The 114,965-nt window shown below is 70.0% G+C and carries 101 protein-coding genes and 1 tRNA gene (1 of these 102 running past the window's edge); 37 read left to right on the top strand and 65 right to left on the bottom strand.

Features of this window, described 5'->3' with window-relative positions:
* Together ABTW65_RS17095 and ABTW65_RS17090 are read right to left on the bottom strand one after the other, a co-directional pair.
* On the bottom strand, positions 1-260 hold the beginning of the coding sequence (locus ABTW65_RS17095; protein WP_350662140.1) for a glutamate mutase L. 1,108 nt of this gene lie to the left of the window's left edge; the window shows 260 of its 1,368 coding nt (coding positions 1-260); its start codon is at positions 258-260; the stop codon falls past the left edge of the window.
* On the bottom strand, positions 247-1,416 hold the full coding sequence (locus ABTW65_RS17090; protein ID WP_350662138.1) for a cystathionine gamma-synthase: 1,170 nt from the start codon (positions 1,414-1,416) through the stop codon (positions 247-249). Before ABTW65_RS17090 ends, ABTW65_RS17095 begins: the two co-directional genes overlap by 14 nt.
* Positions 1,417-1,520: 104 nt before the next feature.
* On the opposite strand from ABTW65_RS17090, the gene msrA reads away from it, so the two are divergent.
* On the top strand, positions 1,521-2,174 hold the full coding sequence (gene msrA, locus ABTW65_RS17085; RefSeq protein WP_350662136.1) for a peptide-methionine (S)-S-oxide reductase MsrA: 654 nt from the start codon (positions 1,521-1,523) through the stop codon (positions 2,172-2,174).
* A 2-nt stretch (positions 2,175-2,176) separates the two neighbouring features.
* Here msrA and ABTW65_RS17080 read toward each other — a convergent pair whose 3' ends face one another.
* Entirely contained in the window at positions 2,177-2,656 is a 480-nt protein-coding gene (locus ABTW65_RS17080; RefSeq protein ID WP_350662134.1) for a GNAT family N-acetyltransferase, read from the bottom strand.
* On the bottom strand, positions 2,656-3,195 hold the full coding sequence (locus tag ABTW65_RS17075) for a DinB family protein (RefSeq protein ID WP_350662132.1): 540 nt from the start codon (positions 3,193-3,195) through the stop codon (positions 2,656-2,658). The genes ABTW65_RS17080 and ABTW65_RS17075 overlap by 1 nt, the downstream gene beginning before the upstream one ends.
* Positions 3,196-3,271: 76 nt before the next feature.
* Between ABTW65_RS17075 and ABTW65_RS17070 the strand changes: the two genes are divergently transcribed.
* Together ABTW65_RS17070 and ABTW65_RS17065 are read left to right on the top strand one after the other, a co-directional pair.
* Positions 3,272-4,390: an NAD(P)H-dependent amine dehydrogenase family protein gene (locus ABTW65_RS17070; RefSeq protein WP_350662131.1), complete on the top strand. Its 1,119-nt coding sequence runs from the start codon at positions 3,272-3,274 to the stop codon at positions 4,388-4,390.
* Positions 4,391-4,499: 109 nt separating this feature from the next.
* Positions 4,500-5,303, top strand: coding sequence for an SDR family oxidoreductase (locus ABTW65_RS17065; protein ID WP_350662129.1), 804 nt, complete (start codon positions 4,500-4,502; stop codon positions 5,301-5,303).
* 7 nt (positions 5,304-5,310) lie between these two features.
* Here the strand turns inward: ABTW65_RS17065 and ABTW65_RS17060 are convergent, their stop codons facing one another.
* The 6 genes from ABTW65_RS17060 to ABTW65_RS17035 all read right to left on the bottom strand — a co-directional run bounded on the left by ABTW65_RS17060 (position 5,311) and on the right by ABTW65_RS17035 (position 14,179).
* Positions 5,311-6,294: a GNAT family N-acetyltransferase gene (locus tag ABTW65_RS17060; protein WP_350662127.1), complete on the bottom strand. Its 984-nt coding sequence runs from the start codon at positions 6,292-6,294 to the stop codon at positions 5,311-5,313.
* Positions 6,295-6,340: 46 nt separating this feature from the next.
* Complete coding sequence (locus tag ABTW65_RS17055; protein WP_350662125.1) at positions 6,341-6,964, bottom strand: YigZ family protein; 624 nt, start codon at positions 6,962-6,964, stop codon at positions 6,341-6,343.
* Between the two features lie 18 nt (positions 6,965-6,982).
* Positions 6,983-7,762: a TSUP family transporter gene (locus tag ABTW65_RS17050; protein WP_350662123.1), complete on the bottom strand. Its 780-nt coding sequence runs from the start codon at positions 7,760-7,762 to the stop codon at positions 6,983-6,985.
* 43 nt (positions 7,763-7,805) lie between these two features.
* Positions 7,806-9,821 (bottom strand): VWA domain-containing protein, encoded by a 2,016-nt coding sequence (locus tag ABTW65_RS17045; protein WP_350662121.1) that lies wholly within the window; start codon positions 9,819-9,821, stop codon positions 7,806-7,808.
* Between the two features lie 111 nt (positions 9,822-9,932).
* Positions 9,933-11,336 (bottom strand): magnesium chelatase ATPase subunit I, encoded by a 1,404-nt coding sequence (locus tag ABTW65_RS17040; RefSeq protein WP_350662119.1) that lies wholly within the window; start codon positions 11,334-11,336, stop codon positions 9,933-9,935.
* Complete coding sequence (locus ABTW65_RS17035; RefSeq protein WP_350662117.1) at positions 11,333-14,179, bottom strand: AfsR/SARP family transcriptional regulator; 2,847 nt, start codon at positions 14,177-14,179, stop codon at positions 11,333-11,335. Before ABTW65_RS17035 ends, ABTW65_RS17040 begins: the two co-directional genes overlap by 4 nt.
* Positions 14,180-14,293: 114 nt before the next feature.
* Between ABTW65_RS17035 and ABTW65_RS17030 the strand changes: the two genes are divergently transcribed.
* Both ABTW65_RS17030 and ABTW65_RS17025 read left to right on the top strand, forming a co-directional pair.
* Positions 14,294-14,719, top strand: coding sequence for a YchJ family protein (locus tag ABTW65_RS17030; RefSeq protein ID WP_350662115.1), 426 nt, complete (start codon positions 14,294-14,296; stop codon positions 14,717-14,719).
* Between the two features lie 96 nt (positions 14,720-14,815).
* A complete protein-coding gene (locus ABTW65_RS17025; RefSeq protein WP_350662113.1) occupies positions 14,816-16,456 on the top strand; it encodes a GAF domain-containing sensor histidine kinase in 1,641 nt (546 codons plus the stop codon).
* 17 nt (positions 16,457-16,473) lie between these two features.
* Here ABTW65_RS17025 and ABTW65_RS17020 read toward each other — a convergent pair whose 3' ends face one another.
* Genes ABTW65_RS17020 through ABTW65_RS17005 form a run of 4 tightly spaced genes read right to left on the bottom strand, consistent with a single transcriptional unit; the run spans position 16,474 to position 22,981 of the window.
* Positions 16,474-17,136, bottom strand: a complete 663-nt coding sequence (locus ABTW65_RS17020) for a response regulator (protein ID WP_350662111.1) — start codon at positions 17,134-17,136, stop codon at positions 16,474-16,476.
* Entirely contained in the window at positions 17,130-20,498 is a 3,369-nt protein-coding gene (gene cydD, locus ABTW65_RS17015) for a thiol reductant ABC exporter subunit CydD (protein WP_350662109.1), read from the bottom strand. The genes ABTW65_RS17020 and cydD overlap by 7 nt, the downstream gene beginning before the upstream one ends.
* A 1-nt stretch (position 20,499) precedes the next feature.
* The gene (gene cydB / locus ABTW65_RS17010) at positions 20,500-21,501 is read right to left on the bottom strand and encodes a cytochrome d ubiquinol oxidase subunit II (protein WP_350662107.1); all 1,002 of its coding nucleotides are present in this window, start codon (positions 21,499-21,501) and stop codon (positions 20,500-20,502) included.
* Between the two features lie 10 nt (positions 21,502-21,511).
* Entirely contained in the window at positions 21,512-22,981 is a 1,470-nt protein-coding gene (locus ABTW65_RS17005; protein WP_350662105.1) for a cytochrome ubiquinol oxidase subunit I, read from the bottom strand.
* A 463-nt stretch (positions 22,982-23,444) separates the two neighbouring features.
* On the opposite strand from ABTW65_RS17005, the gene ABTW65_RS17000 reads away from it, so the two are divergent.
* Positions 23,445-26,009 carry a LuxR C-terminal-related transcriptional regulator gene (locus ABTW65_RS17000; protein WP_350662102.1) on the top strand — a complete coding sequence of 855 codons (2,565 nt, stop codon included), beginning with the start codon at positions 23,445-23,447 and terminating at the stop codon, positions 26,007-26,009.
* On the opposite strand, the gene ABTW65_RS16995 is transcribed toward ABTW65_RS17000, so the two are convergent.
* Both ABTW65_RS16995 and ABTW65_RS16990 read right to left on the bottom strand, forming a co-directional pair.
* Positions 25,970-26,362 (bottom strand): hypothetical protein, encoded by a 393-nt coding sequence (locus ABTW65_RS16995; RefSeq protein ID WP_350662100.1) that lies wholly within the window; start codon positions 26,360-26,362, stop codon positions 25,970-25,972. The genes ABTW65_RS17000 and ABTW65_RS16995 overlap by 40 nt on opposite strands.
* Before the next feature lie 55 nt (positions 26,363-26,417).
* Positions 26,418-27,818, bottom strand: a complete 1,401-nt coding sequence (locus ABTW65_RS16990; RefSeq protein ID WP_350662098.1) for a cystathionine beta-synthase — start codon at positions 27,816-27,818, stop codon at positions 26,418-26,420.
* Between the two features lie 87 nt (positions 27,819-27,905).
* On the opposite strand from ABTW65_RS16990, the gene ABTW65_RS16985 reads away from it, so the two are divergent.
* On the top strand, positions 27,906-28,928 hold the full coding sequence (locus ABTW65_RS16985; RefSeq protein WP_350662096.1) for an SGNH/GDSL hydrolase family protein: 1,023 nt from the start codon (positions 27,906-27,908) through the stop codon (positions 28,926-28,928).
* 58 nt (positions 28,929-28,986) lie between these two features.
* Here ABTW65_RS16985 and ABTW65_RS16980 read toward each other — a convergent pair whose 3' ends face one another.
* The 8 genes from ABTW65_RS16980 to ABTW65_RS16945 all read right to left on the bottom strand — a co-directional run bounded on the left by ABTW65_RS16980 (position 28,987) and on the right by ABTW65_RS16945 (position 34,014).
* A complete protein-coding gene (locus tag ABTW65_RS16980) occupies positions 28,987-29,835 on the bottom strand; it encodes a Bax inhibitor-1/YccA family protein (RefSeq protein ID WP_350662094.1) in 849 nt (282 codons plus the stop codon).
* Between the two features lie 125 nt (positions 29,836-29,960).
* A tRNA-Leu gene (locus ABTW65_RS16975) sits at positions 29,961-30,035 on the bottom strand.
* A gap of 18 nt (positions 30,036-30,053) precedes the next feature.
* Positions 30,054-30,611: a peptide deformylase gene (def, locus tag ABTW65_RS16970; RefSeq protein ID WP_350662092.1), complete on the bottom strand. Its 558-nt coding sequence runs from the start codon at positions 30,609-30,611 to the stop codon at positions 30,054-30,056.
* A complete protein-coding gene (locus ABTW65_RS16965) occupies positions 30,608-31,126 on the bottom strand; it encodes a glycine cleavage system transcriptional repressor (RefSeq protein WP_350662091.1) in 519 nt (172 codons plus the stop codon). The genes def and ABTW65_RS16965 overlap by 4 nt, the downstream gene beginning before the upstream one ends.
* Before the next feature lie 86 nt (positions 31,127-31,212).
* A complete protein-coding gene (locus ABTW65_RS16960; protein WP_350662089.1) occupies positions 31,213-31,887 on the bottom strand; it encodes a hypothetical protein in 675 nt (224 codons plus the stop codon).
* Positions 31,888-31,986: 99 nt separating this feature from the next.
* Positions 31,987-32,904 (bottom strand): Ppx/GppA phosphatase family protein, encoded by a 918-nt coding sequence (locus ABTW65_RS16955; RefSeq protein WP_350662087.1) that lies wholly within the window; start codon positions 32,902-32,904, stop codon positions 31,987-31,989.
* The gene (locus tag ABTW65_RS16950; protein ID WP_350662085.1) at positions 32,901-33,410 is read right to left on the bottom strand and encodes a DUF501 domain-containing protein; all 510 of its coding nucleotides are present in this window, start codon (positions 33,408-33,410) and stop codon (positions 32,901-32,903) included. Before ABTW65_RS16950 ends, ABTW65_RS16955 begins: the two co-directional genes overlap by 4 nt.
* A gap of 4 nt (positions 33,411-33,414) precedes the next feature.
* Positions 33,415-34,014, bottom strand: a complete 600-nt coding sequence (locus ABTW65_RS16945; RefSeq protein WP_350662083.1) for an FtsB family cell division protein — start codon at positions 34,012-34,014, stop codon at positions 33,415-33,417.
* Positions 34,015-34,243: 229 nt separating this feature from the next.
* Here ABTW65_RS16945 and ABTW65_RS16940 point away from each other — a divergent pair, with 229 nt between their 5' ends.
* Positions 34,244-34,582, top strand: coding sequence for a hypothetical protein (locus tag ABTW65_RS16940; RefSeq protein ID WP_350662081.1), 339 nt, complete (start codon positions 34,244-34,246; stop codon positions 34,580-34,582).
* A gap of 58 nt (positions 34,583-34,640) precedes the next feature.
* Here the strand turns inward: ABTW65_RS16940 and eno are convergent, their stop codons facing one another.
* Complete coding sequence (gene eno / locus ABTW65_RS16935) at positions 34,641-35,918, bottom strand: phosphopyruvate hydratase (protein ID WP_350662079.1); 1,278 nt, start codon at positions 35,916-35,918, stop codon at positions 34,641-34,643.
* 235 nt (positions 35,919-36,153) lie between these two features.
* Between eno and ABTW65_RS16930 the strand changes: the two genes are divergently transcribed.
* Positions 36,154-38,499: an esterase-like activity of phytase family protein gene (locus tag ABTW65_RS16930; RefSeq protein ID WP_350662077.1), complete on the top strand. Its 2,346-nt coding sequence runs from the start codon at positions 36,154-36,156 to the stop codon at positions 38,497-38,499.
* Positions 38,500-38,562: 63 nt separating this feature from the next.
* On the opposite strand, the gene ABTW65_RS16925 is transcribed toward ABTW65_RS16930, so the two are convergent.
* Positions 38,563-38,916: a winged helix-turn-helix transcriptional regulator gene (locus tag ABTW65_RS16925; protein WP_350662075.1), complete on the bottom strand. Its 354-nt coding sequence runs from the start codon at positions 38,914-38,916 to the stop codon at positions 38,563-38,565.
* A 93-nt stretch (positions 38,917-39,009) separates the two neighbouring features.
* Between ABTW65_RS16925 and ABTW65_RS16920 the strand changes: the two genes are divergently transcribed.
* Both ABTW65_RS16920 and ABTW65_RS16915 read left to right on the top strand, forming a co-directional pair.
* The gene (locus tag ABTW65_RS16920) at positions 39,010-39,633 is read left to right on the top strand and encodes a malonic semialdehyde reductase (RefSeq protein ID WP_350662073.1); all 624 of its coding nucleotides are present in this window, start codon (positions 39,010-39,012) and stop codon (positions 39,631-39,633) included.
* Positions 39,634-39,734: 101 nt separating this feature from the next.
* Complete coding sequence (locus ABTW65_RS16915; protein WP_350662071.1) at positions 39,735-41,204, top strand: MFS transporter; 1,470 nt, start codon at positions 39,735-39,737, stop codon at positions 41,202-41,204.
* 25 nt (positions 41,205-41,229) lie between these two features.
* On the opposite strand, the gene ABTW65_RS16910 is transcribed toward ABTW65_RS16915, so the two are convergent.
* The 4 genes from ABTW65_RS16910 to ABTW65_RS16895 form a co-directional block, all read right to left on the bottom strand.
* Positions 41,230-41,658, bottom strand: coding sequence for a MazG nucleotide pyrophosphohydrolase domain-containing protein (locus ABTW65_RS16910; protein ID WP_350662070.1), 429 nt, complete (start codon positions 41,656-41,658; stop codon positions 41,230-41,232).
* On the bottom strand, positions 41,655-42,236 hold the full coding sequence (locus tag ABTW65_RS16905) for an NUDIX hydrolase family protein (RefSeq protein ID WP_350662068.1): 582 nt from the start codon (positions 42,234-42,236) through the stop codon (positions 41,655-41,657). The genes ABTW65_RS16910 and ABTW65_RS16905 overlap by 4 nt, the downstream gene beginning before the upstream one ends.
* Before the next feature lie 60 nt (positions 42,237-42,296).
* Entirely contained in the window at positions 42,297-42,692 is a 396-nt protein-coding gene (locus ABTW65_RS16900; RefSeq protein ID WP_350662066.1) for a PNPOx family protein, read from the bottom strand.
* Between the two features lie 82 nt (positions 42,693-42,774).
* Entirely contained in the window at positions 42,775-43,818 is a 1,044-nt protein-coding gene (locus tag ABTW65_RS16895) for an alpha/beta fold hydrolase (RefSeq protein WP_350662065.1), read from the bottom strand.
* 43 nt (positions 43,819-43,861) lie between these two features.
* On the opposite strand from ABTW65_RS16895, the gene ABTW65_RS16890 reads away from it, so the two are divergent.
* Complete coding sequence (locus ABTW65_RS16890) at positions 43,862-44,239, top strand: hypothetical protein (protein WP_350662063.1); 378 nt, start codon at positions 43,862-43,864, stop codon at positions 44,237-44,239.
* 10 nt (positions 44,240-44,249) lie between these two features.
* Here ABTW65_RS16890 and ABTW65_RS16885 read toward each other — a convergent pair whose 3' ends face one another.
* From ABTW65_RS16885 to mfd, 3 genes are read right to left on the bottom strand one after another with little or no spacing between them, the layout of a single operon-like run.
* Entirely contained in the window at positions 44,250-44,699 is a 450-nt protein-coding gene (locus tag ABTW65_RS16885) for a hypothetical protein (RefSeq protein ID WP_350662062.1), read from the bottom strand.
* Positions 44,659-45,276: a MarR family transcriptional regulator gene (locus tag ABTW65_RS16880; protein ID WP_350662060.1), complete on the bottom strand. Its 618-nt coding sequence runs from the start codon at positions 45,274-45,276 to the stop codon at positions 44,659-44,661. The genes ABTW65_RS16885 and ABTW65_RS16880 overlap by 41 nt, the downstream gene beginning before the upstream one ends.
* 46 nt (positions 45,277-45,322) lie before the next feature.
* Positions 45,323-48,895 (bottom strand): transcription-repair coupling factor, encoded by a 3,573-nt coding sequence (mfd, locus tag ABTW65_RS16875; RefSeq protein WP_502890603.1) that lies wholly within the window; start codon positions 48,893-48,895, stop codon positions 45,323-45,325.
* Between the two features lie 130 nt (positions 48,896-49,025).
* Here mfd and ABTW65_RS16870 point away from each other — a divergent pair, with 130 nt between their 5' ends.
* On the top strand, positions 49,026-50,036 hold the full coding sequence (locus ABTW65_RS16870; protein WP_350662058.1) for an aldo/keto reductase: 1,011 nt from the start codon (positions 49,026-49,028) through the stop codon (positions 50,034-50,036).
* On the opposite strand, the gene ABTW65_RS16865 is transcribed toward ABTW65_RS16870, so the two are convergent.
* Positions 49,993-50,436: a MerR family transcriptional regulator gene (locus ABTW65_RS16865; protein ID WP_350662055.1), complete on the bottom strand. Its 444-nt coding sequence runs from the start codon at positions 50,434-50,436 to the stop codon at positions 49,993-49,995. The genes ABTW65_RS16870 and ABTW65_RS16865 overlap by 44 nt on opposite strands.
* Before the next feature lie 41 nt (positions 50,437-50,477).
* On the bottom strand, positions 50,478-51,233 hold the full coding sequence (locus ABTW65_RS16860) for an SDR family NAD(P)-dependent oxidoreductase (RefSeq protein ID WP_350662053.1): 756 nt from the start codon (positions 51,231-51,233) through the stop codon (positions 50,478-50,480).
* A gap of 67 nt (positions 51,234-51,300) precedes the next feature.
* On the opposite strand from ABTW65_RS16860, the gene ABTW65_RS16855 reads away from it, so the two are divergent.
* A complete protein-coding gene (locus tag ABTW65_RS16855) occupies positions 51,301-51,888 on the top strand; it encodes a TetR/AcrR family transcriptional regulator (RefSeq protein WP_350662051.1) in 588 nt (195 codons plus the stop codon).
* Positions 51,885-52,784 (top strand): M15 family metallopeptidase, encoded by a 900-nt coding sequence (locus ABTW65_RS16850; protein WP_350662049.1) that lies wholly within the window; start codon positions 51,885-51,887, stop codon positions 52,782-52,784. Before ABTW65_RS16855 ends, ABTW65_RS16850 begins: the two co-directional genes overlap by 4 nt.
* 14 nt (positions 52,785-52,798) lie before the next feature.
* Here the strand turns inward: ABTW65_RS16850 and ABTW65_RS16845 are convergent, their stop codons facing one another.
* Together ABTW65_RS16845 and ABTW65_RS16840 are read right to left on the bottom strand one after the other, a co-directional pair.
* Positions 52,799-53,581 carry a siderophore-interacting protein gene (locus ABTW65_RS16845; RefSeq protein WP_350662047.1) on the bottom strand — a complete coding sequence of 261 codons (783 nt, stop codon included), beginning with the start codon at positions 53,579-53,581 and terminating at the stop codon, positions 52,799-52,801.
* 50 nt (positions 53,582-53,631) lie between these two features.
* Positions 53,632-54,351, bottom strand: coding sequence for an arsenate reductase/protein-tyrosine-phosphatase family protein (locus tag ABTW65_RS16840; protein WP_350662045.1), 720 nt, complete (start codon positions 54,349-54,351; stop codon positions 53,632-53,634).
* A gap of 279 nt (positions 54,352-54,630) precedes the next feature.
* Between ABTW65_RS16840 and ABTW65_RS16835 the strand changes: the two genes are divergently transcribed.
* From ABTW65_RS16835 to ABTW65_RS16820, 4 genes are read left to right on the top strand one after another with little or no spacing between them, the layout of a single operon-like run.
* A complete protein-coding gene (locus ABTW65_RS16835; RefSeq protein WP_350662042.1) occupies positions 54,631-56,049 on the top strand; it encodes a tyrosine-protein kinase domain-containing protein in 1,419 nt (472 codons plus the stop codon).
* Between the two features lie 2 nt (positions 56,050-56,051).
* Positions 56,052-57,422: an O-antigen ligase family protein gene (locus ABTW65_RS16830; protein WP_350662040.1), complete on the top strand. Its 1,371-nt coding sequence runs from the start codon at positions 56,052-56,054 to the stop codon at positions 57,420-57,422.
* Positions 57,415-58,455, top strand: a complete 1,041-nt coding sequence (locus ABTW65_RS16825; protein WP_350662038.1) for an acyltransferase family protein — start codon at positions 57,415-57,417, stop codon at positions 58,453-58,455. Before ABTW65_RS16830 ends, ABTW65_RS16825 begins: the two co-directional genes overlap by 8 nt.
* The gene (locus ABTW65_RS16820; protein ID WP_350662036.1) at positions 58,452-59,786 is read left to right on the top strand and encodes a phenylacetate--CoA ligase family protein; all 1,335 of its coding nucleotides are present in this window, start codon (positions 58,452-58,454) and stop codon (positions 59,784-59,786) included. Before ABTW65_RS16825 ends, ABTW65_RS16820 begins: the two co-directional genes overlap by 4 nt.
* Before the next feature lie 7 nt (positions 59,787-59,793).
* Here ABTW65_RS16820 and ABTW65_RS16815 read toward each other — a convergent pair whose 3' ends face one another.
* The 4 genes from ABTW65_RS16815 to ABTW65_RS16800 all read right to left on the bottom strand — a co-directional run bounded on the left by ABTW65_RS16815 (position 59,794) and on the right by ABTW65_RS16800 (position 65,422).
* Positions 59,794-60,708 carry a glycosyltransferase family 2 protein gene (locus tag ABTW65_RS16815; RefSeq protein ID WP_350662034.1) on the bottom strand — a complete coding sequence of 305 codons (915 nt, stop codon included), beginning with the start codon at positions 60,706-60,708 and terminating at the stop codon, positions 59,794-59,796.
* A 22-nt stretch (positions 60,709-60,730) separates the two neighbouring features.
* Positions 60,731-62,362, bottom strand: coding sequence for a WD40 repeat domain-containing protein (locus ABTW65_RS16810; RefSeq protein ID WP_350662032.1), 1,632 nt, complete (start codon positions 62,360-62,362; stop codon positions 60,731-60,733).
* A 25-nt stretch (positions 62,363-62,387) separates the two neighbouring features.
* On the bottom strand, positions 62,388-63,008 hold the full coding sequence (locus ABTW65_RS16805) for a hypothetical protein (RefSeq protein ID WP_350662030.1): 621 nt from the start codon (positions 63,006-63,008) through the stop codon (positions 62,388-62,390).
* Between the two features lie 119 nt (positions 63,009-63,127).
* Positions 63,128-65,422 (bottom strand): phage tail protein, encoded by a 2,295-nt coding sequence (locus ABTW65_RS16800; RefSeq protein WP_350662028.1) that lies wholly within the window; start codon positions 65,420-65,422, stop codon positions 63,128-63,130.
* Between the two features lie 179 nt (positions 65,423-65,601).
* On the opposite strand from ABTW65_RS16800, the gene ABTW65_RS16795 reads away from it, so the two are divergent.
* A complete protein-coding gene (locus ABTW65_RS16795; protein WP_350662026.1) occupies positions 65,602-66,756 on the top strand; it encodes a right-handed parallel beta-helix repeat-containing protein in 1,155 nt (384 codons plus the stop codon).
* Here ABTW65_RS16795 and ABTW65_RS16790 read toward each other — a convergent pair.
* A complete protein-coding gene (locus ABTW65_RS16790) occupies positions 66,743-68,221 on the bottom strand; it encodes a lipopolysaccharide biosynthesis protein (RefSeq protein WP_350662025.1) in 1,479 nt (492 codons plus the stop codon). The genes ABTW65_RS16795 and ABTW65_RS16790 overlap by 14 nt on opposite strands.
* Positions 68,222-68,300: 79 nt before the next feature.
* Complete coding sequence (locus tag ABTW65_RS16785; RefSeq protein ID WP_350662023.1) at positions 68,301-69,422, bottom strand: glycosyltransferase family 4 protein; 1,122 nt, start codon at positions 69,420-69,422, stop codon at positions 68,301-68,303.
* A gap of 158 nt (positions 69,423-69,580) precedes the next feature.
* Between ABTW65_RS16785 and ABTW65_RS16780 the strand changes: the two genes are divergently transcribed.
* From ABTW65_RS16780 to ABTW65_RS16770, 3 genes are all read left to right on the top strand, one after another.
* Positions 69,581-70,336, top strand: a complete 756-nt coding sequence (locus ABTW65_RS16780; RefSeq protein WP_350662020.1) for a CDP-alcohol phosphatidyltransferase family protein — start codon at positions 69,581-69,583, stop codon at positions 70,334-70,336.
* The gene (locus tag ABTW65_RS16775; protein WP_350662018.1) at positions 70,333-72,234 is read left to right on the top strand and encodes a glycosyltransferase; all 1,902 of its coding nucleotides are present in this window, start codon (positions 70,333-70,335) and stop codon (positions 72,232-72,234) included. Before ABTW65_RS16780 ends, ABTW65_RS16775 begins: the two co-directional genes overlap by 4 nt.
* 193 nt (positions 72,235-72,427) lie before the next feature.
* The gene (locus ABTW65_RS16770; protein WP_350662016.1) at positions 72,428-73,606 is read left to right on the top strand and encodes a Cmx/CmrA family chloramphenicol efflux MFS transporter; all 1,179 of its coding nucleotides are present in this window, start codon (positions 72,428-72,430) and stop codon (positions 73,604-73,606) included.
* Between the two features lie 103 nt (positions 73,607-73,709).
* Here ABTW65_RS16770 and ABTW65_RS16765 read toward each other — a convergent pair whose 3' ends face one another.
* A complete protein-coding gene (locus ABTW65_RS16765; protein ID WP_350662014.1) occupies positions 73,710-73,997 on the bottom strand; it encodes an HNH endonuclease signature motif containing protein in 288 nt (95 codons plus the stop codon).
* Positions 73,987-74,991 (bottom strand): DUF222 domain-containing protein, encoded by a 1,005-nt coding sequence (locus ABTW65_RS16760; RefSeq protein WP_350662012.1) that lies wholly within the window; start codon positions 74,989-74,991, stop codon positions 73,987-73,989. The genes ABTW65_RS16765 and ABTW65_RS16760 overlap by 11 nt, the downstream gene beginning before the upstream one ends.
* A gap of 521 nt (positions 74,992-75,512) precedes the next feature.
* Between ABTW65_RS16760 and ABTW65_RS16755 the strand changes: the two genes are divergently transcribed.
* A complete protein-coding gene (locus ABTW65_RS16755) occupies positions 75,513-76,715 on the top strand; it encodes an MFS transporter (protein WP_350662010.1) in 1,203 nt (400 codons plus the stop codon).
* A gap of 6 nt (positions 76,716-76,721) precedes the next feature.
* On the opposite strand, the gene ABTW65_RS16750 is transcribed toward ABTW65_RS16755, so the two are convergent.
* Positions 76,722-77,837, bottom strand: coding sequence for a DUF1972 domain-containing protein (locus tag ABTW65_RS16750; protein WP_350662008.1), 1,116 nt, complete (start codon positions 77,835-77,837; stop codon positions 76,722-76,724).
* Positions 77,838-77,954: 117 nt separating this feature from the next.
* On the bottom strand, positions 77,955-79,253 hold the full coding sequence (locus tag ABTW65_RS16745) for a glycosyltransferase family 4 protein (protein ID WP_350662006.1): 1,299 nt from the start codon (positions 79,251-79,253) through the stop codon (positions 77,955-77,957).
* A 153-nt stretch (positions 79,254-79,406) separates the two neighbouring features.
* On the opposite strand from ABTW65_RS16745, the gene ABTW65_RS16740 reads away from it, so the two are divergent.
* Positions 79,407-80,810, top strand: coding sequence for an AMP-binding protein (locus ABTW65_RS16740; RefSeq protein ID WP_350662004.1), 1,404 nt, complete (start codon positions 79,407-79,409; stop codon positions 80,808-80,810).
* 3 nt (positions 80,811-80,813) lie between these two features.
* On the opposite strand, the gene ABTW65_RS16735 is transcribed toward ABTW65_RS16740, so the two are convergent.
* From ABTW65_RS16735 to ABTW65_RS16720, 4 genes are read right to left on the bottom strand one after another with little or no spacing between them, the layout of a single operon-like run.
* Positions 80,814-81,080 carry an acyl carrier protein gene (locus ABTW65_RS16735; protein ID WP_350662001.1) on the bottom strand — a complete coding sequence of 89 codons (267 nt, stop codon included), beginning with the start codon at positions 81,078-81,080 and terminating at the stop codon, positions 80,814-80,816.
* Positions 81,081-81,115: 35 nt separating this feature from the next.
* Positions 81,116-82,318, bottom strand: a complete 1,203-nt coding sequence (locus tag ABTW65_RS16730; RefSeq protein WP_350661999.1) for a pyridoxal-dependent decarboxylase, exosortase A system-associated — start codon at positions 82,316-82,318, stop codon at positions 81,116-81,118.
* A 1-nt stretch (position 82,319) separates the two neighbouring features.
* Entirely contained in the window at positions 82,320-83,174 is an 855-nt protein-coding gene (locus tag ABTW65_RS16725) for a GNAT family N-acetyltransferase (RefSeq protein ID WP_350661997.1), read from the bottom strand.
* Entirely contained in the window at positions 83,171-84,109 is a 939-nt protein-coding gene (locus ABTW65_RS16720) for a glycosyltransferase family 2 protein (RefSeq protein WP_350661995.1), read from the bottom strand. Before ABTW65_RS16720 ends, ABTW65_RS16725 begins: the two co-directional genes overlap by 4 nt.
* A gap of 122 nt (positions 84,110-84,231) precedes the next feature.
* Between ABTW65_RS16720 and ABTW65_RS16715 the strand changes: the two genes are divergently transcribed.
* The 3 genes from ABTW65_RS16715 to ABTW65_RS16705 all read left to right on the top strand — a co-directional run bounded on the left by ABTW65_RS16715 (position 84,232) and on the right by ABTW65_RS16705 (position 87,816).
* Entirely contained in the window at positions 84,232-84,897 is a 666-nt protein-coding gene (locus ABTW65_RS16715; RefSeq protein ID WP_350661993.1) for a polysaccharide deacetylase family protein, read from the top strand.
* A 124-nt stretch (positions 84,898-85,021) separates the two neighbouring features.
* Complete coding sequence (locus tag ABTW65_RS16710) at positions 85,022-86,080, top strand: hypothetical protein (protein ID WP_350661992.1); 1,059 nt, start codon at positions 85,022-85,024, stop codon at positions 86,078-86,080.
* 128 nt (positions 86,081-86,208) lie between these two features.
* Complete coding sequence (locus tag ABTW65_RS16705) at positions 86,209-87,816, top strand: DUF4082 domain-containing protein (protein WP_350661990.1); 1,608 nt, start codon at positions 86,209-86,211, stop codon at positions 87,814-87,816.
* A 10-nt stretch (positions 87,817-87,826) separates the two neighbouring features.
* On the opposite strand, the gene ABTW65_RS16700 is transcribed toward ABTW65_RS16705, so the two are convergent.
* On the bottom strand, positions 87,827-89,140 hold the full coding sequence (locus tag ABTW65_RS16700; RefSeq protein ID WP_350661988.1) for an O-antigen ligase family protein: 1,314 nt from the start codon (positions 89,138-89,140) through the stop codon (positions 87,827-87,829).
* Positions 89,141-89,150: 10 nt separating this feature from the next.
* Positions 89,151-89,891 (bottom strand): YveK family protein, encoded by a 741-nt coding sequence (locus ABTW65_RS16695; protein WP_350661986.1) that lies wholly within the window; start codon positions 89,889-89,891, stop codon positions 89,151-89,153.
* Between the two features lie 120 nt (positions 89,892-90,011).
* On the opposite strand from ABTW65_RS16695, the gene ABTW65_RS16690 reads away from it, so the two are divergent.
* Genes ABTW65_RS16690 through ABTW65_RS16680 form a run of 3 tightly spaced genes read left to right on the top strand, consistent with a single transcriptional unit; the run spans position 90,012 to position 93,703 of the window.
* Complete coding sequence (locus tag ABTW65_RS16690) at positions 90,012-90,686, top strand: hypothetical protein (protein ID WP_350661984.1); 675 nt, start codon at positions 90,012-90,014, stop codon at positions 90,684-90,686.
* Positions 90,679-92,148 carry an oligosaccharide flippase family protein gene (locus tag ABTW65_RS16685; RefSeq protein ID WP_350661982.1) on the top strand — a complete coding sequence of 490 codons (1,470 nt, stop codon included), beginning with the start codon at positions 90,679-90,681 and terminating at the stop codon, positions 92,146-92,148. The genes ABTW65_RS16690 and ABTW65_RS16685 overlap by 8 nt, the downstream gene beginning before the upstream one ends.
* Positions 92,141-93,703: a glycosyltransferase gene (locus ABTW65_RS16680; protein WP_350661980.1), complete on the top strand. Its 1,563-nt coding sequence runs from the start codon at positions 92,141-92,143 to the stop codon at positions 93,701-93,703. The genes ABTW65_RS16685 and ABTW65_RS16680 overlap by 8 nt, the downstream gene beginning before the upstream one ends.
* Positions 93,704-93,828: 125 nt before the next feature.
* On the opposite strand, the gene ABTW65_RS16675 is transcribed toward ABTW65_RS16680, so the two are convergent.
* The 11 genes from ABTW65_RS16675 to ABTW65_RS16625 form a co-directional block, all read right to left on the bottom strand.
* A complete protein-coding gene (locus ABTW65_RS16675; RefSeq protein WP_350661978.1) occupies positions 93,829-94,824 on the bottom strand; it encodes a hypothetical protein in 996 nt (331 codons plus the stop codon).
* Positions 94,825-94,964: 140 nt separating this feature from the next.
* Positions 94,965-96,155, bottom strand: coding sequence for a glycosyltransferase (locus tag ABTW65_RS16670; protein ID WP_350661976.1), 1,191 nt, complete (start codon positions 96,153-96,155; stop codon positions 94,965-94,967).
* Entirely contained in the window at positions 96,148-97,257 is a 1,110-nt protein-coding gene (locus ABTW65_RS16665; protein WP_350661974.1) for a DegT/DnrJ/EryC1/StrS family aminotransferase, read from the bottom strand. Before ABTW65_RS16665 ends, ABTW65_RS16670 begins: the two co-directional genes overlap by 8 nt.
* A complete protein-coding gene (locus ABTW65_RS16660) occupies positions 97,254-97,907 on the bottom strand; it encodes an LbetaH domain-containing protein (protein ID WP_350661972.1) in 654 nt (217 codons plus the stop codon). The genes ABTW65_RS16665 and ABTW65_RS16660 overlap by 4 nt, the downstream gene beginning before the upstream one ends.
* 58 nt (positions 97,908-97,965) lie before the next feature.
* The gene (locus tag ABTW65_RS16655) at positions 97,966-99,201 is read right to left on the bottom strand and encodes a DegT/DnrJ/EryC1/StrS family aminotransferase (protein ID WP_350661970.1); all 1,236 of its coding nucleotides are present in this window, start codon (positions 99,199-99,201) and stop codon (positions 97,966-97,968) included.
* Positions 99,198-100,214, bottom strand: a complete 1,017-nt coding sequence (locus ABTW65_RS16650; protein ID WP_350661968.1) for an NAD-dependent epimerase/dehydratase family protein — start codon at positions 100,212-100,214, stop codon at positions 99,198-99,200. The genes ABTW65_RS16655 and ABTW65_RS16650 overlap by 4 nt, the downstream gene beginning before the upstream one ends.
* Entirely contained in the window at positions 100,211-101,281 is a 1,071-nt protein-coding gene (locus ABTW65_RS16645) for a Gfo/Idh/MocA family protein (protein WP_350661966.1), read from the bottom strand. Before ABTW65_RS16645 ends, ABTW65_RS16650 begins: the two co-directional genes overlap by 4 nt.
* 81 nt (positions 101,282-101,362) lie before the next feature.
* On the bottom strand, positions 101,363-106,117 hold the full coding sequence (locus ABTW65_RS16640; protein ID WP_350661964.1) for a DUF4082 domain-containing protein: 4,755 nt from the start codon (positions 106,115-106,117) through the stop codon (positions 101,363-101,365).
* A gap of 19 nt (positions 106,118-106,136) precedes the next feature.
* A complete protein-coding gene (locus ABTW65_RS16635) occupies positions 106,137-106,967 on the bottom strand; it encodes a glycosyltransferase family 2 protein (RefSeq protein WP_350661962.1) in 831 nt (276 codons plus the stop codon).
* Positions 106,964-107,572 (bottom strand): serine O-acetyltransferase, encoded by a 609-nt coding sequence (locus ABTW65_RS16630; RefSeq protein ID WP_350661960.1) that lies wholly within the window; start codon positions 107,570-107,572, stop codon positions 106,964-106,966. The genes ABTW65_RS16635 and ABTW65_RS16630 overlap by 4 nt, the downstream gene beginning before the upstream one ends.
* A 10-nt stretch (positions 107,573-107,582) precedes the next feature.
* Positions 107,583-107,858 (bottom strand): acyl carrier protein, encoded by a 276-nt coding sequence (locus ABTW65_RS16625; RefSeq protein ID WP_350661958.1) that lies wholly within the window; start codon positions 107,856-107,858, stop codon positions 107,583-107,585.
* Positions 107,859-108,040: 182 nt separating this feature from the next.
* Here ABTW65_RS16625 and asnB point away from each other — a divergent pair, with 182 nt between their 5' ends.
* The 6 genes from asnB (at position 108,041) to ABTW65_RS16595 (ending at position 113,339) form a co-directional block, all read left to right on the top strand.
* Complete coding sequence (gene asnB, locus ABTW65_RS16620; RefSeq protein WP_350661955.1) at positions 108,041-110,059, top strand: asparagine synthase (glutamine-hydrolyzing); 2,019 nt, start codon at positions 108,041-108,043, stop codon at positions 110,057-110,059.
* Entirely contained in the window at positions 110,056-111,075 is a 1,020-nt protein-coding gene (gene nadE / locus ABTW65_RS16615) for an NAD(+) synthase (protein ID WP_350661953.1), read from the top strand. The genes asnB and nadE overlap by 4 nt, the downstream gene beginning before the upstream one ends.
* Before the next feature lie 81 nt (positions 111,076-111,156).
* On the top strand, positions 111,157-111,384 hold the full coding sequence (locus ABTW65_RS16610) for a hypothetical protein (protein ID WP_350661951.1): 228 nt from the start codon (positions 111,157-111,159) through the stop codon (positions 111,382-111,384).
* Entirely contained in the window at positions 111,377-112,315 is a 939-nt protein-coding gene (locus ABTW65_RS16605) for a hypothetical protein (RefSeq protein ID WP_350661949.1), read from the top strand. Before ABTW65_RS16610 ends, ABTW65_RS16605 begins: the two co-directional genes overlap by 8 nt.
* Positions 112,316-112,357: 42 nt before the next feature.
* Entirely contained in the window at positions 112,358-112,999 is a 642-nt protein-coding gene (locus ABTW65_RS16600; RefSeq protein ID WP_350661947.1) for an SRPBCC family protein, read from the top strand.
* 4 nt (positions 113,000-113,003) lie between these two features.
* Positions 113,004-113,339, top strand: a complete 336-nt coding sequence (locus ABTW65_RS16595; RefSeq protein ID WP_350661945.1) for an ArsR/SmtB family transcription factor — start codon at positions 113,004-113,006, stop codon at positions 113,337-113,339.
* A 618-nt stretch (positions 113,340-113,957) separates the two neighbouring features.
* On the opposite strand, the gene ABTW65_RS16590 is transcribed toward ABTW65_RS16595, so the two are convergent.
* The coding region (locus ABTW65_RS16590; RefSeq protein WP_350661943.1) for an HNH endonuclease signature motif containing protein at positions 113,958-114,965 on the bottom strand (1,008 nt) is incomplete at its 5' end.

The following is a 114,965-nucleotide window of genomic DNA, read 5'->3' as shown; positions in this document are numbered from 1 at the left end:
TCCTCGTTGCCCACCACGGCGATCCGGAGCCCACCGCCCGCGGAGGAGCAGGCGAGGATCTCGGCGTCGGCCGTCCGGGAGTCCTTCTCGGTGAGCGCGGCCAGGCAGGCGTCGTACGCCTCCATCACCTCGTGCAGCGACGTCGGGGCGCTCGCGGTGCCGAGGATCTCGCCGGAGACGAGGTCGACGTGGAGCGCCTTGGTCCAGGTGGAGCCGAAGTCGACGCAGACGGCGGTCTGTGGCGGGTCAGCTCTGGTCAAGGGCCTGCTCGAGGTCCGCGACCAGGTCCTCGGCGTTCTCGATCCCGACGGAGAGCCGCACCAGGTCGGCCGGCACCTCGAGGTCGGTGCCCGCGACGGACGCGTGCGTCATCCGCCCCGGGTGCTCGATCAGGCTCTCGACACCACCGAGCGACTCGCCCAGCGTGAAGATCTTGGTGCGCTCGCACACGGCGAGCGCAGCGGCCTCCCCGCCGGTGACGCGGAAGGAGATCATGCCGCCGAACCGCTTCATCTGCTTCTGGGCGGTCGTGTGGCCGGGGTGCGTCTCCAGGCCCGGGTAGATGACCTCGCCGACCTTCGGGTGCGAGGTCAGGAAGTCGGCCACGCGCTCGGCGTTGTCGCAGTGGCGGTCCATGCGTACGGCCAGGGTCTTGAGGCCACGCAGCGTCAGCCAGGCGCCGAACGGGTCGGCGATCGCGCCGGCGGCGTTCTGGAGGTAGCCGATCTTCTCGGCGAGCCCGAGGTCACGCACGATCACGGCGCCACCGACGACGTCGGAGTGGCCACCGACGTACTTCGTCGTGGAGTGCACCACCACGTCGGCACCGAGGGTGAGCGGCTGCTGCAGGTAGGGGCTGGCGAAGGTGTTGTCGACGACCAGCAGCGCGCCGGCCTCGTGGGCGACGGTGGCCAGGGCCGAGATGTCGGCGATGTTGAGCAGCGGGTTGGTCGGCGTCTCGACCCAGACGACCTTGGTCTTGCCCGGCTGGATCGCGGCCGCGACCGCGTCGACGTCGGCGACCTGGGCCGGGGTGTGCGCGATCCCCCACTGGCTCTCGACCTTGTCGATCAGCCGGTGCGTGCCGCCGTAGGCGTCGTCGGGGATGACCATGTGGTCACCGGGCCGCATCAGGCTGCGGATCAGGGTGTCCTCGGCAGCCAGGCCGGAGGCGAAGGCGAACCCCTTCTCGCCCTCCTCGACCGCCGCCAGCGCGCCCTCGAGCGCGGTGCGGGTCGGGTTGGCGGAGCGGCTGTACTCATAGCCGTTGCGCAGGCCGCCGACGCCGTCCTGCTTGTAGGTCGTGGTGGCGTAGATCGGCGGGATCACCGCACCCGTCGTCGGGTCGGGCTCGTAGCCCGCGTGGATCGCCTTGGTCTCGAAACCGGCCTTGCCGAGGTGCTGCTGCTCGCTCACACGCCGAGCCTACGTCCGATCCCACCTCGCCGCCCATCCGGGAACGTTCGCGCGTCGAACTGTGTTGGAGACTGGTAGCAACCCTGACTTTCTGGAGGTCACTCATGTTCGGTCGACCGACCCAACTCTTCCCCGCGGACCGCACCCTCGCCGGGCGCGACCAGGCCCTCTTCGACCTGCCCGCCAAGCACCGCGTACTGGGGACTCCGCTGCTCGCCTCCCCCGAGGACGGCACCGCGCCGGAGGGGGCCGAGGTGGCGTACTTCGGTCTCGGCTGTTTCTGGGGTGCCGAGGAGATCTTCTGGCAGACGCCGGGGGTCTACTCGACCGCCGTCGGCTATCAGGGCGGCACCACGGCCAACCCGACCTACGACGAGGTCTGCAGCGGTCAGACCAACCACACCGAGGCGGTCCGGGTCGTCTTCGACCCCACCGTGGTCTCCTACGCGGACCTCGTCAAGAAGTTCTTCGAGGTGCACGACCCGACGCAGGGGATGCGGCAGGGCAACGACGTCGGTACGCAGTACCGCTCGGCGCTCTACTACGTCTCCGACGCGCAGCGGGAGACCGCTGAGGAGCTGACCAAGATCTACGGCGACGAGATCGCCCGGCGGGGCTACGGCGAGATCACCACCGAGATCCGCGAGGTCCCGACCTTCTACGCCGCCGAGCCCGCGCACCAGCAGTACCTGGACCGCGTGCCCAACGGCTACCGCTGCCACGCGAACACGGGCATCGCCTTCCCCGCGAACGCCTGAGGTCAGGTCAGCGGCAGATACATCACGTGGAGGCCGACCCGGCCGTACGACGTCGAGTCGAACGCGTCCGGGACGGTCCCGATGATCTGGAACCCGAGGGACTTCCACAGGCGTACGGCGGTGGTGTTGGTCTCCACGACCGCGTTGAACTGGATGCCGTGAAAGCCCTGCTCGCGGTGCCAGCTCACGCAGTATTCGCCGAGGGCCCGGCCGACGCCCTTCCCGCGGGCGTTCGGAGAGACCATGAACGAAGCGGTGCCGATGTGGCTGCCGCGGCCCGGGCGGTTGGGACCCATCTTGGCGCTGCCGAAGATCTCCTCGCCCTCGACCGCGACGACCACGTGGTCATACATCCACAGGTCCTTGGCCTCCTCTGACGTGAGGCCCTCGGGGTAGGCGTAGGTCTCCCCCGCCGCCACGATCTCGGACCAGAACGGGTAGATCTGCGGCCAGTCGTCGGCCGTCGCTTCGCGGATCTGCATCAGAGATCGACCTTTCCGTCGATGGCCTCGCGCATGAGATCGGCGTGGCCGCAGTGGCGGGCGTACTCCTCGATCATGTGGACCAGGATCCAGCGCAGGCTGATCGACTGGCCGTCGCGGGTCGTGCCGACCGCGATCTGGTCGAGGGAGCCCGCTGCGTCGGTGAGCTCGTTGGAGCGGACGATCGCGTAGCGGAGCAGCGTGCGCAGCACCTCGGGGTCATCCTCGGAGGCGCTGGTGAACTCCCAGTCCTTGTCGTCGTCCCAGGGAGCCGTGTCGAACGGCGGGGCCGGGCTGTTGCCCGCCAGGCGTACGCCGAACCAGATGTCTTCCACGTAGGCCATGTGCTTGAGGAGTCCGGCCAGCGTCATGGTGGTGGGCGGGAAGGGGCGGTTGAGCTGCTCGTGGTCGAGGCCCGCGACCTGCCTGAGCAGGGTCGCCCGGTGGAAGTCGAGGAACGTACGCAGGGTCGTGGACTCGTCCGCGACGTAGGGGGCACCGGTCGGATGGCGGGTGTCCTCGAAGAGTGCCTCGGTCATGGGCGCCAAGGTAGCGGTGGCGAGTTTCCTCGGCGAATCACTTTCGCGAAACTGAAACGCGTTCTAGATTTGGCGCATGCCCCACGCTCCCAGAGGTCCACAGAGTCCCGAGAAGCCGCTCAGAGTCGTCGTCTGGTCCACCGGGACGGTGGGTCGTCACGCGATCGCGGGAGTCGATGCGCATCCCGACCTGGAGCTGGTCGGGGTCTGGACCTCGACGCCGGCGAAGGCGGGGCAGGACGCCGGGGAGCTGGCCGGGCTCGGACGTACGCTCGGGGTGGCGGCAACCACCTCGCGTGACGAGCTGCTCGCGCTCGCCCCCGACTGCGTCGTCCACGCGGCGATGACCGACGACCGGGTCTTCGAGGCGATCGAGGACCTGACCGGGCTGATCCGGGACGGGGTCAACGTCGTCTCGTCCGGGCCGGTGATCCTGGTCCACCCGCAGGGGACGCTGCCGGACGAGATGATCTCGGGCATCCACGAGGCCGGCCGCGAGGGCGGTGCGTCGCTGCACGTCAACGGCATCGACCCGGGCTTCGCCAACGACGTACTGCCGCTCGCGATGACGTCGCTGTCGCAGCGGATCGACCACCTCCGGGTCAGCGAGATCGCCGACTACTCGACGTACTTCCAGCCTGTCGTGATGAAGGACCTCTTCGGCTTCGGGGGCTCGCTGGAGGACAAGCCGTTCCTGTGGGAGCCCGGCGTGCTGAGCACCGCGTGGGGACCCGTCGTCCGGGTCCTCGCCGCCGGCCTCGGGGTGACTCTCGACGAGCCGCTCGTCGAGCATGTCGAGCGCCGTCCGGCGGTCAAGGACACCAAGACCGTGTCGGTGGACATCGCGGAGGGCACCCAGGGCTCCGTACGCTTCACCGTCACCGGCAGCGTCGACGGCGTCCCCCGCATCACGCTCGAGCACGTCACCAGGACCGACGCGGAGTCCGATCCCGACTGGCCGACCCCGGCGACCGGCGACGGCTGCTACCGCATCGAGGTCACCGGCGAGCCGTCGATGACCGTCGAGTTCAGCCACCACGGCGAGCACGGCGACCACAACGTCTCCGGGATGATCGTCACGGCCCAGCGCCTGGTCAATGCCATCCCCGCCGTAGTCGCGGCCGCCCCCGGCCTCGTCTCCCCTCTCGACCTCCCGCTGATCACCGGCCGCGGCCTGGTCACCGGAACCAACTGAAGCCGAGGCGTCAGCTACGTCGGCCGAAGCGTCACCGTGGTGCCCACTGGGCCGACGCGCGTGACGTCTCGGCCGACGGGGGCGACTTCTCGGCAGGAAAGGAAATCAGATGAGCATTCTTGATCGATTCAGACTGACCGACCATGTGGCCGTCGTGACGGGGGCGGGGCGCGGGATCGGGGCGGCCACCGCGGTGGCGCTGGCCGAGGCCGGGGCGAACGTGGTGATCGCCTCACGCACCGAGAAGCAGCTTCGGGAGGTCGCCGCGAAGGTCGAGGCGGTGGGGCGGCGGGCGCTGGTGGTTCCGGCGGACCTGGCCGACACGGAAGCGACGGCGGGGCTGGCGGCGACGGCGTACGAGGAGTTCGGGCGTCTCGACATCGTGGTCAACAACGTGGGCGGGACGATCCCGAACACGTTCCTCGACACCGACGAGGGCTACCTCGAGGAGGCCTTCCACTTCAACGTGACCACGGCGCACGCGCTGACGCGGGCGGCGGTGCCGTACCTGGTGAAGAGCCCGAACGGGCAGCAGTCGGTGGTGTCGATCAGCTCGATGATGGGACGTACGGCAGGGCGGGGCTATCTCGCCTACGGCACCGCCAAGGCGGCGCTGGCGCACTGGACCCGTCTGGCCGCGACCGACCTGGCGCCGCGGATCCGGGTCAACGGCATCTTCGTCGGCTCGGTGCGGACCAGCGCCCTCGAGTTCGTCGCGGGCGACGACACGATGCGCGGCGAGATCGAGTCGAAGACGCCGCTCGGGCGCATCGGCGAAGCGGAGGACATCGCCGCGGCGGTGGTCTATCTGACCTCCCGGGCCGGGCAGTTCGTCACCGGGAAGATGCTCGAGGTCGACGGCGGCACCGAGGCGCCGACGCTCGACCTCAAGCTCCCGGACGTCGGCGCCTAGCCGGTGCCTAGACCGTGACGTCCTTGTGCCAGGACTCGGTGACGTAGTCGGTCACCCAGCCCATCGACTTGTAGAGCCCGTCGGCCCCGGTGGGGCTGTCGGCGTCGACCTCGAGCGAGACCCGGTCACGGCCGCGCTCGAGGGCGTCGCCGATGACGGCGTAGAGCAGCCCCTTCGCCACCCCGCGGCCGCGGGCGTTGCGGTTGACGCCGATGTACTCGACGTACGTCCCCTCGACCCCGGCCGCGTTGGCGGGCAGCACCGAGGCGACCAGCGTGCCGGCAGGGAGCGTGTCGTCCACATAGGCCAGCCACCAGTGGTTCCAGCGGTGACCGGGGTCCTCGCGGAGGCGCTGTACGAACTCCGGGAAGCTCTCCCGGTAGGAGTTGAAGTGGTCCTGGAAGGACTCCTCCAACGTCTGGTGGACCGTCTGCAGATCGGCCGCGACGGGCATGCCGTTCTCGTGGGTCTCGACCGGCCGGATCGTCACCCCTTCGCGGAGCGGGGGCACGGTCTCGTCGGGCAGCACCGGCCGGCTCATGTGCAGCCAGGTGCGCTTGTTGGTGAACTCCGCTGCCGCCAGCCACTCGCGCTGCACGGTGTCGTCGGCGAACGGGCTGGCGTCGAGATGAGACTCGGTGATGCCGCGCAGCTCGGCCATCGATCGTGCCTGGTCCTCGAGCCAGGCGTAGAGCCCGGCCGCCACCTCGGCGGCCTGGGCGATGGTGCGGTCGACGTAGAGGTAGACGAGGGTGCGGCCGGCGGCGCGGTCGTGGGCGATGGCCCAGGCGCGGACGTCGCCGTCCGGGTCGATCGCGACGAGCTGCTGGCGGGTCCAAGAGGCGGGGCCGGCGATCTCGCCGGTGATGGCGGCGGCATCGACCTTTCCGGAGCCCTCGAACGGCGTCTTGTCGGCCGCCCGGAGCCTCAGCAGGGCGGGCAGATCGTCGAGGTCAGGGACCTTCGCCGTCCATCCGGTAGGGAGTTCCACGGGCGTCTCGCTATGGTCGCTCACCCGTCCATTCTCCCAAATGGTGTCAGCGGTCGACCCAGCGGTCCGCGCCTGGGACCAGCGAAGATGCACCCGCGGTGAGCTCGGCGAGCAACGATTCGAGCCGTTTCTCGTCCTCCGGAGGAGCCCCGATCCGCAGCGTCACGGCGTCCCCGTAGGAGGTGTCGAGGACAGTCACTCCGGAGGATCGCAGGTCGGTCTCGAGGCGGCCGGAGGCGTCGTACGGGACCTCGATCTCGTACTCCCGGACGAGCTCGCGCCGGCGCGTCCCGACCTCGTCGAGCGCCGTGCGGACGGCATCGGAGTAGGCCCGAACGAGACCGCCCGCGCCGAGCAGGGTTCCGCCGAACCAGCGGGTCACGACGGCGACCGTGTCCGAGACGCCCGCGCCGCGGAGCACCTCGAGCATCGGCGCCCCGGCGGTGCCGGCCGGCTCGCCGTCGTCGTTGGAGCGCTCGACCGGCTGCGGCGGCGGGCCGATCACGAAGGCGGAGCACGTGTGGCGGGCGTCCCAGTGCTGCTTGCGCAGCCGCTCGACCACCGCCCGCGCATCGGCCTCGTCCTCCACCCTGGCCAGCGTGCAGAGGAAGCGGGACCGCTTCTCCTCGATCTCCGCGGCTCCGTCGCGGCCGATCGTCAGGTAGTGCATGTCACCCCAGAGCCCATCTCACCACAGTCCCAGCACGCTGCCGCCGAGACGGATGATGAACCCGACGACGACGACGATGAAGAAGACGCGTACGAACCCGGCGCCCTTCGCCACCGCCGTCCGCGCGCCGAGGTAGCCGCCGATCAGGTTGCACACGCCCATCACCAGGCCGGTCTTCCACAGCACCGCGCCCTGCGGGATGAAGACGACCAGGGCGGCGAGGTTGGTGGCGACGTTGGCCATCTTCGCCTTCGCGCTCGCCTCCAGGAAGGAGTAGCCGAGGAGGCCGACAAGCCCGATCACCAGGAAGCTCCCGGTCCCGGGCCCCAGCGCGCCGTCGTAGAAGCCGACCGCGAACCCGACCACCATCGCGCCGATCAGATGCCGGTGGCCGTCGTACCTCAGCTCGGTCGCCTCGCCCAGGGACGGCTTGAAGAGCACCCACGCCCCGACCAGGATCAGCGCGATCAGGACGATGGGCTCGAAGACGCTCTCCGGGAGGTAGGAGGCCACTCCGGCCCCCAGCGCAGATCCCGCGAACGCGAGGATCATGAGCGGGATGAACGTCTTCGGGTCTGGCCCCACCCGCCGGTAGTAGGTCGCCGCGCTGATCGAGGTGCCGAAGATCGAGGCCAGCTTGTTGGTCGCCAGGATCTGCACCGGTGCGGCGCCGGGGAGGAACAGCAGCAGCGCGGGGAGCTGGATCAGCCCACCTCCGCCGACCACCGCGTCCACGTACCCGGCGGCCAGGGCCGCGAGGGCGAGAAGGGCAAGTACGTTCAGCGTCTCCTCGGGCACGAGCGCAGATTACGCGGCCGGATGCTCACCGAGTTAACTCGGTTCAGCCGGCCCACCAGCCGCGACCGCCGAACGCGTCCGGATAGCCGCCGTAGGAGTTCGACGTACGCCGCGCCGTCCTGTCACCGAGATAGGAGCCGACCACGGCGGCGCCGAGGTCGTCCAGCTCGGGCGCGACGACGCGGCCCTCGACGCGGCGGGCCATGGAGTCGATGAAGCGGGCCAGACCGGGATCGTCGCCTAGGCGGAAGAAGGTCGTCTGGGCGCCGAGGCGGCGGGAGTTCTCCAGCTCTTCGACAGACCTTGCGATCGTCACCGGGTGGGGCGGGTAGGAGAACCAGACGTCGCCGCCCGCCTCGAGATGGGCGGTGGGCTCGCCGTCGGTCACGATCAGGAGCACCGGCTGGGCGCCGGGGTGCTTGCGGAAGTGCCGGTTGGCGAGCAGCAGCGCGTGGTGCAGGTTGGTGCCCTTGTCCCAGATCGCGTCGAGGGCGGTCAGCTTCTCGATCTCCATCGTCTGGGCGTAGCGGCCGAACGAGATCAGCTGCAGGTCGTCGTTGCGGAAGCGGCTCTTGATCAGCGTGTGCAGGGCCAGCGCGGTGCGCTTCATCGGCACCCAACGGCCATCCATCGCCATCGAGAAGCTGGTGTCGACCAGGAGCGCGACCGCTGCCTGCGTACGCGCCTCCGTCTCCTGCACCTCGATGTCGTCGACGCTCAGCCGCACTCCGGGGCCGCGCCGGCCCTCGCCGACCTCGCGGATGACTGCGTTCGTGATCGTGCGAGGTACGTCCCAGGGTTCGGTGTCGCCGAAGGCCCACGGCCGCGAGGAGCCGGAGAGGTCGCCCGCCGCGCCGGCGCGCTGCAGGTCGCGTTCGCCCTGCCGTCCGGAGAGCCGCTGCGCGACGTCGCGGAGCAGGGCCTTGCCGAGCTGGCGCATCGCCTTCGGGGTCAGCCGGAGGTCGCCGTCGGAGCCGCGCTCGAGCTGGCCGGAGTCGCGCAGCGCCTGCTCGAGCTCCTGCAGGGTGCGGGCGTCGACCGCGGCCTCGTCACCGAGCTGCCGGGAGAGGGCGTCGAGATCGATGTCGTCGAGCCGGGAGCCGGCGTAGGACTGCTGGAGCTGCTCGGAGAGCTGGTCGAGCTCGGCGATGTCCTGCAGCACGCCGGTGCCGTCACCGAGGCCCAGGCCCTCGCCGCCGCCGAACTCCTCGGAGCCGTACCAATCCTCGCCGGGCCGCGCCGCCTGCAGGTTGGCGTCGAGCTGTGCCATCTGCTCCATCAGTGCGGGCGATCCGAAGGCCTGCTGGGAGAGCTCCATCAGCTCACGTCGCTGCTCGGCCGACATCGAGTTGAGCATCCGCTGAGCAGCCGCCGAGCGCTGCGCGAGGGTGTCGAGCAGCTCGTCGATGTTCTGCGGGTTCTCGGGGAAGTACTGGCCGTGCTTGGCCATGAACTCGTCGAAGTCCTCGGGGGTGTCCTCCCCGCGGTTGTGCTTGTCGAGGAGCTCGTTGAGATCGCGCAGCATCTCCGCGATCGCCTCGCGGTCCTCGTCGGTGGCCCCTTCGAGCGCCTGCTTCATCCCCTTGAACCGCTGGTCGAGGATCTCGCGGCCGAGCAGATCCTTGATCTCCTCGTAGGCCTCGCGGGCCTCGCGTGAGGTCCAGTCGTAGGAGGAGAGCTCGCTGACCGCGGCCGCGGTGTTCGGCGAGAGGTTGTCGATCTGCATCTCCCGGAACGCGCGGTCGCCGTCGTCCATGGTGACGTCGCGAGCCAGTTGCTTGCGCTCCTCGAGGACCGCCTTGTCCAGCAGCTCGCGCACCTGCTCGAGCGTGCCGTCGAGGTTGTGGCGCTGCAACATCTCGCGGCGCCTCTCGGCGACCTGCCGGGCGAGGTCGTCGAGCCCGCGCTGGTCCTGTCCCCCGCGCCGCAGGAACTCCCGCATCGCCCGCTCGGGCGAGTAGCCCGACATCACGTCCTCGCCGATCGCGTCCAGCGCCTCGGCGATGTCGACCGGTGGCGCGAGCGGGTCACCCCCGGCGTACTTCTTGTAGCGGCTCATGGTTGGTGCTCCTTCACGCATGTAACACGCTGTTCGTAGGTCTATCCGGTCGTTCTGATAGGGCGAGTAGTCCTACGAACGACGTGTTACCCCCGGCCGATGCCTCCCGGCTCAGCCATAGATCGTTTCCCCGTCGGCCGTGTCTTTGCCGATCTTTCTGGCCAGGAAGAGGCCCTCCAGGGCCAGCTCAATGGCGCTGGCGAGCTGGCCGTCGTTCTTGGGGCCGCCGGTGGACTCGTAGACGCGGTCGCCGATCTGGTCGTAGAGGTCGGACTCGCCCAGGACGGGGAGGCCGGCCAGGAAGTCGCCGGCAGCGACCTTGGTGCCGGTGGTGACCATGCGGCCGTCTTCGATGGCGTCGATGAGGAGCGCGAAGTCGAGGCCGCGGAAGGACTTGCGGACGGTCTCGGCGACGGCCGTACGCAGCAGGTGGGTGAGGATCTCGGCCTCGCGGCCCTCCTCGCCGGACTCGAACTCGATCTTGCCGGAGAGCACCTCGACGGCCGTCTCCAGGTCGACGATGCGGGCGACCGCGTCCGCCTCGCCCTGGACGGTGGCGCGGTGCAGCGCCGCGGCGGCGACGGTCTCCGCGCCCGCGATCGAGAAGCGGGCGGAGACGCCGGAGCGCTGGTCGACCGCGGAGGAGCTGCGCAGGTGACGGGTGAAGACGGCGAGGATCTCGAGGAGGTGGTCGGGTACGTCGGCGACCAGGGCGGCCTCCTGCCGGATGACCGCCATCTCCGCGGCGAGCTCGCGCGGGTAGTGGGTGCGGATCTCGGCGCCGAAACGGTCCTTCAGCGGCGTGATGATCCGGCCGCGGTTGGTGTAGTCCTCCGGGTTCGCGGAGGCGACCACGAGCAGGTCGAGCGGCAGCCGCAGCACGTAGCCGCGGATCTGGATGTCGCGCTCCTCCATCACGTTGAGCATCGCGACCTGGATCCGCTCGGCGAGGTCGGGCAGCTCGTTGATCGCGACGATGCCGCGGTGGGAGCGCGGGATCAGGCCGAAGTGGATGGTCTCCGGGTCGCCCAGCGAGCGTCCCTCGGCGACCTTCATCGGGTCGACGTCGCCGATCAGGTCGGCCACGGACGTGTCGGGGGTGGCCAGCTTCTCCGAGTAGCGCTCGGAGCGATGCTTCCACGCGATCGGCAGCGCCTCACCGGCCGTCGCCGCCAACCGCTGGGAGCCCACGCTGACGGGCTCATAGGGGTGCTCGCCGAGCTCGGAGCCCTCAATGACCGGGGTCCACTCGTCGAGCAGCCCGACCAACGTACGCAGCAGCCTGGTCTTTCCCTGGCCACGCTCGCCCAGCAGGACGACGTCGTGCCCGGCGATCAGGGCACGCTCGAGCTGCGGGATGACGGTGTCCTCCAGCCCGTGCAGCCCGGGCCAGGGGTCCTCTCCGGCTGCCAGCTTCGCCAGCAGGTTGTCGCGGATCTCCTCGCGGAGCGACTTGAACACATGGCCACTCGCGCGAAGCTGGCCGAGGGTGCTGATCGTGGGTGCGGCAGTCACGGACGCAACGCTACGCCGCCGCCCAACCCCTGGGCGGGCTCGGCGTCGACGTCCCGATCCGCGGATGCGGAGGAACCGACGCTGGCGAGCAGCTCCTCGACCCGCTCCCGGGTCAGCGCGGTGCGATCGAGCTCCCCGACCTCGTCGAGGATCGCGACGACCTCGTGGAGGGTCGCCCGGGCCTGCGCGAGGCGGTCGGTCTCGCGCTCGACCACGGCGCGGCGTACGAGGACGTTGGCCTCACCCCACCGGTTGCGCTCCTCGAGGCGATGGGTCAGCTCTAGGCGCAGGTGGGTCTCGGCCTCGGCGTATCGCCGCAGGCCGATCAGGGCATCGACCAGGGTCATCCGCGGCGAGGCGGAGGAGTCGACGTCGACCGATGCGTAACCGATCTCCTCCTGGACCAGCCGCACGGCGTCCTCGTAGCGCTCCATCCGGACGTAGACCTCGGCCAGCCCGATCAGGCTCGCTCGGGCACGGTCGGCCATCCCGGCCCTGTCCGCGACGGCGTACGCCTCCTCGAGGACCGCGACGGCCTCGTCGAGGGAACCGGTCATGCTCAGCGCCTGGCCGCAGTTGGACAGCGCCATCTCCAGGCCGGCCGCGGTGCCGGCCTCGCGGAACACCTCGGCCGCGCCACGGAACTCCGTGATCGCCCGCGTCAGGTCGCCGACCCGCGCCCGGCTGATCCCGAACTGGTTGCGGATGTAGGCCGCGTCGACGTGCTGACCCGCGCGAAGGGCAGCGTCGAGGCCGAGCTCCTGGAGCGGGATGGTCTCGACGGGTGGGTGCCGCATCGAGAGGCTGAACATCTTGTTGACCAGCTGGTAGGCGGCTTCCAGCAGCCCGGCGCGCACGGCGAGACGTACGGCACTGCCCATGGTCAGCCACTCCCGGTCGCCCCAGGCGCGAGCCTGCTGCGGGGTGGCGAAGCTCAGCGGCGTCACCCCGTCGGCGACGGGGTCGAGGCTCATCAGCCGGAAGGACCGGCCGTCGGCCTCGGAGGCGGCGACCAGGGAGTGGGTGTACCAGCTCACCAACCGCAGCAGCGCCTCGCCGGACTCCTTCTCGGAGCCCATCTCCAGGGCGTAGTCGCGGATCAGGTCGTGGAGTACGAAGCGCCCGGGGCGGTGCTCACGGACGAGGTTGGCGTCGACCAGCTTGTCGACCAGGCGGCGGGCGGCGGCGATGTCGACGGCGAAGAGCGCCGCCATCGCGGGCATCCCGATCTCGTGACCGGGTCGGAGGCCAAGGAGGCGGAAGGCGCGCCGCGACTCCTCGTCGAGGGAGTCGTAGGACCAGGAGAAGACGGCGCGGAGGTCGGAGATGGGGTCGAGCGGCGCCTCCAGCGCCGCCAGCCTGCTGGTCTCGCCGTCGAGCTCGGCGACGAGGTCGGTCAACGAGAGGTCGGGGTAGCGGCTGCAGCGCTCGGCAGCGACGGCGAGAGCCAGCGGCAGGTGTCCACATCTGTCCGCGAGGGCGCGTACGTCCTCCTCGGCCGCGGTCCGGTCGGTGAGCCGCTGCCTCAGGAAGGCCGCCGACTCCGCCGGGGCGAGGGTGTCCAGCGCGAGCCGGCGAGCCCCTTCGCGGGTCGCCAGGCCACGCAGCTGGCTCCGGCTGGTCACCAGCACCAGCGAGTCACCGCCCGGCAGCAGGGGCCGCACCTGGGTGGAGTCGCGAGCGTTGTCTAGCAACAGCAGCATGCGCCGCTGCGCGAGGGTCGTACGCAGCAGGGCCGACGCCGCGTCCACCTCGGTCGGCACCGAGGCGGCGTCGACGCCGAGGCCGATCAGCAGGGTCGTGAGCGCCTGGGCGTGCGAGAGCGGCTCGCCCGGCCCGAAGCCGCGCAGGTCGATGAAGAGCTGACCGTCGGGGAAGTGCTCGGTCCGGGCACGTGCCCAGTGCACCGCGAACGCGGTCTTGCCCACCGCCCCGATGCCGTGCACGGCGACCACGCTCGGGCAGCCGGCGTCGTGGGAGATCGTCACCGCGTCGAGCAGCCGGAGCTCGGCCTCACGCCCGGAGAAGCTGGGGATGTCGGCCGGGAGCTGTCTCGGGATCATGTCCTCCTCCGAGACGCGCTGCGCAGGCACGGTCGCCTGGCCCTGGGAGAACTCCGGCGCCGGCGAGGAGCCGGCCAGCAGCCGGGTGAACGTGGAGCGCAGCTCCGCGCCGGGGTCGGCGCCGAGTTCGTCGGCCAGCCGCGCGCGGACCTCTTCATAGGACTCCAGCGCCTCGGCCGTACGCCCCGCCGCGTCCAGCGCGTCCAGGAGCACCACCCACAGGGACTCGCGCAGCGGATGGTCACCCACCACCCGGCGCACGTCGGCGACCGCCTTCGCGGCCCGGCCGGCGGCGATGTCGAGCTCGGCGCGGTGCTCCAGCGCGGCGAGGTAGCGGTCGACCAGCCACGGTCGGGTGCGCTCGGCCAGGGAGTCCCCGGAGGGCTCGTCGAACGGCTCGGCACGCCACAGTGCGATGGCCTCCTCGAGCCGGTCGTAGGCCTCCGGGCCCTCCGCCGCGTCGAGCAGGTCGATGAAGGCGAGCGCGTCCACCGAGGAGCGCGGCAGGTCGAGGATGTAGCCGCCGGCGGCGCGGCGTACGACCTCCTTGCCGAGCACGCGACGCAGCCGCCCGATGTAGGTGTGCAGGCTGCCGCGCGGGTTGTCGGGGAGCTCCTCGCCCCAGAGCCGGTCGGCGAGCAGGTCGGCGGAGACCGGGGTGCCGGCCTCCAGGGCCAGCAACGACAGCAGCGTCCGCGGGCGTCGCCCCGGGACCTCCACGGGCTCGCCCGCGCGCGTGACGATCAGGGGTCCCAGCAGACAGATGTTCACATCCGTCACCGATGCACCCCCGCCGTCCCGAGCCGCTTGCGCCTGAGAGCCACCCCCACACAATAGACGGGGCGCTCCGGGCCCACGGCGAGAATGCGTCCTTTCCGGTACACAATGGGTCGCATGTCTCCCTTCGGCCGCACCGCCACCGGTTCGCCCCTCCCTCAGGAGTGCCCGTGCGGCAGCGGGCGGCGCTATGCGATGTGCTGCCACCGGCTGCACCGTGGCGGTGCCCTGGCCGAGACTCCGGAGGAGCTGATGCGCAGCCGCTACGCGGCGTACGCCCTCGGGGACTGGGACTACATCTTCCGCACCTGGCATCCGGGGACCCGCCCCGACGATCTGGGCGTGGCCGCGCCCGACCCGAAGCTGACCTGGACGGGGCTGGAGATCGAGGGCTCCGGGCTCGATGACGACACCCACGGCTGGGTGGCGTTCCGGGCGTCCTACCAGGCGCCGTCGGGCGACGGAGTGCTCGCCGAGCACAGCCGGTTCGAGGTGCGTGCCGGACGGTGGTTCTACGTCGATGGCGAGATCGCGAGTCAATGACCAAACGCAAGCATTCGCGTGAGTTTGAGGCAGACAGTGGAGAAACTGTTGCCGATATGTGGACGCGACCGGGTCCAGCACGACAGACTCTGACAGGTGACCACTGACGCGACCGAGGACCTGACCGGTCTGGAGCCATCGGCGCGCTCGCTCTTGGACGCGGTCATCGCGATGTCGAGCGAGCTCGACCTGAGCGCCATGCTGGAGAGAATCACCCGCTCCGCCTGCGAGCTGACCGGAGCGAGCTACGGCGCCCTCGGCGTCCTCAGCCCCGACGGCGACCTCCAGGACCTGATCACCTACGGTCACCAGCAGGAGCCGACGCTGCAGGTCGTGGGCAAGAGCCGGGGCCGCCGGGCTCGCCTCGACGACGAAGGCGATGACGACGAGCCGGCATCGACGACCCGGCCCCGAGGAATCACCGCTCCCGAGCCTCTCCTGCTGGTCTCACCCCGCACGCATGACGGCGGCGGCAGCCACGCGCTGCGTACCGGCGACCCCGGCAAGCGCAAGTTCATCGAGGTGCCGCTGCGCAGCGATGACCGCGACTTCGGTCACCTGCTCCTGTCCGAGAAGGTCGGCGGTGCCGAGTTCACCAGCCACGACGAGCAGCTCGTCGTCGCCCTGGCCCGCGCGGCCGGCGCCCAGATCGACAAGGTCCGCGAGCTCGAGCTCAGCGAGCAGCGCCGCAGGTGGCTCGAGGCGAGCGCCGAGCTCAGCCGCGCCCTGACCCCGCCGCTGGACCACCTGGTCGCCCTCGAGAGGATGTGCGAGACCGCGCTGCCGCTGATGCGCGCGATCGGGGTCGGTGCCGGCACCCGCATCGAGCACGGACTCGTCTCCGGTGTCGCTGCCGTGCCCGGTCAGGAGGAACGGGTCCGGGCCGTCACCGATAAGGTCCCGCTCCTGATCGACCGTCGCATCGTCGAGCCGTTGGACCTCGAGGTCGACGGGCTCTACGTCGTGGTCGCTCCGGTGCGCTCCTCGCTCGCCGGTCGCGGCGCGCTGTTGGCGATCTACGACAAGGCCAGCGCCGCCCACGACGAGCACGAGCGCGAGCTCTTCTTCGGCTTCGCCGGCCAGGCCGCCCTCGCCCTGGACCGTCTCCGCGCGGTCGAGGACCGGGCCGACCTCGCCGTCATCACCGACCGTGACCGGATCGCCCGCGACCTGCACGACGTGGTCATCCAGCGCCTCTTCGCGATCGGGCTCCAGCTCGAGACCCTCGGCCGCAACCCGCAACGGGTCGAGGACCTGCCCAAGCGGCTCTCGGAGCAGGTCGACGCGCTGGACCAGACCATCAAGGACGTACGCGGCTCCATCTTCGACCTCAGCAACCACGACGCCTCCTCACTGCGTGCGCAGGTGCGCGAGGTCGTCCGGGAGTACGCCGGCGTCATGGACTTCACCCCGGAGATCAAGATCACCGGGCCGGTCGACACCGCGGTGCCCGACTCTGTCCGCAACCACCTGCTGCCGGTCCTGCGCGAGGCGGTCTCCAACCTCGCCCGGCACGCCCAGGCCCACAGCGCCCAGATCGAGCTGAGCCTTCAGGACGACGAGGTCAAGCTGGTCGTACGCGACGACGGCGGCGGCGTCCCTGACGAGGCCGAGGAGAGCGGGCTGAAGAACGCCCGCTGTCGCGCGGTCCAGCTCGGCGGTCAGCTCGAGATCGGACCCCGCTCCCCCAGCGGCACCGAGCTCGTCTGGCAGGTGCCGATCACCGCTGGGGTCTGAGCTCTTTTCTTGGCGTCCTACTGTCCCCGGCGGGGGTGGAGGAGCTCCTTGGCCATCAGTGCCGCCTGGGTGCGTCGCTGCACACCGAGCTTGGCCAAGATGCTGGAGACGTAGTTCTTGACCGTCTTCTCGGCCAGGAACATCCGCCCGGCGATCTCTCGGTTGGTCAGGCCCTCGCCGATGAGCGCGAGCAGGCGCTTCTCCTGGGGCGTGAGCGCCTGCATCTGCGGCGACTCGCCATCGGGGTTGCGCATCTTCTCCATGACCTTCGCGGTCATCAGCGGGTCGAGCAGCGAGCCGCCACCGGAGACGGTGCGGATCGCCTCGACCAGGTCGTTGCCGCGGATGTCCTTGAGGACGTACCCCTTGGCGCCGGCCATGATCGCCGAGAAGAGCGCCTCGTCGTCGTCATAGGAGGTCAGGATGAGCGCGAGCATCTCCGGGTAGGCCGCACGGACCTCACGGCACACCTCGATCCCCGAGCCGTCGGGCAGGCGGGCGTCGAGCACGCAGACGTCCGGCTGGAGGCGGTCGATGTCCTCGCGTGCCTGGGCGGTGGTGCCGCCCTGGCCGACGACGGCGATGTCGTCATGACTGTCGAGCAGTGTCGTCAACCCTTGGCGCACGACCTCATGGTCGTCGAGCAGGTAGACCCGGATCGTCCTTGTCTCGGTCAACACCGTCTCACTTCCCCCATTCGTTGAAGGGAGACCACGGTATCGGTCAGCCCCAGTCCGGTCGATGTGTGAGTCATCCACAATACGGTTTTCGTGCCGCCATGCGGACCAGGCTCTGCGCCAGCTGTCGAGCCATCCTCCCGCGCGAGCACCTCACGCGCCAGCGACGCGGCGGTCGCGGTGTCCAGATGAGCCAAAGGTTCATCCAGAACCAGGACCTTGTGCCCTGCCAGCAGCGACCTCGCCACCGCCAGCCTGGCCCGTTCGCCCCCGGAGACCTCGGCGGCGCCGTCACCGAGTCTGGTCTTCAGTCCGGCAGGTAGGGCATCGAGCCAGTCGCCGAGGTGGGCTCGCCGGATCGCCTGCTCGACCTCATCATCGGTGGCTCCGGGCCTGGCCAGGCGTACGTTCTCGACGAGGCTGGAGGCGAAGACGTGCGGGTCGTCGTCGACGAGACCCACGATCTTCCGTACGTCCTGTGGGTCCATGTCACGGGTCGTCCGGCCGCCGAGCGTGATCGTGCCGGTGTCCGGGTCGAGGAAGCGCAGCAGCAGCGCGGCCAGGGTGCTCTTGCCGGAGCCGGACGGGCCGACGATGCCGATCCTTGCGCCCGGCTCGACGTGCAGGTCGGGGATCTCGACGCTGTGGCCGTCACCCGGCCGGGCGGTGACGTCGGTGATCGTGATCGTGGTGTCGTCGGTGAGCTGCTCGGGGTGCTCCGGGGCTTCGACCGCCGGGGAGCGGCTGGTCAGGTCGTCGAGACGGCGCTGCGCGGCCCGGGTGCGAGCCCTGGCCGCTCCGGCGTCGGCGAGCGTCGCCGCGGGCTCGGCCAGCGCCAGCGGGACCAGGGTGAGCAGAGCGAGCATTGGGCCGTCGCCGACGGTGGCGTACGCGGCGGTCGCGGCGACTGCCGCTCCGGCGGTGACCAGCACGATCGCCTTGGCGAGCGAGGAGGCCGACGCCGCTGTCGTGGTCGCCCTGGTGGCGGTGCCGGCCAGGTCGTCGAGCGTGTCGAGCACGGGCTCGCTGGCCTGCCACATCCGGCGCTCGGTCGCCGTCTGCGTCGCCTCGACCACCTGCTCGGACACCCTCGCCCGCACCGTGACCGAGATGTGCTCGGCACGTGCTGCTCCTGCGTACGCGATCCCGAAGGCGGCCCCGGCCGCCAGCACCGTGGCCGTGGTGAAGGCCGCCGCGACCGGGTCGATGAGCGCGGTCGCCAGGACCGCGAGGGCGGCCACGACGGCGTACTCCCGGATCGGCAGCCGCACCCGCAGCTCCTCGTCGAGCACCGCGTCGACGTCGTCGACGACACTCGCCAGCACGTCTCCTCTGCGGCCGGGGAGCGCGCCGGGAACCAACGGCGCCAGCGCGTCGTAGATCTCGACCCGTCGCTTGGCCAGCAGCCGCAGCGCACTGTCGTGCGACCACAACCGCTCCAGGTAGCGCAGCACCGGCCGCGCGATCCCGAACGTACGCACACCCACCATCGCCGCCACCAGCGTCAGGATCACCGGGTGGTAGGAGGCCTTGATGATCAGCCATCCCGCCAGCGCCGTCAGCGCCACCCCCGACGCCCAGCTCAGCCCGCCGACCACCGCCGACCCCCACAGCGCCACCCGCGCCGAGCCGTCAGGCGCGTCGGCCGAAGCGTCAGGTACGTCGGCCGAGACGTCAGCTGTTGCCGTCTCGACCGACGGGAGCGACGTCTCGGCCGACGCGGGCGACGTCTCGGCGGGCGGGGATTCGGCGGAGAGAGTGATGACCTGGTCGGCGATGTCGATGAGAGCCTGGCGGTGCGCGACGAGGACTACGGCGCGGTCGCGGGCAAGATCGGTGACGGTGTCGGCGATGATCCGCTCGGTGTCGGGGTCGAGGTGAGCGGTCGGCTCATCGAGGAGGACCCAGGGACGATCGGAGAGTACGACGCGGGCCAGCGCCAGCCGGGCTCGCTCGCCCGCCGAGAGGGAGCGGCCGTCCTCGGCGAGGTCGGCGCCGAGCCCGCCGGGGAGGTCGGCGATCCGGTCGGCGAGGGCTACCCGCTTGAGGACATGCCACAGGTCGCTCTCGGTCGCGTCCGGAGACCCGAGGCGCAGGTTGTCGGCGATCGTCCCGCTGACGAACACCGGTCGCTGGGGCAGATAGGCGAACCGCCGCCGCCACCCGTCGCCCGCGGCCGGGGTCTGTCCGTCGAGCTCGACCGTGCCCGCGTACGTCTCGTGTAGGCCAGCGACCGTCGCCAGCAACGTGGACTTCCCACAGCCGCTCGGCCCCACGATCGCGGTGATCCCCCGCTCGGGGACCGTCGCTGAGACCGGCGCCAGCGCCGGCCGCTCGCGGTCGGGATAGGTGATCGAGACCTCGTCGAGATGTAGCGCGGATGGCAACCGTGTTGGTTTCGACACCGGCTCGCTGGCGCTCGCCGGGCTCAACCAACGGTGTGCACTGAGGTCGGCGGTGGCCTCGAGAGTTGCCGTGCCTTCGGCGGCCGCATGGAACTCGGTGCCGACGCGGCGCAGCGGCCAGTAGGCCTCGGGGGCCAGAAGCAGGACCACGAGAGCCGTCTGCAGGTCGACCGAGCCGGCAGCGAGCCGGACCCCGATGATCACCGCCACCAGGGCGACGGAGATGGTGGCGACGAGCTCGAGCACGGCAGATGAGGCGAACGCGATCTTCAGGGTCTCGAGGGTGCGGCGGCGGTAGCGGTCGGTGATCGTGGCGATGACCCGCGACTGCGCACCCGCCCGGCCGAAGGCGACCAGGGTAGGCAGGCCCTTCATCACGTCGAGGAAGTGACCTGCCAGCGCAGACATCGCCCGCCACTGGCTGGCCGCCTGATCACGCGTGGCCAGCCCGACCAGCACCCCGAAGATCGGGATCAGCGGCAGCGTGAGCCCCACGATGAGACCGCTGAGCGGGTCGGTCCAGACGATCACCGCGAGCACCATGACGGGCAGCACGCACGCCAGCACCAGCGCCGGCACATAGCGCGTCAGATACGGCTCGGCGGCCGAGACCCCGCGCGTGGCCAGCGCCGAGAGCGAGCCAGAGCTCCCCGACCGGCCGCGCAGGATCACCCCGACCACCCGGCGCCGCAGGTCCGCCCCGACGACGCCGGCCGCCCGGGCTCCGGCCACGTCGGAGACAACCCCGACGAGAGCGCGGCCGGCGAAGACGGCCACGACCGCCAGGGCCCAGCCGCTCACGGACCCCGTGTCGCGGATCGCGGAGATGAGCAGTCCGGTGACGGCGTACGTCTGGGCGATCAGCAGCACCGCACCCAGCACCCCGGCCGCCACCACGACGGCCAGCGGCCGCCGGGCTACCGACAGCTGGGCTCGCAGTCGCGGGTCGTTCGGTCGCATGTCAATGGGCGGCGGGGATGTGATGGATCGAGATCCGCTTGCGGAAGATCCAGTACGTCCAGGCCTGGTAGCCCACCACGATCGGCGTGAACACCGCCGCGACGATGGTCATCAGCTTCAGCGTGTAGGGCGTCGCCGCTGCGTTGGTCGTCGTCAGCGAGTTGGCCACGTCGGTGCTCGAGGGCATCACGTCCGGGAAGAGCCCCACGAAGAGCCCCGCCACGGACAGCCCGATGGCGAAGAAGGTGCCCGCGAAGGCGACCCCCTCACGGCCGACGTACGCAGCAGCCAGCCCGCCCACGAGCGCGAGCGCCGCCACGACGAAGAGGACGGCGGTGCCGAGGTTGCCGGTCAGCATCTGGGTCCAGACCAGGAACACCACGGCCAGCACGGCGGCGACGACCCCGACACGGAGCGCCAGCGCACGAGCCCGGCCGCGGATCTCGCCGTCGGTCTTGAGAGCGATGAACAGCGCACCGTGGGTCACGAAGAGCGACAGCGTGACGAGTCCGCCGAGGAGGCCGTAGGGATTGAGCAGCGTCAGCACCGTCCCCGTGAACTCGAAGTCGGCGTCGATCGGCACCCCGCGCACGATGTTGGCGAAGGCCACACCCCACAGGAACGCGGGCACGTACGACCCGAAGATCACCGCGCGGTCCCACCAGCCGGCCCAGGTGACCGAGGGCCGCTGATGGCGGTACTCGAAAGCGACGCCACGCACGATCAGCGCGATCAGGATCAGGAACAGCGGCAGGTAGAAGCCGGAGAACAAGGTGGCGTACCACTCCGGGAACGCCGCGAACGTCGCGCCACCCGCGGTCAGCAGCCAGACCTCGTTGCCGTCCCAGACCGGGCCGATCGTGTTGATCATGACGCGCCGCTCGCGGTCGTCGCGGGCCAGCACGGGGAGCAGCATCCCGACGCCGAAGTCGAAGCCCTCCAGGACGAAGTAGCCGATCCACAGGACGGCGATGAGGCAGAACCAGATAGTCGTGAGTTCCATCAGCTGTTCCTCAGTACGCGAAGTTCATCGGCTCGTCGGCATCCGAGTCGGAGCCGCGCAGGGTGGGGTCGGGTGGCTCGACGAACGGGTCCGGAGCCTTCTTCACGTACTTGATGAGCAGCCCGACCTCGACGACGGCGAGCACCGCATAGAGCGCGGTGAACCCGATCAGCGACATCCATACCTCCCAGGGCTCGACGCCCGGCGAGACACCTTGGGCGGTCGTCAGCACCCCGAAGACCACCCATGGCTGGCGGCCCATCTCGGTGAAGATCCAGCCCATCGAGTTGCCCAGCAGCACCATCACCGGCGCCGAGATCGCCAGCGCGGGCAGGAAGCGCCCGACCAGCCCCGTCGGCGTACGTCCCCGGCGGGTGAACCACAGCACCGCCAGCCCGATGAGGCTGCCGACAACACCAAGGCCCATCATCCAGCGGAAGGTCCAGTAGGTGACCGGGATGTTGGGGGTGTAGTCGCCGGGTGAGTAGTAGGTCGCGCCTGGCGTCGAGCCGTACGTCTCCCGGTACTGCTCCTGCAGGTCGTAGATGCCCTCGACCTTGCCGTCGAAGGTGCCGGTGCCGAGGAAGGACAGCACGCAGGGCACCTCGAGCGCCCACTTCTCGTGCTTCCCGTCGCGGGTGCCGATGGTCAGAATGGAGAACGGCGCGCACGAGTCGGAGGTCTCCCAGAGCGCCTCCGCGGCCGCCATCTTCATCGGCTGCACCTCGGTCATGATCTTGCCCTGGATGTCGCCCGAGACCGCCACACCGATGCCGGAGAAGACCATGATCCAGGCCGCCAGCACCATGCCGCGCCGGTGCATCGGGCGGTCGGCGTTGTTCTCGCCCGGCCGGCGCAGGTAGAGCCAGCCCAGGATGCCGAGCATGAAGGCGGCCGAGGTGAGGTACGCCGCGAGGATGACGTGCGGGAACGTCCCCAGCTGCACCTTGTTGAACATCACCGCCCAGAAGTCGGTGAGCTCGGCACGGCCGGTGATCTCGTTGAACTTGTAGCCGACCGGGTGCTGCATCCAGGAGTTGGCCGCCAGGATGAACCACGACGACGCCAGAGTTCCGAGGTGCACGATCCACATGCACGCGTTGTGCAGCGCCCGGGGCAGCTTGTCCCAGCCGAAGATCCACAGGCCGAGGAAGGTCGACTCCAGGAAGAAGGCGAGCAGCGCCTCGATCGCCAGCGGGGCCCCGAAGACGTCCCCGACGAAGCGGGAGTAGTCCGACCAGGTCATCCCGAACTGGAACTCCTGCACGATCCCGGTGACCACACCGAGCGCGAAGTTGATCAGGAAGAGCTTCGCGAAGAACTTCGTCAGCCGAAGCCATTCAGGGTTCTTCGTACGCAGCCAGATCGTCTCCAGCACGGCGACGAGCATGGTGAGTCCCACCGTGAGCGGGACGAACAGGAAGTGGTAGACGGTCACGATGCCGAACTGCCACCTGGCTAACTCCAGGACGCTGTCCACGTCGGTCACTATGTCACTGGCGCAACATCGGCCACACCACCCCCTCCCCTAGGCATACGTCCCGTGTGTCGTGGCTTACGTCCCTTGTGAACTGGGCACCAACGCTCGCGCGGACGCAAAAGAAACCCGGCCGCCCTGGGCTCGAGGTCACGACCGCGGGGGGATGATCGCGACCTCGAGTCCGGGACGGCCGGGCTCTCAGGTCTTCGTGCCACCAGGGCCGCATACAGATGGGGGAGCTGATGCGGCAACCTGGTGTCACTCAGTGGTTCAGGCCGAGGAGAACCTCAGCCCGTGAGATCACTATCTCATCATCTGCGCCCAGAGGTTGCGGTCGGAGACGGACTGTTTACGTACTGTAAACAGGTAACCTGCGTATCAGTAGACGTAATACGCGGGCGATACAGCGTCCCCACAGAAAATCCGGTATGCATTTGGATGTACCTTGAGGTAGGGGGTGAGCATGTCGGATCGCGAAGGTGTCCTCGCGCGGGTGGTCGACGAGGTCATCGACTACGTCGGCGCGGGCCTGAGCGTCCATCTGGTGGGGCCCCGAGGATCCGGACGCAGCGAGCTCTGCTCCCTGGTCGCCAACCGGCTCGAGGACGAAGGCCGGTCCGTCCTGCAGATCAGCGGTCACCGCGCCTGGCAGAACGAGCCGTTCGCCGCGCTGACCGCCGCCGGCATCGGCAGCGCGACGCCCACCGGCCCCCGTCGCACCATCGGCGAGATGACCACGGCGCTGAGCAAGCAGCTCGGCAACGGCACCGTCCTGGTGATCGACGACGCCGACGCGCTCGACAACTACTCCGTCGGCGCCCTGCGCAACATCCACCGCCAGCGACGTCTCCTGGCCGTGACCAGCAGCCGCCACCAGCACCCCGTCGCAGAGAACACGCTGATGCTCGGCATCGCCCCGTCGGTCCAGGTGCGCTCCCCCGCGCTCGAGGTCGATGAGGTGCACGAGGTGTGCCGCGGGATCCTCGGTGGCCCGGTCGAGGCCGGGTCGCTGGCCCGGATCGCGATGGCGACCGGCGGCCTGCTCGGCCTGGTCCGGGCCATCGCCACCGTCGGACCGCGGGCAGGGGTGCTGGAGCAGCTCGACGGACTGTGGCGGCTGCCGCGGCGTACGGGCTGGGCTCCTGAGCTGGCCTCGGCCGTCGAACCGCTCGTCGCCGGGCTCGACCAGGACGCCTGGGACGGCGCGACCGCGCTTGCGGTGACGGGCCCGGTGCCGCTGGACGAGGCCGAGAAGATGATCGAGCGCAACGTGCTCGACGCACTCTTCGCCCACGGCCTGGCGCGGCACAGCGAGGACGGCCCGGGCAGCGGCGTCGTCGGCCTCTACCCACCGCTCATCGGCGACTACCTGATCACCGAGGGCTCCGCGTTCGGGCTGGTGATCGCGCGCAACCACCTCGCCTCCGAACAACCGCTCCTCGACTACACCACCCACCGGCCCCGCGGCGCCGACGCCGCCCTCCTCCACCAGCGCTCGCTGCGCCAGATGGCCGACGAGGTCACCCGTGCCCGCCGCTCCTGGACCGAGATGCCCTCGGCCGAGACCGCGCTGCCGCTGCTGGTCGCGCTCCGCAACACGGCGGCGCCTCGCGACCAGATCGAGGAGGTCGAGCGGCGTACGCCACTGACCGACACCCAGGAGTCGGCCTGGATGCTGGCCTGGTTCGCCACCTGGAAGGCGGTCGAGCTGGGCGACCTGAACGACGCCAAGGCCGTGCTCGACGACGGGCTGAAGCGGCTGCCCACCTTCGCCGCGACGCTCGAGGCCTCCCGCGCCCATCTGCAGTTCCAGACGGAGTACGTCCCCGAGGTGCCCACGGTCGAGCCCGACCCGCGCGACACGGTCGGCCCCGAGATGCTCGGAGTCGTCGCCGCCGAACGCCTCCTCGCCGCCGGGATGGTCGAGCAGGCGCGCAACTTGCTGGAGAGCCAGCAGCCGCAGAACCCGCTCCCCGCCGGGCTGCACGCCTTCCTCATCGGGCTCGCCGACATGCTCGGCGGTGACCTCGAACGCGGCATCGACTTCGCCCGCGAGCAGCTCGAGGCGGCCAACCAGAGCTCGAGCGCCATGCTCATCCAGGCCCACGCCTATCTCTGCGTGCTCGGTCTGAGCATCGCGGGCCGGCTGACCGAGGCGAGCCAGGCGGCGTTCCAGAGCCTCTCCTCCTCGAGCGTCGCGGCCTACCGCGACGTCGCCCACACCGGCATCCTGACGCTCGGCGCCGAGATCGCGATGGCGCAGGGCCGCCCGGAGTACGCCCGCAGCCTCGCCTCCCAGATCGGTGGCGCGAAGGTGGCCTTCGGCCCCTGGCCCGGGATGGTGGCCAGCATCATGGCGCCGGCCAGCGGCCGGATGCCCAGCCTCAAGGAGCTGTGCGAGCTCGTCGGCCAGCGGCTGGACGCCGGCTACGTCACCGGCGGCATCTTCCTCGCCGTCGAGGCGGTCGAGCGCGGCGCCAACGAGAACAAGCACATCACCCGGGCCGCCAGCCTCGCGGCAGGCACCGAGAGCCCGCTGCTGCAGGGCATGGGGGCGTACGCGGCGACCACCGCGACCGGCGACGTCGACGGCCTTCGCGAGGCGATCGTGAAGCTCGCCGATGCCGGCGCCCTCGTGTTCGTGACCAGGGCCGCGATCTCGCTGGCGATCCTGCAGCGCGAGGCCGGCGACCTGGCCGGCGCGGCCGAGACCCTCGACACCGCCTGGGAGCGCTCCGAGATCTCCGGCAGCCGAGCCGGCATGTTCCGTCGCGCGGCAACCCACATCGGGCTCTCCGGGCGGGAGAGCGAGGTGCTCCGGCTGCTCCCCGAGGGCCCCACCACCGCCTCGCTGGCCGCGGACCTGGAGATGAGCACCCGCACCGTCGAGACCCACCTGCACAACATCAGCCGCAAGACCGGGGTCTCCGGCCGCGAGGACCTCGCCCGGGTGGCCGACACCTGGCTCCGGCCGGCACCGAACGGCGACTATTCAGCCGGCGTCAGGCACTTCACCAACGGCTCGTAGAGCTCCTTGCTGGCCTTCTGATCCGCCTCCGAGAGATCCTCCGGGCTGATCTTGGAGACGTCCTCGGCCTCGACCAGAAGGCGTACCGCCTCGTCGGAGAGGCCCGACTCGTAGTAGGTCTTCGCCAAGCACTCGGCCTGCTTCTCGGTCACCTGGTCGCCGCTGCTTTTCGCGATCTGTCCCTGGATGTCCTCGACACTCGGCCGATCACCCCCGCCACCACCGCTGCCGCCCTCGCCACCACCACATGCGGTCAGCGAGAACAGCGTGAGCAGAGAGGCCGCGGCGATGGCCGTCAGGCGATGCTGACTGCCTCGGGCTCCGCTTCGGCGAGTGTGGGGGGACGCGATCATGAGCACGCATCATGGCGTACGCGACCCTCCCCCGCCAGGGGGAGGGTCACAGGCCTCAGGAGCTGGTCAGGAAGAAGAGCAGGTCCTGGCGGGTGAGGACGCCGACGGGCTTGCCGTCCTCGTGCACCAGCAGCGCGTCGGAGGAGCCGAGGGTGTGGGCGGCGTCGTGGGCGTCGGCGCCGGACCCGATCGAGGGCAGCGGCGGGGACATGTGCTCCTCGACGGAGTCGGTGAGCTTGGCCTTGCCGGTGAACAGCGCCTCCAGCAGGGTGCGCTCCGAGACCGAGCCCGCGACCTCGGCGGCGACGATCGGCGGCTCGGCGCGGACGACGGGCATCTGCGAGACGCCGTACTCCTGCAGGATGTGCACCGCCTCGGCGATCGTCTCGCCGGGGTGGGTGTGGACCAGGTCGGGCAGCCGGCCGGACTTGCCGCGCAGCACGTCACCGACGGTCTGCTTGGCCGCCTCGCCGATCGCGAAGCCGTACTGCGCCAGCCACTCGTCGTTGAACACCTTGGTCAGGTAGCCACGCCCGGAGTCGGGCAGCAGGACGACGATCACGGCGTTCTCGCCCTCCGGCGTGCCGGCGAGCTCCGCGGCGAGCTGCTTGGCGGCGTACGCAGCCATGCCGGCGCTGCCGCCGACGAGCATCTGCTCCTCGCGGGCGAGCCTGCGGGTGTAGGCGAAGGAGTCGGCGTCGGAGACCTCGATGATCCGGTCGGCGACATCGCGGTCGTACGTCTCTGGCCAGAAGTCCTCACCGACACCCTCGACCAGGTAGGGCCGTCCGCTGCCGCCGGAGTAGACGCTCCCGGCGGGGTCGGCGCCGATCACCTGGACGTCAGGGTTCTGCTCCTTGAGGTAGCGGCCGATCCCGGAGATCGTGCCGCCGGTGCCGACACCCGCCACGAAGTGGGTGATCTTCCCCTCCGTCTGGCGCCAGATCTCGGGGCCGGTCTCCTCGTAGTGGGAGCGCGGGTTGTTGGGGTTGGCGTACTGGTTCGGCTTCCAGGCCCCGGGCTGCGAGGCGAGCCGGTCACTGACGTTGTAGTAGGAGTCGGGGTGCTCCGGCGGGACGGCCGTGGGCGCGACGACGACCTCGGCGCCGTAGGCCTTCAGCACGTTGCGCTTGTCCTCGCTGACCTTGTCGGGGCAGACGAAGATGCACTTGTAGCCCTTCTGCTGGGCGACCATCGCCAGGCCGACACCGGTGTTGCCGGAGGTGGGCTCCACGATCGTGCCGCCGGGCTTCAGCTCACCGGACGCCTCGGCCGCCTCGATCATCCGGGTGGCGATGCGGTCCTTCACCGAACCGCCCGGGTTGAGGTATTCCACCTTGGCCAGAACCAGCGGTCCTTGGCCGGGTGCGGAGGCGCCGGCGCCGTCCAACGCACGCCCCAGCCGCACGAGCGGAGTGTTGCCAATAAGGTCGAGAAGCGAGTCCACGTACTCCATGCCGACAGCGTATGTCCACTAGGTGAGATCCCCTATATCCCGATACTGAGTGCCCGGTAATGGGCCGAAGACTTTAGAGTGGTCCCCGTGGCGAAGAAGAGTCTGGCACGCAAGACCGCGTACGCCGGCGGGGGTGTTCTGGCCGCGACGGCCGCGTTCGCCGGGGTCCTCGTCGCGGAAGCGGCGCTTGCCGTCAAAGCGACGCATCAGGTCAAGATGCCGGTGGCACCCTCCCCGACCGGGTGGTACGGAGCACGGCAACCGGGACGACCGATCAGCATCGCGCTGCTCGGCGACTCGAGCGCAGCCGGCTACGGGATGACCGAGGTCGAGGACACGCCAGGCGCCGTCCTCGCCTCCGGCGTCTCCGAGAAGGCACGCCGGCCGGTACGCCTGCACGACCTCTCCGAGATCGGCGCGAAGTCCTCCGACCTGCACCCGCAGGTCGAGAAGGCGATCGCCGCCGATGCCGACATCGCGGTCATCCTGGTCGGCTCCAACGACGTGATCCGCCGGGTGCGCCCGCGGGTCGCGGTGAGCCACCTCGCACAGGCCGTCATCCGGCTCCAGGAAGCCGGAGTGACGGTGCTCGTCGGCACCGTCCCCGACCTCAGCACCGCCACCCCGATCCTGCCGCCGCTGCGGTCGATCATGCGAGCCTGGTCGATCCGTATCGCCGCCGGCCAGATCTTCCACGTCATCCGCGCCGGTGGCCACACGGTGTCGCTGGGTGACGTCCTCGGTCCGGCGTTCAAGGCCACCCCGGCCTTCTGGTTCGGCGCCGACCAGTTCCACCCCTCCGCCGCCGGCTACCACGCCCTCGGCGAGGTGCTGGTGCCACCGACGCTCTCGGTGCTCGGCCTCGTCGGCGACGAGGACGCCATCCTGGAGACCTACAACGGCAAGCAGGTGATGCCGCTCGCGGCAGCCTCGCTGCGCGCCGTCATCCGGCCAGGAACCGAGATCGACCCGGCCCCGCGCCCCCGTGGCCGCGTCGGCCGCAACTGGGCCCGTGCCCGTTCCTTCGAGAACGAGCAGCGCGAGCCTCGCCGTGGCGAGCGCCCCGACGAGACTCCTCCGATCGCCGAGCGCCACCACGCCCAGCGCTGACGACAAACAAACCGCCCCGCTCCATTCCGGAGCGGGGCGGTTCTGTTGGTTCGTTCGATCAATCCTGCTGGAAGATCGCCAGCAGGCGGAGCAGGTTGGTGTAGATCCAGACGAGGCTGACGGTCAGGCCGAAGACGGCGCGCCACGACTCACGCTCAGGGAGCTGGGCACGGATGCCGTACTCGATCTGGTCGAAGTCGAGGATCAGCATGAACACACCGAGCGCGAGGCCGGCGATGGCGGTGATCATGCCGAGGGTCCCGAAGCCGAAGAGGCCGAAGCTGGCACCGAACATGCCGAGCACGAGCTCCATCAGGCTCAGGCCCACCATGCCGAACATCGCGGCGATCACGAAGGTGCGGAACTTGTTGCCGACCTTGATGTTGAAGAACTTGTACGCAGCCAGGGTGCCCGCGAACGCGGCGAAGGTGCCGATCACGGCCTGGACGACGATGCCGCCCCCGAACAGGGCGTCGAAGGTCTTGCTCAGCGCGCCCAGCGCGATGCCCTCGGCGAGAGCGAAGGCCAGGACCAGCGCCGGGCTGACCACGCGCTTGAACGAGTTGACCAGCGACAGGATGAACGCGGCACCGGCACCGAGGGTCGCGGCCAGGTAGAGCGGCGCGAGGTTGGCACCGGAGCTGATGTCGGGGGTCATGATCCACGTCGCGATGGCGGCCAGGAAAACCACGCCGAGCGTGATCGCACCCTTCTGCACCACCGAGTCGATCGTCATGGGGGCGCCCGTGGTGGGAGCCTCGGGGCCACCGGTCGACCACTGGCTCGGGTCCTGCCCGTAGCCGGCGTAGGACGCGCCGTTGCCACCGTAGGTCGCGTTGCCGTAGGCGTTCTGCGACGGCTGCCCGAAGCCCTCTGCCCTACGGAACACCGGGTTGTTGCTCTGCATTTGGGGGTCACTCCTCGAAAGCGACTGGAAAGGTTCCGCCACGGTGGCGGCTCCTACGGCCAGCGTACCGGCCCTGTGTCTCACTCAACGTCCGGGACAACCCCGATGTTCCGGGGATCGCAGAGTGCCCCGGGTGGGACTCGAACCCACACTGAAGCGTTTTTAAGACGCTGTCCTCTGACCGATTGGGATACCGGGGCGCGCGGAAGAGATTAGCGTCATAAGTACGTCTGCCGCTGGTGCAGCGCGTGGGCGCCGGCGACGCGGTCGATGAAGAGCAGGCCGTTGGTGTGGTCGATCTCGTGCTGCAGGCAGCGGGCCTCGAAGGCGTCGGTGACGATCTCGACGGTCTCGCCGGTGACCGGGAGCTGGCCGCGTACGGTCAGCCGGGAGGCACGCTTCACGTCGCCGGTCAGATCGGGAACGGACATGCAGCCCTCGCGTGCCTTCTCGTTGCGGCTGGCCTCGATGACCTCCGCGTTGCACAGGACGTACGTCCCGTGGTGGGTCTTGGTCTTGACGTGGGTGGAGACGTCGACGCAGAAGACCCGGGCCGAGACGCCGACCTGGTCGGCGGCCAGGCCGACGCAGCCGGGCGAGACCCGCATGGTGGCGATCAGGTCGGCGGCGAGCTGGACGGTCTCGGGGGCGGCGGGATCGACGTCCTTGCCGGGCACGGAGAGGACCTGAGCGGGAGCGCGTACGACCTCGAGGACCTTGCCCTCGACGCCCAGCTCGGCCTCGGTCCAGGCCAGCACCCGTTCGTTGATGGTCACAGGTCGTCGGCCTCGATCGGCCGCAGGGTGGCGTCGACGCCGAGCTCCTGGGTGACCCGCTTGATCGACGCCTCGAGCACGGAGACGTCGGCGTCCGCCGGCAGCTCGAGCTCGGCGACGACGACGTAGAGGTCCCCGGAGAGACGGGTGGTCAGGTCGGTGATGTTGCCACCGACGGAGGCGATCTCGGCGGTCACCGTGGAGACGATGCCCGGGCGGTCGCCACCGTGGACGGAGAGCACGAAGAGCTGACCGGCGCCGGCCGGCGCCTGCTCCTCGGGGAGCTCGTAGACCGTGACCGTCAGGGTGCCGTCGGACGCGATCGGCTCGAGATCGGCCTGGATGGCCTCTGTGGTCGCCTCACCCGCGCAGAGCAGCGTCATCGCGAAGTGTCCGCGGAGCCGGGTCATCGTCGAGTCCTCGAGGTTGAGTCCGAGTCCGGCCAAGCGGGCGGTGGTGTCGGCGATGATCCCCGGGCGGTCGTGTCCCAGGACGGTGATGGCGTGGATGGTCACCAAACCATTGTCACCCGCGGCCCGCCGATGGCGGACCGCGGGTGACTCAGATGGCCCCGCTATAACAGAGCAGCTCTAGCCGCAGCTCAGCCGCGGAACCACTTGTCCTTCTCCTCGTCGGGAGAGTCGACCGGCTCGGGAGCGAACTCGGGCGTGCCCTCCGAGGTGGGCTTGACCGCGGTGTCGCCACCGCCCAGGTCGTCGTAGGACGCCTTGTCGGGGTCGGCCGGCGGGGGCGGCGGAACCTCGGTGGCGTACGGGTCGGCCGGGGCGATCGGGTCGGTGAGCGGATCACCGGTGACCCCGGCCTGCGGGGCGGACGGCGTCGGCGGAACCGGCGGGACCGGCGGAGCCGGCGGGTAGCCGCCGTACTCGCTGCTCGAGGACGAGCCCGTGGTCGGCTCCGGGGCCTCCGGAGCGGACGTCGGGGTGGTGGACTCCGGGACGGAGCCGTTGCGGTGCAGCTTGTCGGAGGCGACCCCGGCAGCAGCCGAGACCTTCTCCTTGGCCTGCTCCGCGTAGGGACCGGCCTTCTCCTTCACCGTGGCGGCGTAGGGACCGGCCTTGGCCTTGGCGGCCTCGGCATAGGGAGCAGCCTTCTCCTTGATGGGCGCCGCCTTCTCCGAGGCGGTCGCGAGGGCCGACTGGACGCGCGGGTCGCTGGTGACCTTGTTCGCGCCGGCCTTCAGCTGCTCAGACTTGTTCTTGACCAGCACGCCGACACCAGCGGCGGCGATGGCAAGCAGGATGAGCTTTTTCACTTCTTGACCTTCCGAGAGACAGCTTTGGTTCTGTTTGATGGGTACGCCGGTGAACCCAAACCTAGGCGTCAAACACAAAGATCAAGTCCCCCGACATGCCTAGTCTCTAACGGACCAGGCGATTCCGTCGAGGATGTCGGACTCGGAGACCAGAAGAGACTCGACCCGCGAGCGCCTCAGGATGCGGCTGAGGATCACTCCACCGGCGGCGATCACGTCGGCCCGGCCGGGATGCATCCAGGGCAGCGCCAGCCGCTCGTCGACGGTCATCGCCAGCAGGCGGTCGACGAGCCGGTCGACGTCGTCGGGCGCGACCTCGGCGTGATCGGTGGCGTCGCGGTCGTACGCAGCCAGCTCGAGCAGCCCCATGGCCAGCTGGATCATGGTGCCGCCGACGGCGACCACGGTGTTGGCGGTGGCCGGGTCGACGGGGCAGTCGTCGAGGTGGGCGTCGATGTCGCGTACGCAGGCCTCGATCTCCTCCCGCGTGGGCGGGTCGGAGCGCAGGTGGCGCTCATGCATGCGCACCGAGCCGATGTCCATGCTGTCGGACTCGCCGACACTCAGCGACGGGCCGTCGCCGAGGATCAGCTCGGTGGACCCGCCACCGATGTCGATCACCAGCACCGGCGGCTCCGGGGTGCCACGCAGGTTGCGGGCCGCGCCGCCGAAGGAGAGCGCCGCCTCCTCCGCCCCGGTGACGACCTCGGGCGTGACCCCGAGCCGAGCGCGTACGCCGTCCATGAAGGTCTCCGCGTTGGCGGCGTCCCGGGTGGCCGAGGTGGCCACGAAACGCACCTTCTCGACACCGTGCTCGCGGATCAGCGCGGCGTACTCGTCGATCGCCCCGAAGGCGCGCTGCAGGGCCTCCTCAGCGAGCACGCCGGTGCGGTCGACGTCCTGGCCCAAGCGGACCATGCGGGCCTCGCGTACGTCCTCGGTCAGGCCGTCGGCGGTGACCGTCGCGATCAGGAGCTTGATGGTGTTGGTGCCGCAGTCGATCGCAGCAACTTTCACTGCTCCTCGTCCTCCAGCTCCAGGTCCACGCAGGGGCCGGACTTCCACCACTCGCCGAGGCGCTCGAGCACCTCGTCGCCGAGCGGGTTGACGCCGGGGCCCTGGGCCAGGGCCTGGCCGGCGAGGACGTGCAGGCACTTGACCCGATTGGGCATCCCACCTGCGGAGATGCCGTGGATCTCGGGCGGGTCGCCGAGCTCGTAACGAGCCTCGAGGTAGGCCTCGTGGGCCTTGGCGTAGGCGGTGGCGAGCTCCTCGTCGGTGGCCAGCCGCGCCTCCATGTCCTTCATCACGTGGGTGCCCTCGAGGGTGCCGATCTTCGAGGCGGCACGCGGGCAGGTGAGGTAGAAGGTCGTCGGGAACGGCGTGCCGTTGGGCAGCCGCGGCTCGGTGGTCACCACATCGGGCAGCGAGCACGGGCAGCGGTGCCCGACCTCGTGGATCCCCCGTGGCTCGCGTCCCAGCTGTGCCGTGATCGCGGCCACGTCCTTGGGATCGATCGCCATGTCTTCAGTCTTTCTTCTGCTTGGGCGGGTCGATCTCCGACTCCGGCCCGTCTCCTGTCTGCTCCGGCGGGTCACCGGCCAGCAGCACGGAACCCCACGCATCGTCCCACCATGCCTTCGGCTGCTCCGCACTGCCCACCTTGCTGGGGTCGGTGAGCTCCGGCTCGGTCTGGATGCGCTCGCCGTTCTCGTCGAGGGCGACGTACGCCGTCTCCCCCGGCATCACGAACCCGAACCGCTCCCGGGCCTGCTGCTGGACGTAGGCGGGGTCCTCCCAGCGACGGGTCTGCTCCTCGAGCTGCTTGATGTGTTCCTTGCGCTCGGCGATCTCGGTCTGGAGGGCGTTGATCTCGTGGCGCTGCTGGAGATAGGCGCGCAGCGAGGAGGCGTAGGAGATCACCATCACGGCGGCCACCACGATGATCATCATCGCCCGGCCGGTGAGCTTGGGCCGGCGCAGCCGCTTGCGCAGCGCGTCGATGCCGCCGATGCCGCCGATCGAAGCCGGGCGGGCCGGGATGGGGGCACGCGGCCGTCGCCCCGGCCCCTGTTGGGCCCGAGGACCGCGTACGCGCTTGCTCTGACCGGGTCCCTGCGTTGCCACGTCGCTCATCCTCCCATCCAGGACCAGCGACTCGGCGCATCTGCGCCGCCCGGCGGCGCCGAGTCGGGACCGACTCGGCGCCGCGATGGGGTAAAACCTGACGAGCAGGCTCTCCGCGAGGAGCTGACGTAACGGCCCACGGCCATCCTGTTCACGCCTGCCCCTGCTTTCTCGGGGATCTGGGAAGAACCGTTCCGAAGATCAAGCGAACTGTGCAAGGAGAACCATCATGAACATCAACGCCCGACGATTGGCACGTGTCATCGCCGTACCCGCCGTCTGCGCGCTGGCGCTGAGCGCATGCGGCGGCGCGGAGCGCCCGTCCGCCGACGAGCTGTCGGAGTCGCTCAAGAACGGCAAGGCCGCCGACGTGCTCAAGCTTCCGAGCGCCCTGCCGGACTCTGCCGTGGACTGCATCGCCGAGGAGCTCGTCGACTCCGACATCTCCGACGAGGCCCTGGCGAACCTCATGGAGGGCAAGGACAACACCCGCGAGGAGAAGGACGAGGACGTCATCAACGACCTCTCCGAGGACATCCAGAAATGCGCCTCCGACGCCATGAAGTAGGCCTACCCGAAACGAACTGCGGCCCGGCCCGAGGACCGGGCCGCAGTTCGCGTCTGTCTCAGGCCTGGTAGCGCGGGAAGGCGGAGGCGCCGGCGTAGCGGGCGGCCTCGCCGAGCTCGTCCTCGATGCGGAGGAGCTGGTTGTACTTCGCGACGCGCTCGGAACGGGCCGGGGCGCCGGTCTTGATCTGGCCGGAGCCGACGGCGACGGCGAGGTCGGCGATGGTGGTGTCCTCGGTCTCGCCGGAGCGGTGGGACATCATCGTCTTGAAGCCGGCACGGTGAGCCATGTCGACGGCGTCGAGGGTCTCGGTGAGCGTGCCGATCTGGTTGACCTTGACCAGCAGCGCGTTGCCCTGACCGCCCTCGATGCCGCGGGCGAGGCGCTCCACGTTGGTGACGAACAGGTCGTCGCCGACGAGCTGGGTCTTGGAGCCGATGGCGTCGGTGATCGCCTTCCAGCCGTCCCAGTCCTCCTCGTCGAGGGGGTCCTCGATGGAGACGATCGGGTAGGCCGAGACGAGCTCCTCGTAGTAGGCGGTCATCTCCTCGGCGGTCTTCTTCGCGCCCTCGAAGAGGTACGCCCCGTCCTCGTAGAACTCCGAGGCGGCCACGTCGAGCGCGAGGACGACGTCCTTGCCGAGCTCGTAGCCGGCCTTGCCGATCGCCTCGGCGATCAGGTCGAGGGCGGCGCGGTTGGACTCGAGGTTGGGCGCGAAGCCACCCTCGTCACCGAGGCCGGTGGCCAGGCCCTTCTCCTTCAGCACGGACTTCAGCGCGTGGTAGACCTCGGCGCCGACTCGCAGCGCCTCGGCGAAGGTCGGCGCGCCGATCGGCGCGATCATGAACTCCTGGATGTCCACGTTGGAGTCCGCGTGCGAGCCACCGTTGAGGATGTTGAGCATCGGCACCGGGAGCACGTGGGCGTTGGGGCCACCGACATAGCGGAACAGCGAGAGGCCCGCCGAGTCGGCGGCGGCCTTCGCGACCGCGAGCGAGACGCCGAGGATCGCGTTGGCGCCGGCCGTGGCCTTGTTGGGGGTCGCGTCGGCCTCGATCATCGCCTGGTCGATGGCGCGCTGGTCGTCGGCGTCGAAGCCCTCGATCGCGGGGGCGAGGGTCTCCACGACGGCGGTCACGGCGTTCTGGACGCCCTTGCCGCCGTAGCGCTCGCCACCGTCGCGCAGCTCGACGGCCTCGAAGGCTCCGGTCGAGGCGCCACTCGGAACCTGGGCGCGGGCGAAGGTGCCGTCGTCGAGGACGACCTCAACTTCCACAGTCGGGTTGCCTCGTGAATCGAGGATCTCGCGGGCGCCTACGGCTTCGATCGATGCCACTGAACTACTCCTGGGTCAGGACTGGATTAATAAGCGGGGAGGTGTCGTCCGTCAGCCTATTACCCGGCCGGATGGGCCTGGCGATTGGAACGTTAACCGGTCGGTAGGGCTTCTCCGACCCGCGCCCACCTGGTGTTCACGTCGAGGTCGGCACGTCGTCATCACGTCGATGCCTCCGGGTGCGGTGCCAGCCGGATCGTTCCTCCGGCAACATTTCCCCGAGAGGAACCCTCAGATGCTTCTCCACAAGAACCGCCTCGCACTCGCCGGGGTCGGCGTCCTGGCCATCGGGGGCCTGGGCGTCTCGCTGATGACCGTGCTCGGTGGCACCGCCACCGCCGATCCGGGCCGTCACCTCGAGTTCAGCCGGCTCGCGAACTATCCGGTCTTCCAGAACGTGCCCGCCGGGGTCGACCCGGCCGACGCGACCGTCGCCGAGATCTCGGCCGTCTCCGAGGACGGCAGGACGCTGGCCTACACCGACGCGGCCGGTGGCCGGATCGGCTTCCTGGACATCACCGATCCTTCCTCACCGAAGGGCATCGGCAGTCACGACGTAGCCGGAGCGAAGGGCGGCTCACCGACGTCGGTCTCGATCGTGGGCGACTACGCCCTGGTCGTCGTCGACGAGTCGACCTACCCCGGCCTCGAGGACACCGAGTGGGAGGACGAGGAGCCGGCCGTCGGCACCCGTGCCGGCCGGATCGACGTGATCTCGCTCGACGCTCCGCACGAGGAGGTGGCCTCCTACGACCTCGGCGGTCAGCCCGACTCGATCGCGGTGAGCCCCGACGGGACGTACGCCGCGATCGCGATGGAGAACCAGCGCAACGAGGCCGTCACCCCGGCCGGCGGCGAGGAGGGCGACCTGCCCCAGGCACCGGCCGGATCGGTCAAGATCGTCGGTCTCAACGGCGGGCCGGCCGAGTGGCGGATCACTGATGTGGCGCTGCCCGCGTCGCTGCTGAAGGGGCTGGACACCCCGGAGGACGCCGAGCCGGAGTACGTCGACATCAACGCCGACAACCAGCTCGCGCTCACGCTGCAGGAGAACAACGGCGTCGCGATCATCGACCTCCCGTCCGCGACCGTCGAGACGGCGTGGAGCGCCGGGAACGCGGTCGTCGAGGGTGTGGACGCGAGCAAGGACGGGCTGTTCAACCCGGTCGACACCATCGACGCGCCCCGCGAGCCCGACTCGATCCAGTGGGTCGGCCCCGGCCTCGTCGCGACGGCGAACGAGGGTGACTGGAAGGGCGGCACCCGCGGCTTGACCGTCTTCCGCGCCGCGACCGGAGAGGTGGTCTGGGACGCCGGCTCCACTTTCGAGGACCTCGCCACGAAGTATGGCCTGCACAACAACGACCGCGCCGCCAAGAAGGGCGCCGAGCCCGAGGGGCTGGCCTTCGAGACCTTCGGCGGCGTCCCGTACGCCTTCGTGGGCTCCGAGCGCAGCAACTTCGTGGCCGTCTACGACATGCGTACGCCTTCTGCCCCGAAGTTCACGCAGGCACTGCCGGCGACCAACGGGCCCGAGGGGCTGCTGCCGATCCCGTCGCGCAACCTACTGGCGATCTCCTCGGAGGAGGACTCGGCCGAGGACCTGGTGCGGGCGTCGGTCTCGCTCTACGGGTTCGGTCGGAAGTCGTCGTCCTTCCCGACCGTGGAGTCAGCCTCCCGGAACGGCAAGCCGATCGGCTGGGGCGCGCTCGGCGCGCTCTCGAAGGTGCCCGGCGAACCCGGCAAGCTCTACGCCGCCAGTGACGCGGCCTACGACACTGGCCGGATCTACACCCTGAACGTACGCCGCTCTCCGGCCGTCATCCGCGACGTGCTCGAGGTCACCGACTCCTCGGGCGAGGTGGCCGAGGGGCTCGACATCGAGGGCCTGGCCGCCCGTCGTGGCGGTGGCTTCTGGGTGGCCAACGAGGGTGCGACCGGCGCCGGGAACGCCCTGCTCCGCCTCGACCGTGACGGCCGGATCGCCGAGACGGTTCCGCTGCCCGCCGAGATCGCCGCGAAGGTCGGCAAGTGGGGCCTCGAGGGCGTCACGGTGACCGGGAAGCGCCGCTCGGAGAAGGTGTACGTCGCGCTCCAGCGCCCGCTGTGGGCCGACTCGACCGCGAAGAAGCCCGGCGTGGACGGCGCGAGCACCGCGCGCATCGGTCGCTACACCCCCGCGACGGGCGAGTGGGAGTGGTTCGGCTACGGCCTGGAGTCGACCTCGGTGGCCGGTGACTGGCTCGGCCTGTCCGAGATCACCGCCGTCGACGAGGACACCCTCGCGATCATCGAGCGCGACAAGCAGAACGGCACCACCGCCGCGATCAAGCGGGTCTACACGATCGACGTACCCCGCCGCGGCGTCACCGGGCTCAGCCCCGTGACCCCGCTGCGCAAGCGGCTGGCGTACGACCTGCTGCCTGCGCTGCAGGCCACCAACGGATGGACCCAGGAGAAGCTCGAGGGCTTCACGATCGGCGCCGACGGTCGCGCCTACGCGGTCACCGACAACGACGGCCTCGAGGACGCCACCGGCGAGACGGTCCTCCTCGACCTCGGTCGGGCATCCAAGCGCTGAGGATCAGCCTCACGTCGGCCCGTCACCGTCTCGGTGGCGGGCCGGCGTGATTCGTGGACCGGGTCAGTCTTCGGAGCAGCGGTCAGCCGGAAGATGCGTTCCGGCCCACTCGGTGAGCGCGCCGAGGGTCGGCGCGAGCGCGGCACCAGATCCGGTGAGCGCGTAGCGGACGGCCACCGGCGGGCCGGGGTCGACCTCGCGGGCGAGCAGGCCCAGGCCGGCCAGCTCACTGAGCCGCTCGGAGAGCATCGAGTCGCTGATGCCGGCCACCGCTCGCTTGAGCTCCGCGAAGCCGAGCGGGCCCTGGGTCAGGCTGCCGAGGATCACGCCGTTCCAGCGCTTGCCGAGGAAGTCGAAGGCCCGCACCAGCGCTGCATTGCACACCTGCGGATCGTGTGCGGGCTTCGTCGCGGGCATGCATCCCAGCGTACAGGACTTGCCTGAATCCCGAGGTACTACTATTTTCGAAGTAACCGGAATATCCCTAGTAACCACGGAGTTCAGAGCAACATGACCGAGACCACTGCACTCGAGACCACCACGCTCGAGAAGCTGGACGACCGCGGCCGCCAGATCGTCTTCACCGGTGCGCGCACGTCCAACACCTTCGCCGACACCCCCGTCACCGACGATGAGCTCGCCGACGTCTGGGAGCTCACCCGCTGGACTCCGACGATGGCCAACACCCAGCCGCTGCGCGTCGTGTTCGTGCGCACCGGAGAGGGCAAGGAGCGTCTCCTCCCGCACATTGCCGAGGGCAACGTCGAGAAGACCAAGGCCGCCCCTGCGACCGCGATCGTCGCCTACGACAACAACTGGCACGAGGAGATCCCCAACGTCTTCCCGATCCGCCCGGAGATGAAGGACTACTTCGAGGCCGACGAGAACGCCCGGCACGGTGCCGGCGGCTGGTCCGCAGGCCTGCAGGCCGGCGCCTTCATCCTCGCCGTCCGCGCCGCCGGTCTCGCCGCCGGCCCGATCGCGGGCTACGACACCGCGGGCGTCGACAAGGAGTTCTTCCCCGAGGGTGACTGGACCACCAAGATGATCGTCAACATCGGCCACCCGGGCGAGAACCCGTGGTTCGACCGCCTTCCTCGGGTTGAGACCGAGGCCGCGGTGAAGTGGGCCTGACCCGCTGACCTGCTCGCACGAGGCGCTCGCCTGCCGTCACGGCAGGCGAGCGCTTTATTGTTTTCGCCGGAATACAGTTAGCCAAGCTAAACTTTGCCTCGATGCCCGTGACTCGCACCAGCCCCCGCCTCACCTTCGCCATCGTCGCCATCGGCGTCTGCTCCTACTCCCTGCTGCAGTCGGTCTCCGTGCCGACGATGCCGCTGATCCAGACCGAGCTGAAGACCGACCAGGCGACCGGGTCCTGGATCCTGACTGCGTTCCTGCTCTCGGCCTCGGTCGCGACACCGATCATCGGCAGGATGGGCGACTCCTTCGGCAAGCGCCGGATGTACGTGTGGAGCCTGGCCGCGCTCACCGCCGGCGCCCTCCTCGCCGCCGCGGCCCCCAGCATCGAGGTGATGATCGGCGCCCGGGTCCTCCAGGGTTTGGGTGGCGGCACCTTGCCGCTGGCCTTCGCGATCCTGCGTGACGAGCTGCCCAAGGAACGCGTCGCCGGCGCGATCGCGGTGACCTCGTCCCTGCTCTCGATGGGCTTCGCGGCCGGGATCGTGCTGGCAGGTCCGGTCGCCGCGACGCTCGGCTTCCGGGCGCTGTTCCTGCTGCCCGCGCTGGTCGCGGCCGGTGCCGCGATCGCCGTGCTGTGGCTGGTGCCCGAGTCCCCGGTGCTCACCCGTGAGCCGATCCCGCTGCTCCCCGCCGTACTCCTCGCCGGCTGGCTGGTCGCGCTCCTCCTCGGTGTCAGCCGGGCACCGTCGTGGGGCTGGACCTCGCCCGCCACCATCGGCCTGCTCGCTGCTGCCGTCGTGCTCCTGGCCACCTGGATCCGGGTCGAGTGGACCGTACGGCAGCCGCTCGTCGACCTGCGGCTGATGGGCCGCCGCGGCGTCTGGACCGCCAACCTGGTCGCCCTTCTGATCGGCATCGCGATGTACGCCTCCTTCGGCTTCATCCCGCAGCTGACCCAGACCCCACCGTCGGCCGGCTACGGCTTCGGCGCGTCGGTCACCGTCGCCGGCTACCTGATGCTCCCGACGGCCATCACCTCGTTCCTGTGCGGCCTCGTCAGCGCCCGGCTCGCCGACCTCATCGGGATGCGCCGCATCCTGGTCATCGGCGGGCTGCTCACCGCAGTCTCCCTGGCCATGGTTGCCTTCGTCCACGACGAGCCGTGGCAGATGTGCGTCGCCGCCGGGCTCTCCGGCTTCGGCACCGGCCTTGTCTTCGCCAACCTCGCCAACGCGGTCGTGGCCGCGGTGCCACCGGAGCACACCGGCGTAGCGACCGGGATGAACGCCAACATCCGCACCGTCGGCGGAACCATCGGAACAGCGGTCATGACCTCCCTGGTCACTGCCCACACCCTGCCGTCGGGCTACCCGACCGAGCAGGGGTACATCAACGGCTTCGGCTTCCTCACCATCGTCGCTCTGGGCGCGGCCCTCGCGGCCATGCTCATCCCCCTGGCCCCGCGAAAGGTCGCCCCCGCCGGCCGAGAGGTCACGTACGCGAACCGAGGCGTCGCTCCCGTCGGCCGAGACGGCGCTGAGATGCCATGTCGGCCGACGTAAGTGCCGTTTCGGCCGACGTACGTGCCTATTCGGCGGGGCGGGCTCGCTCGGCGGCCTTGGCCGCCGACCAGAGCTGCTCGACCTCTTCGAGGGTGTAGCGGCGGCCTGAGGTGGCCTCGGGGCCGAAGACGTGCGGGTTGCGGCGCTTCATCTTGGCGGTGAGGCCGGCGATGACGTCGTCCATGGTGAACTCGCCGGCCTCCTCCGCGATGGCGGCGTGGAAGTAGACCTGGAGCAGGAGGTCGCCGAGCTCCTCCTTGAGGTGCTCGGGGTCGGCCTCGTCGATGGCCTCGAGGACCTCGTCGGACTCCTCACGCAAATACTGCGCGAGCGACGTGTGGGTCTGCGACGACTTCCACACGCACCGCTCACGCATCAGCCGCATCAGGTCGAGGAACTCGACGAGCCCCTCCCCCGATGCGTACGTCCTGCCCTCGTCGTCGGCTGGGCTCAATCCAGCGCCCCGAACGCGCTCAGGCACTGCCGCAGCAGTGCGCCGCGACCGCCCTCCATGTCTCCGACGACCTCGTCGGAGGCGGCCTCGGTCGGGGTCATCCAGGACAGCTCCAGGGCGTCCTGGCGCGGCTCGCACTCGCCGGTCACAGGGATGACGTAGACCAGCGAGACCGCGTGCTGGCGCGGGTCCTGGTAGCGCTCGCCGGGCCACGGGAAGTATTCGGCGACGGTCACCGGCACCGTGGTCAGCGGCAGGGTCGGGAAGGCGACCGCGCCGAGGTCCTTCTCCAGGTTGCGCATCAGCGCGTCGCGGATCCGCTCGCCGTGCAGCACCCGGCCGGAGACCAGGGAACGGGTGATCGTCCCGGTCGTGGGCGAGCCGCGCAGCAGCAGCCCGACCTCGGTGACCCGGCCGTCGGGGTCGACACGTACCGGGACCGCCTCCACGTAGAGGATGGGCACGCGCCCGCGGGTCTCGCCCAGCTCCTCCTCGGAGAGCCACCCGGGCTCGGTGTCCCACTCGTTGCCGAAGGGCTCCTCAGGGAAGGACTGCTCGCCGAAAGCCTCCATCGTCATGCGTCGATCCTGCCAGACACAGGCGTACGTCACGGAGCAACGGCGCCGCAGTGTGGACTCTCAGCGACGCAGCAGCAGGAAGCTGTCGGCCTTGAACGCCTTCTCGACCATCCACCAGGAGAATTTGTCGTAGTAGGGGCGCGCCTCGTCGCGGTCGAGGATCCGCGGCTGAGTGGCGGCGTGGTCGCGGCCCTTCCAGGTGATCGTGCACTCGCCGGCCGCCAGCACGTTGCGGACCCAGTTGGTGCCGGCACCCCACGGGAGCGTGATCACAAACACGTCCTCGGTGTGCAGCAGCGCTACCGGGAGGCTCAGGTCGCGCCCGGTCTTGCGGCCGCGGTGGTGCACCACGGCCCAGAGCGGGAACAGGCGGCGCCCGGCGAGGGTCCGCATCATCGGGGCGGTCGCCTTCGCCATCCGCCAGGAGTCGTTGCTGGGAGTGATCGTCGTCGTCATGCTCCCCACTGTGCCCAGGGTCGCGGGGTCGCCGCTTCCCGGACAGTGGGCAGTCGGACTGACGGGTTCCCGTCAGTCCGACTCAGGCCGCGCCGTTGCGGATCGCCCAGGCGGTGGCCTCGGCGCGGCTGCGTACGCCGAGCTTGCGGTAGAGGTTGGCGGCGTGGCGCTCGACAGTGTGCTCGGCGATGCCGAGGTCCCGGGCGATGACAGCGTTCGTACGTCCCGTGGCGATCAGCCGCAGCACCTCGTGCTCACGGGTGGTCAGTGCCGTCGCGGCCGGTCCTGAGGCGGGCGCGGACCCGCGGTGCACTTCACCGGTCAGGAACCAGCGACTCACCATGGCGAGATCGCGGGCTCCGCCCTCGACGAAGAGCGTCGGCGTACTGCCCTCGAGCTCGACCAAGATTCCATTGCGTACGCCGTCGGCCAGGCGCCGGGACACCTCGACCGGGATCTGGCTCGCCGCCTGCCGGTGCAGCACGAGCGTCGGCGCCACGACCTGGTCGAGCAGGTCGCTGACGTCCAGCCGGGCGGCCTCCGCGAACCAGTCGCGAGCGACCGCGGGCGTCGCGGCGGTGCGGAACGCCTCGGCGACGCGGCCGGCGTTCTCACCCGACCCCCACCCCAGCCAGGCGGTCGCGGCGGCATCGGCGAAGAGGTCCCAGTCCTGCTCGACCAGCGACAGCAGCGCCTGCGTCTGCGCCGGGCTCATCGCCTCGCGCATCCGCGCCGCTCCGCCGAACAGGAGCATCCGGTCGACTCGTTGCGGGTTGGCCGCTGCGTACGCCACTGCCGCCGCGACCGCGTGGTAGTAGCCGAGCAGGTTGACCCGGTCTGCACCGACCGCCTCGATGACCGCCTCCAGGTCGCGGAGGTGTGCGTCGAGGCCGAGGTCGCCGGCCCGGCGGTCCGAGGAGCCGGTGCCGCGGCCGTCGTAGAGCACGAGCGTCAGGTCCTGGCTCAGCCGTTCGTAGGCCATCCGCAGCGCGGGCACCCGCCACTGCGCCCGGATGTTGCTGAGCGAGGGCATCCAGATCGTCACCGGCCCGCTCCCGACCGCCTGATAGGCGATCGCTATGTCATCGCTGGTCTGCGCGTAGCGCACCTCTGGCTCGCCGGTCACGCGGCCATTCTTGCGCCTGGGAGGGGTGAGTAGCGTCCTTGTCATGAACCGAGTCCTCCTCATCGGGCTGGCGCCCGAGGCAGTCGACCTCTCCGACGCACCGATCGACCTGGCCACGTTGAAGGAGCGGATCGCCGTCGGCAACGCCGAAGTCGCCGACGCCGGCTACGACGCGCTCTCCTGCGAGATCGGCACCGGCGTCGACGACGCCGTCGCGCAGGTCCGCGAGGCACTCCAGAAGCAGTCCTGGGACATCGTCATGATCGGCGGTGGCGTCCGGGCCGTCCCGGCCCACACCGAGCTCTTCGAGGCGATCGTCAACCTGGTCCACGAGCTCGCGCCCGAGGCCCGCTTCGCCTTCAACGCCGGCCCGGATACGACCCTGGCGGCGCTGCGTCGCGCGGCCGGCTCCCGGGGCTGATGGGGCCGGCTCAGGCGAGCCGCGTCACGGCGGCGTCGTACAGCGTCTGCGCTGCCTCCGCGGCCGCGTCGGCGGCAGCGTGCGTGACCGGCTTGCCGAGGTAGTTGTTGGCGTTGCGGTCCAGCCGCATCACGTCGTAGTGGGCGGCCGCGTCGCGCGGCGGCGGGGTGTCGAAGATGGCAGCGAGGAACCTGCCGACCTTCACATGGCCACCTGCGCCGTACGTCGTCTTGTAGCCGTAGCCCGCGAGCGTGGCCTCGCCGACGTCGTGCGCGGCCTTGTAGGCGAGGTTGTAGCGGTTCTCGGTCCGCGTGACGTTGGGTACGTCGGCGAGGGCCGACTCCGCGCCGGCGAGGAAGGCGCGTGCCTTCTTCTCATCCGGTCTCACGGCGCGCAGGGCGCCGGAGCGTACGAGCGCGTCAACCGCTTTCTGCTGCGCCGGGGTCAGCGGCAGGGGCATCCGGTCCTCCTCCATAGATCTCGATCACCGGGCTGGCCCAGACCTCCTCGAGGAAGCCGGTCTGCTCCTCGGCCTCCTCCGGGCTCATGATCGTCGGGTTGACGATGCGCCCCACACTGTCGGAGACCTCCCGGCAGACGCGGTAGACCGCCCGCGCGTCGGGGCTGCCGATCACCATCAGGTCGATGTCGTTCGGCGGCGGCCCCGGCTCGCCCTTCGCCCGGGCCGCGAACGACCCGAAGAGGAACGCGCGCTCGATCCCGTCGAGATCCTCGAGGGCCTCCCGGAGCAGTACGACCGGGCCGGTGACCGTCAGCAGGATCTCCCGTGTCGGCGCCAGCAGCGGGCTCTGCTCGTTTCCCCTGATCAGCCGGGTCCTTCCGACACGACGGTCGACGAGCAGACCCGCCTCGAGCAGCCGCGCGACCTCGCGATGGACCGTCGGATAGGGCAGCCCGGCCCGCTCGGCGAGGTCGGTCATGCTCATCTCCTCCGCCGGGAGCAGCAGTTCCGAGAGCAGCAGCGCCTGCGCCTCCGACCGGAACAGAGGCGCGAGCACCGGAGCCTGACTTCTCACAAAATGGATAATAACCTCCATTTTGTGGATATGAAACCCCTATGGGTCAGGTGAGCGGGTCGATGATGGCGTCGATGACGACCCGGGCCCAGTCGAGGAGGTCGGGGCCGTCGAGGGGCTTGGCGGGGAAGCCGGAGGAGACCGGGCGCGGGACCATGATGGTGTCCAGCTGCGGCTTGACCAGGGACTTCGGGTACATCCGGTTCAGCCGGACGACGCGGGAGTCGGGCAGCGAGACGGGGTGGAAGCGTACGTTCTTGCCGGCCAGGGTGACCTCGGAGACGCCGGCCTGGCGGGCGCGGGCGCGGAAGCGGGCGACCTGGAGCAGCGAGGAGACCTCCGCGGGCGGCTTGCCGTAGCGGTCGAGGAGCTCGGCGGCGACCGACTCGACGTCCTCGTCGGAGCGGACCTCGGCCAGGCGCTTGTAGATCTCCAGCCGCAGCCGCTCCGAGGGGATGTAGTCGTGGGGCAGGTGGGCGTCGACGGGGAGCTCGATGCGTACCTCGTTGAACTCCTCGGCAGCACCGTCCGGACCGGCCTTGAACTCGGCGACGGCCTCACCGACCAGCCGCACGTAGAGGTCGAAGCCGACGTCGGCGATGTGGCCGGACTGCTCGCCACCGAGCAGGTTGCCGGCGCCTCGGATCTCGAGGTCCTTCATCGCGATCGCCATGCCGCCACCGAGGTCGGAGTGTTGCGCCAGCGTGGCGAGGCGCTCGTGGGCGGTCTCGGTCAGCGGCTTCTCGCCGGGGTAGAGGAAGTAGGCGTAGGCGCGCTCGCGGGAGCGGCCGACGCGGCCACGCAGCTGGTGGAGCTGGCTCAGACCCAAGGTGTCGGCGCGCTCGATGATCATGGTGTTGGCGTTGGAGACGTCGAGGCCCGACTCGACCAGCGTGGTGCACACCAGCACGTCGAACTCCTTCTCCCAGAAGTCGACCATCACCTGCTCGAGCTGCTTCTCGTTCATCTGGCCGTGGGCGACCGCGACCCGCGCCTCGGGCACCAGCTCGCGGATCCGCGCGGCCGCCTTCTCGATCGAGTTGACCCGGTTGTGGATGTAGAAGACCTGTCCTTCGCGGAGAAGCTCGCGCCGCACCGAGGCGACGATCTGGCGGTCCTCGTAGGCCCCGACGTACGTCAGGACCGGGTGTCGCTCCTCGGGCGGCGTGGTGATCGTGGACATCTCCCGGATGCCGGTGATCGACATCTCCAGGGTGCGCGGGATCGGGGTCGCGGACATGGACAGGAAGTCGACCGAGGTACGCAGCCGCTTCATCGCCTCCTTGTGCTCGACGCCGAAGCGCTGCTCCTCGTCGACGACGATCATGCCGAGGTCCTTGAACCGGATGTCCTTGTTGAACAGGCGGTGGGTGCCGACCACGATGTCGATGGTGCCGTCGGCGAGGCCGGCCATGACCTCGGCGGCCTCCTTGTCGGTCTGGAACCGGGACAGCCCGCGTACGTTGACCGGGAAGCCTGACATTCGCTCCATGAACGTCGACAGATGCTGGGAGACCAGCAGCGTCGTCGGCACCAAGACCGCGACCTGCTTGCCGTCCTGGACCGCCTTGAACGCCGCCCGCACCGCGATCTCGGTCTTGCCGTAGCCGACGTCACCGCAGACCAGCCGGTCCATCGGCACCGGCCGCATCATGTCCTGCTTGACCTCGTCGATGACAGCGAGCTGGTCGACGGTCTCCTGGAACGGGAAGGCGTCCTCGAGCTCGCGCTGCCAGGGGTTGTCGGGGCCGAACTGGAAGCCCTTGGTCGCCTGCCGTGCGGCGTAGAGCTTGATCAGCTCGGCCGCGATCTCGCGGACCGCCTTGCGCGCCCGGGCCTTGCGCTTCTGCCAGTCGGCGCCGCCGAGCCGGTCGAGGCTCGGCTGCTCGCCGCCGACGTACCTGGTGACCTGGTCGAGGGCATCGGCTGGGACGTAGAGACGGTCGGCGGGTCCGCCGCGCTTGGAGGCGCCGTACTCCAGGACGAGGTATTCGCGGGTCGCGCCCTGCACCTCGCGCTGCTTCATCTCGATGAACTGCCCGACACCGTGCTGCTCGTGAACCACGTAGTCGCCGGGCTTGAGCTCGAGCGGGTCGATCTGCTTCTTGCGCCGCGCGGGCATCTTGACCATGTCGCGCGTGGACGACTTCTGCCCGGAGATGTCCTCACCGGTGAGCACCACGAGCTGGTTGCCCTCGTCGATGAAGCCGTGGTTGAGCCGGGCGTGGACGACGGTCACCGTCTTGTGGACGGGCTTGGCGGCCTCCTCGTCACCCTCTGCCAGGCGGGCCGGGACGTCGCGCTCTCCCAGCGCTTCGACCGTACGCTGCGCCGTGCCGTGCGCGGGCTGGACCACGACCACGCGGTAGGAGTCGTCGCGCCAGCGCTCGATGTCGGTCAGCGCGGCGGCGGTGTCGCCGCGGTAGGCCTTCGCGGGCTGCCAGTCGATCTTGCGGGCGGGGACCCCGACGACGTCCGGGTCAGCGAGATCGGCGTCGGCATCGTCGAGGCCGAACGGGCTGACCGACCACCAGGGCTTGCCCAGGGAGATGGCGTGGGCGCGTACGTCGGCGAGGTCGCGGTAGGAGGCCGCGGAGAGGTCGATCGGGGCGACTCCCCCGCTGGCCGCGGCGGCCCAGGAGGCGCCGAGGAACTCATCAGCGGTGGCGACCAGATCATGCGCGCGGCTGCGGATCCGCTCGGGGTCGAGCAGCAGGACGTGGCTGTCCTCCGGGATCAGGTCGAGCAGCAGCTCCATGTCGTCGACGAGCGCGGGCGCCAGCGACTCCATGCCGTCGACCGCGATCCCGGCGGCGATCTTGTCGGTGAGCTCGATGAGGGTGGGGTGGGCCTCGCCGAGCGCCTTGGCCCGCGCCCGGACCTCCGGGGTGAGCAGGAGCTCGCGGCACGGCGGAGCCCACAGCCGCTCGGTCGCGCCACCGTGCTCGGCCGGGATGGCGCGCTGGTCGGCGACCGCGAAGTGGCGGATCGAGTCGACCTCGTCACCCCAGAACTCCACGCGTACGGGGTGCTCCTCGGTCGGCGGGAAGACATCGACGATTCCGCCGCGGACGGCGAACTCGCCACGCTTCTCGACCAGGTCGACGCGGGCGTAGGCCGCGTCGGCGAGCTTCCGGACGACGACGTCCAGGGTCGCCTCCTGACCGGTGATCAGCTCGACCGGCTCCAGGTCGCCAAGGCCCTTGACCTGCGGCTGCAGCACGCTGCGTACCGGGGCGACGACCACCTTCAGCGGTCCATGGGCGCCGTCCGCGTCGGGGTGGCGGAGACGGCGGAGCACGGCGAGCCGACGGCCCACCGTGTCCGACCGCGGCGAGAGCCGCTCGTGCGGCAGCGTCTCCCAGCTCGGGTAGTAGGCGACCGAGTCGGGCGGGAGCAGGTCGGTCAGGTCGTTGACCAGGTCCTCGGCCTCGCGGGAGGTCGCGGTGACCGCGAGGACGGTGCGCTCCTGGCGTACGAGACCGGTGACCACGAACGGGCGCAGCGCCTCCGGCCCGGTGACGTCGAGCGCCAGCATCCGACCGCCCTTGGCCTCCGCCATCACCTCGCTCAGGGCAGGATCGCGCAGGACGAGATCGGCGAGCGGGGCGAGGATCACGGGTGACTCCAAAAAGACAGGCAAGCACGAGAGCCCCCGGCCGGAAAGACAGGGGGTGCTGGCACCAGTCTAGAAGACGTGTGTAAAGACGTTTGACTTCGAGCGCGCACGAGGCCGGAGCGTGGTTCGCATGAGATACACGACCATCGGATCAGGCGCCGGATCACGGCGCGTCAGCAAGCTCGCGCTCGGCGTGATGCGGTTCGGGACCGACACGGACGTCGAGACGTCGTACGCGATCCTCGACCGCTTCGTCGAGGCCGGCGGCAACTTCGTCGACACCTCCAACAACTACGCCTACTGGGCCAACGGCACCCAGGGCGGCGAGAGCGAGACCGTGCTCGGGCAGTGGCGCCGAGACCGCGGGATCGGCGACGAGCTCGTCATCTCCACCAAGGTCGGCGCACGCCCGACGGACGTCGTCGAGCGCGTCGAGAACGGATGGATGAACCAGCGCAACCGCACCTGGGAGGGGCTGGCCCCGGAGAACGTACGCGAGCAGGCCGACCGCTCCCGCGAACGCCTCGGCGTCGAGCGGCTCGACCTCTACTACGCGCACGTGCCGGACACGAACGGCGTGCCGCTGGAGGAGTACGCCGCGGGCTTCGCCGCCCTCGTGAAGGACGGTGTCATCGGCCAGTTCGGGCTGAGCAACCACTGGTCCTGGCAGGTCGAGCGGGCACGGGCGGTCAACCCCGAGGAGGCGCGGCCGAGCGTGCTGCAGTATCACCACACCTATCTGCGGATGCGCACCGACATCCCCAACCCGCGGCTCTCGGTCGACGGCGAGATCGGCGTGGCCGACGCCTCGCTGCTCGCCTACCTGCGGGCGACGCCGGGGCTGACGCTGGTGGCCTACACGCCGCTGCTCACCGGTGCTTACACGAATCCTTCGAAGCCGCTCGATCCCGCCTATGACCACCCCGGGACGACCGCCCGGCTCGCGGTGCTCGACGAGGTCGCGGCCGAGACCGGCGCGACCCGCAACCAGGTCGTGCTGGCCTGGATGCTCGGCGACGCCCTTCCTGTGATCCCGCTGGTCGGAGCCTCATCCGTGGCCCAGCTCGACGAGAGCCTGGCGGCGGTCGACCTGGAGCTCAGCGAGGAGCAGAGGGCTCGGCTCGACGCTGCTGGGCGATGAGCTCGGCATCCGGGTCCGTCTCGCCGACAGCCGCGGCGTAGTAGGCGACCTTGAACTCGATCGCGTCCAGATGGGCAGCCGTCTCCTCCAGCTGCGCGCGCACCCGATCGCGGTGTGCGCGCAGCAGGGCGAGGCGGGCCTCCTCGTTGCCGGAGCCGTCGCGGACCATCTCGGCGTAGCGCCGGATCTCGCGGATCGGCATCCCGGTCGAGCGCAGCCTGGTGATCAGCGTGATCCAGCCGAGGTCGCCCTCGGAGTAGGCGCGGTGGCCGGAACCGTTGCGGCCGACCCCGAGCATGAGCCCGTCGCGCTCGTAGTAGCGCAGCGTGTGCGCGGTCAGGCCGGTCCGCGCGGCCACCTCGGCGATGCTGAGCCCGTTGCTGTGCGCCTGCGTCGTCATGGACCCAGTGTCCTGGTTCGAGTGCACTCGAAGTCAAGCACTCAGAGCGCCGATCCGCCGGTCACGTCGAGCGTCTCGCCGGTGACCCATCGCGCCTGGGGCGAGGCGAGGAAGCCGACCGCGTCGGCGACGTCCTCCGGCGTGCCGATCCGGCCGAAGACCGACAGCGCGTCGGCCTGCGCCCTCGGTCCGGGCAGGTTGATCCAGTCGGCGTTGATGTCGGTCTCGATCACGCCGGGGAGGACCGCGTTGACCGTCGCCCCTCGTGCGGCGAGCGGCGCGGCGAGGGAGCGGGTGAGGTTGTTGATGCCGGCCTTGGCCGCGGCGTACGCCAGGTGGGTCGGCGCCGCCACCCGGGTATAGCCGGTCGATACGTTGATCACCCGGCCGCCCTCACGCAGGTGCGGAGTGACCGCCTGGGTCAGGAACATCGGCGCGATCAGGTTCACCTCGAGCACCCGGCGCGCGGTGGCCGGGTCGAGCTCGTGTAGCTCCTGGTTGCCGTTGATGCCGGCGTTGTTGACCAGGATGTCGAGGCCGTCATCGCCGGCGAGCGCCGCCTCGGTCCATGCCGCCGCGATCTCGGCCGCCGCCTTCGCGCCGTCATCGCCGAGGTCCGCCGCGATCAGGACCGCCCGGGCCCCGGCGGCCTCGACGAGTCGCGCGGTCTCCTCGGCGGCCGCGCGGTTCGAGCCGTAATGGATGCCGATCAGGCCGACACCGTCGGCGGCCAGACGTACGGCGATGGCGCGGCCGATCCCGCGCGAGGCTCCGGTGACGAGTGCGTTGCGGGTCATCTCGGTCTCATTTCTGTAGTGGTCGCTAAATAATGCCCTGGGAGTTAATGTAGGGATCACTATGGAAATGCGCAAGCCCTCCCGCGGACGACCGCGCTCCTTCGACGAGGAGGCGGTGCTCGATGCCGTGATGCGGGCGTTCTGGGAGCACGGGTACGAAGGCACGAGCGTCGCGACGCTCGAGGCCGCGACCGGGCTGAAGGCACCCAGCCTCTACGGGGCGTTCGGCTCCAAGGAGGTGCTGTACCAAGCTGCTCTCGAGCGCTACGCCCGTGAGCACGGCAACGTGCTCCGGCCCGACGGACCGGCTCGCGAGGCCATCTCGGAGTTCCTGTACGAGGCGGCCGACCGGTTCAGCGAGAGCGGCCTGCCGCCGGGCTGCATGGTCTCGACGGCCGCGCTGGCGCTGGGCACCGCCCAGCGCGGCGTCGCCACTCGCCCGGCGAAGATGCGCTCCGAGACGCTCGCGGGAATCGAGCAGCGGCTGCGGACCGCGATCACCGAGGGCGAACTGCCGGCCGGGACCGATGCCGGCGCGTTGGCCCGGCTCTTCGGCGCGGTGATCCAGGGCATGTCGGTGCAGGCGATCGACGGCGCCACCCGGCAGGAGCTACGTGGGCTCGCCAAGGCCGCGATGGATGCTTGGCCGCGATGACGCGGGACGGATCGGCGAGAGCCAGGACGTACGCCGCCGGGTCGGCGGTCCTCCTGCTCGCGCTCGGCGCGTGCGGCGGGGCGCCCGAGGCCGACCCGTCGCCGACCACCAGCGCCGCGGCTCCCTCGACCTCGGCGGAGCCGTCACCCAGCGACGTACCTTCGTCTTCTTCTCCGACTGTCGCGAAGCCGGGGACGGTGCCGCCGCCGTGGCTCGGGACCCGGGTGCTGAAGGAGGACGCGGAGGGCTACGGGATCGCCGGGCCGACGCCGAAGGAGCTGCGCAACCGGGCCTGGACGCTGCCGGACATGATGCCGATGCTGCCCGGTGAGGGCTTCGCGGCCGAGGTCGACATCGCACCGGACGACGTGATCGCGCGCTCGACCTGGGTGCCAGGGTGCCCGGTCTCGCGGCGGGAGCTGGCCTGGGTGCGGATGACGTTCTGGGGCTTCGACGGCGCCCGCCACACCGGCGAGATGCTGATCAACGCCCGGGTCGCCGAGGACGTCGTCGGGGTCTTCCGGCGGCTCTACGAGGCGAGATTCCCGATCGAGCAGATGGACATCACCACGAAGGCGGCCCTGGACGCGCCGCCGACCGGCGACGGCAACGGCACCGGCGGCTTCGTCTGCCGCCCCTCGGTCGGCCAGACCTCGTTCTCCCAGCACGCCTACGGCCTGGCGATCGACCTGAACACCTTCCAGAATCCGTACGTCAAGGGCGACCGCGTCATCCCCGAGCTCGCCCGCTGGTACCTGAACCGGTCCAGGAAGGCGCCCGGGATGATCCACGACGGTGACGTCGTGGTCCAGGCCTTCGCCGACATCGGCTGGGAGTGGGGCGGCGACTGGAACTCGCTGAAGGATTACCAGCACTTCAGCGAGAACGGCACCTGAGACTCAACGCAGAGTCAGGCGGACTCGGCCTCGGCGAGCTCGCGCTTCCAGTCGCGGAAGGTCTCCTCGGTGCGGCCGCGGCGCCAGTAGCCGGAGATGGAGAGGTCGGCCTTCGGTACGCCGCGCTCCTTGAGGAGATAGGGGCGGACGCCGTGCATGGTGACCGCGGCCTCGCCGTGGACGAAGGCGTGGACGCGGCCGTCGAGCCACTTCAGGTCACGGATGGCGGTGACGAGGGGCTGCTCGTGACCCTCGGCGTCCTCGGCGGCGTGGTGGGTGTGACCGCCGGTGACCAGCCAGGTGACCTCGACGCCGTCGGGGTTGTCGAGGGGCTGCTCGTGGCCGAGGTCCGGGACGTCGATGACGGCGTAGCCGCGGGCGTCGGCGGGCAGTGCGGCCAGCGCGGCGCGGATCGCGGGCAGAGCGGTCTCGTCGCCGGCGATCAGGTGCCAGTCGGCCTCGGGGTCGGGCGAGTAGGCACCGCCCGGGCCGCGAGCCGCGAGGGTGTCGCCGGGCTTGGCCGCGGCCGCCCAGGGTCCGGCGTACCCCTCGGTGCCGTGGACGACGAAGTCGATGTCAAGGGTGCCGTCCTCGACCGAGGGGTTGAGGGCGGTGTAGGTGCGGACCACCTCGCCGTCCACCTGCGGGAAGACCAGCTTCACGTAGCGGTCGGTGAAGACGCTCGACGAGAAGGCGCTCAGGTCCTCGGAGCGGAAGCTCACCCGGATCATCGTCGGGCTCAGCCGCTGGGTGGCGGTGACGACGAGGATGGTCTCAGGCTTCGCGGGACGGCTCATGTAGGCAACCCTAACTTGCTTCCAAACCGGCCGCAGTCAACCAACCGCGGTCAGCCCGCCGACCGGGTGGAGTGCGTAGACCGGGGCTGGGTGGCGTCGGCAGGGGCTGCCGGCGCGGGGATGGCTGGCGCGGGAATGGCGGGAGCGGGGCGCTGGGGCTTGGCGACCAGCGACAGGCTCGGCTCGAGCACCCGCAGCAGCGACTCGACGTGGCCGCGGGCCTCGGTCACCAGCCGCCGGGCCTCTCTCGGGGTCCGCTTCTTCAGGTCGAGCAGGTCGTCGTCGACCGGCCGCCGGACCCGCCGCCGGGCCTTCTGCAGCGGCGCGAGCTGGACGAGCGTACGCAGCCGGGTGGCCGCATCCGCCTCCGAACCCGCGGGGCCGCCCAGGGCCGTACGTCCCAGCAGGTCGCCGAGCGCGGCGATCTCGACGAGGGTGAAGGTGCGCTTGACCGCGGCGGGCACGAGTTTGGCGACCTCGCTGCGATGGGAGCGTTCGGCGGTGATGATCAGGTCGGCGCTCTCGATGTCGTCGACGTCGAGCGGGTAGGCCTGGTGCCTGGTCAGCCGGACCCCGGCGAGAGCCACCTCGGAGGCGATCATCGGGTCCATGTCGTAGCCCTCGAGCGCCTCGCTGCCGGCCGAGATCACCGTGATGCCGTGGCGGGCGAGCCCACCGATCTGGCCGACGCCCTCACGGAGCATCGCCTCGATCGCCGGCGATCGTCGTACGTTCCCGCTGCAGACGACCAGGATCGTCGCGGTGTCCATCCCTGCCTACCTTCGAAACAGTTGCCTGCCGGTTTTCTCGAGCGTGGACGTCACATCCACGCGGCCAACCCCCCGAACGTGACGGACAGACATTACGCAGTCGGCGTACGGCTCCAGAAACTGACGGCGGATCAATCCCCCATTTGGGGGAACGGGCCGGACACCCGGCCCTGTCATCCCCAAAACCGGGTGAGGATGTGCGATGGCCCCGTAGACCTGCCCTCATGGCGGATGAGTCGCGGACAAGCAGCCTGGCATAGACATCGGATGGAGTGACCGTTGGACCTGCGCGACTATGTCGCTGCCCTGCGAAAGCGCTGGTACATCGTCGCGGTGCTCGCGATCATCGGTGCCGGCGCGGCCTTCGCGCAGGCGCACGCGAGCCCGCCGCAGTACCGCGCGCAGAGCACCGTCTTCGTCTCGATCGCGCACGGCGCGACGACCCAGGAACTGGTCCAGGGCTCGACCTTCACCCAGGACATCGTCCAGTCCTACGCCAAGCTGGCGACGATGCCGGTGGTCCTCGACCAGGTCATCTACGACCTCGACCTCGACACCACCCCCAAGGCGCTGGCCGAGACGATCACCGCCGAGAACCCGCTCGACACCGTGATCATCGAGATCGACGCGGTGGCCACCACGAGCACCGGCGCCTCCGACCTCTCCAACGCGGTCGCCGACGAGCTCACCACCACGATCACCAACCTCTCCCCCACCTCCAACAAGAAGTCCGCTGTGCAGGTGACCGTGGTCGCCCGTGCCGACCCGCCCCAGGAGGCGTTCGCGCCGCGTACGCGGCTGGCCGCTCTGGTCGGTTTCGCCGGCGGCTTCGGCCTCGGCGTCGCGATCGCCGTGGTCCGCGCCCTCCTGGACACCCGGGTCAGGACCGCGGCCGAGATCGAGCAGCTCACCGACGTGGGGCTCCTGGGGGCGATCCCCCGGCGCCGGGGCCAGCGTCGCTCGCGCGGCGCGGTGACCGCCATCGATCCGCACAACGTCGCCGCCGAGGCCTATCGGAGGCTGCAGACCAACCTGCAGTTCCTCGACGCCTCCTCGCCGGTCCGCTCGATGGTGGTGACCTCCTCGATCGGCGGCGAGGGCAAGTCGACCACCTCGATCAACCTGGCGCTGGCGATCGCGGAGCAGGGCCAGCGCGTCCTGCTGGTCGACGCCGACATGCGCCGCCCCGCGGTCGCCGACTACTGCGGTCTGGAGGGTGCGGCCGGGCTGACGACGGTGCTGATCGGGAAGGCCGAGCTCGGCGACGTCGTGCAGGTCTGGGGCGACGCCAACCTGCACGTGCTCACCATGGGTGAGGTCCCGCCCAACCCCGCGCAGCTGATCGGCTCGCCGCGGATGGCCGACCTGCTGGAGGAGGCGCGCGCCGGCTACGACGTGGTCATCCTCGACTCCCCGCCGCTGCTCCCGGTGGCCGACGGCGCGATCCTGTCCCGCCTGACCGACGGTGCCCTGGTGGTCGCCAACTGCCGTACGATCCACCGCCCGCAGGTGCTGGAGGCCATCGACAGCCTCGAGGCCGTCGATGCCCGCTGTCTCGGCATCGTCGCCAACCAGGTCCGTGACACCGCCGCGCACACCTACTACGGCCAGCCGGAGCAGGGCTGGTTCGCCCGCCTCCTCTCCGGTCTCGTACGCCCCCGGGCACAGCAGCACCACCACCCCGCTGCCGGAGCCTGAGCATGGCCGTCGTGACGGCGGTCCGCGCAGAGTCTGCGAAGCGGAACGTACGCGCCGACCGCACCGGCTGGGAGGTGTTGACCGCGCTGTTGGCCGGGGCCGCGGCGGTCCTGGCCGGGACCAACTACACCCTGGTCAGCGGGCTGACCGTCGGCGGACTGATCGGCGCGACCCTGGCACCGATCTGGATCCGGGAGGCCCGCCGCTATCGCGGCGTGATCCTGGGTGGCGCACTTCTTCTTGCCTGTCTCGTCTCCACGCTGGCGCTGTCGACGTGGCGCTCGGCGACGCATCCGCCGACCGAGGCCGGGTTGCTGACCGATCTGCTGCCGGTGATCTCGGCGGTGCTGTGCGTAGGTGCGTTGTTGTGGGCGCAGCGGGTGCTGTCGCCGGGGGCCGTGGTGTGCCTCTACGCCGTCGGCTCGTTCTTGACCGTGACGTTGAGGCCGCAGTTCGCCGAGGAACCGTGGCGGTTCGGGTTCTCGATCCCGGCGACGATGCTGCTCCTGGGGGCGTGCCAGCTGATCAAGCGGCGGCCCCGGAAACAGCTCTTGGCCGAGCTGGTCGTGATCGGGGCGCTCAGCGTGGTCGGCGCGCTGTCCGGGGCCAGGTCGATGAGCGCGTTCCTGCTCATGACCGCGGTGCTGCTGGTGTGGCAGCACCGGCCGAGGACGGCGAAGCGGACCACGTCCGCGCTGCTCTCCCTGGTGCTGGTCGGCGCTCTCGGGCTGGGCATCTACAAGTCGCTCGAGGAGGCCGCCCTGGACGGCTATCTCGGCGCCTCGGCCCAGGAACGCACCGTCGAGCAGACCCAGGCGGCCGGGTCGCTCATCCTCGGCGGGCGGCCCGAGATCGGGGCCACCGTGGCCCTGATGATCCACGAGCCGTTCGGCTACGGCGCCGGCACCATGGCCACGCCGAGCGACATGCAGGCGGCCAAGCAGGGCATGTCCCGTCTGGGGTACGACCCCGACAACGGCTACGTCGAGCACTACATGTTCGGCACCCGGATCGAGGTCCACTCGCTCATCGGCGACCTGTGGATCTGGTTCGGTCTCGCCGGGCTGGTCCTCGCTGGTTGGCTGCTCTGGCTCGCCACCAGCTACCTGGGCCGCAGCATGGCCGACCGCACCGGCGCCGCCCTCGGCATCTTCCTCGCCCTGCAGCTGGGCTGGAACCTCTTCTTCGGCCCGATCATCAGCTCGCTGCCCCCGCTCGCGCTCGCGCTCGGGGTGTTCCTGCTCCAGCGCAAGGAGGCTGCTGCCGAGCCGTCTGGGCCGAAGCGGGTGCCGCCGGCGCCGCGGCGACGCCAGGGTCGTCGGGACCAGCGCGCTCGCCGGCGCTACCTCGCCGGAGGTCCGCAGCGTGCGTGAAGGCTGGATCGACTCCGCACGCGGCCTGGCGATCATCCTCGTGGTGCTCTTCCACGCCGTGATCAACCTCGACCTGGTCGGCCTCGCCGGCCCCTGGTCGCGGCTGGCCTACACCCTCGACACGTTCCGGATGCCGCTGTTCTTCTTCCTCTCCGGCCTCCTCGCTCCCTCGCTGCTCGCCCGGCCGCTCCGGGAGGTGCTGCGCACCCGCTGCCTGAACCTGATCTACCTCTACGTCCTGTGGTGCCTGCTCCTCGGCACCTTCCGCGCGCTCCTGCCACACTCCCCACCAGGTGGCGTCGCCGCGGTTGCCCGGGTGCTGATCGAGCCCAACGTCTACCTCTGGTTCCTCTACACGCTGTGCCTGTTCACGCTCGTCGGCTGGCTGACGCGGCGGCTTCCCGCGTGGCTGGTCGTCGGGACCGCGCTAATCGTCTCCGCGGTCTTCGCCGCCGGGCTGGTCTCCACGGGCGATGTCCCCTGGGACAAGACGTTCCGCTATTGGTTCTTCTTCGTCCTGGCCTCCCGCGCCGCACCCGCGGTGCGGTCGGTCGTGCCGCGGATGCGGCCGGTTCACGTGGTCGGGGCGGGGGTGACGTACGCGGTCGTGCTGGGGTTCTTCCTCTACGTCGCCGACGACCGGATCATCTTCGTGCGGCCGATGCTGGGGCTGCTCGCGGTGGCCGCCGGCTGCGGGCTCGGGGTGATGATCGCGCGAGTCCCCGCGCTCGGATTCGTACGCCATCTCGGCACCCGCACGCTGCCGATCTACGTCGTCCACGCCTTCCCGATCACCGCCACCGCGGCCCTGCTCACCGGCCGCGCCATCGACTGGCCGCCGGGGACCGGGCTGGTGGCCGTGCCCCTGCTCACGCTCGTCTCGATCCTGCTCGCGCTGGCTCTCGACCGGCTGGTCACCGGCCGCGCCCGCGGCATCTTCGACTTCCCGATCGCGCGCTGGACCACCAAGCGCAGCCCGCGACCGGCCACTCTCCTCCCTTCCGAGAACCTAGCCCCGAGGACGCCGTCATGACTTTTCCCGAGACCTCCTTCAACCTGAAGCTGCACACCGTCCGGCGCGACTCGGGACGCCTGTACAGGGAATTGCTGCGCAACCAGGAGCTCGAACCAGCAGCCCTCGCCGAGCTGCAGCGCACCAGGGCCGTCGCGATCGCCGAGTTCGCCCGTAGCCAGACCGTCTTCTACGCCAAGCACTTTGCCGACGCAGGCATCGACCCAGGCCGACCGCTGACGCCGGACGACTGGACCCGGTTGCCGCTTCTGAACCGAACGATGCTCAAGGAGCACGCCGACGAGGTCGTCTCGTCCGAAGCCACGCCACGGAACTCACGCCCGGCGCTCACCAGCGGTAGCACCGGCGAGCCTCTCAAGGCCATGCATGACACTCGAGTGCCGACACTCGCGCTCGCGTGGCGGATGTACACATGGTGGGGGATTCAGCCCTGGGACAACCTGGCGCGAACTGGACGTTGGGGTTTCGGGCGTTTCGACACGCTCAAGAACGACATCACCTGGTGGCCGTCCAAGCAACGCTATCTGGACGCCGGACTCATGAGCCCGGAGTCGATGCGACAGTTCCATGCCGAGCTCGCGAAGACACGGCCAGCGCTGCTCGAGGGGTACGTGTGGTCGACTGTCGCCTTCGCGGACTTCGTCCAGGCGGAGGGTCTCCGACTGCCTTCGCTGCGCGCGGTCGCGACGACAGCCGGTGCGCTCGATCCTGCCTCTCGCGCCCGCCTCGAATCGGTCTTCGGCGTACCTGCGCACGATGAGTACCGAGGTTCGGAAGTCGGCTGGTTGGCGGGCGAATGCCGCGAGCGCAACGGCCTGCACGTGTTCGCTGATGCACGCGTCATCGAAGTCGTCGATGAGGACGGGCGAGTGCTTCCCGCAGGAGAGACCGGCGAGATCGTGGTCACCGATCTCACCAACCGTGTGTTCCCGATCATCCGCTATCGGCTCGGCGATCGGGGCAGGCTTCTCGACCGACCCTGCGCATGCGGCATCGCTCTCCCGCTCATGGCCTCGCCCGAGGGCCGGGTGACGGACATGCTCTACACGCCGAGCGGCCGCAGCCTTGGTCATCGGATCTCGGCGATGTTCAGTGATGTTCCGGATGCCGTGCGCCAGATGCAGGTCCACCAGCAGCGCGACTATTCGATCACCATCCGCATCGTGGAGGGGCGGCTGCCTGACGCCCGAGTTCACGTGGAGCGAAAGGTCGACGTACTGCGGAATCGAATCGACAATGAGGTTCCCGTGACGATCGAGTACGTCGATTCGCTCCCCTACACCGGCGCGAAGCTGAAGTACGTGATCAGCGATGTACCTCGAGACCACTGACTGGGATCTATTCGCGAAGATACTCACTGATGTGTGAGCCCCAGGCACCGCGAACCATCCCCACACCGCGAACCACAAACCGGGTCCCTCGGGCCTGATGGGCAACAGACTTGGTCACGTGGCCGGCGAGCAGACGTAGGCATCCCCATCCGACTCGGACGATGCCGCGCGCCGTTGCCTGGACTCGCGTGATGCTTCGCCTTCCGCGCGGAGCGAGATGGACCCGCGTCCTGGAGTCGGAGTTACCAACACGGGAGGAGCGGGCGCGGGCCCATTCTCGCGTCGCGCGGCTGGCGGGGACCAGATCGTAGACCGTAGCCTCGTCGCACCACACGATCCGTCCTCCGGCATCCGAGAGGGCACGGGTGAAGACAGTGTCGGATCCCCCGGACAGACCGAAGCCGAGGTCAAAGCGCAGCGAGCCGATCTTGGCCATGTCGAGGAGCAGATTGTTGGTCGCGGCGGTGGTGACGATGGTGCCCGTCGTGTGGCGGGGGCGTTTGAAGTAGCCGCCAGCGATGATCCACGGATCCGGCTCACCGGAAAAACGCGACACCACCGGGCCGGCGACGGCGGCTGCGCGAGTCTCCTGCCAGCAACCGAAGAGGGTCGACAGCCACTTCTCCGAGGGCTGCTCGTCGTCGTCGATGAAGACGACGACCGCCTCGGGACCGGCCTCGCTCAGAGCCCGGTTGCGGGCAGCGGCGATCCCGGGCGTGGGCTCGTGGACGTAGACGACGCGTACGTCATCCCCGGCCGCCTCCGCCACCGAGGCCGAGGCGCTGGGCTGCTCGTCGTTGTCGACGACGAGCAGCCGCGAGCCAGGAACCAGGTCGAGCTGGGCTCGGAGCATGCCGATCGCCTCGGCCAACCCCTCGGGTCGCCGGTAGGTGAGCATGCAGACCCAGACCGGCTGAGCCATCGGACCTGTCATCCCTGCGACATCATCTGATCGTGACCGTCACCCAGTCGGAGCGGGAGATGTTACCGAGCGGGTCCACTGCCTCGATCTTGTACTTCTGCGACGAGCCGCTGGTGCGGCCGGTGTCGGTGAAGGTCATCGCGGTGTGCTTCCAGAATGGGGCCGTGACCTTCACGGTCTTGATCGGCGTGGAGTCGAGCGAGCCGCGGTAGAGCTTGTAGGTGACGGTCGCGTTGTCCTTGTCGGGGTTGCCCGGCCACTTCAGCGTGGCCTTGCCCGCGGAGGGCGAGGAGCCGGTCAGCGCCCACTTCGCGCCCTTCAGCGTCGGACCAACCTTGTTGGGGGCGATGTCCTTGACGGCGAACCGCACCAGGCCCTGCTGAGCGACGCCGTTGACCTTCAGGAACTCACCGCCGTACAGCACGTAGCTGGCGTTGGCGGTCACGGTCCAGGTCGACTGCTTGGCGCTGGTGTAGGTGCCGTTGGTCCACTTGGGATACCACTCCAGGAACTCCGGGCGCGGGGTGCCGGGGTGGTCGGGGTAGCCGTACTTGTCGTCGGCGATGTTGGTGCCGCGTACGTCCTGGGTGGTGGCGGTGGCGTGGTACCAGGCCCGCGGCTTGGTCTCCGGGAAGCCACCGGAGGTGTCGCAGCCGTGCTTGTGACTGGCCTGGTAGACGACATTGGAGGTCGGCCAGACGGCGTAGGTGTCGCCGTGGCAGTCCTCGAGCCAGGTCAACTTGCCGGTGGCCCAGTCGGCCTTGAAGGAGCCCTCGGAGTTGCCGCCGCTGCCGTAGTCGTAGCCGGTGCCGTAGAAGCTGGTGCCGTCGGACTCCAGCGAGAGGATCGCCGCCTCCGCGCCGCCGTTGCGGATCTCGGAGTTGACCGGCAACGCCAGCGACTTGCCCGAGGAGACCTCGATCCGGGCCAGGCCGTAGCCAGGGTTGGAGGAGCCGTTGACGCTGGTGAACGCCCCGCCGATGACGATCTTGCTGCCGTCGGAGGAGACCACGATGTCGTTGACGTTGCCGCCGGCGAGCTTCGGGTTCATCGGCAGCAGGCCGGTGCCGGTGTCGCCGGGCTTGACGGCGGCCACCTTCGTACGCGCCGTCTTGTCGGCAGATGTGAAAACGCCGCCGTAGAAGATCGCGCTCGCCGTCGCCGCGACCGCGTTGGTGGTCGAGTTGAAGATCGGCCGGAAGCCGGTGGCCTTCCCGGTCGCGAGGTCGATCGCCGCGGCCCGGTAGCGGTTGACGCCGTCGACCTGGGTGAAGCCGCCCGCGACGTAGAGCAGCTTCTTGTCGGGCGAGAGCGCCATGTCCTTGACCTGGCCGTTGAACTTCGGCGCGAAGGTGGTGACCAGCTTCCCGGTCGAGAGCCGGTAGGCCAGCATGTTGGACCGGGCGGTCTCGCTGGTGCCGGCTGCGGCTCCCGCTGGGCGCGCCGAGGTGAAGTTGCCGCCGACGTAGACGATGTCGCCGACGATCACCTGCTTCCAGGCGACGCCGTTGATCTGCACGGTGGGAAGTACGTCGGCAGCGACCGTCTTCGGCAGGTCGGGATCGGTCGGCGCGGTATCCGCCGATGCGGAGGTCGCGGAGGCCAAGGTCAGGCTCGTTGCCGCGAGCAACAGAACAGCCAGGATCGGCTTCATCACATCTCTCATCGTGGGGGGAGGGTTATCGCTGGGGACGGCCCTTGAAGACCACCACGTCGGCGCCGTTGCCCAGATCGAGCTCGACGCGTACGGGGCGGCCTTCCTCGGGGATCTGGAAGACGTAGACGCCCTTGGCCGACTCGCCGTCCGCGACCGAGGCCGGGAACGGCACCTCGCCGTCGGAGGCGACACTGACCGCCGGGGTGCGCTCAGGCCCGTAGTAGGCGTTGACCACACCGAGCGCCAGGTCGAGCTTCTTCCCGGTCTGGTTCTTCACCTTCACGGTGATCGCGAGCGCCGGACCGCCGATCTCGCCGGGCAGGCTCGCCGTGGCCTGGACCGAGTCGATCCTGGCCAGCCGCGCCGTCACGCCCGGGGCCGAGGTCGCCTCGGCCTTGAGGCCGACGGCGCGGTTGTCGCCCGACGGCTTTCCCGGCTCCGACTCCTCCGACTCGGAGGACTCGGATTCCTTCTCCGACGGCGTCGCCGTCGAGGAGGGCGCGGCGGCCACCGTCGAGTCCGCCCCGGCGTTGGCCGGGCCGGACGGGTTGCGCACGATGAGCACGACCGCGACGCTCACTAGGACGACGGCAGCCACGGCTGCCGCGACGTACATCCTCGAGCGCGGGACTTGACTGAGCATGGGGGATCTTCCGCGGGCGGGTCGGACAAAGACATCGATTCAAAGACGTTGGATTAAAGCCCAACCCGGACGCCCGTGGGGGGATCCGCGCACGCACTCCCCAAGATCGGGTATGCCTCCTACGGTTCGATGACCTTCAGGTCGTCGTAGCCGACAAGGACCGGCGTGGTCCCGACCGTCGAGGCACCGAAACTGCGCAGCATCACTCCGCCGAGGATCTGGTTGGCGAGGGTCGAGTCGGTGAGCTCGTACGTCCAGCCCGCCGGCTCCGCGGAGCCGGCCGGCCACACCTTGGTGCGCACGGTCGCCGGGGCGGTGCCGGTGACCTGGAGGCGTACCTTCAGGCGGTCGCCGGGCGCGACGCTCAGGCCCGGGACGACGTTGGCGCCGACGACCGGGGTGCCGCTGCGTACGAGATGGACGCCGACGGTGCCGTCGGGGTTGAAGCGGAGCCGCGAGGCGTAGTGGTTGGTTCCGGAGACGCGGGCGCCGACGATCGACCAGACATAGCCCGCGTCGGGGAGGCGGGAGGCGCCGACGCTGACGGTGGCGTCGACGTCACCGGCCGAGACCTCCTCGAGCCGTGACTCGGTGGTCCCGCCGGGGGTGACGGAGTGCCAGCCGCGGCCCTCGGAGACCGAGAAGTTGCCGGCGGTGCCGGTGCGCGCCCAGGTGCCGCCGGTCGCGGCCGTGCCCCAGCCGCTCGCCTCGGCACGCTCGAAGGTGTCCTCGGCCACGATGCCCTCGGCCGGAGGTGCGGGCTCGCCGGCCACGTCGACGGTGACCCACTCGGTGGGCGACTGGTTGCCGAAGGCATCCTCGGCGACCACGCGGTAGCGCTGGGTGGTGCCCGGCGGTGCCTCGGTGTCGAGGAAGCTCTGCGTGGTCTGCTTCCAGAACGCCGCGGTGACGGGCTTGGTGTGGATCGGGGCGACATCGGTCGAGCCGCGGTAGACCTTGTAGGTCACGGTCGCGTTGTCCTTGTCGGCGTTGCCGGGCCAGGTCAGCCGGACCTGGCCGCCGGCCGGCGAGGTCGCGGTGAGCCCGAACTCGGCGCCCGAGAGGGCCGGGCCGACGTCGTTGGGGGCGATCGTGTCGACCGCGAACCTCACGAGGCCCTGCTGGGCGACGCCGTTGACCTGGAGGAACTCGCCGCCGTAGACGACGTAGTCAGCGTTGGCCGTCACCGTCCAGGGCGCCTGGTTGGCACCGGTGAAGGTGCCGGGGGTCCACTTCGGGTACCACTCCAGGAACTCCGGGCGCGGGGTGCCGGGGTGGTCGGGGTAGCCGTAGATGTCGCGGGTGTTGGTGCCGCGTACGTCCTGGGTGACCGCCGTCGAGTGCTGGAAGCTGCGCGGACTGGTCTCCGGGAAGCCTCCGGAGTTGCCGCAGTAGTGCTTGTGGCTGGCCTGATAGACCACGTCGGCGGTGGGCCAGATCGAGTAGGTGTCGCCGTGGCAGTCCTCGAGCCAGGTCAGCTGGCCCGTGGCCCAGTCGGCCTTGAAGGAGCCCTCGACGTTGCCGCCGCTGCCGTAGTGGTAGCCGGTGCCGTAGAAGCTGGTGCCGTCGCTCTCCAGGGAGAGGACCGCAGAGTTGGATCCACCGTTGCGGACCTCGGAGTTGACCGGCAGCGCCATCGAGGCGCCGGTCGCGACCTTGATGCGGGCCAAGCCGTAGCCCGGGTTGGAGGAGCCGTTGACCCGGGTGAAGTTGCCTGCGATCACGATGTCGGCGCCGTCGGGCGAGACCACGATGTCCTGCAGCGACCCGTTGGAGACGGTCGGGTTCATCGGGAGCAGCTGGGTGCCGGTGTCGGTGGGCTTGACCGCCGCCACCTTCGTACGCGCGGTGTTGTCGGCGGAGGTGAACGCGCCGCCGTAGAACACGGCGTCCGCGGTCGCGGCGACGGCATTGGTGGCCGAGTTGAAGATCGGGCGGAAGCTGGTCAGCGCCCCGGTGGCCAGGTTGATCGCCGCGCCGCGGTAGCGGTTCACCCCGTTGACCTGGGTGAAGCTGCCGGCGAGGTAGAGCAGCGTCTTGTCGGGCGAGAGCGCCATGTCCTTGACCTGGCCGTTGAAGCTCGGCGCGAAGCCGGGGATCAGCTCACCGGTCGAGAGCCGGTAGGCCAGCATGTTGGACCGCGGCGTCTCATCGGTGCCCGCTGCGGCACCCGCAGGACGGGCCGAGCTGAAGTTGCCACCGACATAGACGGTGTCGCCGACGATCACCTGCTTCCAGGCGACCCCGTTGATCTGCACCGTCGGAAGTACGTCGGCCGAAACCGTCTCCGGCAGCTCCGGGTCGACCGGAGCCGTGTCCGCCGTCGCCCCTCCCGACATCACCAGGCTGCTCACCCCGAGAACAGCTGCGACTGCCCCCGCCGCCAGCAGACGCCACTCGTGAATCCGCGTCATCATCCATCCCTGCACAAGGCGGCCACCTCGGCCGCGACACGGCAGTGTCGCGGACATCCGCGCTCATTCGCCCGTCAATCGCACTTCCGATCCCCTGAATCGGGTATGTGTGGGGGCGCAAGCATCCAACGCTCGCAAACTGCGGGGTTCAGGGGGCAGACTCCCAGACCATCAATTGGATGCAGAGTCCACAGGAAGGCGTACGTCTCTTGGCTGTCCCGTCCCGGGTCCTTCTCCTCGGTATCTCCACGGTCGCCACCGTGGTCGCGCTGGGCTCCACCTACGCGTTGACCTCCGGCCCCGCCGAGGAGCCCAAGCCGCGTGCGGAGAGGAACTACGGCGAGCTGCCACCCGACGACTTCGGCGGGCCGGTGACATTGACGCCGTCCCCTTCCCCGTCGGTGTCTCCCTCTGCCTCCTCGACGCGCTCGGCCAAACCCTCGGACGGCGCGGAGCCGAAGAAGCGGCCCACGGACTCCGGGAAGCCGAACCGCTCCGGCGATCGGCCGGGCGAGCAGCGGCCGCGCGAAGGTGAGCCGCTGAGCTCACCGCCGCCGGCGGGCGGCGGTCCGGGGCCAGGAGACACCGGCGTACCTCCGAAGAAGAAGCTGCGCGTCCACCGCGGCGACCTGATCATCAGGACCCCCGGGAAGGTCGTCGACGGCCTCGAGGTGCACGGCCGGATCAGAGTCGAGGCGCCGAACGTGACGATCCGCAACACCAAGGTGATCGTGCCGACCGGCTCGGAGACCGCCGGGATCTCCAACAACAACGGCAACGGCGCGGGGATGCTGGTCAGCAACGTCGAGGTGCTGGCCGAGAACGCCGCGCCGGGCGTCAACGGCGTGGTCGGCCACGACTTCACCCTGGAGGACTCCGAGATCCACCACGTCACCGACCAGGTGCACATCACCGGCAGCAACGTGACCGTGCGCGACAACTGGTTCCACGACAACTACCACTTCGAGAACGATCCGTACCAGGACGGCGCATCCCACGACGACTCGATCCAGATCATCGGTGGCAGCAACATCACGATCTTGGACAACCGCTTCACCGGCGCCTACAACGCCGGTGTGCAGATCACCCAGAGCATCGATGACGTCAGCGGGGTCACGATCCGCGACAACCTCCTCGGCGGAGGCGGCTGCACCGTCAACATCGCCGAGACCGGCCGCGGCCCGATCCGCGGCATGGTGATCCGCGACAACCGGTTCCTCAGCGACCAGCGCATCGACGGCTGCGCGATCATCCGGCCCTCATCGACGAAGGTCAGTCACTCCGGAAACGTCTGGGACGACTCCGGCCGACCGGTGGCCCTCAGCCGCGGCTGACCTTCTGGGCCAGCGCGCCCCTCACGGTCACCACCAGCGCCATCACATCGCGGCGGATCGGCGGGACGAACAGAAGAAGCGCGTACGCCGCGGCCCCGGCCGCCGCGCAGACCGGCACCGTCACCGCGGGGTGCTGCCCGTGGAGGGCCTGGGCAGTGGCGTACGCAGCGGCGGCGACCGCCCCGGCGACCAGCAGAATCCGGGCGGCGCCGAGGTAGAGCGGGCCGACCCGGAGCCGGGTGCGGCGGGAGATCCACCACAGCGACAGCGGCCACTCCAGGAGATGGGCGGTCGCGTAGCCGACCGCGACGCCGGTGACTCCGTAGCGCACCCCGACGAGCACGCAGAGGACCTTCAGCACCGAGGCGACCAGGGTGTAGTGGCGCAGCTCCGTGGTCAGCCCGTGGGCGAGATAGACCCAATAGCCGACGTAGGCCAGCGTCTGGAACAGGCCCGCGCAGGCGAGCAGGGCGACGATGCCGGCGACGTCCCAGCCCGGGCCGAGCAGGAGCGCACAGACCGGTGCCGCGGCGCCCGCGACCAGACCGAGCCCGGCGCCGAGGCTGTAGCCGAGCGCGACCTGGCCGCGCTGCACGAACCGCTGGGTCAGCGCCGGGTTGTCGCGGATCCGGCTCAGCACCGGCAGCGCGACCGTCGTGGTGGGGCTGCGCAGCTGGACCAGCGGGTTCATCAGCAACTGCCAGGCGCGGTTGTAGGTGCCCAGCTCGTGGGCGCCCAGGCGGGTGCCGATGAGGACCGAGTCGATGTTGCTGGCGGCATAGTTGATCAGCTGCGTACCCGCCAGTGACCAGCCGAAACGCAGGAATCCACCCATCTCGACGCCGCGGCGCGGCCGGCCGGGGAGCCAGCCGGCGAACGCGCCGGCGACCACCAGGCCGACACCGCCCTGGACCAGCTGCTGGACGACGAGTGCCCAGTAGCCGGCGCCGTTGGCCGCTGCGTACGCCGCGATCGCGAGGGCCAGCAGCGGCGCGAGGCTGGCCGCGGCGGCGAGCCGGGTGAAGAGCATCCGGCGGGTGAGGTCGGCGCGATACTGCGCGGCCATGCCGTTGAGGACGAACATCCCCGCCATCGCGGCGGTCAAGGTCGTCAGGGCCGGCTCGCCGTAGAGGGCGGCGACGAGCGGGGCGGCCGCGATGGCAATGAGCGCGAGGCCGACGCCCAGGGCGGTGTTGAGCCACCACAGGTTCGACTGCTGCGCCCGGGTGAGCACCTCGGCCTGGACCGCGGCGGTCGAGAGCCCGAAGTCGCGGAAGATCTCGGCGACCGCGACGACCGCCAGCACCATCGCGACCAGGCCGTAGTCGCGCGGCGTGAGCAGCCGCGACAGCACCACGACCGAGGCGATCTGGACCAGGATGCGTACGCCCTGGCCGCCGAGCACCACCATCCCGCCGCGGGCAGCGCTCCGGCCGAGGCCGCGCCGCTCGGTGTCCTCACTCACGCCGCCACATCCGTAGCGCAAGCGCCAGGGTACGGACGCGGCGACGTGTTGGCCCGACGGTTCGCTCGCTGGCGCTCGCTCACCCGAGGACCTCGGCCGCGATCTCCTCGCGGTAGCGCTCGGCGCCGAAGCGCTCCTCGGCGTCCTTGCGGCCGGCGGCGGCGAGCTCGGCGGCGAGGGTGGGGTCGGCGGCGAGCCGCTGGATGGCTGTGGCCAGATCATCGGCGTCGCCGGGCGTTACGAGGAGGCCGGTCTGGCCATCGGTGACGATCTCAGACAACCCCTGCACGCGGCTCGCGATCAGCGGCCGCTCGGCGAGCAGCGCCTCGACCGCGACGTTGCCGAAGGGCTCGACGCGAGACGGCACCAGCACGACGTCGGCCTGCTCGAGCTCGCGGGCGGGCTCGGCGACGTAACCGAGGAACTCGACGCTGCCGGCCAGGTCGCTGGCGGCGGCGCGGTCGCGGAGCTCCTGCTCGAACCACTCATAGCCCGCGAACACCGACCCGCACACCCGCAGCCGCGCATCGATCCCGCGTCGGCGCACCTCGGCGAGCGCTTCGAGAGCCACGTCGGTCCCCTTGCGCGGCGAGAGCCGCCCGACCAGCACCAGCCGCAGCGTCTCGTTCGGCGTCCGGCTGCGCGCCGCCGCCACGGACTCGGGCCCCGGCACCCCGTTGTAGACCACAGTCGCACGCCGCTCCAGCACCTTCACGGTGCGCACTAGAACGTCGCGCGATGCCTGCGAGTTGGCCACCACGCGGGTGGCCAAGAGGAGTGGGGCGGTCAGGGCGAGGCGTACGGGCTTCGGCTGGTCGTCCTCGGCCTCGTGCACGTGGCAGACCACGGAGACTCGGGCGGCGCGCGCGACGACGATCCACCACGGGATCGTCACGGTGTTGACCAGCAGCCGGCTCGGCCGGACCCGCCGCCACAGCCGTGCCGCACGGACCCAGAAGACCATCAGCGCCGCGACCAGCCGGACCAGTCCGGTGGGGCTGAGATACGCCTTGCGCAGCACCGGGAACGCCATCACCTCGACGCTCGCGCCGGCGGTCTCGAGCAGCGGAAGGAGGGGTCCGTGCTCGGGTACGACGACGGTGACCCGCTGCCCCGCCTGGTGCAGCCCACGCACCGTCTCGACCAGCTGAAGATCGGAGCCGTAGACGTCCGGCGACGGGTGGGCGACCAACAAACGCATGATGGGCAACGGTATGTCACCGGGACGACCCGGGCCGAAGGTCCTGACAAAGTCCTACCCAGATCTGGGGAGTGGACGCTCTTCGTGCCCTGCCATGATCGAGGCTCATCTAGGGTCCGCATGTCCAACCCCCACGTATGAGCGAAGCAGGATCGAGCATGGCCGCGACCGGCGCCGAACGCGCCCCAGGCGGGTTCCGTGCACATCTGGAGGCACTGGCTCAGGCGCAGAAGCCCTCGCTCAACACCGCGGCCTACTCGCGGCTCGTCAACCGGCCCGCCGGCCGGGTCGTCGCCGCGGCCGCACACACCGTTGGCGCGAGCCCCAACCAGGTGACGGCGGTGAGCGCGACGCTCTCGGCTGCCGGGCTGGCGGTGCTCGCACTGGTCGAGCCGCGCTGGTGGACCGGGATCCTGGTCGCGGTGCTGCTGGCCGCGGGCTATGTGCTCGACTCCTCCGACGGCCAGCTCGCCAGGCTTCGTGGCGGCGGGTCGCGCTCGGGTGAGTGGCTCGACCACACCATCGACTGCTTCAAGACCGCCAGCCTGCATCTGGCGGTGCTCGTGTCCTGGTATCGCTTCGGCCCGGTCACTGACGGCTGGCTGCTGGTGCCGCTGGGCTTCGAGGTGGTTGCCGTGGTGACGTACTTCGGGCTGATCCTGATGCCGACGCTGCGCCCCGCGTCCTCCGGGGCGCCGGCAGCGGTCCACGAGAACCCGCTGCGCAAGTGGGCGCTGCTGCCGATGGACTACGGCGCTCAGTGCTGGATGTTCGTGCTGCTCGGCTTCGGGGTGGTCTTCTCCTGGATCTACGCCCTGGTCTTCGTCTGCAACGCCGCCGCGCTCGCCATCGCGCTGCGCAAATGGTGGCGTGAGCTGCGGGCGCTGGACGGCCCGTCACAGGTGTCGCGATGAGTGACCTCGCGCGGCTTGCCGTCGTGGTGGTCAGTTATGGCGATCCCGCGCTGCTGGAGCGGCACACGACCCAGGTCGCCGCGGCGCTTCGGCCCGCGCGGATCGTCGTGGTCGACAACCACTCGACCGACGCCCACCGCTCGGCGGTCCGGGCCCTGTGCGAGCGCGAGGGCTGGACCGGCGTCTTCCCCGGTGCCAACACCGGCTTCGGCGCCGGCTGCAACCTGGGCGCCGCGGCTGCGCTGGCCGAGGGCGCCGAGGTGCTGCTCTTCCTCAACCCCGATGCCACGATCGACGTCGAGTCGGCTGTACGTCTCGTGGCCGCCGTCGAGGCCGAGCCGCTCCTGCTAGCCGGGCCGACGGTGCTCGGCCCGAACGGCGAGGTCGCCTCCGCGGGTCTCGATCTCGACCTCGACACTGGGACGATGCGCCCTTGGCGGCGCCGCGCTGAGGACCCTGACGCAGAGACGCTGCCGTGGGTCACCGGGGCCTGCTTCGCGGTCACGCGCGAGCTGTGGGAGCAAGTGTCCGGCTTCGACGAGCGCTACTTCCTCTACTGGGAGGACGTCGACTTGTGCGCCCGGGTCCAGGCGCTCGGCGGCCGGGTCGCGGTCATCGACGGGGCCACCGCGATCCACTCCGGCGGCGGCACCCAGCGCGCGGAGGGCTCCCGCGCCAAGTCGCCGGCCTACTACTACTTCAACGTCCGCAACCGTGCCCTCTTCGCCCGGACCTGGCTCAGCCAGGAGCGGCAGCGGGCCTGGCGTCGCGGGGCTCCCGGCGCTGCGTACGAGATCTTGATGCGAGGCGGCCGCCGTCAGCTCCTGCACCCAGTACGACCGCTCTCCGCGGTCGCGCGAGGCCTGCGCGACGGACGCCGCGACCGCCCGGTCCGGGTCCTGGAGTCGGCCCGGGAGCTGCGCGCGACGACCAACCCCTACATCGTCCAGCTCGTCGAGACCCTGGGGCAGCGCGACGACACCGAGGTCGTGCTGTTCGGCTTCGCCCGCGCCATCGCGGGCCGCTACGACGTCTTCCACGTGCACTGGCCCGAGCTGCTGCTGACGTCGGCAAGTACGCCCCTGCGCCGACTGGCCCGCCACCTGCTCACCACCGCGTTCGTGGCGCGGCTCCGGCTGACCAGGACACCGGTCGTACGCACCTGGCACAACCTCGTCCGACCCACCGGCCTGAGCCGCTGGGACCACCGGCTCCTCGACGCTCTCGAGCGCCGCACCAGACACGTCATCCGGCTCACCGACCAGACCGCTCCCCCGCTCGACGTACCGACCTCGACGATCGTCCACGCCCACTACCGCGACTGGTTCGAGCCGGTGATCGGGGCGTTGCGCGAGCCCGTCGAGACCGTCGAGAGGCGAGTCCTCTACTTCGGCCTGATCAAGCCCTACAAGGGCGTCGAGCAGCTCCTGGAGGCGGTCGCCGACAGCCCCGAGGCAGACCTGGACGTACGCCTCGTCGGCTCCCCCTCCGACCCGGCTCTCGCCGACCAGGTCCGCGCCGCGGTAGCGGCCGACGCAAGGGTGAGCGCCGACCTGAGCTACGCCGACGACGCCACCCTGGCCGCCGAGATCGCCGCCGCCACGTTGGTCGTACTGCCCTACAAAGCCATGCACAACTCCGGCGCCCTCCTCCTCGCACTCTCGCTCGACACCCCGGTCCTGGCCCCCGACAACGAGGTCAACCGTCGCCTGGCCGAGGAGGTCGGCGAAGGCTGGCTCCACCTGTTCGAGGGCACCCTCACCATCGAGGACCTGGAGCGTGCGTTGAAGGCAGTCACCGCCAACCCGCCAGGCGGTCGGCCTGATCTGTCCGCGCGGGAGTGGCCGGAGTCTGCAGCGCTCCACGCCGCAGCGTTCCGGGCTGCGCTGCTGCCCTGAGGCGCTTGGGCTAGCATCTGGGGCATGTCGAGTCCCGAATCAGACAGGCCAGGGGCTGCCGGTCACACCGCCAGCCCCATGAACTACTGAGCACGCCGGCCCGCGATCAGCGCGGGCCCGTTCGGCATCCTCCGGTCTGCTGGCCGTGGTGACCAGAAGAACCATCTTCTGACCACTCACCTCGGAGTACTCGATGCCCTTCGCCCTCTACATGCTTGCCCTGGCGGTCTTCGTCATGGGCACCTCGGAGTTCATGCTCGCGGGCTTGCTGCCCGCGATCGCCACCGATCTCGACGTCACCGTCGGTACCGCGGGTCTGCTGACCTCAGCGTTCGCCATCGGAATGGTCATCGGCGCGCCACTGATGGCTGCCTTCGCCCGCCGCTGGCCCCCGCGGGCGGCGCTGCTCGTCTGTCTGCTTCTGTTCGCCGCATGCCATGTGATCGCCGCGGTCACACCCGTCTTCTCCCTCCTCCTCGCCGCCCGCGTGCTCAGCGCCCTCGCCAACGCGGGCTTCCTCGCGGTCGCTCTGGCTACGGCAACCACGCTCGTGCCCGAAGACCAAAAGGGGCGCGCCCTTGCAATCCTGCTGTCAGGTACGACGATTGCCACGGTCGCCGGCGTTCCTGCAGGAGCGTTGCTCGGCGCCGCGGCCGGGTGGCGCGCGACGTTCTGGGCCATCGCGCTGCTGTGCGTGCCTGCCGCGATCGGAATCCTGCGGGGCGTCGCGGACAGGCGGAGCCGGGCCGATGCCAGCGCCGGTTCGCCGAGTCTCCGCGCCGAGCTGGGCCAGCTGCGCTCGCACCGTCTCCTCCTCGCAATGATCCTCGGCGCGCTGGTCAACGGTGGCACCTTCGCGGCCTTCACCTTCCTGGCACCGGTGGTGACCGATACGGCAGGGCTGACGGAAGCATGGATCTCCGTGGTGCTCGTGATGTTCGGGGTCGGATCGTTCCTCGGTGTCACGCTCGCAGGACGACTGTCGGACAACAGCCCGGGACTCGTGCTCGCGGTCGGCGGCCCGTTGCTGCTGTCGGGATGGATCGCGCTAGCCCTGGTCGCGTCGGTTCCCGCGCTCCTGGTCGTCCTAGTCCTCTTCCAGGGGATGATGTCGTTCGGCGTGGGCAGCACCCTGATCGCGCAGGTGCTCTACGCCGCGTCGGACGCACCGACGATGGGCGGTTCTTACGCGACCGCGGCACTCAACATCGGAGCCGCAGCGGGCCCTGTTCTCGGCGCGCTCGGACTCGCTACCGGAGCGGGCGAACTCGCGCCCGTATGGGTCGCGGCCGGCCTCACAGCACTGACTCTCATCGTCATGCTCCTGTCGAAGACTCAGCTCCAGGCGGTCCCTGCGAAGACCCTCGGGTGAGTTAGCCGAACACCGTCTTCACTCCACGCACGCGAGTGTGCCTGGTACGCCTTGCGGCGCGCTCCCAGGCTCGGGTGCCCGGTGCGCGCGGTGGTCCTCTTGGTCAGGGGCGGCGGGTGAACCGAATGGTGCCATCCGGTAGCCGCTCATGGATGAAGGCAGCGTTGTGCGCCAGGCGGTGATGATGCGGACACAACAGCGCCCCGTCCTTGAGGTTGGTCTTGCCGCCGGCGGCCCAGGGGTCGAGGTGGTGGGCATCGCACCACTCGGGTGGCATGTCACAGCCCTCGGCTTGGCAGCACTTCTGCTGCAACCGCATCGCCTTGCGCTGGATCGGCTGGAAGAACCTGCTGTCCCGGCCGGCGTCGAGGACCTGACCATCACCACCCAACACCCAACACCCAGGGGATGATGGTCGCGTTGCAGGCCATCCGCCGCGCCTCGGCCGCGGAGATCGTGGCACCGTTGGTCTCGTCGTAGCCCAGGGTGGCGATGCCGAGGTCCTTGCGGAGTTCCTCGAGGGAGATGACCACGTTGATGGTGGTCGCGTCACCGCCGTGGCGGGGTAGGGCGGCCGGGTCGATGGTCTCCAGGAGCCGGGAGAATCCCTGGCCCATCAGCCGTTCCCACGGAGGCAATGGCGCACCCTTGCCGACCAACTTCTGCTTGCGGGGCTGGGCCCAGGCCTCGACCAGCCGCTTGAACCGCATCCCCACCGAGACCGGCAAGACACCATCGAAGCCGACCGTGCCGTCGTGGTTGTCCCACACCCGCAACGCGGTCTTCTGCTGAGCCCGTTCTTCCTCAGCCAACAGCGCTTTGGCTTCGGCGTCTTCGAACCGGACCGGATCGACCTCGCACGGGATGCGTTTGCCGACGATGCGGAGCTCGTTGGCGGTCAGCTGGGTGGCGTAGTCGACCAGGAGTTTCTCGGCCAAGATCAGGTCCTCGCCGCTGGTGAGGGGGTTCGTCTCGATCTTGTCGAGCGCCCGGGTGATCACCCGCGCCTTGCCCAGAGACACCGCACCTTCAGCCAGACCGGCGGCGACGAGGTCGTACTTCGCGACACCGGCCGCGAGCTTGATCTGCGACCGTGCGGCGCCCTTGTCGACCAACAACTCAGCACGCATCCACCCCGACGCGTCCTTGGCGCCGGTCTCCTGAGCAATATCGCCAGCAGTGGCGAGCACCCTCAGCTTCAACGCAGCCTGCTGGGCTTGGAGTTTCTCCAACCGCTCCAGCAGGTCCTTCTTCTGCTCGGTGCGCCAATAGGCAGGGTCGGTGGCGAGGAGCTCTTGGAGGGCGAACTCGATGGCCTTCAAGGCAGCGTCGATCGCATCACCGGGGTTGGTGCCCCAGTGGTCGATCGAGCGGCCGAGACTCATCGCCATCCTCCCTTTCAGAGGTGTGCTGTGATGGGTCTGATTCTACGCCGACAACCCCTGTATGACTACCTATTTATGCAGGTCAACCCTGGTTTTCGCGGTGAGCGAACGGCATCGCATTGTGGATGGTAAGTGGCCCAAAGGGCCACCCTTCCGCCCCATCAAACTCACCTTTCCAAAGCAAGAATCCGCTGCGCCACACCCGGGCCGCCGCCCCGATAGCCAGCCAAATCTTTCTCGACGGGCCCCGGTGTCAAGGACAGCGAAGCGGCCGGCGAAGCCGGCGGCCGAAGGCCGTCCTTGACTCCGGGGACCGTCGAGAAGACCCTCGAAGACGGGTCGGCGGCCCAGACCAGCCCTCGGGCGAAACGCTCCGGCAGGGAGGTCTCGGCACGCTCGAACAGCGAAGGCACAGGTGTTGGTCTCGACACGCCTCCGCCTAGCGGCTCCGGCGGCTCGACCAGCGGGGGTCTCGACAAGCTCGACCACCGGGAAACCCAGTCCTTTACTAACCTGACAGAGTGCCCCCCACCCCAGACTCGTCCCCCCAGCGCCCACCGGTCTGGATCTCCATAGCCTCCTTCGTGAGCAGCTTCGACCGATTCGTGGTGAGCCCGATCCTGGTCCTCGTCGCAGCGACGTTCGAGGTCTCCGTCGGGCAGGCGGTGGCGATCGCGAGCGGCTACTACCTGGCGTACGGACTGTGTCAGCCGTTGTGGGGAGCCCTCTCGGACAGATTCGGCCGGGTGCGACTGATGCAGGGTGCGCTGGTCGGGGCGGGGATCGCGGGACTCGTCTCGGCGGCGGCCCCAAACCTGATCACCCTGGTGGTGGTGCGAGTCGTCGCGGGAGCGTTCTTCGGGGCGATCGTGCCGACGTCGTTGACGTACGTGGGGGACACCGTCTCCGCGACCCACCGACAACGCGCGCTCTCGGACCTGATGGCCGCGATGGCGGTGGGGACCGCGCTGGCCGCAGCGGCGGCGGGGATCACCGGGCAGCTGGCCGGGTGGCGGGTCGTGTTCGCGGTGCCGGCGGTCGTGGCGCTGATCAGCGCCTGGGGTCTGCGCTCGCTCGCCGAGCCGCCGCGGGCCGCGAACAGCGGAATCAAGGCATCGTTCCGGGCGGCGCTGAGCAACCGCTGGGTGTTGGTGGTCGGGATTCTCGTCTTCGTCGAGGGCGGTCTGGTGCTCGGCGTCCTCACCCTCCTCGCTCCTGCCCTGCAGGCCCAAGGAGTCGACGCGGCGCGAGCGGGGCTCGCGGCGGCAGCGTACGGCATCGCGGTCCTGCTCTCCTCGCAGGTGCTCAAGGCCCTGACCCGACGGGTCCCGCGCTGGGCGCTGATGGCGATCGGAGGCATCGCTCTGACCGCCGGGTACGCCGCCGCGACCATGAAGGTCTCGGTGCCCACGATCATCGGGATCGTGGTGATGCTCGGGATCACCTGGGCCTTTCTGCACACCTCGCTGCAGACCTGGGCCACCTCGATCGTCCCCGAGGCGCGCGGCACCGTCGTCGCGTGCTTCGCCGCTTCGCTCTTCATCGGCAGCTCCATCGCCGCGGTCATCGCCGGCCCGGCCGCGGACCACAACCAGTGGCACACCCTCTTCACGGCCTGCGCCGCCACCGCCGCGGTCCTCACCGTGGCCTGTGTCCTCGCCTACCGCGCCTACACCGCCCGAGAGGCAACACCGAGCGGCACCGACATCACCACCGACGTCTAGGACGGGTCAGCGCAGGTGGGCGCGGATGAGCTGCTCGTACTGGTCGGTGATCCGGCTCCAGGTGAACTCGGCGGAGTGGCGGGCGCGGGCGTGGCCGGACAGGGACGCCGCCAGCTCGGGCTCGGACAAGAGCCGCTCCAACGCGGCGACGATGCCGGCCCCGTCGGAGAAGTAGAGGGCGGCCTCGTCGGCGACCCAGCGGTTGTAGCGGTTGTCGTGGGCGATCACGGCGTTGCCGCAGCCGAGCGCTTCGACCAGGGACGGGTTGGTGCCGCCGACCTGGTGGCCGTGGACGTACGCCACGGAGTGGAAGCGCAGGGCCGAGACGATGTCCGTGTCGTAGATCGCGCCGAGGAAGACGACCTCGTCGCTGGCCGCCTCGAGGACGGCGCGCTGGTAGTCGTCGGCGGGGTCGTAGTCACCCAGGACGACCAGCTGCCGGCCCCAGCAGCGGCTGGAGAAGGCCCGGACGACCTCGAGGATGCTGTTCTCGGGCACCGGCCGGGCGACCACGGTGAGGTAGGAACCCGGCTCCAGCCCGTGGTCGAGCACCGCCCACTCGGGGGCGTCGACAACACGCGGCGCGCCGTAGGCGATCGTGGTGATCTTCTCGGCCGGCACCCGGGTCGCCAGGTGGCGGGCGATCTCGGGGTGGTCGGCGATGAGGTGGTCACCCAGCCAGCAGGCGGCCCGCTCCTGGGTCCAGAGGAACGCCTTCTCAGGACCCGACCAGCGGGCCCGCTTCCACTCGATGCCGTCCATGTTGATGATGTTGGGGACGCGGCGGGAGCGCAGCACCGCGTTGAGCGCGCCGGTGTTGTAGCCGAACGTCACGCAAACGCTGCCGTCCTGCTCGGCCTCCCGGGCGGCGTGCCGCACCGCGCCGACGTCGAACTCGATCGTCCCGCGCGGACCGTCGTGCCGGGCCGGCACGTGGACGCGCTCGATGCCCTTCCACGAGTCGATGCGCAGGTCCGCGGACGGCTCGTCGTCCTGGCAGTAGACGACGACGCGCCAGCCACGGTCGACCAGGTCCAGACCGATGTTCTCCACCGCGGTCTCGAAACCGCCGTGGGCTGCGGGCACGCCACGGGTCCCGAGCATCCGTACAGTTGGGGTCACGTGGGGTTGACTCCTAGTTTTTAGGAGCCGATGGCTCCTATTTTCAGCACAAGGAGCCATCCAAGGGGATCCGCGTGGACCGCGGTCCCGAAGTAGGGTTCATATACCCCAAATCGGTTACGTCACCGCAGGTCCGCGAGTGAGCACGAACTGGCGAAGCGCGTCCGGGTCATCCAGATCGACGTACTCGAACCCGTCGACCGTCGCCGGCACCTCCCCGATCGCGCACATCGAGTCGTAGACCTGCACGTACGCCGCCGACTGCGGGCCCCAGTCGAGCACCTTCGCCGCACGCTCCCGCGCCCGTAGGGCCAGCTCGACCCGCAGTTCGGGATCGTCCAGCAACGACTCGACCGCGTCGGTGAACGCAGCGACATCCCCGGAGGGGACGAAGAGCGCCGCGTCCTCGGCGGAGACCCGCGTCTCGACCAGGTCGAAGGAGACCGACGGCAGGGCGTACGCCATGTACTCCATCGTCTTGTTCATCGTCGAGACGTCGTTGAGCGGCGTCTTCAGGTCAGGGCACAGCCCGATGGTGGCGGCACTGAGGTGCTGGGCGATCAGCGCCGAGCCGGCCCGCCCGGTGAAGGTGACGACATCGTCGAGGCCCAGCTCGGTGCTGCGGCGCTTGAGGTCCTCGAGGCAGTCGCCGAAGCCCATCAGCACGGCATCGACATCGCTGCGGCCGCGCCGGTGGACGAGCTCGTCCATGACCTCCAGCACCGTGTCGACGCCGTCCTGGGGACCCATGATCCCGAGGTAGACCAGGGTGTGGCGGTTCGCGTTGGGCGCCGCGTCGTGGGGCCGCACCGGGCGCATCACCGAGGTGTCCGGCCCGCTGCGGACCACGGTCACGTCCGCGGGGGCCATCCCGCCGCGGGTGATCGCGACCTTCCGGTAGGACTCGTTGGTCGAGATGACCTGGTCGGCGGTGGCGTACGTCTGCTTCTCGAGCCAGCGCAGCGCGGCCAGCTGGGCGCGGCCGGACAGGGACGTCGGGGTGCCGAACCGGGAGAGGAAGAGCTCGGGGTTGAGATCGTGCTGGTCGAAGACGAACCGGACGCCACGGCGCTTCCAGATGCGGGCCAGCAGCCAGTAGGTGTCGGGTGGGTTGCACGCCTGCATGATGGAGAACGGGCGGTCCCGCCAGACCTTCTTGGCCAGCAGCGCCGTGCGGATCCAGCAGTAGACGAACTCGAGCAGATAGCCCAGCACGCCGCTGGCCTGCGGTGCTGGCCGGTACTTGTAGATGCGTACGCCGCCGAGCTGCTGGCGCCCCGGATCGCCGGGGCCCTTCGGGCAGATCACGCTGACCTCGTAGCCGCGCGCGACCAACGCCTGGCACTCCAGCCAGACACGTCGGTCGAGCGGCACGGGAAGGTTCTGGACAATGATCAGCACATGCGTCTTTGCCACGCCATGTCTCTGCTGGGCTGCGTTGACCATATGAGCAGGGTTGTGGAGCACGGAGACCCCCTCGGCGGGGGCGGCCGGCATATCCCCGAATCCGGGGATCGTGATGGGCGACGCCGGTGCCGGAGCGGTCCGCGGCTCCTAGCCTCGCATCCTGTGAACCCGCTGGCCGAGCGCATCCGATCCGTACGCACCCGACCCCGGTCGCAGGCCGTGATCGCGGACCGGCGCACGTCGGTCGATGCGGACGGGCTGGTCGGCGCGGCCGAGGAGCTCCGGCTGGCCCTCGTCGCGGCCGCCGGTGTCCCGCGGCCGCTGGTCGCAGTGTCGCTCCCGCTGTCCACCGACGCGGTGGTCGCGCTCGTGGCCGCGATCCTCGGTGATCTCTCGGTCTGCTTCGTGGACCCGTCGGCGGCCGAGGAGCACCGCCGAACCCTTCTCCAAGCGCTGCATCCCGACGTCGTGCTCGACCGGTCGGGGATCCGGGCGGTCGCCTCGTCTGCCTCCCGGTCCGACCTGGAGGCCGGGTACGTCGCGATGTCCTCCGGCTCCACCGGTGGCGGCCCCAAGGGCGTGCTGTCATCGTGGTCCGGCATCGACGCCTTCGTCCCGCACGGCGCGGACGCGCTCGATCTCGATGCCTCCTCGGTGTGGGCCGAGGTCTCGCATCTCTCCTACGACCTGGCCATGACCAACCTGCTGGTCGCCCTGGCCGCCGGCTCCTCCCTGCGGTTGTCCTCGTCGCTGGGTGACCGGCTCCGGCCGCTCGGCTTCAGTGCCCGCGTCGAGGCGACGCACCTGCGGCTGGCTCCTCGGTTCATCGACCTGGCCGCCAACGAACGCGCCGGCGCCTCCCCCCGCACCCTGCGGGTCTGGGGCTCGGGCGGCGACCGGCTCTCCGCCGCCGACGCCCAGCGCGTCTTCGACCTCGGCGTCGCGACGGTCGTCAACACGTACGGCACCAGCGAGACGATCGGCTTCGCCAGCGCCGCCCGGTTCGATGCCGGCGACGACCTGCCGACGGTCCACGGCGCGCTCGGGATCGGACGTGGGACGGTCGGGGCGTGGCGTACGTCGTTGCTTCCCGATGAGGCCGCGGAGATGCTGACCATCGAGTCACCGCACCTGCCCGGCGGCTATCTCTTCGGCAACCCGAACGGCGAGTTCCCGCGCTGGGACGGCGTGGAGCGGGTGCTCACCGGCGACCTCGGCGCTCGGCGCGGTGAGGAGCTCTTCTGCCTGGGCCGCGCGGGGCGTCGGGTGAAACGCAGCGCGAGCTTCGTCGACCTGGACGCGCTCGACGCCGAGGTGAAGCAGGCCTTCGGCCTGGCCACCTTCACCGCCGCTACCCCCGAGGGCGGCCTGGTCAGCCTCGTCGAGGGTCCCGGCACCGACCTCGGCGACCTCCGTCGTCGGCTCCCAACGGTCCTCCGTCCCGACTCGGTCCCGGACGTACTCGTCCCCGTCGCCCAGCTCCCCCGCCTCGGCAACGGCAAGATCGACCAGGCCGCCGCTCAGCTGCTGGCCGAGGGCGGGATGCTCACCGAGTTACCTCGGTGAACATCAGCCGATCTGAGCGCGCACGTACTCCGCCAAGGACCCGACGGACTCGAAGACCTCGGCGTTGATGTCGTCCTCGTCCATCTCGAAGCCGAAGCGGTCCTCCAGGACGGTGATCAGCTCGACCAGGGCGAGCGAGTCGAGCTCGGGCAGGGAGCCGAAGAGCAGGGTGCCCGCGCTGAGCGTGCCGGCGCTGTGGTCGGTGCCGATCACCTCGGTGATCGCCTCGGCCACCCGGTCGAGGATCGATTCGGTGGTGTCGATGGTCATGGACGTACTCCTTCGGTTCGGAAGATTCTGGGGACTCAGACGAGCACTTCGAGCGGCGCCGGGTGGCTCAGGAAGGCGGTGGGGCTGGCGGTGAGGCCGTACGCCCCGGCCTGGTGGACCACGACCAGGTCGCCCACCTCGGCGCGCGGCAGGCTCACCTTGTCGCCGAGCAGGTCCAGGGGCGTGCACAGGCAGCCGACTACCTGCACGGTCTCCTCCGCAGCCTCAGCATCACCAGCAGCCGCAGCGACCGAGATCGGGTAGTTGCGGCGGATGACCTGCCCGAAGTTGCCGGAGGCAGCGAGCTGGTGGTGCATGCCGCCGTCGACGATCAGGAAGGTCTTGCCGCGGGAGATCTTGCGGTCGACGACCCTCGTCACATAGACCCCGGCCTCGCCGATCAGGTAGCGGCCGAGCTCGATGACGACCTGCGCGGACGGCAGCGAAGGACGGACCCTAGCGGCGAGCAGCTCCTCGAGGCGCGCCCCGACCAGCGGGAGGTCGAGCGGCTGATCCTGGGTGTAGTACGGGATGCCGAAGCCTCCGCCGATGTTGAGATAGGTCATCGCCGAAGGAAGGTCACCGGCCAGCCGCAGGACGAGGTCGACGGTGCGCTCCTGAGCCTCGGCGAGGATCTCGGCGTGCAGGTTCTGGGAGCCGGAGAAGACATGGAAGCCGGCCACCTCGACGTCGCGGTCGTGCAGCGTCTTGAGCAGCAGCGGCACCGTCTCGGCGTCGACCCCGAACTGCTGAGCCCCGCCGCCCATCCGCATCCCGGAGCCCTTGACCTCGAAGTCCGGGTTGACCCGCACCGCGACCCGCGGCCGGATCCCGAGCCGCTCGGCGGCCTCGACCAGGCGGTCGGCCTCCAGCGGCGACTCGATCTCGACGAGCACCCCGGCCGCGACGGCCTGGGACAGCTCGCCGACCGACTTTCCCGGCCCCGCGAAGCTCACCGCACCCGGATCCGTCCCGGTGTCGAGCGCCACCCTCATCTCGGCCCCCGAGGCGACGTCGAGCGCGTCGACGGTGCGGGCCAGGTGCTGCACGACCGCGGGCATCGGGTTGGCCTTGACCGCATAGCTCAGGTGCACGTCCCCGGGCAGCGCCTCGCGCAGCGAGGCGACCCGGGCGTCGATCGCGGCCCGGTCGTAGGCGAAGAACGGGGTCGATCCGACCCGTTCCGCCAGCAGCCGCACGGGCACGCCCCCGACGGTCACACCGCCGACGTTCGGCATCTCACCACTCCAGACATGTCAGCTCGCTGTACAGGTAGTCGACCCGGGCCGGGTCGAGGGCGTCGCTGCGCAGCATCTTCGGCCGCGACCGCGAGAGCCGGTAGGAACCGTCCGGCGCCCCGCCCGCGACCCGGTGCTCGACCAGGGTCGCCGCGACGCCATGCTGGGTCAGCAGGTGCGAGGCCAGCCGCGGCGCGTGCCGCCGGAGCAGCTCCGGGTTGCTCGCGTAGAGGACCGAGGCGAAGGCGCGTACGCCCTTGCGCGTGTCCTTGCGGGCCACGACGTAGCAGTGCTCGGAGCCCGTGCTCAGCACCACGTGCCGGGCCGCCGCCGCGGCACGGTGGTCGGCATAGAGGTCCCGCTCCTCGCCCTGCAGGACCGAGTCCAGTACGTCGGGACGACTGCTCACCCGCACCCCGCGCCGCCTCGGCAGCGCCACAGCGGGCACCAGCGAGGTGGTCGTGTCCAGGTCGGTGAACTTGAGCTTCCGGTTGAGCGCGATCACGTTGCCCGAGGGCGAGAAGTCGGTGAACTCGTAGCCGGGCTGCTTGAGCAAAGTGGTCAGCAGCCGCAGCCCCGAATGACGGTGGCTGTCGAGCACGCACCAGGCGCCCAGGTTGCAGATCTGCAGCGTCTCCGCGCCGATCCGACGCTCGGAGTAGTAGGCGAGATAGGCCCCGACGACCCGCTCCCCCTCGGCGAGAAAGAACCCGTGGTTGGGCTGGGGTACGTCCCACGGCACCCGCAGCGCCTGGGTCCACTCCAGCTCCCGCACCCGCGGGTTCAGCTGCTCGTGCAGGAACGTCGAGACGGCCGGGAGGTCCTCGGCGGTGATCGGGGCGAGCACGGCCTTCATGCGCTCGCCACCCACTCGGGCCCACGCGGGGCGCTCATCCGGCGGGGGCTGACCAGGGTGCGTACCGCGCGTCGCGACGTCTGCTTCCCCAGCAGCGCCCGGCTGCACTCGCGGGCCAGGACCATCAGCCAGTACGCAGCCCCCTGGACCCGCCCGCGGCGGACCGTGAAGAGCCGCACCCGGTTGGCGACCAGAAGCGCCCACAGTCCTGGTGAGGTGGTGGACTCGCCGCCGAGGTGCACGGCGCGGGCGGCGGGCGCGAACCGCACCCGGAAGCCGCGGTCGCGGGCACGCAGGTGGAACTCGGTCTCCTCGGAGTAGAGGAAGTAGGACTCGTCCCAGGGGCCACACGCGCGCCAGCACTCGGCGCTGATCAACTGTGTCGACCCCTCGGCCCAGTCGGTGTCCTGGCCGCGCTCGTACTCCGCCGGGTCGGCCACGATCTCCCCCGCCCACCGGACCCGGCCGGCACGGTTGGCGCCCACGACGGCGTCGGCAAAGGCCCGTACCAGGCTCGGCGCGCCACGCATCGACTCGATCAGCCGGCCCTCGGCGTCGACCAGCCGGGGCACGGCCACGCCGACCCCGGGCGCGAGCTCGCGGGCGAGCGCGGCGCCACAGTCCGGCTCGAGACGTACGTCCGGATTGAGCACCAACACCGCGTCGATGTCGGGATCCGAAGCGAAGGCGGCTGCGACACCCGCGTTGATCCCGGCGGCGTAGCCGCCGTTGCGGCCGGTCTCGACGACGGTCGCGTCCGGCGCGAGGCGGCGCGCGGTCGCCACGGTGTCGTCGGCGGAGGCGTTGTCGGCGACCACCAGCCGCCACCCGAGACCGGCCAGCCCACCCGGCAGAGAGCCGACGAGATCGGCCAGCAGATGAGCGCTGTTGTAGGTCACCACCACGACGGCGATGGTTCGGATGGGGAGCGACACGTCATGAGTCTCGGCGGGGTCCACCCCCACCGGACCCTCCTCCCGACCGCAGATCCCCCGTATGAGGTAGGCCTTCCCACAGGTCGGCCGGACGCGGTCTCCGGATCCTTAGCGTGGACGACATGCCCGCCCACGTGACCAACATCTGCTTCCACGGCATTGGCGAGCCCGAGCGCGAGCTGGAGCCGGGCGAGGACCGCTACTGGATCAGCCAGGACGCCTACGAGGACATCCTCGATGCCGTCGCCGGGCGCCCCGAGGTGCGGATCAGCTTCGACGACGGCAACCACTCCGACGTCGCGATCGGGCTGTCCGGCCTGCAGGCACGCGGCCTGACCGCGACCTTCTTCGTACTGGCCGGACGGCTGGGGAAGCCGGGGAGCGTCGACCGCCTCGACGTCCGTCTCCTCCGGGTGGCGGGCATGCGGATCGGCACCCACGGCATGGACCACGTCAGCTGGCGTGGCCTCGATGCGGCGGGCGTACGCCGCGAGCTGATCCAGGCCCGCGAGCACATCACCATGGCGGCCGGCGAGACGGTGGACGAGGCGGCGCTCCCGCTGGGCCGTTATGACCGCGCCACGCTGCGTCACCTGCGTCGCCTGAGCTACCAGCACGTCTACACCAGCGACCGTGCCCAAGCGGTGGCCGGAGCCTGGCTGCAGCCGAGGTTCAGCATCACCGCGGACGACGACGGGGCCAGCGTACGCAGCCAGATCCTGACCGGGCAGGGCATCGCCAGAAGGGTGGAACGCCAGGCTGCGGGCCTGGTCAAGAGGCTGCGCTGAACCCCTGCACCAGCCTGAGAGAAGTAATCAGTTTGAAGGATGCCCCCGACCATGAGGTCGGGCAGGGTCGACACGACAGTGCCGACAAGACAATGGCCATCGAGACGCGAACGGGTGCGAACACATGCCAACCAAGCCAGGCCGGCGCCGGCGGATCGCGATCGCGGGTGGGCTGGCTCTGCTGCTGGTCGCCCTGACCTGGTTCCTGTGGCCCAGCACGAGCCCGGTACGCAACGTCGGCACCGACTCGCTGCCGACGGTCAATCCACCCGCGAGCGTGTCCCCCTCCCCCACTCCCTCGGCCGACGCGAGCCCGTTGGTCTCGTCGGCCCCGCCGTCGGCGACGCCCGCGCCGTCGGCGACCCCGGAGCGTAAGCAGTCGTCGACCGCCGCGCCGCCTGCCAAGGGCTTCCCCACCCGTGAGTCCGCAGGGCTGCCCGACGGTTGGAAGCCGAAGCGCACCGCGACCGGCGACTACTGGATCCGGCATCGCGGAGCGGTCGTGGAGGACCTGCGGATCACCAACGGCGTCATCTACGTCACCGCGCCCGGCGTGACCCTGCGCCGCGTCGAGGCGATCGCCTCGGTCGTGGTCAACGACTACAACGACCAGTGCAACGCCGGACTGCTGATCGAGGACTCCGACTTCATCCGGAGCAGCGCCCCCACGACCGAGGAGGCCTGGCCGGCGGTCTCCGCGGGCGGCTACACGGTCCGCAACGTCGTCATCGACGGCGTACCCGAGGGCCTGCGTGCATCCAACAAGGAGCGCTGCGGCGGCATCGGCATCCAGGACTCCTTCATCCGGGTCACCTCGCCGGACGTGTGCAGCGACTGGCACGGCGACGGCCTGCAGGGCTACGGCGGCGGCAAGGTCAAGGTACGCCGAACGGTGATGATCCTGGACGTCAAGAACGAGTGCCACGGCACCGCCCCGTTCTTCAACCCCGAGGGTCAGGGCAACGAGTCGGTCGACATCGACGGCCTGGTCGTCGCCGGCGGCGGCTACCCGTTCCGCAACGGCATGCCCGGGCCGATCCGCAACCTGTACGTGGTCGACCAGAGCTGGGTCTACAGCCCCCTCGACGTCGACTGCTCGGTGGTCACCGACTGGAGCGCGGCCGTGGTCACCATGGACTCAGCTGGCCAGCCCGTCCCGATCCGCGACCTACCCTGCGAGTGACGGCTGGGGCTCGAAAACCCGCGATAGATACCGAGTTTTGGGGGTGTCTGTCCCGGACGGATCAAACGTAGTGTCGATGCCTTCGGCGGTATCCCATACGAACAGGTGCATTCATGCCCTCCCCCAGCATGCCCCCCAGCACGCATCGACGACGGATCGACCACCCTCCCCACGGTCGCCGCAGGACCACCCGGTGGCGGCGTACCGCCTTCGCCAGCGTCCTGGTCACCCTCATCGCGGGCAGCGCCCTGTGGGCATTCGGCACGGCGACCGCGCACCCGGAGACGGTCAGCCTTCTCCCCGACGACGCGGTCCCCGCGGTCCTGACGGACCCCGACTCCCGGCCGGTCGAGCTCGGGCTGCGGTTCCGGACCTCGGAGCCTGTCGAGGCGGTCGCGGTCCAGGTGTACCTGGGCCCGAACAACCATGGCCCGCACCAGGCGACCCTGTGGTCGGGACGGGGCCGCCCGCTCGCCCGCGTCCAGCTCGGCGGCGCGGCCGGAGACGGCCTGCGGGTCGCCAAGCTCGACCGGGCGGTACGTCTCGAGCCGGGCCGCTCCTACGTCGTCTCGTACACCGCGCCCGGTGGCCACTACTCGACCGACGAGCACTTCTTCGACCGTCCGATCAGTAACGGTCCGCTGTCGGCCGGCGCGAACGCGGGTGTCTACAGCTACCGGCCGGGCGAGTTCCCCCGGTCGACCTACCGCGCCACCAACTACCAGGTCGACGTCGTCGTACGGCCGACCGGCTCTGGCGAGGAGCCGACGACCTCACCGACGCCGTCCGGCAGTGCATCGCCCTCCAGCGCGCCGCCGTCCCGGAGTCCCAGCCCCTCGACGAGCGTCAGCCCGAGCGCGCCGGCGAGCTCACCGACAGCTCCGTCGACCTCCCCGAGCTCCCCGACCAGCACTCCGACGACGTCCGCCCCCACGCCCACCTCCGCCCCTCCCACCGGTGGCTTCCCGACCCGCGCCTCGGCCGGGCTGCCGGACGGCTGGCAGCCGAAGCGGTCGGTGACCGGGACGTACACGATCAGTACGCCTGGGGCGGTCGTCGAGGACCTGCGCGTGACGAACGGGACGATCAACGTCACCGCCAAGAACGTGACCCTGCGCCGGGTGCAGGCGGTCGGCTCGGTGATCGTCAACTACGCCAGTGCCACCTGCGCGACCGGTCTCGTCATCGAGGACTCCGAGATCGTTCGTGGCTCGGCCCCGACGACGGACGAGGCCTGGCCTGCGGTCACCTCGGGCGGTTACACGGCGCGCAACGTACTCATCGACGGGGTTCCGGAGGGCTTCCGGGCCCAGGGAGGGTCGGCGTGCGGCGGCGTCGCGATCTACGACTCCTACGTACGTGTCGTCTCTCCCGACGTCTGCACCGACTGGCACGGTGACGGCATCCAGGGCTACGGCGGTGGGGCGCTCACCGTCCGGAAGACGGTCATCGACTTCGTCGACACCAACGGCTGTGGCGGCACCGCCCCGTTCTTCTACCCCGACCAGGACAACACCTCCGTCGACATCGACGGCCTGGTCGTGAGCGGCGGCGGCTACCCGTTCCGGCTCGGCACACCGGGCACGGTGAGGAACCTGTACGTGGTCGACCGGAGCTGGGTCTTCGGGCCGCTCGACGTCAGGTGCAGCCTGGTCACCCAGTGGCAGGCCGCGACCGCGACACTGAACTCCGCCGGCCAGCCCGTCGTGGTGCGCAACCTGCCCTGCACGACCTGACCGGGACGGGTCATCCTGGTCGTACGGTCTGCGCGACCTCGCGCCTGGCCGCGGCGCGATCCGGTGGCGCCTTCGCGTTCAGCCGGGTGACCGCGCTCGCCAGCCCGAGCACGAGGAAGATCGTGCCCATGGTCATCGGGAAGGCGAACGCGTCGAAGAAGGCCAGCCCGGCGAAGCCGGCTGCGGCGGCGCCGATGAGCGCGACGACGAGGTCGCGCGTCTTCGGGTCCTCGCAGGCGCGGTAGACCCTGGCGAGCTGGATGAACGTCGCGACGACGAACGCCACGAAGAGAAGTACGCCGATGATCCCGATGCTCACCATCATCTGGAGGTACTGGTTGTCGAAGATGCGGTACTTCGGCAGGAACGTCCCCAGCCCGCGCCCGAAGAACGGGTTGCGGTCGACGAAGAACCAGGCCACGCCGTAGCTGTCGGTGCGCGAAGTGACGCTCGGGTCCTCCTCGGCACCGACGAACATGCCGGTCACCGAGTTGATGATCCGGGGCGCGACCAGGAACACCAGCCCCAGCCCGCCGACCGCGAGTCCCAGCACCATCGCCCGCTGCTTGCGCGACCAGCCGATCATGCAGACCGCCACCGCGATGGCGGCGCCGAGGTAGGCCGACCGGCTCGAGGAGGCGGCGATGATCATGCAGATCAGCACGACCGGCGCCCAGCGTACGAGCGGGTTGAGGTTGCGGTGCTGGAAGCCGACGTGGAGCGCGATCGGCACCAGCATCCCCATCAGGGTGCCGTACTCGATCGGGCTCAGGGCGGTGCCGGCGGGACGTACCAGGCCGTTGCGCATCGCCAGCTCGACCGTCGTCATCGGGGTCAGGACGGGGAACGAGATCCGGTCGACGAAGATCTGCCGGAGGAAGAATTGGGCCAGGCCGAGGACCGCGAGGAAGCTGCCGCCCACGACCAGCCGCCACACCAGCACATGGATCCTGGCCATGCTCGGGATGGCGTCGCCCGCGAGCAGCAGCGTGCCCACCCAGGAGACCATCGCGAGGATCGCGACGTCGGCCGGGCTCACCTCGTCGCGGCTGATCGGACGCGACATCGCGATGACGTAGGTGACCCCGACGCTGAACAGGAACAGCGCCAGCACCAGCCGCATCGGCTGCGCGGGCCGGTCCACCGGCAGCGGCCGGCCGATGCTCAGCAGCACCCAGAGCGCGAAGCTGCCCAGCCCCATCAGCATCGAGACCGACCCGGCGCTGCCCAGCGGCCGGAAGACCAGCCAGGAGGGGATCACGAAAAGGGCGAACGTGTAGAGGCTCAGCCACGTCACCGCATCGACACCACGGCGTACGGCCATCGTTCTCGCCTCAGCCGTGGAGGCGCTGGACGACGTGGTCGTCGCCACGGTCGTCCCGGTCGCGGTCGCCTTGGTCGTACTGGTCGTCTTCAGGCTCGTCGTCGTAGGCGGCGTCCTGGGCAGCCAGGGACGCGGCCCGCTCCTCGCGAGCCAGGCGTCGGCGCAGCACGATCCCGTCGATCGCGTAGACCAGCACCGCGGTCATCGCGAGACCGAGCACGACTGCCATGATCCGCGCCCGGAGCGGACCGCTGCCGTCGATGGCTGCCGTCTCGTCCAGCGCGAGCGGCCGGGAGCGCAGCCGGGCGTTGCCCTTCGCATTGACCTCGTCCTGGAGCCGGCCGAGGGTCTCCGGGATGGAGTCGGCGACGAAGTCGAGCGCCTCGATGGCGTTGGCCTCGCTGTCCGCACTGACGTCGATCGCGATCACGGGGCCGCGCGTCGACTCCTCCATCGTGACCGTGACCGCGGCACCCGGGGTGACCTCCGCGATCGCCTCCTGGGCGGGTGCGGACGTGTAGTAGGCGACCACCACTCGGGCCGGCAGGTCGAGCCCGCCGAGCCCCAGGAACGGGTTGCCGCCGGGGCCGACCGCGTTCTTGGAGGGGAGCATCAGGACCAGGCCCCGGGCGGTGTAGGTCGGTGCCACAAAGGCCGACGCGCTCCAGCCGAGCACTCCGGTCAGGAGGATGCCGACCACCGCGAGATACCAACGCCGCCGGATCGCACCGACGAACTCCGACAAGACCATGCGCCCGAACGTACCGATCCAGGATGGGTGCGAGCCGACCTCGCCGAGGTCCTACCCGATTTGGGCGATGACCCCGCTGACCTGGGCGGACTCGACCTCGGCGGACCTAGCGTTCCGACCATGGCGCTGTGGGACCTGCTGCGGGCGATGGTCCGACGATGGCCGATCGTGGTGGTCGGCGCGATCCTCACCCTCGCCGCCGCGAACTACGCGAGCCAGGACCGCAGCGTCTACTGGACGCGTACGGACCTGGTCTTCCTGGCGCCGAAGAACGCGCAGTATCCCAACGCGCTGCGGGCGACCTCCGAGGACCTGGTGATCACCGCCGGCGTGGTCGGCAAGCTTGTCGTCGGCACCCGGCAGATTCCGAAGTTCACCGCCACCGACGCGGGGCTGATCGGGATGGGCGTACGTGACGGATGGACCGTCCGGCTGCCCGACACCGGCGGCCAGTGGGCGCCCAACTACACCGACCAGTGGCTGATCATCGAGGTCGTCGGCCCCGACCCGGAGACTGTTCGCACCCGCAAGGAGCAGCTGGTCGAGGAGATGACCGCCGAGCTCGACCGGGTGCAGGACGAGTACCGGGTGGCCAAGGCGTTCCGGATGACCACCAAGGAGGCGCCCGGCTCGACCGTCGTCTACCCCGTCGGCGGGGACTCGAAGCGGGCGTTCGCCGTCTCCGGGCTGCTCGGCGCCGCGGCGACCCTCTACCTCGTCGTACGCATCGACCCGATCCTGTTGCGGCGCAAAGCGCGCCGCGCCGAGACGCCGCCGGAGACCGACCTTGGCTGAGACCCGCCCCCACACCGCTCTCGCTTGGAGCATCGCCAACACGGCGGTGACCAAGCTCGGCACGATGGTCGTCGGCATCCTGGTCGCGCGGCTGCTCGGGCCGGAGAGCTATGGGACGTACGCCGTCGCCTTCCTCGCCCTGATGGCGGTGCTGAGCTTCAACGAGCTCGGCGTGAGCCTCGCGGTGGTGCGCTGGAAGGACGACCCGCGCGAGATCGCGCCGACGGTGACCACGATCTCGGTCGTGGCCAGCCTGCTCATCGCCGCGGGGATGGTGATCGGGGCCGGCCCCTACGCGCGGGCGATGGGCGAGCCGGACGCAGCGGTGCTGGTGGCGATGTTTGCCGTCCCGGTGGTGCTCAGCGGGATCACCGCGACCCCGGCGGCGCTGCTGCAGCGCAACCTGATGCAGGGCAAACGGATGCTCATCGACCAGATGGCCACGCTGGTGGCTGTCCCCGTCATGCTCGGGCTGGCGCTGGCCGGCGCCGGTCCGTACTCCCTGGTCATCGGTCATCTTCTCGGCGTATCCGTCACCACCGTGATGTTCCTGCGGATGTCGCCGCTGCCGTGGCGGATGGGGCTCTCCCGTGCCCACGCGGTCACACTGCTCCGCTTCGGTGCCCCGTTGGCGGTGACCAGCATCCTGGTCTTCGCGGTGGGATTCGCCGACCAGATCGTCATCGGCAGCATGCTGGGTGCGACCGCGCTCGGGTTCTACGTGGTCGCCTTCAACCTCTCCAGCTGGCCGGTCACGATGCTGTCGCGACCGTTGCGGCAGGTCACGCCGGTGATCTTCGCCCGGCTGCAGCGGGACCCGGCCGAGATGCGGCATGCCTTCACACGGCTCTCCGCGCTGGTGCTGACCGTGACGCTCCCCGGCTGCTCGGCCCTGGCCGCGCTGGCGCCAGAGGTGATCGGGCTCGTCTACGGCGATGTGTGGCGGGCGGCCGCGGCACCACTCCTCTGGCTCGGCGCGCTGGCCGTGCTGCGGATCTCCTTCGAGCTCGCCTACGACTTCCTGGTGATCGCCGGTTCGACGCGCAGCCTGATGACGATCCAGATCGTCTGGCTGATCGCCCTGGTGCCGGCGTTGCTGGCGGGGGCGGCGTGGTCCGGCGTCGGCGGGGTCGGGATGGCCACGTTCGCGGTCGGGCTCGTCGTCATCCTGCCGCTGCACCTCTTCTACCTCGCGCGGGCCGGGATCGGCCTCGGTGGTCTCGCCGCCGGAGCCGCCCTGCCGGCCCTCGGCGCACTCGCCGTCTGGGCTGCGGCCGTCGGGATGCGCGTCGCGCAGCCGTCGGTCTGGGTGACCTGCGCGGTCACCGGCCTGGTGCTCGCCGCCGTGTGTGCGGTGCTGCTGCTGCGCCGGCGCGAGGACGTGAGCTGGTTCCGCTCCGGCGCCGGCTCCCCCACCCCCAGTGAGCCCCCCACGACACTGAACGAGGACGTCCATGTCTGACCGTCTCGACGACAACCACGACACCCTCGAGGAGATGTACGCAGCCGCCGCGGCCGCCGCTCGACGAAGGCCGCAGCGCGCGGCCGCTCTGGCCCAGGCCGCAGCCGAGTTCGCCTGGGGCAACCACACCGGCTGGTTCGCGTACGAGCCGCTCGAGCTGCTGCTCACCGAGCTGGGCCGCTCGCTCCCGTCGGTGCCGGTGCCGACCCGGCCTCGGCGCACGCTGCACGTGGTCACGCAGATGTACCAAAGCGGCGGGCACACCCAGATCATCGCCGGCTGGACCGACCAGCTCGCCGACCGGTCCCACGAGATCGTCGCCACCCGGCAGATGACCTCGCCGGTGCCGGCCAAGATCGCTTCTCGCGTCGGGGACCGGGTCGGCCTGACCCTGCTCGACACGCTGCCCGGCAGCCTGCTCCACCGCGCCGCCCGGCTGCGTGCGCTCGCCTCGACCGCCGACCTGGTGGTCTCCCACTGCCACCCGTTCGACGTGGTCCCCGCGCTCGCCTTCGCCGACCGCCGCGACCTGCCGCCGGTGGTCTACATCGACAACACCGACCACGTCTTCTGGGTCGGGGTGCGGGCCTACGACCGGGTCGTCCACCTGCGTCGCAGCGGCCAGGACCTCGCCCAGCATCGGCGCGGCCTGCCGATGGAGCGGTCGATCGTGCGCAACCGGCCGCTGTCCGTCCGCGGCCGGACCAAGCGTCGCGAGACGGCGAAGCCGCAGTGGGACGTGCGTGCCTCCGATGTGCTGGTCGTGACCGCCGCCGACTCGAGCAAGTTCCAGGGCGGCGACACCTTCTTGGCGGCCGTCGAGTCCGCAGTGGTCGCCGAACCCCGCCTGCAGTGGCGGGTCGCCGGCCCCAACCCGGAGTCTGAGCCGTGGGCCGGGCTGGCGCGGCGTACGTCCGGACGGATCCAGGCCGTCGGCATGCTCTCCGACGTCGCCCCGCTCCACCACGCCGCCGACGTCTACCTCGACTCGTTCCCGTTCGCTGGGCTCACCTCGCTGCTCGAGTCCGGCGGCCTCGGCAACCCGGTCGTCACCTTCCGCGGCCATCGGCCCGAGTGTGCGGTCTGGGGCTCCGACTCCCCCGGGATCGACCACCTCATGCTGCGCCCGAAGAGCGCCGACCAGCTGCGCGACACCCTCCTCGACCTGGTCCGCCGCCCGCGTGAGCGGGTCTCACGCGGCAGCTCGACCGCCCAGGCGATCCTCGAGTGCCACACCGGCCCCGGTTGGGTCGCCGACGCCGAGTCTCTCTACCTGACCCCCCAGCGCCTCGGCGACGACCTGCTCGCCCCCGTACGCGGCCGCGGCCACCTCGACCTGCTCACCGTCTCCGTCCAGGCGACCAACCCGTTCAGCCGCACCGGCGCCGACATCACCGCCGGTCTCCTCGGCGCGATGCCGCTCACCGACCGCATCACCATGTGGCGCCAGACCCGCCGCGGCGGCGCCGGCCGCGTCCGCGACCTCGCCCCCGACTGGGCTGCTGCTGCGGTTCGCGCGCGGCTGCGCCGCCGGCCGGCAGGAATACCCGGTTAACCGGGTATTCCTGCACTTCTCTGGCAATGCAACACCGGAGAAGTGCAGGAATTGCCTGAGCGCTGTGACACGTGTGACTGCCGAGGCTGCCGGACGCCGCTCAGTGCGGGCGGCGGAGGCTCCCCTCAAGCACTCCGCGGCCCCTGCGCGGTGATGCCGGATTCAAGGAATGCGCGGATCCGAGCGGCCAGGCGTACGGGATCTTGCAGATCGGCCCACGAGATCCGCATACAGCGCCACCCCGTCGCCTCGGCGATCCGCTCCTGGCGGCGCTTCTCCCGAAGAACCACGTCGGTCGCAGTCTCGCCGATCCGATAAGGGCGCTCGTACTTGACCTTGCCGTCGATCTCGAACCAAACGCCAAACTCTGGAAGCGCGAAGTCGAGTCGCCGAGTTCTCCCCTCGGAGTCCGTCACCTCGTATTGCGGGATCGGCATCGGCAGGCTCTGTAGCCACGCGACTCCGACGAACAGTGACTCAGCGAGCGACTCGATGCGTGGGTCCGCAAGCCGCAGCACGACCTCGGTCGACAGCGAGTTCGGCCAATGCTCCATCGAGAGCTCGTAGCGTGCCTTCACGCGCTCGAGGGTCGTGATCTTCCGATGCAACAGATCGTTGACGACGCCGAGAGCCGCGACCATCGGAGCCACGGTGGTCACCTCCACGGCCGTTCGCTCCGGCGAAGTCATCAGAAGGCCGTTCTCCGTCACGACATCCGCGTCGAGAAGCTTCCCGCTGTGTTGGCGTACCCCAGCCTCGCGCCGGCCGGTGCGATGGTCCGAACGACTCAGGTGCACCTCTGCGAGATCCAGACCCCACAGCGGCCCGTCACGAAAAGGAACGGCCGAGGTGTGGGAGAGGACCACGTCGGTCTTCGACTGCCGGTACGCCGCACGGCAGCGGACTGCGTACCGATCCCCCTCCGAAAGCCCGTCCCAAAGACTTCCATCCACGTACGCGCCCCGCCTCGGTCTCGCGAGTGCACCCGTACGCAGTGCTTGTGCCAGGGATCTGTCGTTGTGCCCGTTGTCGAGCAGCTCCTTGCGAAGAGCGATCGGAGTGAGCCGAGAATCGTCGAATGAGAGTGTCATGCTCTGCATCCTGCCGACGGCCACCGACATTTCAGTCGCTCATGTTTCCTTGCACTGCCGTGCGCGCGGCTGATGTGGCCTGACTTCTCTGGCATTTCCTGCACTTCTCTGGCATTGCATTGCCTGAGAAGTGCAGGGATACCCGGTTAACCGGGTATCCCTGCACCACGTCACCCGACGAAGAACGGCCGGTTGCGCGGCCGGCTCCACAGTGGAGCCAGAGCAGCCGGATCGGCGCCGAGGAGGAGCCAGAGGCCGGTGTCGCGGGCGAGGCCCACGACGTAGGGGCCGGTGGTGGTGGCGGCGAGGGGGGCGATCTCCTCGGGCCGCAGGCCGGAGACGAGGAGGAGCTGGTCGGGGGTGGTGGCGGCGACGGCGGCGACGACACCGGGCCAGCGGAGCGTGGCGGCGGAGAAGGCGATGCCGTTGCGCTCGAGACCCTCGGCCTCGCCGACGGTGCCGTCGCGGGAGGGGTCGATGACGCGGATCGAGGAGCTGCCGGCGAGCCGGGCGACGTCGTCGACGAGCAGGCGGATGTCGGCGAGCACCACCTGACCCCGAGCATGGCCCGGGGTCGGAACAACCCCGCGCAGCGAGCGCCTCACCCGGCGGGCACGGACGGACTCGCCCCAGAACGTACGCGCGCCACGCGCACGACGGACGGGCCAGGACGTGGTCCCGGCACCGTGCTCACCGGCGACGATCCCGCACGTCGTACGCACGGGCACCAGGCTTGCGTAGGTGTGGCCGACGCTGCGGTGGGCGACGTCTAGGCGGGCGAGGTTGGTGGTCATGCTGTTGTGGGTCAGCGGGATGTCGACGGCGGCGGCGCGGCGGCCGGAGGCGCGCATGCGGAGGCAGTACTCGACGGCGTACGCGTGCCAGGCCAGGTCGGGCGACTCCGAGAGCGGCTCGCGCAGGACCTGTGAGCGGGTGACCATGAAGAGCACCTCGTCGAGCGAGTCGACGTCGACCGGGACCGAGGTGGAGCGGCCGAGCGGGACGACCCGGTCGCGCATCGCGCCGACGACCTCGCCGCGGTGGCTGACCCCGACCGCGCCCAGCACCCCGATCGCCGGGTCGGCGAGGAGGGTCGCGGCGGCGGCCTCGAGCGCGGGCAGCGAGTGGAGGTAGACGTCCTGGTGGACGAAGACGACGACCTCGTTGCGTGCCATCCGGGCACCGTGGTTCAGCGCCGCACCGGCGCTCGCGAACGCATTCGAGACGTTGTCGACGGGAATCACCTCGGTCTGCCGCGATGCTCCCGGACCGGCCTTGATCGAGGCCGCCAGGCACGACTCCAGCACCGCCGGGTCGTTGTAGACGCAGACGATGGAGACCGGTGTACGCACCTCACCCATGCCTCACCGCCGCGGTGAGCACGTCGGCGACGTACTCCTGCTGCTCCGGGCTCAGGTGCGGGGACATCGGCAGCGACAGGATCTCGCCCGCCGCCCGCTCCGCGACCGGGAAGGAGCCCTCGCCGAACCCCAGGGAGGCGTACGCAGCAGTCAGATGCACCGGGAACGGATAGTGGATCCCGGTGCCGATGCCAGCCTCCAGCAGCGCCGCGAGCACCCGGTCACGGTGATCGACCCGGACGACATAGAGATGCCAGACGTCGACGTTTCCCGGCGCGGACGACGGCAGCCGAAGACCGGGCACGTCGTCGAGAAGCGCGTGGTAGCGGTCGGCGGCCTGCCGGCGCAGCTCGTTCCACTTCTCCAGACGGGCCAGCTTCGCGGCGAGCACGACGGCCTGGACCGTGTCGAGACGGGAGTTCATCCCGACGACCTCGTGGACGTACTTCGTCTCCGAGCCGTGCGCGGCGAGCAGCCGGACCATCCGCGCGATCTCCGGATCGGAGGTCGTCACCGCGCCCGCGTCACCGGCCGCGCCGAGGTTCTTGCCGGGGTAGAAGCTGGTCGCCGCGACAGTCGCGAGCGAGCCGCCGGGGCGACCGTTCCGGCGGGCGCCCTGCGACTGCGCCGCGTCCTCGATCACCGGGATCCCGGCAGCAGACGCGAGCGGGAGCAGCTGCTCCACGAATGCCGTCTGCCCGAACAGGTGCACCGGCACGATCGCCTGCGTACGTGGCGTGAGCGCTCGCTCGACCGCGGCCGGGTCGATCAACAAATGCGACTCGTCGACGTCCACGGGAACCGGTACGGCACCGATCCGGCTGGCCGCCTCGGCGGTCGCGATGAAGGTGTTGGCGGGCACGATCACCTCGCCACCGGGCCGCACCCCGACGGCCCGCATCGCCAGCTCGAGCGCGTCGGTCCCGTTGCCGACGCCGACGCAGTGGTCGGCACCGACGAAGGCCGCATAGGCGTGCTCGAACGAGGTCACCTCCGGCCCGCCCACGAAGGCGGTGCGCTCGAAGACGCGGTCCAGCCCGAGGCGTACCTCGTCCTCTATCTCCGACTGCTGCGACCCGAGGTCGACGAACGGCACCTTCACCAGATCAGCTCCTGACGTGAATTGAGACGGCGGGCGGGCACTCCGGCCCAGGTCTCCCCGGCGGGCAGGTCGTTGAGCAGGACCGCTCCCATGCCGAGGACGGAGTCGGCTCCGACGGTCGTGCGCTGGCGCACCGAGGAGCTCATCCCGAGGTAGGCGGCCTCACCGATCACGACCTCGCCGCCGAGGGTCACCCCGGCGCAGATGGTCGCGTAGTCGCCGACGATGTCGTCGTGGGTGAGGACCGCGTTGGGCATCGCGACGACATGGCGTCCGACGCGTACGCCGGCGGTCAGCACGACCCCGGCGAGCAGCACGGTCCCGGCCCCGAGCTCGCAGCCCGGAGGCACCGAGGCGGTGGGATGGACGATGGTCGCGTAGCGCTCCGGCGCCACCCCGTAGCCGATCAGCCGGTTGTGGAGGCGTCGGCGCGTCGACCCGGCCCCGGCGCAGATGACCAGGTCGTCACCGCAGTCGGTGGCGACCTCGACCGGCCCGATGACCTTGACCCCGCCGGTCCCGTCGACCGAGCCGATCATCTGGCCCCAGCACTCGCGGTCGTCGTCGACGGCGACGATCTCGTCGTACTCCGCCGCCGCCGCGATCTCTCCGGCGAGCCCGCTGGCCGCGACGAGAACCAGCGTGGTCATCGACGCCCTCCCCAAGAGCCCGTCCGGGAACCCGGAGACGCCGGCCAGCCGCCGCCCATCACGCACGCTCGCTGCGTTGTCGTCGGTCGGCGGCCAACCCCGGGCCGCCTCCCTCCTCCGCCTTGCGATCGCACGCGCTGGACGACGCCTGACTCGGCGCCGGGTCCCCGGACGCGCTCTGCCGGAGTACGTCGATGACCCGCGCCTGCTCCGAGTCCGAGATCTGGTGGAAGAGCGGCAGGATGAGCGTGTTGTCGGTGAGGTGCTCGGTGGCCGGAAGGCTGACGGACGGCGAGGCGTACGCAGGCTGCCGGTGCGACGCCATGATCCCGCGCCGCGCCGAGATCCCGGCCTCGGCCAGGGCGCTCAGCAGCCCCTCCCGGTCCAGTCCGTAGGGGTACCCCACCTCGATCCAGAACGACTGGAAGTTGGAGGTGCCCCAGGCCGGGTCGGCCACGGCCCGCAGCCCGCCGATCTCGGCGACCGACTTCGCGTAGACGGCAGCCAGCTCGCGGCGCCGGGCGACGACCTCGGGCAGCCGATCGAGCTGCACCAGGCCGACGGCGGCCTGCAGATCGGTCATCCGGAAGTTGAAGCCGACCTCGTCGTAGGACTCCGGCGGGGAGACCAGGCTGGCGTGCCGGTCGGCGGCCGAGACGCTCATCGCGTGCTCGCGCAGCTTGCGCGCCCGCTCGGCAAGGTCAGCTCGCGAAGTCGTCAGCATCCCGCCCTCGCCGGTGGTGAGGATCTTGCGCGGGTGGAAGGACCAGGCCGCGATCTCGGCGCCGGCGCCCACGGGACGACCTCGGTAGGTCGACCCGGCACCGCAGGCGGCGTCCTCGATGACCATGATGCCGAGTGGGTCGCAGACCTTCCGGATCGAGTCCAGATCGACCGGCACCCCGCCCTGGTCGACCACGATCACGGCCGTCGTCCGAGGCGTGAGGGCTTCCCGAACGGTCGACGCGGTGAGGTTTCCGGAGACCGGTGAGACGTCCGCGAAGACCGGCCGGGCGCCGACGTAGACCGCCGCGTTGGCGGTCGCGATGAACGAGAAGGACGGGACGACGACGTCGTCACCGGGGCTCACTCCCGCCACGACCAGCGCCAGGTGGAGAGCCGTCGTACAGCTCGAGGTGGCGACCGCGTGAGCAGCCTGCTGCGAGGAAGCGAAGCGGCGCTCGAACTCGGCCACGCGCGGCCCCTGGGCGACCCAGCCGGAGCGGAGCACCTCGGCGACCGCCTCGACCTCCTCCTCGCCCAGCCAGGGCTGCATGACGTTGATTCGGCTCACGACGTACCTCCGCTGAGCTCGCGCCCGGCCGCGATCTCGGAGCGCAGCGGCGCCCACCACTCGACGAGCTGGCGCAGCCCGTCCTCGAGCCCGATCGTCGGAGCCCAGCCCAGGTCGTCGCGGGCCGCGGAGATGGAGGCGAGCCGGCGGGTGACCCCGTTGACCGCGCGCTCCGGACCGTGCTCGACCCCGAGCGGGGAGTCCATCGCCCGTAGCAGCGCCTCGGCCAGCTCCAGCAGCGAGGTCTCGGTGCCGGAGGCGATGTTGTAGACGCCCTCGTTCACCTCGGAGGCGGCCGCCAGGATGTTGGCGCGGGCGATGTCGGGGACGCAGACGAAGTCCATCGTCTGGCGTCCGTCGCCGAAGATCAGCGGCGGCTTGCCGTGGGCGATCCGCTCCATCCACCGCACCAGCACCTCGGTGTAGGCGCCGTGGACGTCCATCCGGGGTCCGTAGACGTTGAAGTAGCGCAGCCCGACGTAGTCGAGCCCGTGCATCGCCCGGAAGGACCGCACCAGCCCCTCGTTGTAGGACTTCGCGGCTCCGTAGAGGGTGTCGTTGTTGTTGTGGTGGTGCCCCTCCGGCGTCGGGAACTCCTCGGCGAGCCCGAAGACCGAGGCCGAGGAGGCGTAGATCAGCTTCGAGACACCCGCGTCGACGGCGGCCTCGACCACGTTGAAGGTGCCGTCGACGAGCACCTCGTTGGCCAGCCGGGGCTCCTCGGCACACAGCGTGATCCGGATGGCGGCCTGGTGGAAGACCAGGTCCTTGCCGGCGGTGAGGTCGCCGACCAGGTCCCGGTCACGGATGTCGCCCTCCACGAGCCGTACGCGACCGGTGGCGAGAGCGTCGTCGAGGTTGGCCTTGCGGCCCCGGATCAGGCTGTCGAGCACGTCGACGTGCGCGACCCCCGCGTCGAGGAGCTGGTCCACGATGGTGGAGGCGATCGTGCCCGCACCTCCGGTGACCAGGACGTTCGCGCCGTTCAGTTTCGTGAGGTCGGGAGAGGTCATCGGATCAGCTCCAGGGTCGGGGTCTCGGCGGCCACCTCGACGAGGGCGCCACGGGCTCGGAGGCTGGTCTGGGCCGCCTCCAGGACGGAGAGGACACGGAGCCCGGCGGCCCCGTCGGTAACCGGTGCACGCCCGCCCCTGATCGCCCCGGCGAACTCGCCGACCATCCGGGAGAGTGCCTCGTACTCGGGCAGCGCCGGCGCCCAGGTGTCGCCCAGCCGGTAGGAGATGGTCGCTGCGGCACGGTCGGCGATGTCCACGCTCTGCTGGACCAGGTCGACGCCGCGGTCGAAGACGCTGAGCCGCTGTTGCGGGTTGAGGTCGTCCCAGACCAACGTACGCCGGCTCCCGCCGATCACCATCTGCCTGATCTTGGTGGGGCTGAGCCAGTTGACGTGGACGTGGGCCATCGCCCCGCCCTCCAGCGGCAGGGTCAGGTAGCCCACGCAGGACTTGCCCGCCCTGAGCGGGTCGGCGCCGTGCGCAGCGACCCCGGTGGGGCGCAGTCCGCCGGGCAGGATGAAGTCGAGGATGGAGAGGTCGTGTGGGGCGAGATCCCAGAAGACATCGACGTCGGGCTGCACCAGCCCGAGGTTGATCCGCACGGAGTCGACGAACAGGATCTCGCCGAGCGACCCGTCCTCGATCAGCTCGCGGATCTTCTGCACGACCGGCGTGTAGCAGTAGGTGTGGTCGGCCATCAGCACGAGATCGTTGGCTCGCGCGGCCTCGACCATGCTCCGTCCGGACTCCACATCGTCGGCCAGCGGCTTCTCGACGAGCACGTGCTTCCCGGCCCGCAGCGCCCGCTCGACGAGATGGCGATGCGTACCCGCCGGCGTCGCGATCGCGACCGCGTCCACGTCATCGCGCGCGAGCACCTCGTCGAGGTCGGTGGTGGCCAGTACGTCCGTGCCGCCGCCGATCACCTCTTGGGCCCGCGCGAGGTCCAGATCGACCACCGCGACCAGCGTCCAGTCCCGTGCGTTCCGGAAGTTGCGGACCAGGTTGGGCCCCCAGTAACCGGCCCCGACCACTGCCACGCCGAGCGGATCCACATCAGTCATGTCGCCCATGAAATCGGCGCGGGCGAGGCTCCGAAGAGCCTCGCCCCACCTATCCCTTCAATTAGGGACCGTTCAGCCGGCCTACGGGGACGCCGGGCGGAACCTCACGTCCACGAAGTAGTTCGTGGAGTTCCAGGATCGGTTCGGGAGCCCCCCTCCGGACCCGTACCGATACCTGCCGTTGGCTCCGCCCGGGGCCGTCAGTGGGCCGACCGTCCGAGACTGGGTGAGGGCGGCGGGCGTCGAGGCGTAGCGCCCGTTGGGCGCGTAGTAGGACACGACGTACGTCGCCCCCGGTGTGAGCGCGACCGGTGTCGGCAACGTGGCCGTCTGCCAGCCGGTCGCGGTCTCGCCGGTGAAGGTCACCTGGGCGATCCGGGTGCCGGCCGAGTTCCACAGCGAGCCGGTGTGGGTGCCGGTGTTGCCGGTGCCCTTGTAGAACCGGATCGCCGTCACCGAGCCGGCCACCGATGTCCTGAAGGCCGTGCCGAGCTCGATCGGCATCAGGTCCAGCGTCGACGCGTTCTGCGGAGTCACCCCGGTGAACAGCGACACCTCGGCCACGACGGCCGGGATCGTGGTGAACGACCACGTCTGCGTGGGCAGGTTCGCCCCGTCGGTCGAGACCACGCCCGAGACCGACACCGACACCGTCGCCCCGGACGGCAGCGCCGCCGACGGGGTGAAGCGCAGCGTACGTCCGTCGGTGCTCAGCGCAGCCGAACCCGCCACCGAGGACCCGTTGGCCGTGACCGACATGTTCCACCCGGTCGCGATCGGTGCCGAGAACGTGATCGACGGGTTCACCGAGGTAGCCACCTCGGTCGTGCCCGGGTCCGGATCCTGCTCGGTGACCGAGATGGTCGGGCCCGCCCGCTCGAAGACGACGTCGGCGAAGTAGTTCGTCGACCCGAACGAGTACTGCGGGAACCCACCCGCGGCGCCGTAGAGATAGCGACCGTTGGTGCCCGCCGGAGCGGTCAGGTCACCCGAGGAGTAGGCGCTCGCGAAGAACTGCGACGTGGTCGCATAGTGCCCCTGCGGAGCCAGGTAGGAGACCATGTACGACACCCCTGCCTGCACCTCGACCGGACTGGACAGCGTTGCCTGCTGCCAGCCGGAGGCGGTCTCACCGGTGAAGGTCACCTGGGCGAGCCGCTGACCGGTCGACGTCCACAGCGACCCGACGTGGGTGCCACCGTTGCCGGCTCCCTTGTAGAACCGGATCGCCGTCACCCGCCCGTCTCGGGTGGGACTGAACAGCGTCCCGACCTCGACCGGAGAGCTGTCGTCCTGGGCCTCGACCGCGGGCACCACGTCACCGAAGAGCGTCTGGCTCGCTGGTGTCTCCGCGGATCTGGTCCGGAACGTCCAGGTCTGCGTGGGCAGACTCGCCCCGTCGGTCGAGGTGACCCCACTGATCGTGACCGTCACGTCCGCGGATGCGGGCAGCGAGGAAGTCGGGTCGAAGGTGAGTGTGGTCCCGGAGTTGCCGAGCGTCGTCGTCCCCGGGATGGGCTGGCCGCCCGAGGTCGCCGACACCGAGTAGCCGGAGCTGATCGCCGAGGAGAACGACGCCACCACGTTGCTCGAGCGCGGCACCTCGACCGCCCCGGGAACCGGGCTGCGCGAGGTCATCGTCAGCGACGGCGCGCCCTTCTCGAAGACGACGTCGACCATGTAGCTCGAAGGCGAGGTCGCCGCCGGGAAGCCCGTGCCATAGGCGTACGCCCCTGCCGTCGAGCTCACCCTCAGTGGCGGCTTCGACAGGTCGGCCGATGCGAAGGCGTTCGGGGTGGCCGAGTAGTAGCCGTTGGTGCGGTAGGAGGCGACGTAGTCGGTGTTCGCCTGGATCTGCACCGGCTCGGTGAAGGTCAGCGTCTGCCAGCCACTGGTCGACTCGCCCGAGAAGGTGCCCTGGGCGAGCACGGCGCCGCTGGCCGACCAGAGGGTGCCGGTGTGCGGGGCGGCGTTGTTGACGCCCTTGTAGAACTTGACCCCGGTGACGGTGCCGGCCACGTCGGCGCGGAACCTGACGCCCAGCGTCAGCTGTGCGTTCTCCGGGTCCTGGAGGACCGTGGGCGTGGCGTCCTCGTCATAGATCGAGCACGGGCAGACTCCTGCCGCGGCCGGCGGCTTGGCCGTACGGAACGACCACGTCTTCCCGGTCGAGATCGCCGTCCCACCGCTGTCCTGCCCCGAGAGCGTGGCGGTGTAGGTGACGAACCCAGCGAGGTTGGCCGACGGGATGAAGGTCACCGTCCTGGTCGTCGAGTCGTAGGCCGTCGACCCGGCCACCACGTTGCCGAGGGAGTCGGTCAGTCGCAGCCCAACGGTCGAGGCGACCACCGGCTTGGTGAACCTGGCGCTCACCGTGGTGTTGCGCGGGACCGAGGAGGAGTCGGCCAGCGGCCACTGGTTGGTGGCGGTCAGCGGCGAGTTGTCCGTGGTCGTGAACAGCACGTCCACGAAGTAGTTGGGGTTCTGGTAGGAGCTCGCCGGGAACTGCCCGGCACCCGCGTAGACCCCTGCCGGAGCGGCACCATAGCCACCCTCGACCTCGAACGGGTACGCCTCGAATCCCTGTGCCGCGAACGCCCATGGCGCCACCGCATAGTGCCCCGCCGGAGCCGTGTAGGAGACGGTGTATCTCGCCCCCGCGGCGACCGCGACCGGCTGGCTGAACGTCGCCGACTGCCAGCCGCCGCTCGACTCGTTGGTGAAGGTGACCTGGGCCAGCCGCTCGCCGCTGCTGCTCCACAGGGAACCCACGTGGGTGCCGGTGTTGCCGGCGCCCTTGAAGAAGCGGACGCCCGCGACGTACCCGTCGGCCTGGGGCGTGAAGCGCAGGCCGAGCTCGGCGGCGCCGCCGTCGTTGGCCGACGGTGTCGCCGGGCTGGTGACGGCGTTCCAGGTCGTCGGCACCTCGCGCTGGCCGAGGATGCTGCACGGGCAGGTGACCGCGAAGCTCCTGGTCACAGCGGTGCCGATGTTGGCGCTGTCATCGACTGCGCGGACCCGGACCGGGGTGCTGCCGACCCCTGGCTGGACGTACGTCACCGACCAGGCGGTCGTGCCGTTCGCCGGGTGCCACGAGGTGCCGTCATCGAGGGAGTACTCGACTCCGGCCACCACGCCACCGCCCGTGTCTGTCGCGGTGCCGGTGAGCGTCACCTTGGTGCCGTTGGGTTGTGTCGAGCCGGCAGCCGGCGACGTGATGGCGACCGACGGACCGGTCGTGTCAGTGGTCTTGGTCGCCGCGACCAGGCCGCTCATCAGCGTCGTCGGCTGGGCGTCCATGTCGGCCAGCAGGTTCACCTGCGCCTGCTGCATCCGGCGGTCGGCGGTCTCGTCGTGATACGGGTTGTCGTGCTCGGAGTCGAGGCCCCAGGTCCATTGGACCGATCCCGCGCCGAAGACGAGCGCGCCGCTGGCGGCCCGATAGAGCGTGAGCGCGTGGGTAGTGGTGCCGTCGCCCGTGGTCCGGCCGAAGTCGGTCATGTACTGGTTGTCGATGAACCCAGTCGTCTCCGACATCCGGATCAGGCCGGGTGGTCGGAACCCGTTGTCCTGGTCCTCGTCGGACTCATAGCCGACAGTGTGTGGCGCCAGCTCGGTCTGGTCAGCGGTCATCCCGGACAGCCCGGTGTTGCGCCACAGCCGCAGCCCACCCTGCGACTTCTTCACGGTCACCGGCAGGTCGGTCAGGTTGGACATGAAGATGGTGCCGGTCAGGGAGTTCTCCGGCTTGCCACCGCCCAGGCTCTTGGGGGTGTAGCGCGGGTCGCGCCAAGTGCCGGTCGACTCCGGGGCCGGGTCGAGCTTGGCCTGCGCCCAGGACTCCTTATAGGTGACCAGGGTCCGGTAGGGCGTGTTGGTGCCGTCCTTCGAGGCCTCGTAGCGGGTCCGCCAGTAGACCTCGTTGCCGCTCAGGAACTGCAGGTTCACACCCGCGTCGCGGGCGGCCTCGACGTTGGCCCGCTGCTGACCGCTCCAGTACTCGTCGTGCCCGACGCTCAAGAAGGTCTCGTGGTTGGTGAGCAGCCCGCCGCGACGGTCGGTGTCGATGCCGGAGATGTAGCTGACGTCGTAGCCGTTGCGCTCCAGGAACCTCACCAGCGGGTATTCGTTGGCGAAGAAGAAGTCGTGGGACGTCCCGCCGGAGCGGGTCGCGAACGGGCGGTTGTAGCTGAGCTTGTAGGCCCGGCCGTTCCCGCCGCCGGTGTAGAAGCTGGACCCGCCGTAGTTGTTGTAGGCCTGCCAGGTGGTGTCGGAGGTCTGGAAGACGACGTCGGAGGTGCTGTCGTCGTCACGGACGATGAAGGTGATGTGGCTCGACTCGTTGGTGTCGGCGCGATCCAGCTTGGCGACGTAGACGCCCGAGACCGCTGTCACCGGCACGTTCCAGGAGGCCGAGACCGCCCAGTTGCCGCAGTCGGTGATCTCGGTGGTGGTGTCGCGATAGCAGTTGGGCTGGTTCTGCGGGAGGCTCGCCGACGGGGTCACCGAGGTGATCCTGCGGGCGCCGTCACCGCCGTAGTAGCCCATCCGGTAGATCGTGACCGTGTACGCCGAGGCATTGGTGTCGACCTTGAAGTCGATCCGGTTGCCGGCGTCGACACTGATGTCGGTGGCAAACCCCTGGATCGAGCTGTCACCGGCGCCGGTGATGCCCCATTCGCTCGAGGGACTCCCCGGTTTGCTGTTCTCACATGCAATCGCATTGCCCTCCGGGCCACATGGGTCGGCACTGGCGCTCGTGGCAGTGACGAGCGATATGACAGGGGTGACAAGAACAACTCCGAGCAACGCGGCCAGTCCCGTTCGCAGCTTCACAGTCGTGCTCCTTCTCGGATCAGGCTCGCGAGCTCTCGTCGCGTAACCAGGTGGTGTAGTCGCCGGTCCGGACAGCTCTGCGGGAGAGCATCCGAGCGACGAGGGTGACTGTCATGAAGACCGGAACCCGAAGTCCGATCGCAGGCTGACGCAGCCCGAGCGTGAGGAGATCCGAGAAAGAGGTGGATCCTTGCCGAGCACCATGGGCGTCGGCTTGGGCATTACCGGTCGCGACGCGGATCCTGCGCCTGACCAGGTCTTTGACCGTACGCGGCGGCCGCACGACCACGGTCGCGTCGGCGACAACCCGGCGCTCGGCGGGCGTGAACAGCTCCGAGGCGACCAGGTCGTCGTTCATGAGGCTCGCGCCGGCAGCGACCCGGGCCTGGCCCTCGACGGTGAGGCAGAAGGCTCCGCGGCCGAACAGGCCGCTGCGTACGGCCGGGAGGGACTGCCACACCCGGTAGTAGGCACGGACCGGCCAGGAGGAGTGCTCGGTCGGGATGCTCCGCCCGGGCGCGACGGCCAGCACCCCGTCCTCGTCGAGCGCGTCGACCAGTCGGAGCAGGTCGGTGCCGGTGAGGCGTACGTCGGCATCGAGGTGCAGCCGCGGATAGATCGTGGCCGCGGCGTTCCCGACCTCGACCGCGCGCGCTTTGGAGGCCTCGGCGATCTCCAGGACGCGTACGCCCGGGACCTTCCGCGCCACCGCGGCGGTGTCGTCGGTGCAGCCGTTGCACACGACCACCACCTCGACGGCCCCGTGAGGGATGCCGTCGAGCAGAGCCGTCAGGTTCTCCGACAGCCCCTTGGCCTCGTTGTGCGCCGGCACCACGACGCTCGCGATCATGACGGTCGCACCCCGTTGGGGACGACGAAATTGATCATGTTGCTGTTGTCGTAGTCCTTGGCGATGACCCGGCCGGGGTTGCCGCAGACGAGGCTGTGGGGCGGTACGTCCTTGGACAGCACGGTGCCGGCGGAGATCGTGCAGCCGTCGCCGACCGTGATCGCGCCGGTGATCACCGCGCCCGGACCGATCCAGACGTCGTCGCCGATCGTGGGCAGACCCTGGTCGCCGTCGGCGATGCGCTGGCCGATGGTGACGTTCTGGTGGAGGACGCAGTTGCTGCCGACCACGGCCGGGCCGACGATGATGCCCGAGCGGTGCATGAGCAGCAGCCCGGGCCCGATGTCGGCGCGCCGGAAGATGTCGGCGTGGTGGACGCGGATGTTGCGCCGGTTCCAGAACCAGTAGACCCCCAGCGCGAGCACGCCGAGCAGGCGGTTGCGGGTGCGCAGCCGGGTCGCCCAGCGTCCGAAGCGGTAGCAGGCGACGCAGTGCAGCTCGTAGTCGAAGAGCCAGAAGCGCAGCCGGGACAGCCAAGACGTACGCGGACCGTCGAGGACGATCGCGTACATCTTGGCCAGGTCGACGTCGAAGTCGCCTGTCACCCGGGCTCCGTCAACTAGCAAGGCTCTCTCGATCCTGGACCGCGGTCTTCCGGCCGACGTACGCCACCAGGTTGGCGACCCCGTCGAGGTTCTCGGGCACGGTCTCGGCCTCGTCGACGGAGATCTCGAACTCCGCCTCGAGGAACTCGATGAGCTCCAGGATCCCGGTCGAATCGATCACGCCCGACTCGACCAGCGACTCCGACGGCCCGGGCAGCCGGGTCTCATCACCCAGCAGCAGGCTGTCGAGGATGAAGCCTTCGATCGTGCGCTGTACGTCCGTCATCACATCTCCCTGTTTGTGAACGGTCTTCGAATGCCCCTTTGTTCTGTCAGCCGAAGCGGGTCGGGAGCCGAAATCGGGCCCGGAGATGCCGACATTGGGTGATAAACCGGCCGATCCCGATGCCCTGCCATACCTGCACGAGCAAACCTTCGGGCACCGTTCGGGATCGATCGAGGAGCGCCATGTGCGGGATCTGTGGGGTGCTGAGCAGCACCGAGGCGCCTGACCCTGCCCTCGTGCGGGACATGCTGGGCGCTCTTGCCCACCGTGGCCCCGACGGCAGCGGCTACTACCGCGACGAGCGGGTCGCGCTCGGCCACACCCGGCTGGCGATCGTGGACACGGCCGGCGGCACCCAGCCGATGACCAGCCGCTCGTGCCGATCCTCAGGCGAGAGCGAGCAGGTCTGGGTCACCTTCAACGGCGAGATCTTCAACCACGTCGAGCTGGCCGCGCAGCTCCGCTCCCGCGGCCACGTCTTCGACACCCGCTCGGACACCGAGGTCATCGTGCACGCCTGGGAGGAGTGGGGGCCGGGCTGCTTCGAGCGGTTCAACGGCCAGTGGGCGCTGGCTATCTGGGACCGCCGGACGGGAACGCTCGTCCTCTCCCGGGACCGCTTCGGCGTCCGCCCGCTCTTCTACACGCGCGCCGCCGGGCAACTGCTCTTCGCCTCCGAGGTCAAGGCGCTGTACGCCTCCCCCGACGTCCCGCGCGAGCTGGACCCGGCCGGGCTGGACCAGGTGCTGACCCTGTGGTCGGCGGTCGCGCCGCGCACCGTCTTCCGCGACATCGCGCAGGTGCCGCCGGGCTCCTACCTTTCCTTCCGCGATGGCGTCGAGCTCGAGCGCCGGTACTGGGCACCCTCGTTCCCGCCGGCAGGGGCCGAGGAGCTCACCGACCTGGAGGCCAACGCCGAGGCGCTGCGTACGACGCTGATGGCCGCCACTCGGCTGCGGTTCGAGCGCAGCGACGTGCCGGTGGCGGCGTACCTCTCTGGCGGGATCGACTCCGCGGTCACGGCCGGGGCAATTGCCGGCTTCACCAGTGCGCCGCTGCACACGTTCTCGCTGCGGTTTGCCGAGGCCGAGTTCGACGAGGGCGGCTTCCAGGCGCTGATGGCCGAGCGGCTCGGCACCGTCCACCACGACGTCGTGGTCAGCGAGCGCGACATCGCCGACGTCTTCCCCCAGGTCGTACGCCACGCCGAGTCGCCGCTGCTGCGGACCGCCCCGGCGCCGATGTTCCTGCTCTCCCGGCTCGTGCGAGAGTCCGGCTTCAAGGTGGTCGTCACTGGCGAGGGCGCCGATGAGGTGCTCGGTGGCTACGACATCTTCCGCGAGGCCAAGATCCGCGATCTGTGGCTGCGGGACCCGGAGGCCGCCGAGGCGGCGGTCGAGCAGCTCTACCCATGGATGCACCGCTCCCCCAACCAGGCGCCGGCGTTCGCGCGCAGCTTCTTCTCCCGCAACCTCTCTCCCGACGACCTGGCGATGTCGCACCGGCCGCGGTGGGACTCCACGGCGGTGCTCGGCTCGATGCTGCGGCCGGAGATCCGGTGGCCCGGCCGTGCGGCCGACGGCGTCGTCGACGCGATGCCCGCCGCGGCCGCCTCGTGGGACCCGGTCGCGCGCGCCCAGTGGCTGGAGATGACGACCCTGCTGCCCGGCTACATCCTGGCCTCCCAGGGCGACCGGATGCTGATGGGCAACTCGGTCGAGGGCCGGTTCCCGTTCCTGGACCCGCACGTCGCCGAGCTCGCCGGCCGCGTCCCCGCCGAGCACAAGATCCTCGGCATGGACGAGAAGCACCTGCTCAAGCGGGCCTTCGCCGACCTGGTGCCCGAGGAGATCCTGCGCCGCCCCAAGCAGCCCTACCGGGCGCCGGACGCGGCCGCGTTCTTCGCCGGCGGCACCCCGGACTGGGTCTTCGACGTCACCTCCGGCTCCGCGCTGGAGGCCGCCGGGGTCTTCCGGCCCGACCTCGTCCAGCGGCTGCTGGAGAAGGCCCGGCGCACGGGCGGCCGGGGTCTCGGAAACACCGACAACATGCGCCTGGTCGCCGTCCTGTCGACCCAGCTGCTGCACAGCGAGCTGCTCACCGCACCCATCGCATCGGCCTCACCGCCAACGCCACTCACCGTCTTCGACCAGATTCTCGGGACCACCAGCCTCGAGCCCACCGGAAGGACCCCAGCATGACGACCATCATGACCGCGAACAGCCAGAACGCAGCGTACGGACTGGAGACGCTCCGTATCGACGAGGAGGCGGAGGCGACCCGGATCGGCGACGCGATCCGCCGCTACCTGGTGGCCAACAAGCGCAAGGGCATCGTGCTCGGGGTCTCCGGCGGGATCGACTCCAGCGTGGTCGCCGCGCTGGCGGTCAAGGCGCTCGGCCCGGAGCGGGTCTTCGCGCTGCACATGCCCGAGCAGGAGTCCTCCGAGGACACGATCGGGTTCAGTACGAAGCTGACCGACGCCCTCGGGATCGACTCGGCGCTCGAGGACATCTCGCCGGTGCTGGTCGGCCTCGGTGCGTACCAGCGTCGCGACGACGCGATCCGGCGGGTGGTGCCGGCGTACGGGCAGGGGTGGAAGTCGAAGATCGTGCTGCCCAGCGTGGTCGACTCCGACGCGTTCCGGCTCTTCTCAGTGGTCGTCGAGGACCCCTCCGGCACCCAGAGCACGCACCGGCTGACGACCGAGGCCTACCTCGAGATCGTGGCCGCGACGAACTTCAAGCAGCGTGCCCGCAAGGCGCTGGAGTACTTCCACGCCGACCGGCTCAACTACGCCGTCGCCGGCACCCCGAACCGGCTCGAGTACGACCAGGGCTTCTTCGTGAAGCTCGGCGACGGTGCCGCCGACGTGAAGCCGATCGCGCACCTCTACAAGTCGCAGGTCTACGCGATGGCCGCCCACCTCGGCGTGCCCGAGGAGATCCAGGCCCGCCCCTCGACCACAGACACCTACTCGCTGGAGCAGTCGCAGGAGGAGTTCTACTTCTCGCTGCCCTACCAGCGGATGGACCTGTGCCTCTACGGGCTCAACCACGGCGTACCGACCGCCGAGGTCGCCGAGGCCACCGGGCTCACCGTCGAGCAGGTCGAACGCGTCTACCGCGACATCGAGCAGAAGCGGCGTACCACCGCCTACTTCCATGCCGCCCCGATGCTCGTCGAGGACGTCGCCGAGATCGCCAGTCCTAGGTAGATCTTTGAGGCTGCGGCTCGCCGTGCGGTGACCGGAACAGGGTGGATGGAGACATGTCCCATCCAGAACCCAGGAGGTTCCATGTCCGATCCATCACCAGAACCCGGCGAGATCGTAGACCTGTCACTCGGTCTCTCCGACACCGAAGCCAAGCCGATGATCGACGCACTCGAGATCGAGATCGACGAGGCCGTCACCGCTATCAACATCTTCGACGAGGACACCGAGGACGGCGAGGCTGCGGAGACCGCAGGCACCGACGCGATGATCCCTGCCGAGGATCTTCCGGAGGACCTGATCTATGAGTGAGATGCTCACCCTCAACGGCAAGTCGATCGACTGGAACAACCCCCCGAAGCAGACCGATCTGGCGCTGTGGTCGCGAACGACCTCGAGCGGCAAGCAGGTCAAGGGGTCGGCTCGGACCATCGCGCACCTGTGCGCGATCGACACCGCTGCGCAGAAGAAGTTCGGCACCAGGATCGTCATCATCCAGGCGCCGTTCAACGACACCGTCAAGGCGTCCGCGGGCACCCATGACCACGACGCGTGCACCGACCTGCACATCCCGGGCGTGAACTGGAGGACCCAGGAGAAGTGGCTACGGGCGCTCGGGTACGCCTGCTGGTACCGGTTCCCGCCGGCCTTCGGCCACCACATCCACGGGTTCACGCTTCCGCCGCAGTCCGGAATCGTCCGGACCGACGACTTCCGCGACCTCGGGGTCAGGGTCGGGAAGTACGTCGACGGGGGCTCGGCTCTCTTCGGCTTCCAGGCCACGAGCTCGCAGCTCGAGGACTACCTGCACCACGCGTTCGGTCTCAAGGGCCAGCACGGCGCGAACACCGACAAGGCCTGGCACCCCGCCGACATCAGGGCCACGATCTTCGACTACGCGGCGTACGCGAGGTCGAGGGCCAAGCCCGTGTGGAAGCCGAAGAACACCAAGTCGAACCTGGCGATCGTCCAGCAGCAGTTCCAGATCGCCGCGGGACTCCGCAAGGGCAAGCGGATCCGCACCAACGGGGTGGGGTGGATCCAGAACGCGCTCAACGCCAAGGCCGACGCGAACCTCGTGGTCAACGGCATCGTGGACGACGCCACCCTCGCCACCTGGAAGAAGTTCGAGCTCAAGACTGGCGGCACCGGGGCGAAGTCGACCCCGGATCCCAGGAGCCTCAAGAAGCTCCAGATCGCGTTCCGGTTCGTCGGGCCCGAGGCGCACCTGCCTGGCGGCTGAGCAGGGTTGAATATCAAGATTCATTGATATAACGTCGCAGGCATGAGCACACCACCCTTCATTCCTGCCGACCACCTCGGCGCCGTGAACCGCGCCCTGACCACCACGACCCGCGGCGGCGAGGAGCTGCGCGTGCTCGTCGTCGAGCGCAGCTACGACGCCGAGCCCGACGAGGTCTGGGACGCACTGACGACCAAGGAGCGCATCCCGCGCTGGCTGATGCCGGTCACCGGCGACTTCGAGGTCGGCGGCCGCTACCAGCTCGAGGGCAACGCCGGCGGCGAGATCCTCGCCTGCGACCGCCCGAAGCTGCTCTCGATCACCTGGGCCTACGGCGACATGATGTCCTGGGTCGACGCAACCCTGACCGCCTCCAGCGGCCGTACGCTGCTCCGCCTCGAGCACTCCGCCCCGGTCCCGCCGGAGCAGTGGAAGGAGTTCGGCCCCAGCGCAGTCGGCATCGGCTGGGAGCAGATGCTGCTCGGCCTGGCCCTCCACCTCTCCGCCCCCGAGGCCGAGAAGATGGACCCGATGTCCCCCGACGCGCTGCCCGCGATGATCGAGCACACCAAGGGCTCCGCCGCCGCCTGGGTCGAGGCCGACATCGCCTTCGGCACCTCCCCCGACCAGGCCCGGGCCGCCGGCGAGCGCTGCGTCGCCGCTTACACCGCGATGCCGGACTAGCCGCTTGCACGCCTTCGACGTCCTCGGCGATCCCGTACGCCGCCGCATCCTCGAGCTCCTGGCGTCCGACGACCTCACTTCCGGCGAGATCGTCGAGACCATCTCGGCCGAGTTCGGCATCCGCCAGCCCGCCGTCTCCATGCAGCTCAAGGTCCTGCGCGAGCACGGCTTCGCCAACGTACGTCCCGACGGCACCCGCCGCATCTACTCCCTCGACACCGGCCCGATGGCCGAGGTCGACGCCTGGCTCACACCGTTCCGTCGCTTCTGGACGCAGCACCTGGACGCTCTCGACACGGAGATTCGGCGGGGGCGTCGGAAGGGTTCTTCGGGGGACTGAGCCGATTTCGGGCACGGAAGGCTCGTGGAGGTGGCCGTGGCTTCGTCTCGGTGTTTCGCCGCCGACCCTTGGTTTGATTGTTTCTCGATCACGCACCGCGTCAAGGACGGCCTTCGGCCGCCGGCTTCGCCGGTCGCCTCCGGCGATCCTTGACCCGGCACCCGATCGAGAAAGATTTGGCCTGTATCGGGTCGGCGGCGAGGGTGTGGTGCAGCGGTTTCAGTTGGGTACGGGTTTGGGGCTGTGGCTGGTCGTGCGCGGACAGTCCGGTGCCTCGTGGGTGCCTACGACAGTGGGCGGGACCTTGTGAACCATTCACAAGCGGGCCGTCGCGGTGGCTGGGCCCGGTTCGGTGCCTGGTAGGTCATGAGTTCACCACTGATCCGAAGACTTCCCCACGGGCGTGGAGGTTCCCCACCCTCCGGGGCGTGGGGAACCTCCGCCGCCGTGGGGAAGTGTCCCCACCAGCCGGGAAACGGCCAGTGTGGAGTCGAGGGAGTTGGCCGAAACGCTCGTTGGGCACCGGGACAGACGGCTTCAGCAAGACCGAGACCGGTCAGCGACGGTGTCATCAGGGCTAGCGTGCAGGCCTGGTGGAGTGATTTCTCGCCCAGCTGGTTAGGGGCGGCGGGTGAATCGGATCGTTCCATCCGGTAGCCGCTCATGGGTGTAGGCGGAGTTGTGCGCTAAGCGGTGATGGTGGGGGCAGAGCAGGGCGCCGTCTTTGAGGTTGGTCTTGCCGCCGGCAGCCCACGGTTCTAGATGGTGGGCGTCGCACCACTCCGGCGGCATGTCACAGCCCTCGGCTTGGCAGCACTTCTGCTGCAACCGCATCGCCTTGCGCTGGATCGGCTGGAAGAACCTGCTGCCGCGGCCGGCGTCGAGGACCTCGCTGTCTCCGCCCAACACCCAGGGGATGATGGTGGCGTTGCACGCCATCCGGCGGGCCTCGGCCGCCGAGATCGTGGTGCCGTTGGTCTCGTCATAGCCCAGGGTCGCGATGCCGAGGTCCTTGCGGAGCTCCTCGAGGGAGATGACCACGTTGATGGTGGTGGCGTCGCCACCGTGGCGGGGCAGCGCGGCGGGGTCGACGGTCTCGAGGAGCCGGGCGAAGCCCTGGCCCATGAGTCGCTCCCACGGCGGCAGGGGCGCGCCCTTGGCAACCAACTGCTGTTTGCGGGGTTGGGCGTAGGCCTCGACCAGCCGCTTGAACCTCATCCCCATCGAGGTCGGCAGGACGCCGTCGAACCCGACGGTGCCGTCGTGGTTGTCCCACACCCGCAACGCGGTCTTCTGCTGGGCCCGCTCTTCCTCAGCCAATAGCGCCTTCGCCTCGGCATCCTCGAACCGGACCGGATCGACCTCGACCAGGATTCGTTTGCCGACGATGCGCAGTTCGTTGGCGGTCAGCCTGGTGGCGTAGTCGACCAGCAGCTTCTCGGCCAACACCAGGTCTTCAGCACTCGCGATCGGGTTGGTCTCGATCTTGTCGAGCGCTTTGGTGATCACCCGGGCTTTGTCCTGGGACACGACACCCTCAGCCAGGCCGGCAGCGACAAGGTCGTACTTCGCGACACTGGTCGCGAGTTTGATCTGCGAGCGGGCGGGGCCCTTGTCGACCAATAG

Origin of the sequence: Nocardioides sp. NPDC127503, from assembly GCF_040302165.1 — a bacterium.
GTDB lineage: Bacteria > Actinomycetota > Actinomycetes > Propionibacteriales > Nocardioidaceae > Nocardioides.
The sequence above is the reverse complement of the archived record's forward strand: the minus strand, read 5'-3'. Positions and strand labels throughout refer to the sequence as shown.

Excerpts from the sequence above, each read along its gene's own strand:
- ABTW65_RS16700 (WP_350661988.1), bottom strand. The coding sequence starts at position 89,140 with ATGGCCGTACGCCGTGGTGTCGATGCGGTGACGTGGCTGAGCCTCTAC.
- ABTW65_RS16840 (WP_350662045.1), bottom strand. The coding sequence starts at position 54,351 with ATGGACACCGCGACGATCCTGGTCGTCTGCAGCGGGAACGTACGACGA.
- ABTW65_RS16925 (WP_350662075.1), bottom strand. The coding sequence starts at position 38,916 with ATGCCCGCGACGAAGCCCGCACACGATCCGCAGGTGTGCAATGCAGCG.
- ABTW65_RS16865 (WP_350662055.1), bottom strand. The coding sequence starts at position 50,436 with ATGACGACGCAGGCGCACAGCAACGGGCTCAGCATCGCCGAGGTGGCC.
- ABTW65_RS16900 (WP_350662066.1), bottom strand. The coding sequence starts at position 42,692 with ATGACGACGACGATCACTCCCAGCAACGACTCCTGGCGGATGGCGAAG.
- ABTW65_RS17045 (WP_350662121.1), bottom strand. The coding sequence starts at position 9,821 with ATGAGCCGCTACAAGAAGTACGCCGGGGGTGACCCGCTCGCGCCACCG.
- ABTW65_RS16980 (WP_350662094.1), bottom strand. The coding sequence starts at position 29,835 with ATGCAGAGCAACAACCCGGTGTTCCGTAGGGCAGAGGGCTTCGGGCAG.
- ABTW65_RS17080 (WP_350662134.1), bottom strand. The coding sequence starts at position 2,656 with ATGCAGATCCGCGAAGCGACGGCCGACGACTGGCCGCAGATCTACCCG.
- ABTW65_RS16650 (WP_350661968.1), bottom strand. The coding sequence starts at position 100,214 with ATGACCTCTCCCGACCTCACGAAACTGAACGGCGCGAACGTCCTGGTC.
- ABTW65_RS16780 (WP_350662020.1), top strand. The coding sequence starts at position 69,581 with ATGGCCGCGACCGGCGCCGAACGCGCCCCAGGCGGGTTCCGTGCACAT.
- ABTW65_RS17065 (WP_350662129.1), top strand. The coding sequence starts at position 4,500 with ATGAGCATTCTTGATCGATTCAGACTGACCGACCATGTGGCCGTCGTG.
- ABTW65_RS16770 (WP_350662016.1), top strand. The coding sequence starts at position 72,428 with ATGCCCTTCGCCCTCTACATGCTTGCCCTGGCGGTCTTCGTCATGGGC.
- cydD (WP_350662109.1), bottom strand. The coding sequence starts at position 20,498 with ATGCGACCGAACGACCCGCGACTGCGAGCCCAGCTGTCGGTAGCCCGG.
- ABTW65_RS16690 (WP_350661984.1), top strand. The coding sequence starts at position 90,012 with ATGGCGCTGTGGGACCTGCTGCGGGCGATGGTCCGACGATGGCCGATC.
- ABTW65_RS16905 (WP_350662068.1), bottom strand. The coding sequence starts at position 42,236 with ATGACGATGGAGGCTTTCGGCGAGCAGTCCTTCCCTGAGGAGCCCTTC.
- ABTW65_RS17055 (WP_350662125.1), bottom strand. The coding sequence starts at position 6,964 with ATGCACTACCTGACGATCGGCCGCGACGGAGCCGCGGAGATCGAGGAG.
- ABTW65_RS16815 (WP_350662034.1), bottom strand. The coding sequence starts at position 60,708 with ATGGCTCAGCCGGTCTGGGTCTGCATGCTCACCTACCGGCGACCCGAG.
- ABTW65_RS16890 (WP_350662063.1), top strand. The coding sequence starts at position 43,862 with ATGAACCGAGTCCTCCTCATCGGGCTGGCGCCCGAGGCAGTCGACCTC.
- ABTW65_RS16680 (WP_350661980.1), top strand. The coding sequence starts at position 92,141 with ATGTCTGACCGTCTCGACGACAACCACGACACCCTCGAGGAGATGTAC.
- ABTW65_RS16610 (WP_350661951.1), top strand. The coding sequence starts at position 111,157 with ATGTCCGATCCATCACCAGAACCCGGCGAGATCGTAGACCTGTCACTC.
- ABTW65_RS16820 (WP_350662036.1), top strand. The coding sequence starts at position 58,452 with ATGACTTTTCCCGAGACCTCCTTCAACCTGAAGCTGCACACCGTCCGG.
- ABTW65_RS16670 (WP_350661976.1), bottom strand. The coding sequence starts at position 96,155 with ATGGGTGAGGTGCGTACACCGGTCTCCATCGTCTGCGTCTACAACGAC.
- ABTW65_RS16635 (WP_350661962.1), bottom strand. The coding sequence starts at position 106,967 with ATGATCGCGAGCGTCGTGGTGCCGGCGCACAACGAGGCCAAGGGGCTG.
- ABTW65_RS17070 (WP_350662131.1), top strand. The coding sequence starts at position 3,272 with ATGCCCCACGCTCCCAGAGGTCCACAGAGTCCCGAGAAGCCGCTCAGA.
- ABTW65_RS16715 (WP_350661993.1), top strand. The coding sequence starts at position 84,232 with ATGCCCGCCCACGTGACCAACATCTGCTTCCACGGCATTGGCGAGCCC.
- ABTW65_RS16645 (WP_350661966.1), bottom strand. The coding sequence starts at position 101,281 with ATGACTGATGTGGATCCGCTCGGCGTGGCAGTGGTCGGGGCCGGTTAC.
- ABTW65_RS16870 (WP_350662058.1), top strand. The coding sequence starts at position 49,026 with ATGAGATACACGACCATCGGATCAGGCGCCGGATCACGGCGCGTCAGC.
- ABTW65_RS16605 (WP_350661949.1), top strand. The coding sequence starts at position 111,377 with ATGAGTGAGATGCTCACCCTCAACGGCAAGTCGATCGACTGGAACAAC.
- ABTW65_RS16660 (WP_350661972.1), bottom strand. The coding sequence starts at position 97,907 with ATGACCACGCTGGTTCTCGTCGCGGCCAGCGGGCTCGCCGGAGAGATC.
- ABTW65_RS16860 (WP_350662053.1), bottom strand. The coding sequence starts at position 51,233 with ATGACCCGCAACGCACTCGTCACCGGAGCCTCGCGCGGGATCGGCCGC.
- ABTW65_RS17000 (WP_350662102.1), top strand. The coding sequence starts at position 23,445 with ATGTCGGATCGCGAAGGTGTCCTCGCGCGGGTGGTCGACGAGGTCATC.
- ABTW65_RS16710 (WP_350661992.1), top strand. The coding sequence starts at position 85,022 with ATGCCAACCAAGCCAGGCCGGCGCCGGCGGATCGCGATCGCGGGTGGG.
- ABTW65_RS16800 (WP_350662028.1), bottom strand. The coding sequence starts at position 65,422 with ATGACGCGGATTCACGAGTGGCGTCTGCTGGCGGCGGGGGCAGTCGCA.
- cydB (WP_350662107.1), bottom strand. The coding sequence starts at position 21,501 with ATGGAACTCACGACTATCTGGTTCTGCCTCATCGCCGTCCTGTGGATC.
- ABTW65_RS16995 (WP_350662100.1), bottom strand. The coding sequence starts at position 26,362 with ATGATCGCGTCCCCCCACACTCGCCGAAGCGGAGCCCGAGGCAGTCAG.
- ABTW65_RS16785 (WP_350662023.1), bottom strand. The coding sequence starts at position 69,422 with ATGCGTTTGTTGGTCGCCCACCCGTCGCCGGACGTCTACGGCTCCGAT.
- ABTW65_RS16810 (WP_350662032.1), bottom strand. The coding sequence starts at position 62,362 with ATGAAGCCGATCCTGGCTGTTCTGTTGCTCGCGGCAACGAGCCTGACC.
- ABTW65_RS16845 (WP_350662047.1), bottom strand. The coding sequence starts at position 53,581 with ATGAGCCGTCCCGCGAAGCCTGAGACCATCCTCGTCGTCACCGCCACC.
- msrA (WP_350662136.1), top strand. The coding sequence starts at position 1,521 with ATGTTCGGTCGACCGACCCAACTCTTCCCCGCGGACCGCACCCTCGCC.
- ABTW65_RS16600 (WP_350661947.1), top strand. The coding sequence starts at position 112,358 with ATGAGCACACCACCCTTCATTCCTGCCGACCACCTCGGCGCCGTGAAC.
- ABTW65_RS16730 (WP_350661999.1), bottom strand. The coding sequence starts at position 82,318 with ATGCCGAACGTCGGCGGTGTGACCGTCGGGGGCGTGCCCGTGCGGCTG.
- ABTW65_RS16915 (WP_350662071.1), top strand. The coding sequence starts at position 39,735 with ATGCCCGTGACTCGCACCAGCCCCCGCCTCACCTTCGCCATCGTCGCC.
- ABTW65_RS16920 (WP_350662073.1), top strand. The coding sequence starts at position 39,010 with ATGACCGAGACCACTGCACTCGAGACCACCACGCTCGAGAAGCTGGAC.
- ABTW65_RS17075 (WP_350662132.1), bottom strand. The coding sequence starts at position 3,195 with ATGACCGAGGCACTCTTCGAGGACACCCGCCATCCGACCGGTGCCCCC.
- ABTW65_RS16830 (WP_350662040.1), top strand. The coding sequence starts at position 56,052 with ATGGCCGTCGTGACGGCGGTCCGCGCAGAGTCTGCGAAGCGGAACGTA.
- ABTW65_RS16735 (WP_350662001.1), bottom strand. The coding sequence starts at position 81,080 with ATGACCATCGACACCACCGAATCGATCCTCGACCGGGTGGCCGAGGCG.
- ABTW65_RS16940 (WP_350662081.1), top strand. The coding sequence starts at position 34,244 with ATGAACATCAACGCCCGACGATTGGCACGTGTCATCGCCGTACCCGCC.
- ABTW65_RS16775 (WP_350662018.1), top strand. The coding sequence starts at position 70,333 with ATGAGTGACCTCGCGCGGCTTGCCGTCGTGGTGGTCAGTTATGGCGAT.
- ABTW65_RS16885 (WP_350662062.1), bottom strand. The coding sequence starts at position 44,699 with ATGCCCCTGCCGCTGACCCCGGCGCAGCAGAAAGCGGTTGACGCGCTC.
- ABTW65_RS16950 (WP_350662085.1), bottom strand. The coding sequence starts at position 33,410 with ATGGCGATCGATCCCAAGGACGTGGCCGCGATCACGGCACAGCTGGGA.
- ABTW65_RS16855 (WP_350662051.1), top strand. The coding sequence starts at position 51,301 with ATGCGCAAGCCCTCCCGCGGACGACCGCGCTCCTTCGACGAGGAGGCG.
- ABTW65_RS16725 (WP_350661997.1), bottom strand. The coding sequence starts at position 83,174 with ATGAAGGCCGTGCTCGCCCCGATCACCGCCGAGGACCTCCCGGCCGTC.
- ABTW65_RS16760 (WP_350662012.1), bottom strand. The coding sequence starts at position 74,991 with ATGAGTCTCGGCCGCTCGATCGACCACTGGGGCACCAACCCCGGTGAT.
- ABTW65_RS16930 (WP_350662077.1), top strand. The coding sequence starts at position 36,154 with ATGCTTCTCCACAAGAACCGCCTCGCACTCGCCGGGGTCGGCGTCCTG.
- ABTW65_RS16990 (WP_350662098.1), bottom strand. The coding sequence starts at position 27,818 with ATGGAGTACGTGGACTCGCTTCTCGACCTTATTGGCAACACTCCGCTC.
- ABTW65_RS16705 (WP_350661990.1), top strand. The coding sequence starts at position 86,209 with ATGCCCCCCAGCACGCATCGACGACGGATCGACCACCCTCCCCACGGT.
- ABTW65_RS16850 (WP_350662049.1), top strand. The coding sequence starts at position 51,885 with ATGACGCGGGACGGATCGGCGAGAGCCAGGACGTACGCCGCCGGGTCG.
- ABTW65_RS16625 (WP_350661958.1), bottom strand. The coding sequence starts at position 107,858 with ATGACGGACGTACAGCGCACGATCGAAGGCTTCATCCTCGACAGCCTG.
- ABTW65_RS17030 (WP_350662115.1), top strand. The coding sequence starts at position 14,294 with ATGTCTCCCTTCGGCCGCACCGCCACCGGTTCGCCCCTCCCTCAGGAG.
- ABTW65_RS16695 (WP_350661986.1), bottom strand. The coding sequence starts at position 89,891 with ATGGTCTTGTCGGAGTTCGTCGGTGCGATCCGGCGGCGTTGGTATCTC.
- ABTW65_RS16795 (WP_350662026.1), top strand. The coding sequence starts at position 65,602 with ATGCAGAGTCCACAGGAAGGCGTACGTCTCTTGGCTGTCCCGTCCCGG.
- ABTW65_RS16675 (WP_350661978.1), bottom strand. The coding sequence starts at position 94,824 with ATGTCGGTGGCCGTCGGCAGGATGCAGAGCATGACACTCTCATTCGAC.
- nadE (WP_350661953.1), top strand. The coding sequence starts at position 110,056 with ATGACGACCATCATGACCGCGAACAGCCAGAACGCAGCGTACGGACTG.
- asnB (WP_350661955.1), top strand. The coding sequence starts at position 108,041 with ATGTGCGGGATCTGTGGGGTGCTGAGCAGCACCGAGGCGCCTGACCCT.
- ABTW65_RS16805 (WP_350662030.1), bottom strand. The coding sequence starts at position 63,008 with ATGCTCAGTCAAGTCCCGCGCTCGAGGATGTACGTCGCGGCAGCCGTG.